Source organism: Bradyrhizobium sp. BRP22 (genome assembly GCF_020194175.1).
GTDB lineage: Bacteria > Pseudomonadota > Alphaproteobacteria > Rhizobiales > Xanthobacteraceae > Bradyrhizobium.
The window spans coordinates 1-112,302 of the sequence record NZ_JADYVX010000027.1 but is presented as its reverse complement, the minus strand read 5'-3'; the positions used below and the strand labels follow the sequence as shown (position 1 = coordinate 112,302).

The following is a 112,302-nucleotide window of genomic DNA, read 5'->3' as shown; positions in this document are numbered from 1 at the left end:
GCCACCGTAACATCGAGTGCTCCATCGACCAGCACGGGGATCACCCTGATATTGCGCTTTACGCCGGCTCCTCAAACGTAATCCGACGAATTGTCGAACCTCTCCGTCGTTGCGACTTGCCAATAGCTAGGTCATCACCGGCCAATGCATTTGGTAACCTGTTCATCGAGCGATTTCATGAAATCGGCTCCCGGCTCAATGATACTAATCATATCCGAGAAAGAGCCTTTCAAGTGTGAGGTGGATCACAGCTTATCCGACGGACTCAAAACGATGCGCCGAATTGAGCTTCCTGCGTTTGCATAACTTCCGTGCGTGGTCCAATGCGTGACATCGCTCGGCTCGTTTCTGGGAGAGTATTTCGGTTACTTGACGTTGTTGCATCTGACTTCCGCAAATCGCCAGGCCGGGTGCCGGGAATACGGGACATGCGTCGGCTCGTCCGGGCTTGATTGCCGTGGCGCTTCAGGACAAGCTCACGGACCAATCTCGGAGGAGAAAATGCCGCGCATTATTGTCCTCGGTGCGGGGTTTGCCGGCCTCTGGGCTGCCATTGGCGCTGCGCGCAAGCGGGATGAGATTGGGCCCGCGGCCGAGGTCGAGATTTTCGTTATCGACCGCAATCCCTATCACAACATCCGGGTTCGCAATTACGAGGTCGACCTGAGCGAGGCGGCGATCCCGCTTGCCGAACTATTGGACCCTATCGACGTCGCTCATCGGGTTGCCGAGGTGCAAGCGATCGATGCGGTCAAACAGCAAGTGAGCATCGCGACGAGCGACGGCCGGGAGGTTCTGACTTACGATCGGCTGGTGCTGGCGCTTGGCAGCGAATTGGCGCGTCCCGCGATTCCCGGCCTCGCCGCCAACAGCTTCGACGTGGATACCTATGCGGCTGCCGTCCGGCTCGATGCACACCTCGCAGCGCTTGGAGGAGAGGCGCCATCGCAAGCGCGCTCCACGGTGGTCGTGGTCGGCGCCGGTTTCACCGGCATTGAAGTCGCGACCGAGATGCCGGGCAAGCTCGACCGGGCCGGCGTGACCGGCGATCGACGCATCATTCTCGTCGACCCCAACCCCGAAGTTGGCGTCACGATCGGGGATAACGCGCGCCCCGATATCAATGCGGCGCTCTCATCGATCGGGGTCGAAACGCGGCTGGGCGTGAAAGTAACTGCGCTCGAGCCGAACGCGATCACGCTCAGTTCCGGGGAGATCATTCCGACGCAGACGGTAGTGTGGTGCGCAGGCATGCGCGCAAGTCCGCTGGCTGAAACGCTGGATGTCGAACGGGACCGATATGGTCGAGTCATCGTCGATCAATTCATGCGCCTGACCGGGGCAACGAACGTCTTTGCCGCCGGGGACGTGGCCTGCAGCTTCGTGGACGGCGTCCATGCCTCCGTGATGTCCTGCCAGTTCGCCCGACCGATGGGGCGCTTCGCAGGCCACAACGTCGTCGCCGACCTGTTCGGGCGACCGATGCTGCCGCTACATATCGATTGGTATGTGACCGTGCTCGATCTCGGCGCATGGGGCGCCCTGTACACGGAAGGATGGGATCGCCAGGTGCGCACGAGCGGGGCGGCCGCCAAACTGACCAAGCAGACCATCAATCACGTGCGGATCTATCCGCCGCGAACCGGCAATCGCGCAGATATACTCGCAGCGGCGGCACCAACGCTCCAGGCGCCCCCGGCTGTGCGGCCGTGAGCCTCGACTTCAGTCGGGTCATGGGATGATGCCGTCATTGCGAGCGAAGCGAAGCAATCCATGCCCCCACTTGCGGGAACATGGATTGCTTCGTCGCTTCGCTCCTCGCAATGACGGGTGGACGTAGTCGTGCAAATCTCACCTTACGTCGCGTAGTCCGGCTCCTTGCGGTCCAGCATGCGCTTCAGTGCATCGAAGTGTCGCTGCGCCGGGCTTGGACCCTTGTAGAGGCTGGTGCCGCCGATATCGCGCATGGTCTTTTCGACCACGGGCGCAGGCAGCTTCTTCAGCGGCTGTCCGGTCCACATCGCGTAGATCTGCACCTGCGCGGCGCGCTCGATGTAATAGAGCCGGTCATAGGCATCGGCGACGGTCTCGCCGACGGTCGAGATGCCGTGGTTGGCCATGAACAGGATCGTCTTGTCGCCGATCACCGTCGCGAGCCGTGCGCCTTCGGCGGGGTCGAGCGCGGGGCCGGTATATTCGTCATCACAGGCGATCTCGCCGGCCATGCCGACTTCGGTCTGGCCGATCTCCTTGATGCGGGGATCCTCGAGCCGGGTCAGCGCGCTGGCAAACGGCATATGAGTATGGAACACCGCCTTCGCCTGCGGCAGCGCCTTGTGGATCGGCGCGTGGATGCAATAGCAGGAGCGCTCGACCTCGCCCTCGCCGCGCTTGACCTCGGCATCGTCGATGCCGACTTCCATGAAGCAGGAAGCCGTCACCTCCGACCAATGCATGCCGAACGGTATCTGGTAGTAGCGGTCGCTGCGGCCGGGCACCACGAAAGTCAGATGATTGAAGATGCCCTCGCTGAAACCCTGGATGAACGCGAGCCGGTGCGCGGCGGCAAGATCGACGCGCGCCTGCCACTCCGCGGCGCCTTGATCGGTAAGCGTGTCCGGTGAAACCCTGAACTGCATGTTGATCCTCCCTTTGAGCGCCTGTGCTGGCGGCGTGTTATCGGCGCAGTCTAGCCCAAATTCGCGAGCAGGCCGGTTGAAATTACCGTAGGCCACTTATCCGGATTTCGCGGGGCGGTTCATTGGCGGCAGTTGGCAGCAGGTTTTCGACCGCGTAGCGCTGGGCCGCACAGTTTGAGTTGGCAATGCCGGCAATGTTGGCCCTAGAGTGAACATGGGGAGATTTGAATCGGATGACTGCTGGCACTGAAGGAAAACCGGGTCGCAAGACCATTGCTGTCGTCGGGCTCGGAAGCATCGGCGGCATCATCGCAGGCCTGTTGCGCGCGGCCGACCGGCACGATGTTGTCGCCTGCGTCCGGCGACCGCTCGATCGTCTCGTGGTCGAGCGCGCCGAAGGCACGATCGATGTTCCGCTTCGCGCCCTGACCGATCCGGACCAGGCCGCGCCCGTGGACTGGGTCTTGTTCTGCACCAAGGCGCAGGACACGGCTACAAGCGCGCCCTGGCTTGCAAGACTCTGCGGCGCCGGCACGCGGATCGCGGTGCTGCAGAACGGCATCGGACACAGGGAGCGGCTGGCGCCGCTGGCCGGGCAGGCGACCATCGTGCCTACACTCGTCTATTACAACGGCGAGCGATTGGCGCCGGACCGCGTTCGCTTCCGGCGTGCCGGCGACTATGAATTCACGGTCGCCGATGATGCCGACGGACGCGCATTCGAGGCCCTGCTTGAAGGGACCGGCATGCGGGTGCTGCGCAGCGACGATTTCGCCACGCGCGCCTGGCGCAAGCTGCTGATCAATGCAGTCGCCAATCCGATCACCGCGCTGACGTTGCAGCGGCAGGCGGTGTTCCGGCGCGAGGACGTCAAGGCGCTGTGCCTTGCCATCCTCGAAGAGACTGTAACCGTCGGGCGCGCCGATGGCGCTCGCCTGGCCCCGGACGAAGCCGAGCGAACGCTGGCGACGCTGCTGACCTATCCGCCCGACGCCGGCACTTCGATGTATTTCGACCGCCTCGCCGGCCGCCCGTTCGAAGCCGACGCGCTCACCGGCGCGATCGTCGCGTCCGGCGAACGACATGGCGTGGCAACGCCGCTCAACGGCCTCTTGCTGACGCTATTGCGCGCGACCAGCGATGGGTTGCGGGATGCTCGATGTAATGCTCGATGAAGGGGGCGAACCAGGATGAGTGAGCTAGCCAAATTGAAACTTCCGGCGTTCGATCCAAACGATGTGAGCGAGAGCAATTTCACCAGCTATCCTGAACGGTACCGCGCCGCCAACCAGACGCGCTACAACCGGCGGCTCGGGGACTTTGCCGACCTGAAGAATTTCGGCGTCAACCTGACCCGCATCATCCCGGGAGGACAGTCCTCATTTCGCCACGCCCATTCGCGCCAGGATGAATTCATCTTCGTGCTGGAAGGCGAAGTGGTGCTGGAGACCAATGACGGCGCGCAGGTGCTGCGAGCCGGCATGTGCGCCGGCTTTCCGGCCGGTACCGGCGATGCGCATCGCTTCGTCAACCGCACGGCAAGCGACGTGAAGCTGCTCGTGATCGGTGACCACACCGCAGCTGACGAGATCAGCTATCCCGACGTCGATATGCATGCGGTGCTTGGACCCGATGGCCGCTACCGCTTCACCACCAAGGGCGGTGAGCCGCTTTAGAGCGTTTTCGAGTCGTAGCCCGGATGAAGCGCAGCGCAATCCGGGGACAGCCGACGCCATCTGATGCGGGGGTCCCCGGGTTGCGCTCCGCTTCATCCGGGCTACTGCCGTCATTGCGAGGAGCGAAGCGACGAAGCAATCCATATCTCCGCAAGCGGCGCGATGGATTGCTTCGCTTCGCTCGCAATGACGATTTCTTCGCGCGTCCTGCGCGCGGCGGACTAAGCTTACGACGAGCGCGCCAATGCGCCGTCGATCATGTTGACGGCGTTCTGGACGCCGTAGACCGCGACAAAGGAGCCGAAGCGCGGGCCCTTCTCCTGGCCGAGCAGGACCTGGTAGAGCATGTTGAACCAGTCGAGCGAGACGCCGGGACGACCGTCCTTGCCCTTCTTCACGGGATCGAGGAACGGCTCGCGGCGGCCGATCTCGTAGACGACGTTCTGGATGTCCTCCGCAGTGGAGTCCGCAGGCATGTTCGACAGCGCATCGCGCAGATCCTGCAGCGCCGCGCGCTCGCTCTCGGTCGGCTCGCGGAACTGCTTGGTGGGCGCGACGAAGTCGCGGTAGTAGTTGATGGCATAACCGACCATCGCATCCAGCTTCGGATGCGTCTCGGGCGTCACGCCCGGGCGATAGCGGCCGATGAAGCCCCACAGCGTCTCGGCATTCTCCGCGTTCGACGACGACACCAGCGTGAGCAGAAGCTGGAAGGTGACGGGCATATCCACCTTCGGCGGGTGGCCGGAGTGGATGTGCCAGGCCGGATTCTGCAACTGCTGCCGGGCTTCCTGACGCGGGAAGGCATCGATGAACTGCTGGTATTCGTCGACATTGCGCGGGATCACGTCGAAGTAGAGCCGCTTCGCCGCCTTGGGCTCGCGGTACATGAACAGCGACAGCGATTCCGGCGAGGCATAGCGCAGCCATTCGTCGATGGTCAGCCCGTTGCCCTTCGACTTCGAGATCTTCTGGCCCTTCTCGTCGAGGAAGAGCTCGTAGTTGAATCCCTCCGGCGGCGTGCCGCCGAGCGCCGAGCAGATCTTGCCCGACAGCTTCACCGAATCGATCAGGTCCTTGCCGGCCATCTCATAGTCAACGCCGAGCGCATACCAGCGCATCGCCCAGTCCGGCTTCCATTGCAACTTGCAGCGGCCGCCGGTGACGGGAACGGTGACCGTCTCCTTGGTCTCGGGGTCTTCATAGGAGATCGTGCCGGCCTTGGCGTCATGCGTGGTCACGGGAACGTACAGCACGAGGCCAGTGCGCGGGCAGATGGGAAGAAACGGCGAATAGCTCGCGGCGCGCTCCTCGCGCAGCGAGGGCAGCATGATCGCCATCACCTTTTCGATCCGCTCCAGCATGCGCAGCAGCGCGGCATCGAACCGGCCCGAGGTGTAGTAGTCGGTCGAGCTGGCGAATTCATAGTCGAAGCCGAACTGGTCGAGGAAGGCGCGCAGCCGCGCATTGTTGTGCTCGCCGAAGCTCGGATGCGTGCCGAAGGGATCGGGCACCTTGGTCAGCGGCTTGCCGAGATGCTGCTCCAGCAGTTCCTTGTTCGGGACATTGTCCGGCACCTTGCGCAGGCCATCCATGTCGTCGGAGAAGGCGAGCAGGCGCGTCCTGATCTTGTCCTCGGTGAGCACGCGGAAGGCGTGACGCACCATGGTGGTGCGCGCAACCTCGCCGAAGGTGCCGATATGCGGCAGGCCGGACGGACCGTAGCCGGTCTCGAACAGCACCTCGTCCTTCGGATTCTTTTTCAGCCGCGCGACAATCGCCTTCGCCTGCTCGAATGGCCAGGCGTTGGATTGTTCGGCGAGCGCACGCAGGTCGCTCGGGCTTGCGGCTGGGTCAATCACGGACATCAGGGTCTCCAAAGGCCGCGGAAACTAGCGGCCTCCGCGGCAAAATGCAAAAGGACGGTGAGACACAGTCATTCCGGGGCGATGCGACAGCATCGAACCCGGAATCTCGAGATTCCGGGTCTGGTCCTTCGGACCATCCCGGAATGACGGAGTACGAAAACTCCTAGAACGGGCTGACGGAAAAATAGCGCAGCCACAGGTCGGTGTAGCGGCCTTTTTCCCAGAGCCGGAACAGCGCCCAGTTCAACGCCTGCCGGAGCAGGTCGTTGCCCTTGCGCACGGCAATACCGATACCCTCGCCGAAGAAGCGGCTCTCGACGAAGGGGCCGCCCGAGAAGGCGCAGCATTCGGCGGAGTCGGTGCCGTTGATCCAGAACGCCAGCGAGATCGCATCGCCGAAGATGAAATCGACCTCGCCGCGGCGAAGCGCCTGGCGCAGCGCGTCGTCGTTGGGATAGGCGTGGAGCTCGGCGTCGGTGAACATCGCCTTCAGATAGGCTTCATGCGAGGTGCCGCCGATGACGCCAACCTTCTTGCCTTCCAGATATTCCGGTCGCACCTCGGGCATCACCGCGTTGCGCCGCGACACGAAGCGGGCCGGCGCGCGATAATAAGGATCGGAGAAATCGACCCTTTGGCGCAATTGCGGCGTCACCGCCATCGAGGCGATGATGGCGTCGCCGCGATTGGTGGCGAGCGCGTCCACCAGCGTCTCGAAGCGGCGCATCTGGATGGTGCAGGTGACCTTGATCTCGTCGCAGATCGCCCGCGCCAGGTCGACGTTGAAGCCGGCCGGATTGCCGTCGGGGCCAGTGAAGTTGAACGGCGGGTAATCGGTCTCGGTCAGGAAACGGATCACCGTGATGCGCGACAGGTCCGGCCGCTCCGGCCGCCGCCGCGGGTCCCAGAAACCGGGCACGGCCTGCGGGGCCGCCTCGACAGGTGGTTTCGGCGACTGCGGGGTTTGGGGTTGCGGGGTTTGCGCATTCGCCTCGCCGCTGCCGACCACCAGCACTGCTGCCACCAGCCATCCGGCAATGATGCCGATAGCGCGGGAGATGTCGAGCGTGGCGGTCTGATCTGGCATTTGGCGGGCAATGTTGCGGACTTGGACGGCCTTATAGACCATCCGGGGCACGATGCGAGGGGCCTGCTGAATGTTCAGAGATAGCGCTTCAGGTCAGCCGCGGCCTCTTCCGGGCTGCGTTTCAGGTTGAACGGCGAGACGAACTTGCCGTCGCGGTCCATCAGATAGATCAGCGCGGTGTGGTCCATGGTGTAGTCGCCGTCCTTGAGCGGGACCTTCTTGGCATAGACGCGGTAGGCCGAGAGCACCTTGGCGATGGCATCAGGGTTGCCGGTGAGGCCCTTCAAATGCGGGTCGAAGCTGGAGAGATAGTCCTTCATGGCCGCCGTGGTGTCGCGCTCCGGATCGACCGAGACGAAATAGGCGTTCACGCGATCGGCGTCCTTGCCCATCGCCCGCAGCACTTCGGAGATCTCGAACAGCGAGGTCGGGCAGACGTCGGGGCAATGGGTGAAACCGAAGAAGATCAGGGTCGGCTTGCCCTGCAGACTCTTGTCGGTGACGGTCTGGCCTGCCTGGTCGGTGAGCTGGAACGGGCCGCCAATCGCCGACGGCGCGCTCATGCTGCGCAGGCCGCCCATGGTCCACAACAGCAGCAAGAGCCCCACCGCCAGGCTGCCGGCGAAGGCGGCCACGATCACGAGCGGGCGGGTGGTCCGATCCATGAAAAAATTCCTCTTATTGGATCAGAAGCAAGCCGAGACCCCGGCCGCGATGGTCTCGAAGAACACCGCCGTGCCGTAGTGGAACCAGAGCGCGCCCGCGCCGAGCACCACGAGCACGCCCGAGCCCGCGGCGCCCCAGATGATGGCAGACGCCACCCTGCCCTGTGCCGAAGCGGGCGCGGTCATTCCATGCGAGGCGGAAACCGGTTGAACCATGTCCTTGAAATAAGCCCGGTTCCGGCAGCCGGCAAGCGCAATGCTGCGGCGCTCCGTCACATCATGCGGAAGGGAAGACAAGTGGCGCGAGCAGGGCTTCATCCTTCGAGACGGCCGCTTCGCGGCCCCTCAGGATGAGGTCTGGCTCCGCCCTTCATGGTAAGGAGCGCAGCCAGGCCGCGCGTCTCGAACCATGTGCCGCATGCACCCTTGTCGGCGGGCCCCTTCAGCGCGGGCGGTTTGCGGAGGCCTGGGCGTCGAGATAGCAGGGCCTGAACATGGCCTGCAGGGCCTTGCCGCGCAGGAAGATCATCCGCGGCGTGAGACCACCGCGCGAGGCGATCCAGCGGCGGATCGGGGCCGGATACATCGAATACAGCATCTGGGTGGCTTCGGGATTGGTCACGGCGCGGCCGTTGGCGCCGAAATCCCACGCGGCGTGGAAACCGAGATTGGCATGCGAGGTAACGCAGATCCGATCATGCGGAACCGCGCCGAGGACGATGGTGCAGGCTGACGCGCAGAGCCCGTCGATGATGACGGTTTCGCCGGAACTGCGAAGGCCTTGATATCTGTCGACGTAAGTGCCGATCCTGCCGCCGCGGTCGTCGGCGATCCGCACCACCGCATGCGAAGCCCCCATGCCCGCCAGCAGGAGAACCGCCGCGAGCAACCCCGTCATCAACTTCATGGCCTGCCCCAGTCGAATATCGAATCTGTTGGTTTCAGTGATGCAAGACTTTGGCCAGCGTGTTGTGGCGACGAATTTTTGTCCAGCCGTCGCGGGTCAGTCAAAACAAATTCAAATCGAGTGTTGCGCGCACGCTGCACTTTACCGACGGAAGGTCCCGAACTGGAACAACCTTACGGTGTCCTTCGTGGGACACTTGCCACAAGCAAGCCCCATTTGCCGTTGACCGCGCGCGAACGCACAGGTCTCATCCGGCGGGAACCGGGGGAGGAGCGAAATGGCTGAGGACGCGGATGTCATCGTGGTCGGCGCGGGCCTGGCCGGGCTTGTTGCCGCAACGGAGATTGCCGATGCCGGCAAACGCGTCATCGTGGTCGAGCAGGAAGGCGAGCAATCGCTCGGCGGCCAGGCGTTCTGGTCGTTCGGCGGATTGTTCCTGGTCGATTCGCCGGAGCAGCGGCGGCTCGGGATCAAGGATAGTCACGATCTCGCGCTGCAGGACTGGATCGGAACGGCGGGCTTCGATCGCGATGAGGACCATTGGCCGCGGCGCTGGGCGGAAGCTTACGTCGCGTTCGCCGCGGGCGAGAAACGCGACTGGCTGCGCGCGATGGGCCATCGGCTGTTTCCGATCGTCGGCTGGGCCGAGCGCGGCGGCTATGATGCGATGGGCCATGGCAATTCGGTGCCGCGCTTTCACGTCACCTGGGGCACCGGACCCGGCATCGTCGAACCGTTCGCGCGCCGCGCGCGCGAAGCCGAGAAGAACGGCAGGCTGATCTTCAAATTCCGCCATCGCGTCGATGCGCTGCAGATGACGAACGGCGCCGCCAGCGGCGTCACCGGCGCGATCCTCGAGCCTACGAGCATGGAGCGCGGCAAAAGCTCGTCGCGCAACATCGTCGGCGAGTTTTCACTTCGCGCACCGGCCGTGATCGTGGCTTCCGGCGGCATCGGCGGCAATCACGACCTGGTGCGGCAGAACTGGCCGAAGCGGCTGGGCGAGCCGCCGAAGCAGATGATCTCCGGCGTGCCCGAACATGTCGACGGCCGCATGATCGGCATCACCGAGCAGGTCGGCGCGCGGCTGATCAACCGCGACCGGATGTGGCATTACGTCGAGGGCATCCGGAACTGGTCACCGATCTGGCCGAAGCACGGCATCCGTATCCTGCCCGGCCCGTCATCGATGTGGTTCGACGCGACCGGCACGCGATTGCCGGCGCCGCTCTTTCCCGGCTCCGATACCCTCGGGCAACTGCACTACATCATGAGCACCGGCTATGATTATTCCTGGTTCATCCTGACCCAGAGCATCATCAAGAAGGAGTTCGCGCTCTCGGGCTCCGAACAGAACCCCGACCTCACCGGCAAGAGCTGGCGCATGACGATCAAGCGCGCCACCAACAAGGGCGCGCCGGCGCCGGTGGAGGCGTTCAAGAAGAACGGCGTCGACTTCATCGTGCGCGACAGGCTCGAGGACCTGGTCGCCGCCATGAACCAGCTCGCCGGCGACAATCTGTTGAAGCACGATTACATCCGGATGCAGATCGAGGCGCGCGACCGCGAGATCGCCAATCCTTATGTGAAGGACGCGCAGGTGATGAACCTGCACAATGCGCGCAAATATATCGGCGACCGCCTGATCCGCACCGCCGCGCCGCATCGCATCCTCGATCCCGCGCATGGACCGCTGATCGCGGTGAAGCTCAACATCCTCACCCGCAAGACGCTCGGCGGATTCGAGACCGATCTCGATTCGCGCGTGTTCGGCCATGACGGCCAGATCATCAGGGGACTCTATGCCGTCGGCGAAGCCGCAGGGTTCGGCGGCGGCGGCATGCATGGCTATCGCTCGCTGGAGGGCACCTTCCTCGGCGGCTGCCTGTTCTCGGGCAGGAATGCGGGACGCGCGGCGGCGAAGGCGGCGGGATAAATCGCGACTCGCCACGGCTTGACCGCTGCGGTAGGTAGTCCCCGCCAATCAACGGGAGAACAATATGACCATTCAGCGTTTTGAAACCGGGCCGCGGATGAGCCAGGTCGTCGTGCATGGCGACACGGTTTACCTGGCCGGCATCGTCGCCAACAAGACGGCCGGTGAAAGCGTGACGAAACAGACCGAGGAGATCCTCTCGATCATCGATGGCCATCTGGCAAAGGCCGGCACCGACAAATCAAAGCTGCTGACGACGACGATCTACATCACCGACATGAAGACGTTCGCCGAGATGAACGCGGTGTGGGACCGCTGGGTCTCGCCGGGCAACACGCCGGCGCGCGCCACCGTCGAGGCCAAGCTAGCGGCGCCGCAATACAATGTCGAGATCATGGTGACTGCGGCGAAGTAGGCGCATTCTGCGAGATGGCGATGTCGGCCGTTGCACGCGGCCGCATCGCGCACTTCTTCGAGCCTGAGAGCAACTTCCGTCGTTGAGACAGCTCATGCGGCTTCGACGCTGGTCTCGAAGAACGCCTTGAGCCCGACGAAACTGACGTCGGGCCTGACGATGACATGGACCGGAATATCGCGCAGGTAGGTTTCGAACCGCCCCTTGCTGGTAAAGCAGGCGCCAAAACTCGATCCTGCCAGATGATCGACGAAACGAGGCACGATGCCACCGGCGATGTAGACGCCGCCGCGGGCGCCGAAAGTCAGCGCCAGATTGCCGCAGACCATGCCGAGCATCGCGCAGAACATGTCGAGCGCCGCGCGGCTGGTCTTGCAACTGCCATCAAGCGCGGACTGCGTGATCGAGGCCGCGTCGCGCTCGGGCGCGCCGGCCCCGTCGATGGCATTCAAGGCATCATAGAGATTCGTCAGGCCTGACCCGGATAGCGCCCGTTCAATCGAGACGTGACCGAAGCGTCGGCGCAGGTGATCGATCACCTGCTCTTCCCGTTCCGAGGTCGCTGGCAGGGTGGCATGGCCGGCTTCGGTGACGATCGCCACCGGCGGGTTGCTCGACGGAACCAGGCAGGATGCACCAAAACCGGTCCCCGGACCGACCACGAGCATGGGAGCGCCGGCGATCGGCGTTTGGCTACCGAGCGACACCAGATCGGACGCCCCGAGTGCCGGCAGCGACCAGGCCAGCGCCTCGAAATCATTGAGGAGATGCACGGCCGAAAAAGCGAACTGCTGGCGCAGATTGGCGGCATCGAACATCCACGGGCTGTTGGTCAGTACGACGCGGTTGTTCTCGATCGGGCCGGCGATGCCGAAGATCGCCGCCGTGGCGGCGCCACTGGTTGCATGACGGGCGAGGAAGGCCGTTATGGCGTCCGCCGACGTCGGGTAGTCGGCGACCTTGACGTGTTCGATGGGGCCGATCTCACCATCCCTGAGAAGCGCAAAACGCGCGTTGGTGCCGCCGATATCGGCGAGCAATGCTTGATTGATCCCGGTCATTGCCTCCGTTCCTGTCGAATTGCGGTCAGTGCGCGGGTGGGTCTCCGCCTAGCCTTTCGCCGCCACGACCTCGGTTAGCCGTTTGCCGGTTCCGATCCGCGTCCGCCTGATAGCGGCGATGAGGTCCGAGTACCACCGCGCGCGGACTTTGGGAATCCGCCGCTGCGTGGCGTAATCAACATAGAGTGGGCGGAAACGATGCCAATCGCCCTCTAAGGACTGCGCTTTCGTCAGTGCGGCCTGTTCAAACAGCGTTCGAGCGCGACGAGCAACTGCGTCCGGCCAACGATTCCGATCGGCTTGCCGCCGCGGACCACCAGCACCTGCGAGATCTGGTGCGCGTCCATCCGCGTGACGATATCGTCGACGGTTGCCGTTTCATCCACGCGCACGGGATCCCGCGTCATGACGGCGTCCACTCGCAGCGCGTGTGTTCGCTCGTGCATCAGATGACCTTCCGCTCTTCCAAGCATCAATTCGAGCAAGAACCCGGCGGGGCCGGTCACGCCCAATTCCTGGCGGTGAAGGAAGTCGCCTTCAGAGATAATGCCGACCAGGGATCCATTATCATCGATCACAGGCAAGCCACGCTGGCCCGTTTCCAGGAGCAGGTGGACGGCATCGAGCAGCGGCGCGTTCGGCTTTATGGTGGCGAACCAGGTTCGCATGACATCCGTTGCCAGCATTGTTTCTCTCCAACAGGGCGAAGTGGCGCCGGCTCGCTTCGGTCTGAAGCAACCAGAACCGAAACTCTACCCTGCACCGACGAGCCCGCCGGGTCTTGATGTGCGTCAAAATGACGACGGCACCTTCTGACCTGGATCAAGACGTCGATCGACCGTCGTGCTCTTATGGCCGCATCCAATTTACGCGGATGGCCACCAATTGTGGGGGAGAAGGACGATGTTCAAGAACGTGCTGGTGCTGATCCCTTCCGAACGTCCGGCGCGGCCGGTGATCGACGGTGCCGTGCTGTTGACCATGGCGTATGGCGCCCACCTCGACGCGCTGGCGGTCGCCTACGAAACCGCAAATGTTCCGATCGCCGCGGCGGGCGGCGCTGCGGTCGCCATGATCGTCGAAGAAACCCGGCATCGCGCGCTCGAGCGCGCAGAGGCCGCGATGCGCGTTTTCGAGGTCGAGGCGGAGCACGCGGGTATATCGTTCACTTGCCGTACGACGAGCGCGACGCCGGGCGAGGCGATCACGATTGCCACCGCCAGCGCCCGGCTTCACGACCTCACCGTCGTCCTGCAGCCGGAACCCGAACGCGATACGTTTGACAACGACGTGCCGCAGGAGATCCTGTTCCAATCAGGCGGCCCGGTATTGTTCATGCCCTATACGTTCCGCGGCGCGTTTGCGGCGCGCCGCATCGGCATTTGCTGGGACGGAAGCCGCCTCGCCAGCCGTGCGCTGCGGGATGCCATGCCGCTGCTGCGGCACGCCGGCGCGCTCACGATCATTTCCATCGGCAATCCCCGCTCGATCCCGGACGAGGCGAGCCCGCAAAGCCTGGTCCAGTATCTGGCGCGGCTTGGACTGCCGGCCAAAGTCGTGGCCTTCCCGGCCTCGCACTCCGAAGTCCAGCCGGCCATCCTGTCCATCGCGGCCGACGAAGGCCTCGATCTGCTGGTGATGGGCGGTTACGGGCATTCGCGCCTGCAGGAACGGCTGCTCGGCGGCGTCACCCGCGAGATGCTCCAGAGCATGACGGTGCCGACGCTGATGTCGCATTGATCTTGCGGGCTGGCATCACGCCATTTGCCGCCCGTCATTTGCAAGGGTCAGTGATACCCCAGTTTCACGCACTGATCCTGGGTCTTGGCTTTGCGACATCGTCATCACCGGCCTGGAGCCAGCGAACGATCCGGCGCCATGAACAGCTCAAGCTCTCACGTCCCATGAAAAGGCCGAGATGGCCGCATGGTTCGGAGGCCTGCTCCAGCCATTGCGGCGGCGTGCCGAGCAGGCGCGCCGTGGCGAACGCCTGCTCGAGCGGCACGACATTGTCCCTCTCTCCCGCGAGCAGGAAGACCGGCGCCGTCACCTCGGCGAGATCGATCCTGCGGCCGAGCGCGATGAAGCTTCCCTCGGCGATGCGGTTCTCGCGGAAGATCCAGTTGGTCGCCTCGAGATAGAAGGTACCCGGCAGATCCAGCAGCTTGCGATCCCAGCGCTCGAAGCGCTCCAGCAGCGCATCGTCTTGCTCGCATCCATCGCCGACATGAATTTGCAACGCCGCTTCGACGTCATGCAATGTGAGCGGCATGCTCCAGAAGCGAAGCGTGTGCTTGCCGCTCACGATACCCTCGCCCTGGCGCACCAGCTCGTCGAACGCTTCCTTCGGCACGCCGGCCACCATCCGCGACAGCTCCGAGGGCACGGAAACGTCGACCGGCGCACCGGCGAGCACGAGCCGCCGCACCTTGTGCGGGAAACGCGCGGCATAGATCAATGACAGCCACCCGCCCTGGCACAGGCCGATGAGATCGATCGGCGCGCCGATTTCGTCGACCGCCACATTGAGATCGGCGAGATAGCTGTCGATCGACAGATAGCGCATCTCAGGCGTGGCCGAGCACCAGTCGGTAACATAGATGCGGTCCATGCCGCCCTGCTGCAGCGCCTCCACCAGGCTATGACCAGGTGCGAAATCGGCGATCAAGGCCTCGTGCAGCGAAAACGGCGCGCAGATCAGTAGCGGCGGACCCTTGCGCCCTCGTGAGAAATCCCGCAGCCGCATCGAAGCAAGCTGCAGCGCGATCACGCTCGGTGTCGTCCAGGACAGCGCCTCCTCGCTTTGCGGCTCGGACGGCGCAGGCTCGCCCTTCGCGAACCAATGCATGTAGGCTTCCAGCGCCAATCGGGTGGCCGCCACGGGCCACAGCATGGCCTGCACCGCCCAATCAGTGCCTAGCCTCTCTTCCGGTGGTTCAGGCTTTTCGCTCAAGCGCATTCACCCCTTTGCTCGCTATGGTCGGGCAGGCAACGGCTAAAGATTTGACCTCGATCAAGCACAGAAGAATATAGAATCGCCATGCTGGTGCTGGCCAGAGCGGGCTGGCCCAGGGAGTTGTCGATGCCCTATCGCTCGAATGCAGATCTGCCATTTCCGGTTCGCAGCCATCTGCCGTCGCATGCGCAGGACATCTATCGCGAGGCCTTCAACCATTCCTTTGCCGCGCATGCGGGCGACATCCGGCAAGAGGAGATCGCGCACCGGACCGCCTGGGCGGCAGTGAAGCGATCCTATGAGAAGCTTGGCGATCATTGGATCCTGCGCTCCGACATCTAGAATTTGAAGATTTTCGTTCCTGTCGCTCAAGCGCGAAACCAACGACCGGCACCTGATCGGGTTTCGCACCGCCGACCGCCGATTTCCAAGCGGCAGGTGATGACCTCGGAGGTAATCGATCAGCTCACGCGAAGCTCCGATAGTGCGCATCAGCCGATCCACCCGACGCTATCGAAGGAGAGCAGGATGACCGACCACAAGACCATTGCAAGCCGCTATATCGAGCTATGGAACGAGCGCACGCCGAGCCGGCGCCGCGAGATGCTGGCCGAGAACTGGACCGCGGATGCACGCTATGCCGATCCGCTGATGAGCGGTGACGGCCACGAGGGCGTCGATGCACTGATAGCGGGCGTTCAGGAAAAATTTCCGGCCTTCAGGTTCAGGCTGATCGGCGAACCCGACGGTTTCGGCGACCATCTCCGCTTTTCCTGGGGGCTCGGTCCCGATGGCATCGACAGCCCGATCAAGGGCACGGATTTCGCGGTGCTGAAGGACAGCCGCATCCAGAGCATCACCGGCTTTCTCGACCAGGTGCCACAGGGCGCGTGATGCAAACGGTGCATGGCGGTGAGGCTGACGAACATCCGTCAGCCTCACTGCCATGCACGACCACGACGGAAGACTGGCGCGCGTCACTATGACCCGGGGCGCTCGCGCGCTTGTGACAGTGATCCCGGCGTCGTGAGACGTAACGCCTCACTCCCCGCCCCGAAACGGCCTTACCATCACCCCGGCGCTGCGACGAGGCGGCGTTGCATCATGCAACGTCCGCTTCCGCGGCGTCGGGGTTACGGTTTCGGTGCAAGACAATTTTCAATGGAGGCATATCATGGAAGTCGATAATGACCGCCTGAACTTGTTCATGGGAAAGATGATCGGCGACATTGGCGCCGCGATGAACGCGTCGCTGATGCTGCTTGGCGACAGGCTCGGCCTTTACAAGGCGCTGGCCGAGAAGGGGCCGATGAACTCTTCCGAACTGGCGAAGGCGACAGGCACCGCGGAGCGCTATGTGCGCGAGTGGCTGTCGGCGCAAGCCGCCTCTGGCTACGTCGAATATGACACCGAATCCGGAAAGTTCTCGATGCTGCCAGAACAGGCCATGGCGCTGGCCGACGACGACAGCCCGGTTTTCCTGGGCGCGGTCGGCAACGTCGTGGCGGCCACGTTCCTCGATGAGCAGAAGATCTCCGACGCGTTCAAGACCGGCAAGGGCGTCGGCTGGAACAAGCGCAGCGAGTGCCTGTTCTGCGGAACGGCGCGCTTCTTCCGCACCGGCTACAAGCATCATCTGGTGCAGGAATGGCTTCCCGCGCTGGAGGGCGTCATGGACAAGCTCGAGCGTGGCGCGAAGGTGGCCGATGTCGGTTGCGGCCATGGCATATCGACCCGCCTGATGGCAGAGGCGTTCCCGAAGTCCACATTCTTCGGGTTCGACTATCACGAGGGCTCGATCCAGGCCGCGCGCGAGCAGGCGCGGGATGCGGGACTGTCCGATCGCATGCGCTTCGAGACCCATACCGCGAAGAGTTTTCCGGCCAACGGCTACGATCTCGTGTGCTTCTTCGACTGCCTGCACGACATGGGCGACCCGGTCGGGGCACTCAAGCATACCCGCAGCACCATGGCCGATGACGGCACCTGCATGCTGGTCGAGCCCTTCGCCAACGACCGGCTGGAGGACAATCTCAATCCGATCGGGCGGGTCTATTATGCGGCCTCGACGATGGTCTGCACGCCGGCGTCCCTCGACCAAGAGGTCGGGCTCGCACTGGGCGCGCAGGCCGGCGAGGCCAGGCTTCGCGAGATTGCCCGCGAGGCCGGCTTCAGCCGGTTCCGGCGCGCCACCGAAACGCCGTTCAACCTGATCCTGGAAGCGCGGCCATAGCAGCGCAGAGCGCCGCCGCGCGAAATTTTTCTCGCGCGGCGGCGGGGTGGACTTGACGCGGACAACCGCTTGCGGACTTGCTCGCGGATCGGGCAGGCATTCGCATGCACGACCGCTGGTCCAGGGACATCCGCCATGAGCACCGCCACGCCAGGCTCCGCCGTTGCCGACGAAGCCATTGAGCTGTTGAAGAGGTTGCAGGCTGCGCCGGCCTTCGTCACTGAGGGCGGGCTGATCGCCCGCTCGCCGATTGACGGGCAGGTCATTGGACGCCTCAAATCTGCAAGCGAAGATGACACGCGTGCGGCGATTGCTCGCGCGCACAGTGCGTTCCTGGCATGGCGAACCGTTCCTGCCCCGCGTCGGGGCGAACTGGTTCGCCTGCTCGGCGAGGAGCTGCGCGGCTCGAAGGAACTGCTCGGGCGGCTGGTGACGATCGAGGCCGGCAAGATCCTCTCCGAGGGGCTCGGCGAGGTGCAGGAGATGATCGACATCTGCGACTTTGCCGTCGGGCTGTCGCGCCAGCTTTACGGATTGACGATCGCATCCGAACGGCCCGGTCATCGGATGATGGAGACCTGGCATCCGGCCGGCGTGTGCGGCATCATCACCGCGTTCAACTTTCCGGTCGCGGTGTGGTGCTGGAATGCAGCGCTCGCCCTGGTCTGCGGCGATGCGGTGGTGTGGAAGCCATCGGAGAAAACGCCGCTGACCGCCTGTGCGGTGCAGGCGATCGTCGAGCGTGCGCTGGCGCGGTTCGGCGGCGCGCCGCAGGGTCTCTCCCAACTGGTGCAGGGCGACCGTGCGGTGGGCGAGGTTCTGGTCGATCACCCTGACGTTGCGATCGTCTCCGCCACCGGATCGACACGGATGGGCAAGCAGGTGGGCCCGCGCGTCGCCGCGCGCTTCGGTCGGGCGATTCTCGAACTCGGCGGCAACAATGCCGCGATCGTCACGCCCTCCGCCGATCAGGATCTCGCCTTGCGCAGCATCGCGTTCTCCGCGATGGGCACCGCCGGACAGCGCTGCACGTCGCTGCGCCGTCTGTTCGTGCACGAAAGCATCGCCGATGATTTCGTGCGGAAGCTCAGCCGCGTCTATCGGTCCGTCACGATCGGCGACCCGCGCGAGCCGACGACGCTGGTCGGCCCGCTGATCGATGCGGCCGCCTTCGATGCCATGACCCGCGCGCTGGATGAGGCAACCTCGCTCGGCGGCAAGGTGCATGGCGGGACACGTGTGGAGCATCAATCAAAGGACGCCTATTACGTTGCGCCCGCCTTGGTCGAGATGCCGGCGCAGATCGGTCCGGTGCCGCGCGAGACGTTCGCGCCGATCCTCTATGTGATGCGCTATCGCGATCTTGCCGAGGCGATCGCGAGCCACAATGCGGTGCCGCAGGGGCTCGCATCGTCGATCTTCACGACCGACATCCGCGAGGCCGAGACGTTCTTGTCCGCGGTCGGATCGGATTGCGGCATCGCCAACGTCAATATCGGCCCGTCCGGCGCCGAAATCGGCGGCGCCTTCGGCGGCGAGAAGGAAACCGGCGGCGGTCGCGAATCCGGCTCCGACGCCTGGCGCGGCTACATGAGACGGGCGACCAACACCATCAACTATTCCCGCGAACTGCCGTTGGCACAGGGCGTCAAATTCGACGTCGGCTGAGGCCGCCGAAGCAACACGCAGCCGAAAACCAGGCGGATGAGATCACGCATCTTACGCCATGGCATTGGCCTCGATTCGCCGCCGGATGTCAGGATCCTGCAGGAGTTCAAACGGCTTGATGAGCTGCAGGACGTCCGAGAACGCCCTCTGGACCACCGGATCGGCCGCGACAGCTCGGAAGAGGGCGGCTTCGAACTGTCTGCTTTCCTCGTAGCGCTCCGGGCGTTCGCCCCGTGTGCCGGGATAGGCGAAGTCGGCGTTCACGCCCATGTTCCAGGGCGCTTGAAGCAGCGAACCTACTTCGGACAAGAACTCCGCCTGGAGTGCCTCGATCGGGTTCGCCTCCGCGGCAACACGATCCAGAACCTCACATAGCAGCTTTGCCTGCTGCGCCGCGACAGACATGCCCTGCCCGTAGATCGGATTGAACCGACAGAGCGAGTCTGCCACCGGCAGAATTCCGCGTGGAAGCCTCTGGAGCTGCTCGAAATGTCGCCAGCGACTCTCATCAAACACGAAGTGTCGTAAGCCATCGGGTGGCGCGAGTTTGCAAATTGCGTTGTAGATCATCGGCGTATTCAGTTGACGCGAGAGGGCCAGAAAGTCCTCCCAGGTCTCCGGGCGTTCCGGTGCGCCGTGCTGGGAAAGCGCGACAAGCCAGCGCCCACCTTCGATGGGCAAGATCAAACCGGCCAACACCGAAGAGCGCGGATCGGGCAATGTGACGAGGATTTGCCAATCCGACGATTTACCTTCAGGCTGAAGAAGGGCGGTCGTATAGCTGATGTCGACACCGACAGTGGTCTCGGGCGGCCGTTCCCAGCCGAGCGCGCTCAGCAAGCCGAGCGTCGGCGCGCCGCGGCCGGATGCGTCCACCACGAGATCCGCCTCGACAGCGGCGATCTCTCCTGCGCCGCTCACGAACCTTACCGACTGCCGGGTCGCATCCGGCACAATCTCCGTCACGCGGCATTGCGATCGCAATGCGACGTTGGCGATCGCGGCCACCCGACGACGCAGCACGTGCTCGATCAGCGGCCGCGAGGCAGAGAGGATCGCCTCGCCACAATCACGCTGCGGCAGAGCACCGACATCCGCGCGCTCGTACCGGATGTCTCGAAAGACGTTGATGGAAACGGCGCCAGCCCTGGCAAGATCCTTCTCGAAGCCCGGAAGGATGTCTCCGAGCGCTTGCAGTCCGCCGGCTAACAGAAGATGCGGATGCCGATCCTGGGGAGTGCCCGCGCGTGAAATCGCCGAGGCTGGAAGGGTGTCGCGCTCGAGAACGACGATTTCCTTGAAATAGGAGGCAAGCGCTCCGGCTGCCGACAAGCCGCCAATTCCGGCTCCGATCACGACGGCGCACTGTCCCAAATGGCGACCCATGTTCGCTCCTCACAATTTGCTTCCGAGCCATGTGGTCGCAATCGCGCTACGGGAGTGTTTCGGGTCACGAAGTTCTTGGTTTCAATTGCAACAGGGGCGGCGTGCTGATCCCGCGAGAGCGCATTTCGCTGGTGAGACGTCGGCCTGCTCCTCTGTGAGCCAACCGACACCGATGACCTGATACGGGCCTGTCTAAGGAGATCTATTGGGTGGGGCTGGAGCGGGCGAAGGGAATCGAACCCTCGTATGCAGCTTGGGAAGCTGCCGTTCTACCATTGAACTACGCCCGCGGATCGCGCCGTCCCTCCTGATTAGCCGAGACCGAGGCTGCCGCCAAGCCAAGTCTCGCATTCTTCTTAACGGAAAGGTCAAGATTCCAGGTGCCGGCGAGCGCGACGGTGTTATGGTTGTTGCGGGGCTGGCGGGCGTCATGGCGGGGCGCGGGTACACCATTTTTGACACGCACTCGGCCAGTGCGGCATCGCGTGGGGCGAGGCCGGCATCGTTGGCGTGCGGCTTCCAAGCGGCGGCGTTGTCGCTGGAAGGCACACATCCGATGGCAGGCCGGCCCCTGTTCGATATGCTGCTGCCGGTTGCACCGCCCCGGGCGCATCGCTAAGTCTGCTTCATGATCCGAACGCCACTGTTGCAGCGTGAGCGCATAGCCGTGAACGAGTTCCGCTGCACCGCGGTGCCCGGCGAGAAACCGTTTGCCGAACAATATCATGCACATTCGATCTCCTATGTCCGCCAGGGCAGCTTCGGCTGCCAATGCCGCGGCCGTTTCCATGAGCTGGTGACCGGCGCGATCCTGGTCGGCCATCCCGGCGACGAATACACCTGCACCCATGACCACGTCGGCGGCGACATATGCCTGTCGTTCTACCTGCATCCGGAACTGGTGCAGGCGATCGGCGACAGCCGCGCGGTCTGGCAGATCGGGTCGGTGCCGCCGTTACCGGAATTGATGGTGCTGGGAGAACTCGCGCAAACGGCAGCAGATGGCAACAGCGACATCGGCCTCGACGAGGCCGGACATCTCCTGGCCAGCCGCTTCATCGAGGTGGTGTCGGCACGCGCGGCGAGGCCGGTGACGGCCGGCCTGCGCGACCGCCGCCGCGCGGTCGAGGCCGCGCTGTGGATCGACGCGCATTCGCATCGGGATATCGCCCTGGACGATGCGGCGGAACAGGCCGGCATCAGCACGTTTCATTTCCTCAGGCTGTTCTCGGACGTGCTCGGCGTGACGCCGCATCAATATCTGGTGCGATCGCGGCTGCGCCACGCAGCGCGACGGCTCGCCGATGACGACAGCCAGATCACCGAGATCGCCTACGACGTCGGCTTCGGCGATCTCTCCAATTTCGTGCGCACCTTCCATCGCGCCGCCGGCGTCTCGCCGCAGGCGTTCCGCAAGGCCTCGCGGGGCGACCGCAAGATTTTCCAAGAACGGCTGGCGCTGCACTAGCTAGCCTCCCTCCAGTCGCGCGTCATCGGATGCGCCTAAGCACTGGAGAACAGCCATGTACGATCATATCGGCCTGCGCGTCGGCGACCTCGACGTCAGCGTGCGTTTCTACACCGCGGCGCTTGCCCCGCTCGGCTATGTCCTGTGCTCGCGCGACGACAGCGGCGCCGGTTTCGGCCCGAAGGGCAAGCCGGCGCTGTGGCTGCACCTGCACAAGGGCAAGAATGATGCTGGCGCCCATGTCGCGTTCCGCGCGCCAGACCATGACGCGATCAAGAAATTCCACAGCGAAGGCTTGAAAGCCGGCGGGCGCGACAACGGCGCGGCCGGCCACCGCAAGGACTACAGCCCGACCTATTACGCCGCGTTCCTGATCGATCCCGACGGCAACAATGTCGAGGCGGTGTGCACGTAACCAACCGTCATCTCCGCCGTCATTGCGAGCGGAGCGAAGCAATCCACGGTGCCACTTGCGGAGGCATGGATTGCTTCGTCGCTTCGCTCCTCGCAATGACGAACCCCACATGCATAGAGGACTCACGCCATGGCTTCCATCCACAAGGAATTCATCATCGACGCACATCCCGACCAGGTCTGGGATGCATTACGCGATTTCGGCGCGCTGCATACGCGGCTGGTGCCGGGCTTCGTGCTCGACACCAGGCTCGATGGCGACGCGCGGATCGTCACTTTCGCCAATGGCACGGTCGCGCGTGAACTGCTGGTCGATTGCGACGATGCACGCCGGCGGCTGGTCTATGCCGTCGCGAGCGAGCGGCTGAAGCAGCACAGCGCGTCCGTGCAGGTGTTTGCCGACGGCGACTTGCGCAGCCGCGTGACGTGGATCGCCGATGTGCTGCCGAACGATATCGCGCCCTACATCTCCTCGCAGATGGATCTCGGCGTCAGCGCGATGCAGAAAAAGCTCGGGCGGGACGCGGCATGATGGATCCGCTTCTCGAAGCGCTCGGCGCGGACGGACCTTCACCCGACCGCGCCGGCAAGATGGATCTCTACGGCCGCTTCGTCGGCTCCTGGGATCTCGACGTCACCCATATCGCCGAGGACGGCACGAAGCGTCAGCGCAAGGGTGAGTGGCACTTTGGTTGGGCGCTGGAGGGCCGCGCGATCCAGGATGTCTGGATCGTGCCGTCGCGCGGCGCGTTGCGCCGAGCCGATGCCGCCGCCAACGCCAATTCCTATGGCACCACGCTGAGGATCTACGATCCCGAGCTCGATGCCTGGCGCATTCAGTGGAGCGATCCGGTAACGCGCACGTTCCTGCAGATGATCGGCCGCGCCGAGGGCGCTGACATCGTGCAGCTCGGCACGCGGCCGGATGGACAATTGGTGCGCTGGAGCTTTTCACAGATCACGCCAAATTCGTTCGAATGGCGCGGAGAAGTCTCCGCCGACCAGGGCGCGACATGGCGTCCCAACGTGGAGTTCACGGCCCGCCGGGTGCCCTGACCGTGATCGCGGCGGCGAGACGATAAATGTCAAGACAGCGCCGGTCGCACTTTCGCAATCGGCGCGCGCTTCGGCCCCCAGCGCGTCAGCACGACGCTTACGCATGAGAGCACGCCGAGCACCACCATCGAGGCGGCGGCGAGCATGAAGAAGTTTTGCGCCGTCGCGGCATGCGTCGACAGCCACCAGCCGCCGGCGGCGATGAAGATAAGCCGCGCAGTCTGCGCCAGCACCGGGCCCAGCACTTTTGCCGCTCCCTGCGAGGAGAAATACATCGACATCGCAAGGCCGATGAAGGCGTACATCGGCGCCGCCGTCGACAGATATTGATGGCTGGCCAGACGGACGGCCGGGTCGTCGGTGAAGATGTTGACCCAGAGGTCGGGAAAGATAGCGAGGAAGCTGCCGATCGTGCCGACCGAGACGAACGACACCATGCCCGCGATCCATGCAATGCGCCGCGCCCGCTTGATGCGGTCGGCGCCGACGGCCATGCCGATCATCGGCACCGAGGCGATGCCGGTCGCAAACGCCAGCGATGTCAGCATGAATTCGAGCCGCGCGCCGATGCCGTAGCCGGCGAGGATCGCGGTGCCGAAATTCGCCAGCATGTGGGTGAAGATGCTGATGGTCAAAACCGACTGCAGCGGCGAGAAGCAGGAAATGGCGCCGACCTTCAGGATGTCGATGAACATCGCCCACTGGACGCGCAATCCCCAGAGCTTCGGCACGACGCGGGCGCGGCCCGAGAACAGGTACCAGCCCATCACGGCGATGCTGATCGAATAGGCGATCAGCGAACCGGCCGCGACGCCGCGCATGCCGAATTGCGGGATCGGACCGAGCCCGAGTCCGAGCGTGCCGCCCAGGATGATCTGCCAGATCGCGGACGAGAGGATCATGGTCGACGGCAGCTTCATATTGCCGGTGCCGCGCAGCACGCCGGCCATGGTGTTCATCAGCCACGGCAGCACGGCGCCGCCGAAAAAGATCTGGCTGTAGGCAACCGCCTGCGCCAGCACATTGCCGCGGCCGCCGAGCAACTCCAGAAGATGCGGGCCGAAGATCAGCATGCCCAGCATGAAGACCAGCCCGAAGGTGATGCCGATCAGAAGCGCATGCGCCGCCAGCGTCGAGGCACGCTCGGTCTCGCCGGCGCCAAGCGCACGCGCGATCGCAGAGGCCACGCCGCCGCCCATGGCGCCGCCCGACATGGTCATGGTCAGGATCACGCAGGGAAACACCAGCGCCATCGCGGCCAGCGATTCAACGCCGAGCCGGCCGATATAGGAGGTCTCCGCGATCACCACGCAGGTGCCGGCCGACAGCGCGATCACGTTGGGCCAGGCGAGCCACAGAAGCGTGCGCAGGATCGGCCCGTCGAGCAGGCGGTTGCGCGCCGGCGCTGTCACCGGTGGTGGCAGCGGGCGCTCTTCCTCGTCGACAGGTATTTCGGCAACCGCGATATCAGGCATTTTCACTCCCACGCGCGCGGCCGGGTTGCCGCGGCGCGGTGCTTCCCTACCACGCCCGCGATCAAATCCATGTGCGCCCCGCGCAGGGGCACCCTGCGGGATTAGCCGATCGTCCAGACCAACGGGGCCCTGCCGCCGGCCGCAGGCTTCAGATGCACCGGGATGTGGCGGCCGCAGCCGGCTGCAAGACCCTCGAACAGGCCGGTCAGCACACTCGCGCATCCCGGATGATAATCGCCAACGTCGGCCATCAGCTTCCAGCTCTGCTGGCGGATTTCGAAACTGCCTTCGGACTCGCTGATCTCTGCGATATCGTCCTGCGCTTCGAACAGGATACGCAGGAAGGCAACGAATTCGCTTGCACCTCCGCCGCTCACGCCAAAGGCGCGTGCGACCTCTTCGAAATATTGCATGCCGATCAGTTTGCCGGTGCGATGCAGGAGATAGCCCGCATCCTCCGGCCCGAAGGCCTGCACGATCACGGGCGCGGCGGTCTTCACATATTCCATCGCGTAATTGCGAGAGGCTTTTTCCAGCCGCGGCCGTGGCCAGCTCTCGACCGGCAACGCCGGCGCCTTGGCGGCATCGAACAGCGGCGCCTCCAGATGACGCGCGAATACCAGGCGCTGGTCGAGCTCCAGCGGATGATCGTATTCGCAGTAGTAGCCTTCGAGGCCGTCCTGCGCGTCGACGCCCTGCTTGGTGCAGACGAAGCCGAGCTGCGGCTTGCCGAGCACGATGCCGTTGTTGGCGTGCCAGCCGCGCAGCATCGCGCGCGAGACTTCGCCGGGGATGCCGCAGATCGCGGTGCCGCGCCAGATCCAGCGCGGCGGCGGGTAGCGGATCCAGGCCTTGCGGTCACTCTCGTAGATGTACTCGACATGGACGCCGCCGATCCAGTTGGAGAGATAGTGGTATTGCGCCGCCGCCACCGCCGGCGGCAGATGGCTGATGCCGAGCTTCTCCAGTCCTGGCAGGAAACGCTCCTGCTGCTGGCGGCGAAACACCCGGAACACGAATTCGGCGGCATCCGCCGTGCCGCGCCGCGTCACCACGGTGAGGATGAGGCCGGTGAAAAAAGCATGGTAGAGATCGGCGACGCTGCGCCATTTCAGCCATTGCGCTTCACGTGCATCCTGGCCTGCCGTCATGTTCGCTCCCGTTCCGTTGCCGCGAGGTTGGCCCCCGCCTCGTCACACGAAATTCACGCCGAAGCATAAGAACGTTCGGGCGCATCCCGCATTGTCTCTGCGCCATATCCCAGGGAGCCCAACATGCGCAAAAATCTGCTGTTGGCAATGTCGATCGGCGCATTGGCGCTGTCGCTTTCGGCCTGCAACGACCCGCAGGATACCAAGACCGTCGCGCAGAGCTATGGGGCCACGCCGGCACTGCCGCCGCCGGAGCATTCCTGGATACCGACCGTCAACATCGCGCCCGCCAAGAGCTGGCCCGCCGGCGCCAAGCCCGCAGCCGCGAATGGCATCGCGGTGAACGCATTTGCGACCGGGCTCGAGCACCCACGCACGGTCTACGTGCTGCCGAATGGCGACGTGCTGGTGGCCGAGAGCAATGCGCCGCCGAACCCCGACGACGCCAGAGGCATCAAGGGCTTTGTCTACAAGCAGGTGCAGAGCTGGGCCGGCGCCGGCGTGCCGAGCCCGAACCGCATCATCCTGCTGCGCGATGCCGACGGCGATGGCGTCGCCGAGACCCGCAGCATTTTCCTGAAAGACCTGAACTCGCCATTCGGCATGGTGCTGGTCGGCAATGATTTCTATGTCGCCAACTCCGACGCGATCATGCGCTTCCCCTATCGCGAGGGCGACACCAGGATCGACGCGGCCGGCGTGAAGCTAACCGACCTGCCCGCGGGCAGCATCAATCATCACTGGACCAAGGACCTGACCGCAAGCCCGGATGGCAGCAAGCTCTATGCGACCGTCGGCTCCAACAGCAATGTCGGCGAAAACGGCATCGAGGCCGAGACCAATCGCGCCGCGGTGCTGGAGGTCAACAGACAGAGCGGCGAGTGGCGCGTATTCGCCGCGGGCCTCCGCAACCCGAACGGACCATCATGGAATCCGCAGACCGGCGAACTCTGGGTCACCGTCAACGAGCGCGATGAGATCGGCAACGATCTGGTGCCTGACTACATGACCTCGGTGAAGGATGGCGGCTTCTACGGCTGGCCCTACAGCTATTTCGGCCAGCACGTCGACAGCCGCGTCGATCCGCAGCGGCCGGAGATGGTCGCGAAGGCGGCCGTGCCGGACTATGCGCTTGGCGCACATACCGCTTCGCTCGGGCTCACGTTCAACACCGGGAATCTTTTTCCGCAGGACATGGCCGGCGGCGCCTTTATCAGCCAGCACGGATCGTGGAATCGCAAGCCGCGCTCCGGCTACAAGGTGATCTTCGTGCCGTTCGCGAATGGCAAGCCGGCAGGTCCGCCCCGGGACATCCTGACCGGTTTCCTCAACGATCGGGGCGAAGCGCAGGGCCGTCCCGTCGGCGTGCGAATGGCCAGGGACGGCGCACTGCTCGTGGCCGACGACGTCGGCAACGCCGTCTGGCGCGTGACACCGGCGACGCATGCAGCGGCGAAATAACGCCAGATGTCGGACGCGCTGCATGGCGAGCCCCGGTTCCTACTGTGGCTTCGCTGCACGCGAACGCAAACATTACCCGCGGCGGTCGCATCCTCGCCCAAATGGCTTCTCGGTCTCGCCACGAATTCGGTTCACGAAGCATCGACCATACTTGGGGAGATGGTTATGCGGGCGACCAGACTATCTGCGCCGGTGGTGTCTAGTCACGCCACGGTGGAAATTGAGCGGCTTCAAGGTGAGCTGGCTTCCTACAACGAACGAATCACGGAACTCGAAAAGCAGCATCCCGAAGCATCGAGGCTGGAAGCCCTGCGGGCGAGCGCGTTGCTGCTGGCCCGACGAATCGATGAGCTGCGCTGTCCGAACTCAACCGACCTGGCCGAGCTGCTCGCGAAGTAGATCGCAAGGCGCCCCGCGGAAGAACGGTCAACTCGGCGCGCTGGTCAGGGGCTTCCACGCGGCGAGCGCTGCGCGCGCAACGCGTTCCAGTTCTCGCCGGCTCGCGCCGTCGCGCGCCTGTATCGACATGCCCTGTTGCACGGTGACGTAGTAGCGGGCGATCGCCGCGAGATCGGCCTTTGCCGATATCTCGCCGGACGCCACACCCTCCTGCAGGCGCCGCCGCAGATCCTCGACGTTCTTCATGCGCATCGCGATCAGCTCGCGCCGCACCGTTTCGGACTGCTCGGTCGCATGCAGTGCTGACAGCACTACCAAGCAACCCGGCGGCCGGTTCCGTCGCGTGAACGCCTTCGCCGTCTGCATGAGATAGCTTTCCACCGCCTCATAGGCAGTGTGCGCGCGAGCGATGCCAGCCCAGATCTCGGGCCCCTCGGTCGCGCTATAGAGTTGCAGCGCCTGCCGGAACAGCTCTTCCTTGCAGCCGAAGGCCGCATAAAGGCTCGGCGATGCGATTCCCATCGCCGTGGTGAGATCGGTCATCGAGGCCCCTTCATAGCCCTTGACCCAAAACACCTCCATGGCGCGCGCCAGCGCCGCGTCCTTGTCGAAGCCCCTGGGGCGACCTCGTTCGACCATCCGACCATCCGATTTCTGTGTCGTTCACTAAATTAATCCTCTTGACGCTCCGTTGCAACCGGCCTATTTCTGTATCGATCGACACAAAAGTGGAGATGGATCATGAGCGCATTGCAGGGAAAGCGGGCGTTGGTGACGGGCGCGAGCCGCGGGATTGGCGCCGCGATCGCGAGGCGGCTCGCCGCCGATGGCGCAGATGTTGCAATCACCTATGAACGTTCGGCCGACAAAGCGCAGGCCGTGGTGGCCGATATCGAGCGACTGGGCCGGCGGGGACTTGCGATCAAGGCCGATAGCGCTGATGCCGCCGCGGTCAAGGCGGCCGTGGATCAAGCCGCGAAGGCCTTCGGTGGCCTCGATATTCTGGTCAACAATGCCGGCATCTTCAGGAGCGGACCGATCGACCAGCTGAGCCTTGAAGACATCGACGCCACGCTTGCGGTCAACGTCCGGTCGGTGGTGGTCGGATCGCAGGCCGCGGCGGCGCACATGGGCGAAGGTGGCCGCATCATTTCGATCGGCAGCAATCTTGCGACCCGCGTACCCGATGCAGGCGTGAGTCTCTACTCGATGAGCAAATCCGCGCTGATCGCGTGGACCAAGGGGCTGGCGCGCGATCTGGGCAGCCGCGGCATCACGGTCAACATCGTCCATCCGGGCTCGACCGACACCGATATGAACCCCGCTGAAGGCGAGCAGGCAGCCGCCCAGCGGGCGCGGATGGCGATCCCCCGCTATGGCAATGCGGACGACGTCGCAGCGCTGGTCGCGTTCGTGGCCGGTCCGCAAGCGCGATCGATCAATGGCAGCGAACTTACCATCGACGGCGCCGCCAACGCGTGAACGGCCACCCCTCATCGCGGCGGTCACCCGGCGGGCCTGTCGGCGCCTTCGCGCTGCCAGGCCGCCACTCGGCCCGCCGCTGACCGTTGTTGCGTCAGTCGCTTTCGCCGTCGCGCGTCCCACCCGGCACGATGCCGTCGCTTTCGAGCGCCTGAGTGATCTGGTCGAGGATCGCCTTCGTCGCGTCCTCGCTCGAGGGCACTGCCCCATTTGCCAGATTGCGATGCGCTGGTGTGGGCGGCCGGTGTGAGGGCATGTCCGCCCTTGGCACCAGTTCGCCGAGTTCCTGCTCGACGCGGCTCCAATCCCGCTGGTCCATGGTGCCCTCCGCACTGATCGAGCGCAACATTACAGCGGCAGGCCGCCGGCGAAAAAACCAAAGAGATGTGATGGTTAAGACTGGCCTAAGCCGTCCAATAACAACGCCGGTGCAGTGAAAGTTCAGCTTTGTGAACCATTTCACACGTGGCGTGGCACGGTCTTGTTAACGTGTAGCACTGGGATTTCAGGGCACCAGTTGAGACAAACGCCGTCGGGACATCGTATTTCGAGCCCGGCGGCGCCGTTTTATGAACCGCCAGGCGCCGGGGCCGAGCTGATTGAAGACTTCATAAAGACGTCAATCAGCGACGGTATTTTCGTAGGCTCAAAATTGACTTCTTCTGTTTTCTGTTTTGCACATGGATGCTCGATGACCGACGAGAAAGTCGCCCGTCTGCGGGCTCATAATAGCAACATCAACCGCTATCGACGGCTGCTCGGAACCAATCTCACCGACCTCGAGCGCGGGTTTGTCGAAAGGCGGTTGAACGAGGAAAGGTCGGCCGTGCAAAGCCTGGCCAATCCTCAGATTTCAACTTGTCGTTTCGACTGGAGCGGCCCGCCAATGTGAACCGGCGGGTTTTGATGTGTTGGGACATCAAACGCTTTTCAGATGCCTGGCCTTGCTGCAAGAGCGTCGCTGCCGCCACAGTCCGGCGGGCGTGACCGTGCCGGAGAGAAGTCCATGAAGCTCATTTATGCTGGCCTGCTGTTCGCGGCAGTGTTCTGCCAAGCTGGCGCCGGCTGCTATGCCCAGCAGGGCTCGTTGGGTCCCACCGATATAGACGGGCTCTATCAGCCTCCGCCGGAAACGATCCCTTCTCTTCCGCAGCTACGGGCGGCCCAGAAGCGGGGCAAGGCTGAAACGGCGCAGGGTTCGGCGTCGGAATCCAAGCCGACGAACTGGGAGGAAGAAGCAGCGCACCAGCAAGCCGATGATGATCGGCTGAGGCGTAAATTGAATATCTGCCAGAACTGCATTTCGAAAGGCAAACCGGCGGGCTTTTGATCTGCGAAAGCCAGTCCGTATCGGCTTCGCTCGAAAACGCTTTGGTCAACCGATCGCGAAGATCGGTATGCGCTCGCCAACACCGCGCAGCGACATCACCTGAGGTTGGGCATCCACGCCGCGCAACGAAATGAGCCGAGCCGATTCCGGATCCTGCACGACCGCCTGGGTGGCGAAGATGCTGTCGCCGGTGGCCAGGGCCTGCACCCGCGACGCGATGTTGACCGTCTGGCCGAAGTAATCCTGCCGGTCGTTCAGGTTCACCGCAAGGCATGGCCCCTCGTGGATCCCGATCTTCAGGATCAGTTCCTCTGCCCCCCGCCGGACATTCAGTTGCCGCATCGAATCGCGCATTCTCAGGGCGGCTGAGACGGCGCTGTGCGGCACCGGGAAGGTCGCCATCACGGCGTCGCCGATGGTCTTGACCACGGCGCCGGATTCAGACGCCACGATTTCGTTCAGTATCTGGAAGTGGGAGCGCACCAGATCATAGGCGACGAGGTCGCCGACACGATCGTACAGGTCGGTCGACCCCTTCAGGTCCGTGAACAGGAAGGTCAGGCTCATGATCTTGAGCCGCTGCTCGACGTCAAGGGTTTCGGTCCGATAGAGGTCGCGGAATGTCTGGTTCGTCAACAGTCGCTTGGCGCTAAGGAACGGGCGGCGGTCGCCGATCAGCCGATCCAGCTCCGGGCCCGTCGCATAGACGCCGACCAGAACCCGGCGCTCCGTTCGATTGTCCAGCAGAAGACGCAATGGGCCTGGAGACAGGGTCACGCGGCTGACACCGGTCGGGGCGTTCATGAAAATCATCGAGAGCTCGCGGCGTTCCGCCGTCGGCTCGCCCGAGGTCTCGATCAAATGGGCACTATGGGTTACCGGGTCGAAGACGATCACCGGCTGCGCCGGAAGTTGCAGAGCCAAAATCATCCGTTCGCCGGCCTGCAGCTCGATCGTCTCCAACAGAGCCTTGCGGGAGAGCTCCGCGAACGTGTCCGGTTCAGGGAAGACGACGCCGGTCCCGAAAAAGACCTGCCGGTGATAGTCCCAGAAGCCGAGCTGGTCCGGTGCGTGGGCAGCGATGCGGCGAAGCCGCGGGCTGACCGTGAAGCTGACCTCCACCGTTTCGTCCAGCACCGGCTCGCTCGCCAGTCCGCAGAAAGCGCAATGGTAGTCCTCCTTGCGCACGCTCCGCAGCGTGGCGTTGGCGCCGAGGATGCCGCTGCAACTCGGACATAGAATGTTCCAGGACATCTCGAACAGGCCCAGCCGCGACGCATGCAGAAGGGTCGCGATGACCTTTGCCTCGTCCAGGCCGCTGCCGGCCGCGAAGGCCACGGCATTGACCCGGGCCAGTTCCTCGTCACGGCCGTTCTGGACGAGATCATCGACGGCATCGACCACCACTGGATCGGCCGTGCGGCGCAAGGTGTCGAAGAGGGTGGCGCTATCCTGCATGTGCCGAACATACCTCAATTGTCCCGGCGATGCCGCTTCTATGTTGTTTGCGGCGCAGGCGAAAATCGGGACGGCAGCCGGCCGCTAAAGCATGATCACTTCTCTTCCAATTGCCATCCCGCTACAGCTCATTGTTTGAGCATGATCTCCGCGCAAACACTTCGTGTTGTCGCGAGGGAAACCGGTCTCCACTTTTCCGCATCATGCTCAGGGTCGAAGGGCATCGATCGCGTGGGCTATGAGAATACCGACGCTTAATATAATCAGACATGAAATTACTGCATCAAACATGCTCTTAGTGGATGATCTCACGCCCGATCAGTCAAAAAGATTCGACCGCAGGGGAAAGTTTCGAGCACTGTTGATGCGTCCGGGCCACAACCCGCGTCATGCGGGACCAGCGAATGTTACGTCGGCTTGAACACGCTCAAAATTGTCGTTTCTCCTTCCGAATGGTGGCGGCTGCGAGTGCGGTCGACAGGTTCTGATCGCTGACGGCGCCAAAGGCGCTCACCCGGAGCGCAATAGGTCAGCGCAATGGCGACAAGCCCATTGGAGGCGAGCCAAGCCGCAATGACCCCGATACAGGTTGCAGCGTAGTCCATGGTCTACCCATCAAGCGTCGCACGCTGAGGTAGGCCACAACCACTTTGTGTCGTTATGGTGGTCGCAAAAGACGTAAAGTGTGAATTGAGGGTGAACCGTAGCGAAAGGATCACACCCGGAAATGCTTGGAGAGTTTCAGGCCCTGGGCCTGGTAGTTCGATCCGATGCGCTGGCCGTACATCGCATCGGGGCGGGCAAGCATCTTCTCATAAACGAGGCGGCCGACGATCTGGCCGTGCTCGAGGATGAACGGCACCTCGCGCGAGCGCACCTCCAGCACGGCGCGCGCCCCCTGCCCGCCAGCGCCGGCATAGCCGAAGCCGGGATCGAAGAAGCCGGCATAGTGGACGCGGAATTCGCCGACCAGAGGATCGAACGGCACCATCTCGGCGGCGTAGTCCGGCGGCACCTGCACGGCTTCCTTTGAGGCGAGGATATAGAACTCGCCGGGGTCGAGGATCAGGCTGCCGTCGGGGCGCGCGCGGATCGGCTCCCAGAAATCATCGACCAGATAACCGCCGCGGCGATCGACGTCGACCACGCCGGTGTGGCGCTTGGCGCGATAGCCGACGAAGCCGCCGGAATTTTCGCCCGAGAGATCAACTGACACAGCGACGCCATTGGTGAGATCGGCATCGTCGATGTCGACCAGGCGCTCAACGTCATGCAGCGCATCGAGCTCGTCGGCGTTGAGGATGGCATCGCCGGTGCGGAAACGAACCTGCGACAGCCGCGACCCCTCGCGCACCAGGATCGGAAACGTCTTGGGGCTGATCTCCGCATAAAGCGGGCCGTGATAGCCGGCACCGATCATGTCGAAGCGACGCGTGCCGTCGGCGATCACGCGGGTGAAGACGTCGAGCCGTCCGGTCGAGCTCTTGGGATTCGCGCTCGCGATGAGCTCGGGCGGCAGAGCGAGGCTTTCCAACAGCGGCACGATGTAGACGCAATTGGTCTCAAGCACCGCGCCGTCAGCCAGGCTGATCTCGTGCAGCTTCAATTCGTCGATGCGCTCGGCAACGGTGGCGCCAGGGCCGGGGAGGAAGCTTGCGCGCACGCGATAGGCGATGTCGCCGAGGCGAAGATCGAGGCTCGCAGGCTGGATCTGGCTCTCGACGAAGGGATAGGCCGGCAGGACCAAGCCTGCATCCGCCATCGCCGCGATCATGCGGTCGGGCAGGATACCATTGGCATCGTCTTGCAGCACGAACGACACAGGACGCGGTCCCTCAAGACGGTTCACCGCCATTTGTGGCCTCAAAGTATCGGATTTTATCGGTTAACCGAAGCGCGTCTTGACGAAAAGGGCGGGAACGAATATCAGCACCACTTATCCCGTGGTGATTTGAGCCGGCCGGCTTGCAGCCACGTTAAATAAATCGCTAAACAGGCCGGGGACCTTAGCGATCCCGGCCCTTCAGGCCGGTTTTTTTGTGATCATTTTCCCAAGGAAATGGTCACGTTGGAGGTCCCATGTCTGAGTCGAAATCGTCTGAGTCAAAATCGGCTGCGCGCTACCGCCCCGAAACCCGGCTGGTTCATTCCGGAACGCTGCGTTCACAATTCGGCGAGACGTCCGAAGCAATATTCCTGACCCAGGGGTTCGTCTACGCGACCGCCGAGGAATGCGAGGCGCGGTTCAAGGGCGAAGATCCCGGCTTCCTCTATTCGCGGTTTTCCAACCCAGATATCTCCATGTTCGAGCGCCGCATGATCGAGCTCGAGGGCGCCGGAGCTGCGCGCGCGACCGCGACCGGCATGGCGGCGGTGACGACCGCGATCCTCGCGCCGCTGAAGGCCGGCGATCACGTGGTGGCCTCCAAGGCGATGTTCGGCTCGTGCCGCTACGTGGTGGAGGATCTCCTGCCGCGCTACGGCATCCAGTCGACGCTGGTTGACGGGCTCGATCTCGACCAATGGAAAAAGGCGATCCGGCCGAACACCAAGACCTGCTTCCTGGAGAGCCCCACCAATCCGACGCTCGACGTGCTCGACATCGGAGCGATCGCCGAGATCGCGCATCAGGGCGGCGCACGGCTGATCGTCGACAATGTGTTCGCGACCCCGATCTGGCAGAGCCCGCTCTCGCTCGGCGCCGATGTCGTGGTCTATTCCGCGACCAAACATATCGACGGTCAGGGACGTTGCCTCGGCGGCATCATCCTGTCCTCCGAAGCCTTCATCACCGAGCACATCCATAATTTCCTCCGCCAGACCGGGCCGTCGATGTCGCCGTTCAACGCCTGGGTGCTGCTGAAGGGGCTGGAGACATTGGCGGTGCGCGTCCGCGCGCAGACCGAGACGGCGGCGAAGATCGCGGACGCGCTCGCAAGCCATCCGAAGATCACGCGGCTGATCTATCCCGGCCGCGCCGATCATCCGCAGGCGGCCACGGTGAAAAAGCAGATGCGGTCAGGATCGACCCTGATCGGCTTCGAGGTGAAGGGCGGCAAGGCCGGTGCATTCCGCTGCCTCAACGGGCTCAAGATATCGCGCATCTCCAACAATCTCGGCGACGCCAAGAGCCTCGTCACCCATCCCGCCACCACGACGCATCAGCGCCTGACGCCGGAAGCGCGTGCCGAGCTCGGCATCAGCGAAGGCTTTATCCGCTTCTCAGCCGGTCTCGAGCACGCGGATGATCTGATCGAGGATTTCGTTCAGGCGCTGGAGACGGTGTGAACTCCTGCAACGCACACCTGTCGTCCCCGCGAACGCGGGGACCCGTAACCACAGGGTGCGGTTGTTGAGACGAGCCTCTCAACCATCACGCCACAAGCCGGGGACGACAGCGGTGTCACATCGGCCTGTACGTGCGCACATCCGCGGGCACGTTGACGCCGAGCTTGATCTGTCCGACCGACTTGATGATGTCGTCGCCGAGCAGTTGGGCGAAGCAGGCGTAGCCCCAATCGTTCATGTGCAGGCCGTCGGCGATCACGAAGCTGTCGATCGGGATCGACTGCTTCTCGTGCCACTCGCGCATCACCTCAAAGCGCGGGAAGATGCTGACATGGCGCAGCTCGGCGACCCGGTTGAGCAGCCGGATGATCTTGCTGGCGCTGGCGGCGCGTTCGTTGACGCGCGGCGAGTATTGCGGATCGACCAGCACGACATCGGCGCCCGCGGCCTGGATGCGCGTCACACCGTCCTCGACCATCTTTCCGGTCTCGCTCGGATCGAGATCGCGCAACACCGCATTGGTGCCGACCTGCCAGATCACGAGGTCCGGATGCGCATCGATCACCTCGGTCTGCAGGCGCCGCATCATTTCGGGCGCGTCCTCGCCGCCTTTGCCGCGATTGACGACACGGATGTCGGCGCCGGGATATTGCCGGTGCAATTGCGCCGCGAGCCGGTTCGGATAGGTGAATTCCGGCGCCGACGAGCCGTAGCCCTGGGTCGAGGACGAGCCGAAGGCAATGATCGTCACCGGCTGGCCCGCGGCAAGCTTGCTCGCGACGTGGGGCAGCGAGCCCATCGTCTTCGCCACGCCCTTGGGCGGCAGGCAGGGCACGCGGTGGAAGATGTCGCTGGCGGACTTCGCGACCTCCTTCACCTTGTCGATCGCCTTGCCGGCGATGCCCTTCTGTCCGGGGTCACGCTGATCGGCGCCCGCAGCACTGGACGAATTGGCCGGCGTGGACGGCCCTGATTTGTCGGATGCAGGCTGGGATTTCGCGCCCTCAGGAAGCGCCGCATGCTGATCGCCGCGCGCAACTTGCGCGTGCAGCGGCGAGGTCACGAGCACGGATGCCGTGACGGCAGCGGCCGCAACCAGCCATGTGCTTCGGCAAAAAGGGCGGTAGTTACTCATTAACGCTGCTTCCCTTTAGTTCTGCTGTGCCGGTCCGAGGTGGGCCGCGTCGATCACGAATTTCGACAGCGCGCGGCCGAGACAGGCATGCACCCGCTTGGCCAGCTCCACCCCGTGGGCGGGGCTGAACAGATCGAAGTCACCCGCATCGTTCCAGTGATGCATGATGGCGAAACGATCGAACAGCGGGACATCGTGCTCTTGTGCCGACACCCTCATATTATCTAGGTATGGTGAGCCGGAAATCATGCTCTCCGTGCGCGGACTGTATTGAAGATTGACTAGGACCACGTCGGTTCCCGCCTGTTGCAACGCACCAATCCCTGCGTCGAGGGCGTTGCGGAAGTCATCGGGATCAGTCGATCGGATAGCATCAACGGTTCCCGTCTGCCAGATGACCAAAGTAGGCCTTTTTGCTTCCACGAGCTTAAGGAGGCCGCCCGCCATGTCCTCCGCGGTTCTGGCGCTTTGCACCTCCAGGGACAGGTTCACGGGGGTCGAGGGCAGGCTCTCCTTGAGCGCGGCCTGCAACTTCGCCGGGTAGGCGCTGGCCTCGTAGGAGGGAATGGTCGAGGAACGGCTGCCGACCACCAGCACGTTCAGGGGCTGGCCGCTCCTCACCGCCTCGCCCACCTTGGGCAGCCGGCTCTCGGTGGACAGCAGATTGGCCGGGACGTCGCAGATCTGTTCGGGATCGCCGGCGCGTGCCGGGACCGTGGCCAGGTGACCGGCCAGCAGCGTCAGGCTCAGCACAGTCCAGACGCCGGGCTTCATACCGCCCCTCCCGCCAGGTCGGCATTGCCGCCGGTGCTCCTGTATCGCGAGGCGCCTTTGTCGGCCGAGTGTTTGTACCACGAAATCACCCACGCCATGGCGCACATGATGACAATCCCGGTGACGCTGACCAGGAAGTGCATCCCGGCGCCGCCGGACACTTCGGCCAAGATAAAATGCCCGGCAAATGCCAGGAACACGCCAAGGCAGAATATCTCAAGGGAGTGCTGGCCGCAGAGGATCAAAGGTCGCAGCCACGGCGACCTCAGACCCGGCCAATCCTTCGGGAGAACGCGGACGGTAATCGCCGCCAGCGCCAGGAAATGGGCAAAGCGCAATACGTCCAGATCGGTCTTGTTGATCGGGTACATCCATTGTTCGATGCGGCGCGGCACGATATGGCCGAGCTGCGGCAGGTACCAGGACAGCGTGACCAGGAACGCCGCGAACAGATAGGCGATGCAGATCCAGAGCGTGATCGGGGAGGCCAGGATGCGCGACATCCGCCTCGCGCCGCCGAGCGCGCACCAGGCGCCGAATACGAACAACAATTGCCAGGCGAACGGATTGAAGGCCCAGACGCCGTTCGGATAGGCGCTGAGATAGAGATCGAAGTGCCAGGTCAGGACGTAGAGGGCGGCCGAGAGCGCCAGCGTCACGTCGGTCCGCCACTTCATCAGCCACAGGATCAGGGGAAGGAACAGCATCAAGACGATATAGAGCGGCAGCACGTCCATGTTGACGGGGCGGAAGCGGAGCAGCAGCGCCTGCACGATGGTGACATCGGGCTGCTCGAGGAAATCCATGATCCCCATCTCTTCGGTGTAAAGCGGGTTCTCGAAGCGGGTGGCGACGTAGGAGATTTCCGCAAGAAAGATCGTGAACAGGAACACGTGCGCGACGTAGATCTGCCAGACGCGGCGCAGGATGCGCGCAGTCGCGACCACAAAACCCGCCTGCAGCATCGCGCGGCCGTAAACGAAAGCCGCGGTGTAGCCGGAGATGAAGATGAAGATTTCGGTCGCGTCGGAGAAGCCGTAGTTGCGGATCGTGAACCAGGTCAGGATGTTCGTGGGCAGATGGTCGATGAAGATCAGCCACAGCGCGAGCCCGCGGAACAAATCGAGCCGCAATTCGCGCTCGGAGGTCGCGGGCATCGTGATCGCGGGCGCGGCGGCGACCGCTGCGCTCGCATCCTTGGCGTCGGCAAGCTCCGTCCCGGAGATTGGATCGGCAATCGACGTCATCAGGCACCATGACCGCGAAGTTTTGCGCCCGCCCTGCTCGAAAAGATAATATCTGCCCGCGACTTGCGGGCAAGATACGGGATCGGCGCGGATGCTTGTGCCTTTAGAGCGGAACTATGGTCAAACGGCGATAGAAAACTTGCCAAGCAAACTTTCCTCACCCGGACCGACGATTGGTTCCGACGGACTTATTGGCTATGATGTGATTTGAGGAGAGATGGAAAAGTGTACCGCGCCGTCACCCGCGACATCGAAGTCACCGTCGAGCCGAACTTCCTGCCGGAACGTTCGTCGATCGAGAACCGGCAATATTTCTGGTCCTACACCATCGTCATCACCAATTCCGGCACCGAAACGGTGCAACTGCGCACCCGGTATTGGCTCATCACCGACGCCACCGGCCGTCAGCAGGAAGTGCGCGGCGAAGGCGTGGTCGGCGAGCAGCCGGTGCTCGCGCCGGGCGAACGCTTCGAATACACTTCGGGCGTGCCGCTGCCGACCGCCTCCGGCTTCATGAGCGGGCGCTACCAGATGGTGAGCGAGAGCGGCGAACGGTTCGAGATCGACGTGCCGACGTTCTCGCTCGACAGCCCGGCGGACGGGAAAAGGGTGTTGAATTAGCTTCTCTGGTCATGCCCCGCTACCGGGTCTCGCCTTCGGCGAGCCCGACGACAGGCTCCGGCGGGGCATCCAATAAGCGGCGGCTTCTCCACTTAAACGCGGACGTCTCTGGATACTGGATCACCCGCATGCGCGGGTGATGACGGTTGTGATTGTGGTAAGCAAACGCCCTACTCCACGCCGGCTTCTTCCGGGGTGAACTCGTAGACCGACGAGCAGAACTCGCAGGTGACGACGACCTTGCCGTCCTTCACCATGTCGGCGCGGTCTTTCGGCGTGAAGCTTTTCAGCATCGAGGACACCGCCTCGCGCGAGCAGGAGCATTGCGCGCGCAGCGGCAGAGGCGCGAACACGCGCACGCCGCGCTCGTGGAACAGGCGGTACAACAGCCGCTCGCCTGAGAGATCAGGGTCGAGCAGTTCGACGTCTTCGACCGTGCCGATCAGCGATTGTCCCTCGACCCAGGCATCGTCTTCCGGGACCTCGTGGGCAACCGTACCTTCGGGCGCATCGCCGGGATGCAGGTCGGCCTGCCGCGCGCGCTCCGGCGCCTTCGGCAGGAATTGCAGCAGCATGCCGCCGGCGCGCCAGCGATGCTTGCCGCCGTCGCCGCCGCGCCATTCCTCGCCGACCGCGAGCCGCACCCGCGTCGGGATCTGCTCCGAGCGCAGGAAATATTCATGCGCTGCGTCTTCGAGGCTGCCGCCATGCAGCGCGACCAGGCCCTGATAGCGGCTCATATCCGGTCCCTGGTCGATGGTCATCGCAAGATGGCCCTTGCCGAGCAGCGCGCCGGAATCGAGCCCATCGTGCAGCCGCGCCGCGTCGTAGCGCGCATAGGCGCGCAGCCGATCCGGCGCCTTGAAATCGACGATCAGGAACGAGACCGGGCCGTCGGTCCGGGTCTGCAGGATGAAGCGGCCGTCGAACTTCAGCGACGACCCGAGCAGCGTCGTCAGCACGATCGCCTCGCCGAGCAGTTTGCCGACGGCAGGCGGATAATCGTGCTTGTGCAGGATGTCGTCGAGGGTGGGACCGAGCCGCGTCAGCCGCCCGCGCAGATCGAGTGCATCGATCTCGAACGGCAGCACCGCGTCGTCGACCGGCACGGCCGATGGCGCGCGGGTCGGCGTTTCCGTGATCTTGATGTCGGGGGATTGTGAAACCATGGCGCTCTATCTGGGGGCTCGAGAGGCGAAACGAAAGGGGTTCACGAAGCACGAAATCACCCGTCGTCCCTGCGAAAGCAGGGACCCATAATCACAGGTGCTGGTTGTTGCGCTTCGCTGTCGCTCCAGCGAACGCGATCACGTCGGCCTGTGGTTATAGGTCCCGGGTCAAGCCCGGGACGACAGCTGTAATCGATGGGGCGCCTACGCCACTGCGTCGAAACACCAGGCCAGAATGCCCTTTTGCGCATGCAGGCGGTTCTCGGCCTCGTCGAACACCACCGATTGCGGGCCGTCGATCACCTCGTCGGTGACCTCCTCGCCGCGATGCGCGGGCAGGCAATGCATGAACAGTGCATCGGGCTTTGCCAGCGACATCAGCTTGGCACTGACCTGATAGGGCCGCAGCACATTGTGCCGATGCTCGCCGTCCTTGTCGCCCATCGACACCCAGGTGTCGGTGACGACGCAGTCGGCGCCACGCACGGCCGCTTCGGGATCGTTGCCAAGCACGATCGGCGCCTGGGTTGCCTTGATCCAGTCGCGCATCGTCTTGTTCGGCGCGAGCTGCGGCGGCGTCGCGATGTTGAGCTGGAATTTGAAACGCTCGGCGGCATGCGCCCATGATGCCAGCACGTTGTTGTCATCGCCGGTCCACGCCACGGTCTTGCCCTCGATCGAACCGCGACGCTCCTCGAACGTCATCAGGTCTGCCATCACCTGGCAGGGATGCGAGCGGCGCGTCAGCCCGTTGATGACGGGAACGGTGGCATGCGCGGCAAGCTCCAGCAGCGCCTCGTGGTTGAGGATGCGGATCATGATCGCATCGACGTAGCGCGACAGCACGCGCGCCGTATCGGCGATGGTCTCGCCGCGGCCGAGCTGCATCTCGGCGCCGGTGAGCATGATCGATTCACCGCCAAGCTGGCGCATGCCGACATCGAACGACACCCGCGTGCGGGTCGAGGGGCGCTCGAAGATCATCGCCAGCGTCTTGCCTTCGAGCGGCGGCGTGCTCTTCTCGTGCGCCTTCAGCTTCGCCTTCATGGCGGCGCCAGCGGCAAGGATGGTGCGCAGCTCCTTCAGCGGCAGCGCATTGATATCGAGGAAGTGACGGGGCATCGTGCTCATTGCCCCGCCGCCTTCTTTGAGAGCTCGCCGGAAAGCGCAGTACAGGCGCGCTCGAGGCAATCGATGGCGTGCTCTATCTCGGCCTCGGTGACGATCAGCGGCGCGAGGAAACGCACCACGTTGTCGCCGGCGCCGACCGTGAGCAGCTTCTGCGCGCGCAGGGCGTTGACGAGGTCGCCCGAGGGCACCACGGCCTTGACGCCGATCAGAAGCCCCTCGCCGCGCACTTCGGCGAGAATGGACGGATAGCGGTCGACCACGGAAGCGAGCTTCTGCTTGAGCAGGAGCGACATCTTCTGCACGCGATCGAAGAAGCCGGGCTGCAGCATCACATCGAGCACGGCGCCGGCGGCTGCGACCGCAAGCGGGTTGCCGCCGAAGGTCGAGCCGTGCGAGCCCGGCGTCATGCCGGAGGCGGCCTCCGCGGTCGCCAAAAAGGCGCCGATCGGAAAGCCGCCGCCGAGCGCCTTGGCCAGCGACATCACATCAGGAGTAACCCCGATGCGCTTGTAGGCGAAGAGATCGCCGGTGCGGCCCATGCCGGTCTGCACCTCGTCGAAGGCGAGCAGGAGGCCATGCTCGTCGCAGAGCTGACGCAACGCCTTGAAGAAGGCCGGCGGCGCCGAGCGCACGCCGCCTTCGCCCTGCACCGGCTCGATCAGGATGCCTGCGGTCTCCGGACCAATTGCGCGTTTCACCGCTTCGATATCGCCATGCGGCACCTGGTCGAAGCCGTCCATCGGCGGGCCGAAGCCCTCGAGGTATTTCGGGGCGCCGGTCGCAGCGAGTGTCGCGAGCGTGCGGCCGTGGAAGGCGCCCTCGAAGGTGATGATGCGATAGCGTTCCGGATGCCCCTTCGAGAAGTGATAGTGGCGCACGACCTTGATCACGCCTTCCATCGCTTCCGCGCCGGAATTGCAGAAGAACACGAAGTCCGCAAAGCTCTGCTCGCAGAGCCGCGCGGCGAGCCTCTCGCCGTCCGGGCTCTTGAACAGGTTCGACATGTGCCAGAGCTTCGTCGCCTGCTCCTGCAGCGCCTTCACCAGATGCGGATGGGCATGGCCGAGCGCATTCACCGCGACGCCGGAGGTGAAGTCGAGATAGCGCTCGCCATTGGTCGCGACCAGCCAACAGCCTTCGCCGCGCTCGAAGCCGAGATCGGCCCTGGCAAAAACGGGAAGCAGGTGCGACGTGGCGCTGTCGGTCATGGCGATCACTGAGGGGTTTCAGACAAGCCTTTCAGATAGGCCCTGGCGGCGTGTAACGATGCGGACACGCGGCCAGAGCTCATCCAGCGAAAACAAAACGTGCCGCCTTTGCAGGGCGGCACGTAGAGGCATTCTATGCGCGCGGCGGGTGCTGTCAATCGCCACGAGGTCGCCAATTGGAGCGGTAAATCAGGGCGAATCCGTAGCTTTCCGGTGTGGTGGAAAAGCCGGATTGCAATCCCTAAATGATCGGAACATGTGGACGCATAGGCGCGGACTCTTGCGCCAGAGTCACGCCATATTGTAGCGTCCCCACTGTCGGGTACGACATCTCGTGCGGCAGTTTTGATCCCAAGAGTCCTCTGTGTGCGGCGTACACGTTCGGGCGCGCTTTTCGCGCCCGGCGAGCCTTAAGGGATTCTGCCCGCAGGGATTTTTGAGATTTGGCATCGCAGCGCTGCCCAGGATTGGCAGACGTAACGCGAAGGGAAAGATGCGATGACGGTATTGACCTGGTCCGACGAACGCGTCGAGCAATTGAAGAAGCTCTGGGAAGCCGGGCTCTCGGCCAGCCAGATCGCTGCGGAACTCGGCAACGTGACGCGCAATGCGGTGATCGGCAAGGTTCATCGATTGGGCCTGTCCGGCCGCGCCAAGACGCCCGCTGCAGCCGCGCCGCGGCAGCGCAAGGCGCGTCCGGCACAGCCGATGATGCGCGTGGCGCGTCCGGTCTCCCGCGGCAACACCGCGCTGGCCCATGCCTTCGAGGTGGAGGTGGAAGCGGACCCGGTCGCCTATGACAACGTGGTGCCGATGAGCCAGCGGCTGTCGCTGCTCGAATTGAACGAGGCCACCTGCCACTGGCCGGTCGGCGATCCCTCGAGCCCGGAATTCTTCTTCTGCGGCGGCAAGGCGCTTCCCGGCCTGCCCTATTGCGCGCACCACTCGCGCATCGCCTACCAGCCCGCGGCCGACCGGCGCCGCCCGTCGGTCAAGCCTTCACACGGCAAGTAGCAATATTCGCTGCTTCAACGATGTCCTCCCGGGCAAGCGAAGCGCGACCCGGGACCCATAACCACTGGCCCAAGTGGTTATGCACGGCTGCGGCCGCGGCACGTCCAAACAAATAGCAGCAGTGGTTATGGGTCCCGGCTCAAGGCCGGGACGACAGCTCGTGCGCGTGAAGAGCACTCACCGATCTACGACGGCTCAGCCTTCGCGAAGCGATCATCCAGCGCGTAGCCGGCGCCGCGGACGGTGCGGATCGGGTCCTGCTCGCGGCCGGGATTGAGCAATTTGCGCAGGCGGCCGATATGGACGTCGACGGTGCGCTCGTCGATATAGATGTCGCGACCCCAGACACTGTCGAGCAACTGCTCGCGGCTGAACACGCGGCCGGGGTGCTCCAGGAAGAATTCCAAGAGGCGATATTCGGTCGGGCCGAGATCGATCGGCCGGCCCGAGCGCGCGACGCGGCGCTTCTCGCGGTCGAGCTCGATGTCGCCATAGGTCAGCACGGTCGCGAGCCGCTCCGGGCTTGCCCGGCGCAACAGGCCCTTCACCCGCGCGAGCAGCTCAGGCACCGAGAACGGCTTGACGATGTAGTCGTCGGCGCCGGTCGCCAGTCCCCTCACGCGCTCGCTTTCCTCGCCGCGCGCGGTGAGCATGATGATCGGGAGCTGCTTGGTCTCGGGCCGCGCCCGCAGACGGCGGCACAGCTCGATGCCGGAGAGTCCCGGCAGCATCCAGTCGAGCACGACAAGGTCGGGAATACGTTCCTTGAGCCTTGTGTCCGCATCGTCTCCACGGGCGACCGTTTCGACATCATAGCCTTCTGCATCGAGATTGTAGCGCAACAGCGTCGTCAGCGCTTCTTCGTCTTCGACCACCAGAATGCGTGCGCTCATCGGCTTGGCTTCTCCTATAGCGGGATGACACTGTTCTTGAAGCGTCATCCCACTCTTCCCTTGATGTTTTGAGCAGGATCTTGGCGGAAAACCGGTATCGACTTTCCCGGATGGTGCTCTAGTTGCCCGGAACGGTCGTGGCGAACGTCGTCATATCCCCCTTCGGCCGCTTGTCGGTGATCTGCTGACCCTCGATCATGTAGAAGACCGTCTCAGCGATATTGGTGGCGTGGTCGCCGATCCGCTCGATATTCTTGGCGCAGAACATCAGGTGGATGCAGAACGAAATGTTGCGCGGATCTTCCATCATGTAGGTGAGGAGCTCGCGGAACAGCGAGGTGCAGATCGCGTCCACCTCTTCGTCGCTCTTCCAGACATTCATCGCCGCCGGCAAATCGTGCGCGGCATAGGCGTCGAGCACCGACTTGACCTGCGACAGCACGAGGTCGGTCATATGCTCCAGGCCGCGGATCAGCTTCAGCGGCTGGAAGTCGTTCTCGAGAGCAGCGACGCGCTTGCCCATGTTCTTGGCGAGGTCGCCGATCCGCTCCAGATCGGTCGCCACCCGCATCGCGCCGACGATCTCGCGCAGGTCGACGGCCATCGGCTGGCGGCGGGCGATCGTCAGCACGGCGCGCTCTTCGATCACGCGCTGCAGGCTGTCGATCTCGATGTCGGAAGCGACGACGCGCTTGCCGAGCGCGACATCGCGGCGGATCAGCGCATCGACGGATTCAGTGATCATACGTTCGACCAGCCCGCCCATCTCCGCGACCAGGCGGGTCAGTTCCTGGAGATCGCTGTCGAACGCCTTGGCGGTATGTTCAGAAGCCATGATGTCCCTCCTCAGCCAAATCGGCCGGTGATGTAGTCCTGGGTGCGTCGATCGCTCGGCGAGGTGAAGATCTTGCTGGTGTCGTCGAACTCGATCAGCTCGCCCAGATACATGAAGGCGGTCTTGTCGGAGACACGCGCCGCCTGCTGCATGTTATGCGTGACGATCGCGATCGTGTAGTCTTCCGACAGCTCCTGGATCAGCTCCTCGACCTTGGCGGTCGAGATCGGATCCAGCGCCGAGCAGGGCTCGTCGAACAGGATCACTTCCGGCCGCACCGCAACCGTACGCGCAATGCACAGACGCTGCTGCTGGCCGCCGGAGAGGCTCAACCCGGAGGCGTTGAGTTTGTCCTTGACCTCGTTCCAGAGCGCGCCGCCGCGCAGCGCCTTCTCGACACGGCCGTCCATCTCGGATTTCGAGATCTTCTCGTAGAGGCGGATGCCGAAGGCGATGTTCTCGTAGATCGTCATCGGGAACGGCGTCGGCTTCTGGAACACCATGCCGATCCGCGCCCGCAGCAGGTTGAGGTCGAGCTTGGGGTCAAGGATGTTGGTCTGGTCCAACATCAACTGGCCGGTGGCGCGCTGGCCTGGATAGAGGTCGTACATCCGGTTGAAGATCCGCAGCAGCGTCGACTTGCCGCAACCGGACGGACCGATGAAGGCGGTGACGCGATTGGTGCCCAGCGTCAGGTTGATGTTCTTCAGCGCGTGGTGCTCGCCGTAATAGAAGTTGAGGTTGCGTGCCGTCACTTTCGGCGCCGCTTCCGGCAGCGACTTCTGGGGAATGGCCGCGCTCGGGCTGGTCGTCGATACGGACAGATCGGTCATTTTGCGCTCCTTTCGGCGCCGAGAATGCGCGCGCCAATGTTGAGCGCGAGCACGGTCAAGGTGATGAGCAAAGCCCCGCTCCAGGCAAGTTCCTTCCAGTAAGCGTAGGGGCTCTGCACGAAGTTGTTGATGGTCACCGGCAGGTTCGCCATCGTCTTGGTCAGGTTCAGGCTGAAGAACTGGTTGGACAGCGCGGTGAACAACAGCGGCGCGGTCTCACCCGCAACGCGGGCGGTCGCCAGCAGCACGCCCGTGATCAGGCCGGAGCGCGCCGCGCGATAGGCGATCCGCTTGATCACCAGCGAGCGCGGAAGACCGAGCGCGGACGCCGCCTCCCGCAGCGGGTTCGGAACGAGCAGCAGCATGTCCTCGGTGGTGCGCAGCACCACCGGGATGACGATCACCGCCAGCGCCAGGCAGCCCGCGAACGCGGAGAAGCCGCCCATCGGCACGACGACCGCGCCATAGATGAACAGGCCGATGATGATCGACGGCGCGCTCAGGAGGATGTCGTTGATGAAGCGGATCACCGAGGTGAGCCGGTCGTGCTTGCCGTATTCCGCGAGATAGGTGCCGGCAAACAGGCCGAGCGGCGCGCCGATGCCGACGCCGATCACGGTCATGATCACCGAGCCGACGATCGCGTTCAGAAGGCCGCCATCGGTCGAGCCGGGCGGCGGCGTGTTCTTGGTGAAGACGTCGAGACTGAGACCGGCGAGACCGTTGTAGAAAAGCGTGAAAAGGATCAGCGCCAGCCAGGTCACCCCGAATGCGGCAGCGGCGATGCAAAGCCCGCGGATGATGATGTCGTTGCGACGGCGGGACCTGTAAATCGGATTCATAGCTCAGTTCCCCGCCTTCTTTTCCAGACGCATCAGCATCAGTCGCGCACAGGCGAGAACAATGAATGTCAGCACGAACAGCAACAGGCCGAGCAGGATCAGGCCAGACTGGTGCAATCCGTCACTCTCGGCGAATTCGCTCGCGATCGCCGCCGAGATCGTGGTGCCCGGGGCGAAGATCGAGGAGGAGATGCGGAACGAGTTGCCGATGATGAAGGTCACGGCCATGGTCTCGCCGAGCGCGCGGCCGAGCGCCAGCATGATGCCGCCGATCACTCCGACGCGGGTATAGGGGATCACGACGTTGCGGACGACCTCCCAGGTGGTGCAGCCGACCCCGTAGGCGGCTTCCTTCAGGACGGGCGGCACCGTCTTGAATACGTCGACCGAGATCGCGGTGATGAAGGGCAGCACCATGATCGCCAGGATCAGCGCGGCATTGAACAGGCTGAGATAGGACGGCGGGCCTGCGAACACCGCGCCCAGCACCGGCACGCCGTCGAACAGGCGGATCATGAACGGTTGGAAGGTATTGGCGAGGAACGGGCCCAGCACGAAGAAGCCCCACATGCCGTAGATGATCGAGGGGATGCCGGCGAGCAGCTCGATGGCAATACCGATCGGGCGGCGCAGCCATTGCGGGCAAAGCTCGGTCAGGAATATGGCGATGCCGATGCCGACGGGAATGGCAATCATCATCGCGATGACAGAGGTGATCAGCGTGCCATAGATCGGCCCGAGTGCACCGAGCACCGGCGGATCGGCCGACGGCGCCCAGCGCTGCGTGAACAGGAAGGCGAAGCCGTATTCCCTTATCGCCGGCCAGGCGCCGACAATCAGCGAAAGAATGATGCCGCCGAGGATCAGGAGCACCGAAATCGCGCAGGCCCGGGTGATCCAGTAGAAGGTGATGTCACCGAGCTTGAAAGCACTGAGGGCCTTGGCACGATCGTAAGGTCCAGCCGCTGCCATCACGTCGCTTTGAACGGCCATGTCTGCCACGCCAATCCCCTGTGTTGACTGATACTGTAGAAGGGTCGCTTCTTGTCGAGCGAGCCCGTTGACGACTCTCACCGGCGTCACTCCGGGGTCCGAGGACCAGACCCGGAACCCCTTGGGATTCCGGGATCACTTGCTGTGCTCGCGCCCCGGAAGATGGGACGCGAGGGTTGCGGTGCAAGCCTCAGCTCTTGATGTCCGACGACCAGGTCTTTTCGATCAGCTTGACGACCGATTCCGGCATCGGAATGTAGTCGAGCTCTTCGGCCGCCTTGCCGCCCTTCTCGAACGACCACTTGAAGAACTTGATGGCTTCAGCCGAAGCCGCCTTATCCGTCGGCTCCTTGTGCATCAGGATGAAGGTCGCCGCGGTGATCGGCCAGGACGCCTCGCCCGGCTGGTCGGTCAGGATCACGTAGTAGCCCGGCGCCTTGGACCAGTCCGCGTTGGAAGCAGCGGCCTGGAACGCGGCAATGGTCGGCTGCACGGTCTTGCCGGCCTTGTTGACCAACGCCGTATAGGTCAGCTTGTTCTGCTTGGCATAGGCGTATTCGACATAGCCGATGGCGTTCTTGGTCTGGCTGATGTTGCCGGCAACACCCTCGTTGCCCTTGGCGCCGACGCCAACCGGCCACTCGACCGCGGTGCCCTGGCCGACCTTGGACTTCCAGTCGGGGTTAGACTTGGAGAGATAGTCGGTGAAGTTGAACGTGGTGCCCGAACCGTCGGAGCGTCGCACCACAGTGATGGCGTCCGAGGGCAGCTTGAGCTTCGGATTGAGCTTGGCGATCGCCGGATCGTCCCACTTGGTGATCTTGCCGAGATAGATGTCACCCAAGAGCTGGCCCGAAAGCACGAGTTCGCCGGGCTTGATGCCTTCGAGGTTCACGACTGGCACGATCGCGCCCATCACCATCGGCCACTGGACGAGTCCGTCCTTTTCGAGCTGCTCGGCCTTCAGCGGCGCATCGGTGGCACCGAAGGTCACCGTCTTGGCCTGGATCTGCTTGATGCCGGCGCCCGAGCCGATCGACTGATAGTTCAGACCGTTGCCAGTCTCCTTCTTATAGGCGTCCGCCCACTTGGAGTAGATCGGAAAGGGAAATGTCGCGCCCGCGCCAGTGATATCGGCCGCAAAGGCCGAGGTCGAAACGGCGACCAGGCCGGCAGCGACGATTGTCCTAAAAAAATTCATGGGGTGGTCTCCATCCTGTGAGCGAAGCGCCGGATGCGCCCGATCGCGCTCACGCCGGTCCGTTTAGGAGCGGTCGATGCTCGTTTTACGAAGGTTAGATGACAGTTGGATGACACATTCAAGCAATTGAAATTGCTTGATTTTATGCCGCTGCGGCAGTCTTCATCTGGGGAAAACAGGCGGTAAAAGTAGCGCCGTTTTTCGGTACGCTTTCGATCAAAAGACGGCCGCGATGACGGTTAAGAATATGTTTCACCAAGGATAATCCGAGCCCGGTTCCACCCTGGGCGCGGCTGTCGCCGACGTCCACCCGATAGAAGCGCTCGGTCAGCCGCGGCAGGTGTTCTGGCGCGATGCCGGGGCCGAAATCCCGCACCATGACCCGGATCTCCGGGGCGCCCTCGCCGGAGGCGGCTTCCTTCAACGAGACGACCACCCTGCCGCCGGAGGCGCCATATTTCAGGGCGTTCTCGATCAGGTTCTCGAACAACCGTAACAACTCCTCGCGGTCACCCGCGATCATGACCGGCATCTCCGGAAGCTGGATCTCGATCACAACCTGCCGCTCGCGCGCCAGCGGCTCCAGGCCGTCGGCGACCTGGCGGATGATCGGGATCAGATCGACACAGGTGTCGGGCCGGACATGGGCCGAGAGCTCGACCCGCGACAGCGACAACAGATCGTCGATCAACCGCGCCATGCGGGTGGCCTGGGTATGCATGATGCCGAGGAAGCGCTCCCGCGCCCGCGGATCGTCCCTGGCCGGTCCCTGCAGGGTGTCGATGAAGCCTGACAGCGCCGCGAGCGGCGTCCGCAATTCGTGGCTGGCATTGGCGACGAAGTCGGCGCGCATTTCCTCCACCCGGCGCAGCGGCGTCAGGTCGTGGAAGGTCATCAGCATGCATTTGTCGGTGCCGCCGAACAAAGTCGGCACGGGCACCGGCGTGATCACCAGCTCCATCCAGCGATCGACCGGGACATGATCGAGATAGCTGGCGCGCCGCGGCTCGGTGGTGGCGATCGCCTCGCGCAGCGCGGTGATAATCTCCGGCGAGCGCAGCGCGAACTGGGCGAGTTCGTTCTTGCGCAGCGCCGGCGCGAGCTGGGCGGCGGCGGCATTGAGATGGATGACGCGGCCGGCGCGGTCGAGCAGCACCGCCGGGTCCGGCATGCCGGCGACGACGGCGGCAACCGCCCCGGTCTCGACCGGGTTGACGCTGCGGGTGTCCTCGCGCGAGGCTGCCACGTCGTGCAACCGCCAGGGCACCAGCGCTGCGGCGGCGATGCAGAGGAACACCGCAGAGGCCCGGATCAGCGAAAGTTCATCGAGCGCGACCAGCACGCTGAGCGCCAGCGCCGCCGCAAGCAGGACAATGGCCGAGTGCCGCAGCCGGTCGGGCCACGGCGAAAAAAAGGAGGAAGAGGATTCGTGAAGTGCCATTGAGCCGGCTTCTTCCTGTTCAGGCGACGGCGTCAGGCGCTGGTGTCTCCACGCTCGCGGACATAAACGGCTTCATGTCGCGGTTGGGCGTCGGGGCCAGCCGCCAGATGGCGCAGGCGCTTGATTCGCGCTCCGAGGATAACCTCCCGAAGCGTCAGCAAGATTACAGATATGACAAAGGGTGAAATATAATAGAGCATCCGGAAAAGAAGCATCCCGCCGAGCAGGTCCTCGCGGTCCATCTGCCAGAGGCCGACCAACATGGCGGCGTCGAATACGCCGAGGCCCCCCGGCGAGTGGCTGGCAAAGCCCAATAGCGTCGCCGAGACGAAGATGACGGCCACCACGATGAAGCCGAGATTGGGCTCGTCGGGCACCAGCACATACATCGCCAGCGCGCAGAAGCCGAGGTCGATGATGCCGATGCAGATCTGCAAAAGCGTCAGCGGCCCGCCCGGCAGGGTCACCGTCCAGGGCCCGCGCCCGACCACCCGCGGCTGGGTCCAGACCCAGACCACATAGGCCACCAGCGCGACGATGATCGCGAACGCCGCGGCGCGGTTGAGCCAGGGCGGGAGCTGGTCGATCGAAGCCGCGGCCTCCGGATGATAGGCGATCCCGATGCCGAGCACGGCGGCATTGCCGAGCCAGAAGGTCAGTCCGGCCAGGAAGCAGATCTTCGCGACGTCGATGGCGTTCAAGCCCCAGGCCGAATAGATGCGGTAGCGCACCGCCCCGCCGGTGAAGACGCTGGCGCCGACATTGTGCCCGATCGAATAGGAGGTGAAGGCGGCGAGCGCGTTGATGCGGTAGGGAACGTGCCTGTGGCCGATCGCGCGCACCGCGAACAGGTCGTAGAAGGTCAGCGTGAAATAACCGGCCGCCACGAACAGCGCCGCCAGCACAATCTGGCGCGGCTCGGTGCCCTTGATGGCCTCGAGCACCTCGTTGGTGTCGATGCCGCGCAGCATGTGATAGAGCACATAGCAGGCGACCGCGATGACGGTGATGCTGATCGCAACGCCCACCTTGTGCAGGACCTGCTTCTGGCGCAGAAACGCGATCGCCCTGCGGATTGCTTCCAGCATCTAGACCTCGAATTGCGATCCCGCGACGACGGCTACCGGGCGAACCCCGCCGACGCTCCGCTGCTCCCTATTGCCTGTCGTAGCGCGTTTCGGGGCGAAGTGGAATTCGTCTGGCGACGATAAAACGCGCATCTTCAACACATTAGGGGGAGTAGATGACAGCAGATGCACAGTTTTGCTGCATTCTCGCCGATCCGACAAGGCTTTGACACGTTGGCGCCAGCCGCGGCCAATCAGCGCCGATGCGACTGAACGTCCCGGCGGCGGCCATCGGGACCACGAAAATCTCGCCCGGCCGCCTCACTTGCCTGCCTTACCTGGCCGGCTGGCTGCGCGACACCACCCAGTCACGCAGCCACGATCCCCCCAGGCATCCGGCGAGATAGAGCGCGAACATGACCAGGAACAGGTCGAGCCAATAGCCAAAGCGGCCGGGAACGATGTGGCCGAGCGCAAGCCCGATCAGGATCACCGCGAGCAGCGCCAGCCATCGCGCCAGCTTTCGCGAGACGCCCTCGCCGCGCTGCACCACCGAAATCCAGCCCATCGCAAGGCCGATCAACAGCGCCGCGAGCAGCCAACCCCAGAAGAACGTCGCCAGATGGGCCATCACTTCACCACGAAATCGATGCGGCGGTTCTGCGCCTTGTTTTCCTCGCTGTCGTTGCCGGCGAGCGGCTGTGTCGAGCCATAGCCGACCGCCTGGAAGCGCGTCGCCGGCAGGCCCGCCTTGACCAGATAATCCATCACCGCCTCCGCGCGGCGTTCCGAGAGCGCCTGGTTGGCGCTCTCGTCGCCGTCGCTGTCGGTGTGGCCGGCGATCTCGATGGTGGCATTCGGGCAGCGCAGCGCGGTCTCGGTCAGGCGGTCGAGCAGGCCGGCGGAGTCCGCGGAAATATCGGCCTTGCCCGATTCAAACCGGATCCTCGCCTTCGACAGCAGTTCGGTGAACAGTTGCTGGCACACTGTCGCATCCACCGGGGCCGCCGCCGGCTTCACCGAAATATCGGCGTTATATTGCCAGCCTTGCGGAAAATCGCGGCCGAGACCGGCGCGGATCTGGTTGGCGGCGGCGTCATAGAACGCGTCGCCCGAAAGCTTCACTTCGCGATCGGTCACGACCAGCGTGCCGGTCGACAGCCGCGACAAGGCGCCGAGCGCCGGCACCACGGCGTTCGCGAAACCGGACGGGGCGCCTATGCTCGCCTTGAGATTGTCGACGACCTTCTCCGAGAAGAATTTTCGTCCGGCAGCCGCGACGAGCGCGGCGTGAACGTTGTTGTCGGGGACATTGCCGGTGAGCGTCAGCGTCACCGCGACCGGATCCTTGTAGGCCTGGAAGATGTAAGGCGGCGCCTTGATGTCGTTGGCTGCGACCGAATAGCCCTCGGGCAGATTCCGCAGCGCGGCCGCGATCGCCTCGCGCCCGCCGAGTTCGCGCGCCATGCCCGACAGGTTGACCTTGGTGTCGGTCAGCGTGATCTTGCCATCCTTCAATTTGCCGATCTGGTCGAGCAGAAGCAGCGCCGCACTGTCAAAGCGCGGCGGCGCGCCGCGCGCGAGCGACATCTGATCGGCAACCTCGACGCCACCCAGCGCATTGCGCGCCGCTTCGAGAAGCTTGCCCTTGCTCGATGGTAACGGCGCACTGCCCGTGAGCGTCACCCTGACGACGTCGCGCTCGGCCGACCAGACGAATGGCTTTGCTTCGGGAACGAGCCGCGTCTCGTCATTGACGAGGCGCACGCCAGGCACCGCCTCGACGGAGGCGACCGCGCTCTGGCGCCCCTCCTCCGAGAACGCCTCGGCCGCAAACGTCACGTCCCGGCCGGCGACCACGATCCTGCGCTTGTCAAGGATGGTGTCCTTGATCGCGGCATTTGATCGCGCGGCGAGATCAGCTTCCACGGTTGCGGTCGAGGTCCAGGCCGCGATACCCCAACAGATGACCAGCGGAATCACGCCCGGCCACCACTTGCTATTCCACTTGAAAAGTTCGTGCATTCGCGGTCCTGGCTCCGGAACCAGAGAGAAAACAAACCCTTGGCTGACTGTCAAACCCGAAATACCGCGTCTTTCGAAGCGCCGCGTATATCCGGGCCGGCTAACCGTTTGTTCAGCGGTGGTTCGCTAATTTCGACCCGTAATGCAACCGGCCGGCCGATTTCCCGGATGAAAAAACAGCTTAGAAAAACCGTTATCCGCGCCGGGCTCGAAGCGCTGTATTTCTCCGGAGCCCATTTCCTGCTGCGACCAATCTTCGCAGGAATTGGCGCGATCTTCATGCTGCACCATGTCCGGCCACGCCGCAACGATGAGTTCCAGCCGAACTATCATCTCGAGGTTGAGCCGGAGTTCCTGCGCGCGATGCTCGAGCATCTGCGCTCGCTCGACATCGACATCGTCACCATGGACGAGATGCACCGGCGGATGGTCGAGCGCGATTTCGCCCGGCGCTTCGCCTGCTTCACCTTCGACGACGGCTATCGCGACAACCGCGACCATGCACTGCCCGTCATGCGCGAGTTCGACGCGCCGTTCATTGTCTATGCCGCCAGCGACTTCGCCGAAGGCACGGGGCGGCTGTGGTGGATCGCGCTGGAAAAGGTGATCTCCAAGGTGGCTGCGATCGAGGTGCCGATCGGCGGAACGATGACGTCGATCGACACCTCCACGCCGGCTGCAAAGGAGCTGGCCTTCGAGCAGATGCACGACTGGTTGCGAAGCTTGCCGGACGAGCACGACGTGCAGCGCAAGATCTCCGCGCTATGCGCGCGCCATGATGTCGACGAGACAACGATCGCGCGCGAGTTCTGCATGAACTGGGACGAGCTGAAGGAGTTCGCCGACGATCCGCTGGTGACGATCGGCGCCCACACCGTTAGCCATTGCAACCTCGCCCGGCAGGCGGAGGAAGTGGCGGCGTTCGAGATGACGGCGAGCCGGGAGCGGATCGAAGCGGCGCTGGCGCGGCCTGTGCTGCATCTCGCCTATCCCTATGGCGACAAGATCGCCGCCGGCCAACGCGAATTCGCGCTCGCCAGGACCGCCGGCTTCAAGACCGCAGTGACGACCCGGCCCGGCATGATCTTCCCGGAAAGCGCCGATCACCTGATGGCGCTGCAGCGCGTCTCGCTGAACGGCAATTACCAGGAAGCGCGCATCATCCCCGTCCTGACCTCCGGCGCCGCCACCGCCGTCTGGAACGGCTTCCGCCGCATCGACGCGGCGTAGCTCCGCCGTCGTAGCCCGGGTGAAGCGCAGCGCAACCCGGCGAGCTCCGATGCGGCTCGCGCTCTCCGGATTGCGCTTCGCTCCATCTGGGCTACGGCACCGATTCCTTGACTTGCTTCCTTGCTCCTCTCACAACCTACGGCAACGCAATTGGAGGGACGCATGTTCAAGGATCTGTTTTCACTCAAGGGCCGCATCGCGCTGGTGACGGGCGGCTCGCGCGGCATCGGCAGGATGATCGCGGCGGGCTTCCTGGCGCAGGGAGCTGCCAAGGTCTACATCACCGCGCGGAAAGCCGGGCCGTGCGAAGAGACGGCGAGAGAGCTTTCGGCCGAATATGACGGCGAGTGCATCGCGCTGCCGATCGACATCTCCAGCCTCGCCGGCATCGAGATGCTGGCGGCCGAGATCAAGAAGCGCGAGCCGAGGCTCGACATCCTCGTCAACAATGCCGGCGCCGCATGGGGCGCCGAGTTCGACGAGTTTCCGGAAAGCGGCTGGGACAAGGTGATGAACCTCAACGTCAAGGCGCCGTTCTTCCTGACCAAGGCACTGGCTGCGCCGTTGCGCGCATCAGCAAGCGCCGAGCGGCCGGCGAAGGTGATCAACATCGCCTCCATCGACGGCATCTTCGTCAACCCGCTGGAGACGTATTCCTATGCCGCGAGCAAGGCCGGACTGATCCATCTGACGCGGCGGATGGCGGTCAAGCTGATCAAGGATCATGTGGTGGTCACCGCGATCGCGCCGGGACCGTTCAAGTCCGACATGAACCGTGCCGCGCGCGACAACGCCGACGAGGTGGCGACGAAAGTGCCGGCGGGCCGGATCGGCACCGACGAGGACATGGCGGGTGCTGCGATCTATCTCGCCTCCCGCGCCGGCGACTATGTGGTCGGCGCCACCATCACGGTGGATGGCGGCATCGTCTACGCGAATGCCGGAATCCAAGGCAGCGGCTGGGATAGCTGAGTGCGAGGGCACGCGCTCTCTCTGCCCCAAACTGTCCCGTCATGCCCCGCGAAGGCGGGGCATCCAGTATGCCGTGACGCCTGTGGCATTCGAGACGCCCGTGATTACTGGATCACCCGCCTTCGCGGGTGATGACAGCGTCAGTGCACGTGAGCGCCTCCGCTCCCGACGACAGCGAGATCAGCTCTCGATCTTCACGTATTCGAAATCGCCGGGCTTGTTGTCGATACCGACCTTCGGCGGCGAGATCCACGAAGCGAACTTGCCGATCTCGGTGACCGGCTTCATCAGCGATGCAATGAACTCGCCGTCCTCGGTCGACGGCAGCCATTCGTGCTTGCGCTTTGCCCAGGTGGCATCGTCGATCAGGATGCCCTCGGGCGTCGCCTCGACATCCTTGAATTCGCCGATCGCCCGGTGGAAGGCGACGTGCGGCACCGCGAGCTTGAAGTCGTAGCCGGCACTTGAGATCACCTTGTTCCAGCGCAGCATGCCCTTGACGCAGTCCTGGGTGTAGTCGTCGCGGAGGCGCATGTTGAGCGCGGTCAGCGCCGGTTCGTCGACCAGCTTGAGCTCTCCGTCGATCAGCTTCAGCACCGGATAGGTCGAGTTCTGGAGCTGGTGATCATCGTCGATCGTCGTCTCCTTGTAGCGGCCCTTGATGCCGGCGTTGAAGGCATTCGCGGCGTTGGTCGAGACTTCGGAGCCAAACAGGTCGAGCGACAGCGAATAATGCAGGTTCAGCTTCTTCTGGATGGTCGGCAGGTCGATCACCCCGAGCGCCCGCACTCTCGCAATATCGGTCGGATCCTCGATACCGGCCTCCCGCATCGCCTCGCAGGTGCGCTGCACGACGCGGCTGATGCCGGTCTCGCCGACGAACATGTGGTGCGCTTCCTCCGTCAGCATGAAGCGGCAGGTGCGCGACAGCGGGTCGAAGCCGGATTGCGCCAGCGAATGCAACTGCATCTTGCCGTCGCGGTCGGTGAAATAGGTGAACATGAAGAAGGAGAGCCAGTCCGGCGTCGCCTCGTTGAAGGCGCCCAGCATGCGCGGGCTATCGGTGTCGCCGGAGCGGCGGCGCAGCAAATCATCCGCTTCCTCGCGGCCGTCGCGCCCGAAATATTTCTGCAGCAGATAGACCATCGCCCAGAGATGGCGGCCTTCCTCGACATTGACCTGGAACAGGTTGCGCATGTCGTAGAGCGAGGGCGCGGTCTTGCCGAGGTGGCGCTGCTGTTCGACCGAAGCAGGCTCGGTGTCGCCCTGGATCACGATCAGCCGCCGCAGCATGGCACGGTGCTCGCCCGGCACTTCCTGCCAGGCCGGCTCGCCATAATGGGCGCCGAACGGCACCACACGGTTCTCTTCCTGCGGCGCGAGCAAGATGCCCCAGCGATATTCGGGCATCTTGACGTAGTCGAACTTGGCCCAGCCGCGCGGATCAACCGAATAGGCAGTACGCAGATAGACCAGCGACTGCTGGAAACCTTCCGGCCCCATGTCGCTCCACCAGTCCATGTAGCCGGGATGCCAGCCCTCCAGGGCTTTGAGGACCTGGCGGTCCGCCGACAGATTCACGTTGTTGGGAATCTTGGTCGAGTAATCGACGTTCATGATATTCATGTTCATGGCGAACCTCCCGTCTAGACCCTTGTCATGTCGAACTGCGCCTTCTGGCCGGTGCCGTAGCGGCGCAGCGCGCCCTCTTCGCCGACCGCGTTAGGACGCTGGAAGATCCAGTTCTGCCACGCCGTCAGGCGCGCAAAGATTTTCGATTCCATGGTCTCGGGGCCGACGAAGCGCAGGTTCGCTTCCATGCCGGTGAGGCCGTCAGGGGAGAAGCTGGTGCGCTCCTCCAGGAACACGCGCACCTCGTCGTCCCAGTCGATGTCGTCCAGCGCGAAGGTGACAAGGCCGAGCTCTTCGGCCTCCTCGGCATCGAGCGCCTTGCCGATTGCGCCGCGCGCACGCTCGAGATCGGACGGATCGGCCTGGAAGCGCGACGCCAGCCGCGTGAGCCCGTGGCTCATCGGATAGGACCCGAAATTCATCGCGGTGAGCTGGATCGCGGGCGGCGGGCGGTTGTCGCCCTCGCGCGAGCCGATCAGCATGTAGGAGCGATCGGCGGCAAACACGAGTTCGGCCAGCGTGCCGACGAAGCAGGAGCCGGGCTCCACCAGCGTCACCAGCGTGCGCGAGGTGACGTCGATGCGCTTCAGCACGCGCTTCCAATAATGCCTGATCTCGTTGACCAGCCAATGCGCCTTGTTGGCTTCGAGGAAATCATCATAGGCGGCGACATGAGCGGGATCGCCGTGGCTCTTGAACACCAGCATCGCGATTTCGAGTTCGTTGATGCGCAGATGCAGGATCGCATCATCGAGCTCACGGGCGACCTGCAGCGGCCAGAACGAAGCGCCTTGCGCGATCAGGCCGTCGATATCGGCTGATGGCGCGGCCTCCGGCGCCTGGATCGAGATTGTCGCGATGCGCGCGGCCCGATCGATATCGACGCTGACGAAGCCATAGCGGATGCTGTTCTCGTCGATCACGCGGTTGAGCGGCGAGAGCGCAATGCCCTTGCCGCTGCCGTTGCGGGTCGATTTGGCGGCGAATTCCTTGACGCGCTCGGCAAGCTTGCCTTCGAGCTTGCTATTCGCAGCGATCTCGTCGACGAGGCGCCACTGCACGGCGCGCTTGCCCTTGATGCCCTCCTCGATGGTGCAGAAGAAATCGGCATGGTCGCGGCGCACTTTTCGTTTATCTACGACGCGCGTCAGCCCGCCGGTGCCTGGCAGCACCGCGAGCAGCGGCACTTCCGGCAGCGCCACGGCGGCCGCGCCGTCGTCGGCGAGGATGATGTGGTCGGTCGCCAGCGCGAGCTCATAGCCGCCGCCGGCCGCGGTGCCGTTGACGACGGTGATGAAGCGCTGGCCGGAATTCTCCGAGGAGTCCTCGATTCCGTTGCGGGTCTCGTTGGTGAATTTGCAGAAATTGACCTTGTGCGCATGGGTCGAACCCGCGAGCATGCGGATATTGGCGCCGGCGCAGAACACGCGGTTCTTGCCCGAGCGCATCACGACGACCTTCACGCCGGGATGCTCAAAGCGCAGCCGCTGCACGGCGTCGGCGAGCTCGATGTCGACGCCGAGATCGTAGGAATTGAGCTTGAGCTGGTAGCCTTCGAACAGGCCGGCGTTCTCGTCGACGTCCATGGTCAGCGTCGCGACCTCGCCGTCGACATCGAGCTTCCAATGCCGGTAACGGGACGGGTCGGTCTGAAAATCGATGTATTTCGCGCCATTTGCGAGCACGCGATCTTCACCGGCCATGAGCCACCCTTGCACGTTATTGGTTATCTGATCATGCACAATAATGCATGTTTCTGGGCTGGTCTAGCTCAAAACGACGGAACATGCACTTTGTTTCATGTTCCCTCGGTCGGCCGCTGACCTAAGCCGCTAACGGCTGGTCTGTTTGCAACGCAGCCTGGGCGAAATCCGCAATTGCCTTAAGGGTTGCCTCCGGCGCCTCGCGGTGCGGTGAATGTCCCGCGCCCGGAATGACCGTCACGTCGACCGGGCAGTAACATTCGTCCCTGGCGATCTCGACCTGGCGCAGGGTTCCGTACTGGTCGTTCGCGCCTTGCAGGATCGCGATGGGAACGCGGATGTAGGCGAGGTATTCGGAAATATCCCAGTCGCGGAATTTCGGATCGAGCCAGGCGTCGTTCCAGCCGCGGAAGGCATTGTCGACATCCTTGTGCCAGCGCGCCAGCTTCTCGTTCAGGTTCGTGGTCTCGTACGTCGTCTTGATCTTCGCGATCGACTTCAGCGAAACCTCCTCGACGATGAAATGCGGCGCGATCAACACCATGCCGTGCAGGCGATGATCCTGGTGCGAGCCGGCATAGATTGCGGCGATCGAGGCGCCGTCGGAATGCCCGACCAAAAGGCCGCGACGGAAACCGATGGCATCCAGCAGCTTCGGCAATACCTGCTGCGCCTCGATGTGCATATAGTCGAGCGGCCGCGGCAGCTTCACCGGGCTCGAGGCGCCATAGCCGGCGCGCGAATAGGCGAACACGCCGGCGCCGGTCGCGGCCTGCAGCTTTTCCGGAAGATCGTCCCACAACCCGACCGAACCCAGGCCTTCATGCAACATCACGATGGTCGGCGCCTTGTCGGGCGCAGGACCGATCATGCGATATTCGAGATCGGCTCCATCGATGGTGAGAAAGCCTGATGGAGAAAAGGTCATATCGTCACTCTCGCCTTCTCGCCATGGCCGGGTCACCTTCGAAGACGCGTTTCGCGCCTTTGCCCGACCATGACGTCTAGTGTTCCCGCAGTTTGAAGCGCTGGATCTTGCCGGTCGCGGTCTTCGGCAGGCTCTCGACCACCTCGATCCAGCGCGGATATTTCCACGGGCCGATCTTCTGCTTGACGTGCTCCTTCAGCGCATCCTGCAAACCATCGACATTGGCCTCGGGGCGCAGCACCACAAAGGCCTTCGGCTTCAATAATCCTTCCGGATCGGCTTCCGGCACGACGGCGGCCTCGAGCACAGCGGGATGGGTGATCAGCGCGCTCTCGACCTCGAACGGCGAGACCCAGATGCCGGACACCTTGAACATATCGTCGCTGCGCCCGCAGAAGGTGTAGCGGCCCTCGGCATCGCGGATGTATTTGTCGCCGGTGCGGGTCCAGTGGCCTTCGAAGGTCTGCCGGCTCTTGCTGCGCTGGTTCCAGTAGCCCTCGCCGGCGGAGGGCGCGTCGACCAGGAGTTCGCCGACTTCGCCATCCGGCACATCGACGCCGGACTCATTGACGAGACGCACCTTGTAGCCGGGCACGGGACGGCCGGACGAGCCGTATTTGATGTCGCCGGGCGCATTCGACAGGAAGATGTGCAGCAGTTCGGTCGAGCCGACGCCATCGAGAATGTCGACGCCGAAGCGGGCCTTCCAGGCATTGCCGACGGATTCCGGCAGCGCCTCGCCGGCGGAGGTGCAGATGCGCAGCCGTTTCCCGGCGGGCGTCGTCTTCGATGCTTCATCGTTCAGCATCGAGGCGAACAGCGTCGGCACGCCGTAGAAGATGGTCGGATGATACTTGTTCATCAGCGCGAACATCACCGCGGGCGTCGGCCGCTCGGAATTGAGAATCGTGGTGGCGCCGACCGACATCGGGAAGGTGAGCGCGTTGCCGAGGCCGTAGGCGAAGAACAGCTTTGCCGCCGACAGGCAGACGTCGTTCTCCTGGATGCCGAGCACCTGCCTGGCGTAGGTGTCCGCTGTCGCGGCGAGACTGGAATGCAGGTGGCGCACGCCCTTGGGCATGCCGGTCGAGCCCGAGGAATAGAGCCAGAACGCGGGCTCATCGGGATGGGTCGCGGCGGTCGTGAAGACATCGCCCTCGCGCGCGAGTTCGTCGGAAAATTTCTTGTAGCCATGCGCGTTCGCGCCGGAGACGACGACGTGCTCGAGGTCGGGCATCCGCCCGACGATGTCCTTGACGACCGGCAGCAGCGCCTCGGAGATGAACAGCACGCGCGCGCGGCAGTCGGCGAGCACATAGGCATATTGATCCGCGGTCAGCAGCGTGTTCAGCGGCACCGGCACCACGCCAGCGCGGATCGCGCCCAGGAACACGATCGGGAAATCGACCGTGTCGAGCATGATCATCGCCACGCGTTCCTCGCGGCGGACGCCGAGATGGCGCAGCAGATTGGCGAGACGGCGCGTCTGCCGCTGCAGCTCAGCATAAGTGAGCTGCGAGACGGTATCGTCGAAGACGAGCTTGTCGCCACGGCCCTCATCGACATTGCGGTCCAACAGCCACGTCACCGCATTGTAGGAGGTGCCGCTCATGCCCTGTTCCTCACGCCCAAGCGCGTCACGACGCCTCTCCCAGATTTTAAGAATTATAATTCATATAAGGCCACCACGGCGGCTTGCTGTCAATCCTCATCGGCACTATCCTTCCTGCGACTCCTTTGCGGGGGGGACATGACAGACCAAGGCGATCCCGAAACCAACTTCCTCGAACAGCTCGGTCAGCGCGTGCGCACCATGCGCGCGCTGCGCGGCATGTCGCGGAAAGTGCTCGCCAAGGTTTCCGGAATTTCGGAGCGCTATATCGCGCAGCTCGAAAGCGGCAAGGGCAATGTCTCGATCGTGCTGCTGCGCCGGGTGTCACACGCGATGGGCGCGCATCTGGAAGATCTGATCCCCTCCACCGAGCCGGCGCCGGACTGGGCCGTGATCCGCGACCTCCTGCGCAAGGCCACACCTGAGCAGATCGCGCACGCCAAGGACATTCTCGGCGGCAGCGGTCCCGCCGCGCAACGGCGCTCGTCATTTGCAGGCATCGCGCTGATCGGGCTGCGTGGCGCCGGCAAGTCCACGCTCGGCAAGATGCTGGCGAAGCGGATCGGCTGGAGCTTTGTCGAGCTCAACAAGGAAGTCGAACGCGAGAACGGCCTCTCCGTCGCCGAGATCATCGCGCTTTACGGCCTGGAAGGTTTTCGGCGCATGGAGCAGGCGGCGCTGAAGCAATTGCTGGCGCGCAATGAGCTGATGGTGCTGGCGACCGGCGGCGGCATCGTCTCCGAGCCGCTGACCTTCGACCTGATCCTGTCGTCGTTCTACACGATCTGGCTGAAGGCCGAGCCGGAAGAGCACATGGCGCGGGTGCGCCGCCAGGGCGACCTGCGGCCGATGGCCGACGATCGCTCGGCAATGGCCGAGCTCCGCAACATCCTGCTCAGCCGCGAGCCGCTTTATTCGCGCGCGTCAGCCGTGGTCGATACGGCAGGCCTTTCTGTCGATGCCGCCGCCGCACGGCTGATCGAAGCGGTGAGGCCAGTGCTGCAAAACCAGGCGCGCAGCTTCGGATTGCGCAGCGTGGCGATGTAGCGAGATAGCGCGTAGCCCGGGTGGAGCGCAGCGTAACCCGGGAAAACTCTATCCCCCGTAAAATGACCCGATTGCGCTTCGCTCTATCCGGGCTACAGGCGTTGCTCAGAGCAACCTATCCTTCACATCCTCCGCCCCCTCTCGCAGCAGCGGCAGGAAGCGGTCGATCAATTCTTCCGTCGGCACGCGATCGACATGGGCGCCCATGTTGATGGCGGCGACGATGGTGTCGTCGTAGCGGCGGACCGGCACCGAGATCGAGCGAAAATGCGGCTCGGCCTCGCGGTCGACGAGCGAGTAGCCCTTTTCGCGATCGGCGATGATGGCGGCAAGCAGCCGCTTTGGATCGGTTACCGTCTGCGGTGTCAGCGCCTCGCGGCGCATCGCCTTCAATCTTGCCGCCAGTTCATCATCACGGAGCCGGCCGAGCATGGCGCGGCCGACCGACGTGCAGAAGGCTGGCAGGCGGTAGCCGATATCGAGACCGCTGGAGAACATCCGCGCCGGGCTGCCGCGCGCGACGAACACGACATCGTCGCCATCGAGCAACGCAAGTGAACTGATCTCCTGCGCCGCGCTCGCGATGCGATCAAGCACCGGCTGCAGCAGCGCGATCACCTGGTTCGAGCGCAGGTACGATCCGGCGAGCGTCAGCACATGCGCCGTGAGCGTGAACAGCTTGCCATCGGTCGCGACGAACCCGCCGCGCTCCAGCGTGAACAGGATACGCCGCGCCGTGGCACGCGGCAGGTCGGCAGCGCGCGCGAGATCGCTCAGCGTCGCAGGTCCCGTGATGGTGCCGAAGATCTGGAGCAGGCGCAGGCCGCGATCGAGGCTCTCGACAAAATCGGTGGCGCGCTCCTCGCGATCCTCACGCTTCAGCTTCGGCATCGGCCCGTCCCGGCGGCACGGATCAAAAATTGTGCTTGCCGCTCGATTGAGCCATGGCATAATTCGCCCATTCGTTCAATAGGCGAACAAATCCGAACGCCCGGAAAGGACCGCCGCCATGATGAGCCAGGAGCAGAACGACCTGATCACCCGCACCGGGCCGAAGGATCCGTGCGGCAAGCTGATGCGGATGTACTGGCAGCCGGCGGCGCTGGTGGACGAGCTTGACGGGCCGCGGCCGATCCGGCCGGTCAGGCTGCTCGGCGAAAACCTCGTGCTGTTTCGCGACGAGACGGGCCGCTACGGCCTGATCGACCGCCATTGCGCGCATCGCGGCGCCGATCTCGCCTTCGGCCGGCTGGAAAATGGCGGCCTGCGCTGCGCCTTCCACGGTTGGCTGTTCGACGTCACCGGCCAATGCCTGGAGACGCCGGCCGAGCCGAAGAGCTCGCAGCTCTGCAAGGGCATCAAGCAGCGCGCTTATCCCGTGGTAGAGAAGAACGGCATCCTCTGGTCATATCTCGGCGAAGGCACCCCGCCGGCGTTTCCGGAGATCGACTGCTTCGTCGCTCCCGACAGCCACACCTTCGCCTTCAAGGGCCACATGAACTGCAACTGGCTGCAGGCGCTCGAAGTCGGCATCGATCCCTCGCATGCCTCCTACCTGCACCGCTTCTTCGAGGATGAGGACACCTCGACCGCCTACGGAAAACAGTTCCGCGGTGCTTCCGCCGGCAGCGACATGCCGATGACCAAGATCCTGCGCGAATACGATCGTCCCATCATCAATGTCGAGCACACCGAATATGGCCTGCGCCTGATCGCGCTGCGCGAGCTCGACAAGGAATGCACGCATGTGCGGGTGACCAACCAGCTCTTCCCGCACGGCTTCGTCATCCCGATGAGCACGGAAATGACGATCACCCAATGGCATGTGCCGGTCGATGACGAGAACTGCTACTGGTATGCGATCTTCACCAGTTACACGACGCCGGTCGACAAGAAGAAGATGCGCGACCAGCGGCTCGAGCTTTATGAACTGCCCGACTACAAGTCGCGCAAGAACAGGTCGAACGACTACGGCTTCGATCCGCACGAGCAGATGACCGCGACCTATACCGGCATGGGCAACGACATCAACGTCCACGACCAGTGGGCGGTGGAGTCGATGGGCCCGATCCAGGACCGTACCAAGGAGCATCTCGGCCAGAGCGACAAGGCGATCGTGCAGTATCGCCGGCTGCTGCGGCAGGAGATCGAAAAGGTCTCCGGCGGCGAGAAGCCGATGCTGTTCCTCGACGAGGCGACGTCCCGCAGCATCCAGGGCCCCGCGACCATGGACGGCATCGGGCCGACGCAAGGTTGGGAGCTCTACTGGATGGAAGTCGACGTCAAGCGGCGCCGCGGCGCGCCGTGGGCCGCGCCGGTGCCTAGCGAGATCGCCGGCAAGGTGCGGCATCTCTCGGCGGCCGAGTGATGTTGCTGTCCCGTCATTACGAGCGGAGCGAAGCAATCCATTGCCTCCGCGCGCGTGGATGGATGGATTGCTTCGCTGCGCTCGCAATGACGGTCGCTGAAGGAGTGGCGCGTTGAGCTTTGTCCAGCGTTACGGCCTGTGGTCGGATGAGCAGAAGGAAGCGGCGGCGCGCGTCCGCCGCATCGTCGAAGACAAGAACCTCGAAGTCATCCGCCTATCGTTTCCGGACCAGCATGGCATCCTGCGCGGCAAGACGCTGATCGCAGGCGAAGCGGTGCGGGCGCTGGAAAGCGGCTGTTCCATCACCACGACCATGCTGGCGAAGGATACGTCGCACAAGACGGTGTTTCCGGTGTTCAGCGCCGGCGGCGGCTTCGGCATGAAGGAGATGGAAGGCGCCGCCGACGTATTGATGGTGGCCGACCCCACGACGTTCCGTGTGCTGCCATGGGCGCCCACGACAGGCTGGCTGCTCTGCGACATCTATTTCAATGACGGCCGGCCGGTGCCGTTCGCCACGCGCAATCTCTATCGCAGGGTGCTCGAACAGCTCGGCTCGCGCGGCTATGACTTCGTTGCCGGGCTCGAGGTCGAATTCCACCTGTTCAAGCTCGACGACGCGCATATGGCGCCGGAGGATTCTGGCCAGCCGGGCCGGCCCCCCTCGGTGAGCCTGCTCTCGCACGGCTATCAATATCTGACCGAGCAGCGCTACGACCAGATGGAGCCGGCGCTGGAGATCATCCGCCGCGATGTCCTCGCCCTTGGCCTGCCATTGCGCTCGGTCGAGGTCGAGTTCGGCCCGAGCCAGTGCGAATTCACGTTTCAGCCGACCGCAGGCATCGAGCCTGCAGACACCATGGTGCTGTTCCGCGCCGCCGTGAAACAGATCGCGCGGCGGCATGGCTACCACGCGACCTTCATGTGCCGCCCGAAGCTGCCGAACGTCTTCGCCTCGGGCTGGCACCTGCATCAATCGCTGGTGTCGCGCACAAGCGGCGAGAATGCATTCATGGCGAAGGAGAGCGATGAGGCCTTGAGCCCGCTCGGGTCGTGCTACCTCGCCGGGCTGTTGGAGCATGCCCGCGCCTCCACCGTGTTCACGACGCCGACCATCAACGGCTACAAGCGTTACCGCTCCTATTCGCTGGCGCCGGACCGCGCGATCTGGGGCCGCGACAATCGCGGCGTCATGATCCGCGTGCTCGGCGGCGCCGGCGATCCGGCGACACGGCTGGAGAACCGGATCGGCGAGCCGGCCGCCAACCCCTATCTCTACATGGCCTCGCAAATTCTCTCGGGCCTGGACGGCATCGACCGCAAGCTCGATCCGGGACCGTCGGCGGACACGCCCTATGAGACCAAGGCGGCGCTGTTGCCGAAGAGCCTGCGCGAGGCGGTGTTCGCGCTGAACGACGATCCATTCTTCCGAAAGGCGCTGGGCGCGGAGTTCGTCGATTACTACGTGCATATCAAGAACGCCGAGATCGAGCGTTTCCAGGCCGAAGTGTCCGACTGGGAGCATCGCGAGTATTTCGAGATGTTCTGAGAGTAAGGACAGTAGCCCTCACCAAATGAGGGCGATATCTCTGAGCCGCGCATAGTTCTGTTTCGCGCGCCGCCACTCGATGAAATCCTGGATAGCCGCGACGAAGTCATTTTCAACGGCCCGCGAAAAACGGCCGAAAGAATACAGGTCCAATATCCCCCTCGTGATCCAACAATGGAGTTCGATCATGTTGGCATATTTCATCGGCATCATTTACCGCCTCGCCTGCCGCGCCAGCCTTTCGCAAATGGGCCGGCACCATCTTGGCCGCTGACGGCAGCGGAAAGCATTTGTCCGACTGGAGTATCAGACCACGGCGTTTTGCTTGATGACCTCACGGTAGAACGACGCACTCAGTTTCGGCGTGCGACGCTGCGTCTTGAAGTCAACGCGATAGAGTCCGAATCGCTTTTCATAGCCATCCGCCCATTCAAAATTGTCGATCAGGCTCCAGAGGAAGTAGCCGGCCACGGGCACTCCCTGCGACGTCGCCCGCTGCAACTGTTGCAGATAATTGCGGAGATACATCACGCGATCGAGATCGTAGACATTACCGTCGGCGGCGACTTCGTCTGCCGACGACGTCCCGTTCTCGGTGACATAGATCGACTGCACACCCCACAGCTTCGCCGCGTGACGCGGCGCCCAATACATCGCCTCGGGGCCTACCCGCAGCCAATCCGCATCCATGTGCGGAAACGATGCGGGAAACGGCGCCAGGGCGAAGCCGCGCTCATTGTCGGCAGCCATCACGTAATGGTCGGGCTTGTAGATGTTCAGTCCCAGAAAATCGATCGGCGAGGAGATGATGCGGAGATCCTCGGCCGTGTACTTTGGGGCATCCTTTCCAGCCTCGGCCAGAAAGCCGTCGGTGTACCGACCCTCGAACATCACGGTCAGGTAGCCGCCGTTGAGCTCGCGCGTCGCGATTTCTGCCGCGCGGACGTTCGCTGGCGTGTCGATCGCAGGGATACAGACGACCAGGTTCTCCGCGGGCCCGACTTTGGTTCCTGGCCGGCCGCGTGCACGGATCGCCTGCACTGCCAGGCCGTGCCCCAGCGCGACGTTGTGCCGGACCTGGTTCAATTCGGCTTGCGGCAGTTTCAAACCGGGGGCGTCGATCCCGAGGCCGTGGCCGAGATGAACGAGCCTCGAACATTCGTTGATGGTGAAGATGTGGCTGACGCGATCGCTCAGGCGTTCGGCGACATAGGCGGCGTAATCCGCAAAGACCTTTGCTGTGTCGCGAGACATCCAGCCGCCGAAACGGTCCTGCAGCGTTTGCGGCAGATCCCAATGATACAGCGTGGCAAACGGCTCAATGCCGTTCGCCAGCAGTTCGTCGATCAGCCGATCGTAGAAGCCGAGGCCGTTCGGGTTTGGTGTGCCCGATCCGTCCGGGAAGACACGCGGCCACGCGATCGAGAAACGATATGCCATGGATCCCAGCGCCTTCATCAATTGGACGTCGTCGCGGTACAGGCGATAATGATCGCACGCGACGTCTGCATTGCTGTGGTCGATGATGGTCCCGGGCGTGTGGGCGAAGCGATCCCAGATCGCCGGCCCCCGTCCGTCTTCGTTGACGGCTCCTTCGATCTGATAGGCCGAGGTGGCGGTGCCCCAGCGAAAGCCGGCCGGGAAGCTGGCCGATGCGTTTTCCCGCGTCCCGCCGTCGGCCGGGTGGGCCGGCGCAGCCGACAATCCGAGAGCCGCCGCGCCGGCGAGCGTGGCGAAATGACGCCGTGAAATCCCATCCGACGACATCAGCATACTCCCGGATCAGACCTGCGTCCGAAGCTCAACGGCACGGGCATGCCCGATATCCCCACTCAAGACTGCGGAACGCGACCGCCACAACGCGGCGCCAAGCAGGAAAAGTGTGGTCGAGGTCCATAAGGACTGCCAATTTTGAACCCCTTCATGCAGCAGGATGTAGAACGCAGCGGCTGCGAACAGGCTCGCGAACACCGCCTCGGATGTCGCGCAGACCGGCAATTTTCGTCGGTTCAGCAGCGCCACAGTCCAGATCGGCACCACGGCCATGGTCAAGCCGGCAAATGGGAAGTCTCGCGATCGCGGGTCGAACATGAGGCCCAGCGCGACTTCCACTGCGACCAGCGCAGTGACGAGGAGTACAGCGCCGAGTAGCAGTGCCGGCAGGGAGCGTGTTCGCGTCTCGCGCGGCCCGATCAATTCCACAAAAGCCGGGAGCGCGCGGCCCGACATCAAGGCATTGGCGCACAGGAGCGGCAGAAACATTGCCGTCATCAACAGCGATCCTTGCCGGACCAATCCGGCAAAGCCGTAGCTCTCGTAGAGCGCATTCTCCACGCTCACACCGAGCAGGATTCCGCTGGCGGTGGCGGATGCCGCAACCGCAAGCCACCGCGGCAACGCCGATGGCGCAGCCGAGCGCCAACGCGCCAGCAGCGCCGTGACGAACACGGCAATGCCGAAGCCGAGTCCCGCGCCAAGCTGCAGCTTCCAGTGCGGATAGTTGCTGACGGTGGCCCCGGACGAATATTTCAACTGGCGGCTTTCGCCATCGAGCCATCCCCAATGGGCGCCGACCGTCCCTTCCCACTGACGCTTCCATGGCTCGTCATAGGCTTCGAACAAATTGATACGAACGTTCTCCCGATTGGCCTTGTCGAGCAGGTCGAAGGTGAAGCGCGCCTGGTTGATGCGCGACGGCAGCGCACCGTCACGCATGCGTCCCCGGCTCGGCCAGCCGGCCTCGCCGATGAAGATCTCCTTTCCGGGAAAGGCCAGCGCGATCTTGTTGCGCGCGTCGATCACATGCTGGGGCGCATCCTCGGCGCGGGGCGGAACGTCTTCCCAATACGGCAGGACGTGGATCGTCACGAAGTCGACGTCATGGGCGAGCTCCGGATAGCGCAGCCAGAAATCCCAGCTATCGGCGTAGCTGACGGGGACACTGACGCGGCCTTTGGCGGAGCGGATGGCTTCGCGAAGGCCCGCCTCGGGCAATTCGCCCCGGAGCAACACCTCGTTGCCGACGATGACGGCGGTGACCACGTCGGTAAACTGGTTGGCCAGCAACACCGCAGTCTCGATGAGGCTGGCATTCTTCAAGCGATCACGACCGATCCAGACGCCGAGGATCACCTTCAGTCCAACCTTTGACGCGAGCTCCGGCACCTTGTCCAGGCCGTTCTCCACCGAGTAGATGCGGATGCAGTTGGTGATCCTGGCAAGGTCGGCGAAATCTTGCGCGATCTGGTCCGCGCTGATGACAACGGAAGAATTCCACGGCGTCTGATGACCCCGGAACGGCGCATAGGAAACGCAATCCAGCTTTCTCACGGGATCGACGGGTGCGTGTCCCGACGCGACCGGCGTCGCCAACCAGCACCAGGCCGCGACGATGATGCTCATCGACAGCAGGAACAGCAACAGCGGCGCGGCAAATCCAAATGGCACCTTCATGGCGGCGCTACCGGGCGACCGGCTCGCACGAGTGGGGCCCAATCCGACGGGAGCATCAAGCTGCATCAGGCAACGCTCCTGGCCGCATCCGTACCGATGATCGCAGAGGAGTGCCAAAAACCTTCCATGTCGCTGAAAAAAGCGATTGAAGACATTCTTCCAGATGCTCTAGCCTAGCTCGGTCAAGCCAAGGCTGAATTCCCAAATTGACCGTACGCATCCAGGACAGACCACGTCCGTAGATTTACGGAAGAAGTATAGCAGTGTCTTTCACTTGCCTACAAACGCAGGAATGGCAATGGTCAAGCTACACGCGTTCTTGACGAAGGCTCCGGCGATGGCGCGGAGCGGCTCGTGATGCGGCGACGCGCGTTCATCACCGGCGCTGCGGCGCTGGCGGCCTACACGCAACTCGCGAAGCAAACCGGCCTGCTGACACCGGCCTATGGCAAGGGACTGTCAAGCGGCAATCCGCTGCCCACCGGCTTTTACAATTTTACCGGCTCCAACCTGGCCAATTGGTGCAGGGCGTCTGCGGCGCAGCAGCGCGGAGAAGCCAATGCGATCATTGGCTGCCTCGGCGACTCGACGGTCGTCGGCCAGGGCGCGGCCAGCAATGAACTCGCCTCCAACGCCAAAAGCATGTCGTGGCCGACCCAACTGGCAAGATTGATCCCGAACGGAAGCTGGTCGAGCGTATGGGGCGACAACAATGTCAGCGCCGCCGCCGGCGACCTTCATGCCTTCGACGCGCGGCTTGATCGTTCCGGCTGGGCGATCAACAACACAAGGGCTTCCGGAACGCTGTGCGGAGGATTCTTTCACGGCCAACCGAGTGCCGTCTCGCATTCCTTCACGCCGACCAACCCGATCGACTCGATCGAAGTCTGGTACGCTCGCTCGCCCGGAAGCGGGCGTTTCACGATCGATGTCGATGGCGGGCCACCACTGGCAACGGTCGATTGCGCAGGTGCCAACGCCTTCATGAAGGCGACGGCAACCTGTACGCCCGATCACCACACCATCAATCTGCGGAAGACAGATGCAAACGACGTCTATCTGACCGGGCTCCGATGCTTCAACTCGGCGATCAAGGAAGTGTCCGTCTACAATCTTGGCGGCTGCCGCTGGGGCAGCGCCGATTTCGTGGTCGATGGCTACCCGTGGAACACGTTGCCGGCCATCGCCGCGATAGCGCCGAACCTGGTGATCTTCCAGGCCGGCATCATCAACGATTGGGACGATCGCATTCCGCTTTCGACAGTCACATCGAACATGACGAGAGTGATCACTGCGCTGAAGTCGGTGAATTGCGACGTGATCCTGATGAGCGGCGCGCCATCCGAGGCAGGCATCTATGCGACCTACCCGACGCAGGCATCCTATGTTGCCAATATGAAGGCTCTCGCTTACGCCGCCGACGTGCCGTTTATCGACATCTGGGGATTGTTTGGCGGGACCTGGAATTCGTTCGCGATGAACGATGCATTGCATCCGAACCAGATCGGCTACGCGCTCATCGCCGGCTATACGAGCGTTGCCATTCTCGATCCAGCCGCGCGCAGCCTGAGCTAGCACGAAGCAATCCCTGCCTCGGCAAGCGGAGCAATGGATTGCTTCCGCCTTTGCTTGCAACGACGGGGTAAGTTCTGATTCAAATGTCAAACAGCTTCTCCGCTGTCATCGTCCGGCTTGACCGGACGATCCAGTATTGCGGAGGCGGTGGTGCTTATGCCGAGAGGCCGGTGGTTACTGGATGCCCCGCCGGAGCCTGTCATCGGGCGGCGCGTACGCGCCGACCCGTTGGCGGGGCATGACGGTGGAGAGGATGTGAGTTCGCGTTCTCGCGGCGCATGGCGTCCGAGGTTTGCGTCTCGTTTCGCCCTCTCCTCATACAGAGGGCGCAGGGAAAGCCGGGTGCCGGTTGCACCCGTGGGCCCCGTGCAACAAAAAGCACGGGGGTAGGACCACAGGTCAACCGAAGCAACTCCGGCTTTCCCTGCGCAGTGGTTTACGGCTTATTTCGCGCTCTTCCCGGTGACCGGGCTTTTTTGCCACCGTCGCCCGCAGATCATCTCCGCGAACTTAGCGCCAGCGTCGGGGCGCCAGAACCACACGACTTCGCCGTCCACGGATAGCCACGCTCGTCAGTCGCAACACCCGCGTCCACCGCATCTCACCGCAACGTTCGTGACGATCGCGAGCCGCCCCTCATTCGGGTGAGACGCGCGGATTAATAGTGCTGATTTGCCCGACGGCGAAAGCGGAATATTTTTTGCTGCGAGGCTGGACGGGGCAAATCACGTTGGAATTGCTGGCTAAATTCGTCTCGCCGCGCGCGCTCTCAGACCCTCATGGTGAGGAGGCGCAAAGCGCCGTCTCGAACCCATGAGGCCCCTATCTCGCCCGCGGCCCATCCCTCGAGACGCCGCTTGCGCGGCTCCTCGGGATGAGGGTCAGTTTGTGGCGCAAGCGAAGGGTGGGTTACGCTGCGCCGACCCACCCTACGATTTCTGATCTGTCCGTCGGGTTGTTATGTCGCACCCAAAGTAGTCACATCGTCATTGCGAGCCACCGGGTCGGCGCGAAGCGCCGCGCGATGACAGGCTCCACGAAGCAATCTGTAGCGCCGCGTGTGGAGAGGTGGATTGCTTCGCTTCGCGCGCAACGACGGGGCCGCGAAATGCGATTTCCCGATTGCTGCTTACTCACTCTCGTCCTTCACCAACGGTCCTAAGAGACCAATTGACATAAAGAAACAAATAACAACAGGCGACATTATCGACCTCAGAAGCGACTGGTGGGAAAAACTGCTGACTGGGTAATAGCGGACAAGGACGAAGCAAGCTACGCCCAAAAGAAACGAACCTACAAACGGCCATGGCGATCTCCGAAACAGGGTATTACTCACACGGAAATTGCGTAAGAATATCGCCATGAAGACCAAGGCAGCAGTTCCTGACAGGAGCAGATTGAACGACTTCAAGAAAACGAAAGCGCATTCGTACCGGGGCAGAGAGCTTCTGACGGCATTCATCTCGTCGTTCAGTGAAGGCCAGACATGAGACGAATAACCCGCCAGCCCGCAGCCTAGCTGAGAATCTGTGCCGAAACCGAAAACGACCGCGACCAAGAAGCACGACGCAAGCAGCAACCATACGGCTGCCATGCATAATTTTCGTCCTGCTTCCATGGATAGCATGCGAGATGGCCTTTTATTCTTCGCTGGATCGAATAAGCGGGCTACGCGGTGCAGCGACACGCCTTGTTCGAGCCGACATCGCGGCGCCAAGCGTATCTCAAATCCCCAAATAACGGTGCTGCAGATCAGGCTCGGCGACCAGCTGCTCAGACGTGCCGCTCCACACAGTGCGTCCGCGTTCGATGATGTAATGGCGGTCGGCGATGCGGGCGAGGTTTCCGACATTCTTGTCGATCACCAGCACGGACTGGCCACGCCCCTTCAGCATCGAGAGGCAGCTCCAGATCTCGTCGCGGATCAGGGGCGCGAGGCCTTCGGTGGCCTCGTCCAGGATCAGGAGTTTCGGATTGGTCATCAACGCGCGGCCGATCGCGAGCATCTGCTGCTCGCCACCGGAGAGCGTGACGCCCATGTTGCTGCCGCGCTCGGCGAGCCGCGGAAACAGCGCGTGGATTTTCTCCAGCGTCCAGGGATCGGAAGAGCCCAGGCGATTGCCGGAGGCGGCGACCAGGTTTTCCCGCACGGTCAGATTGGGGAAGATCTGCCGGCCCTCGGGGACCAGGCCGATGCCGAGTTTCGCAATCCTGTAGGATGGCAAGCCGCGTACCTCCTGCCCGGCGAAACGGATCGCACCTGATCGCGCCGGCGTCAGCCCCATGATGGAGCGGATGGTGGTGGTCTTGCCCATGCCGTTGCGCCCCATCAGCGCGATCATCTCGCCGCGCTTGATCGACAGCGAAAGGCCGAACAGCACCTGGCTGAGCCCATAACAGGTCTCGATCCCGTCCACTTCCAGCAGCGTTTCAGCCAATTTGGCCTCCGTGACGCGTCACCGCATGCTGTTCGCCGAGATAGGCGCGCTTGACCTCTTCGTGGCGGCGGATCGCATCCGGCGCGTCGCAGGCGATGACGCGGCCATAGACCAGCACCGTGATGCGGTCGGCGAGCGCGAAGACGGCTTCCATATCGTGCTCGACCAGCACGATGGTGAATTCCTTGCGCAACTCCTTCAACAGGGTGACCATTCGCGCGGATTCGGTGACGCCGAGGCCCGCCATCGGCTCGTCCAGCAGCAGGAGCTGCGGCTTGGTCGCGAGCGCCACCGCGAGCTCGAGCTCGCGCTGCTCGCCATGGCTGAGCTCGGAGACCAGGACATCGGCCCGAGCCGCGAGGCCGACGCGTTCCAGCGCCGCACGCGCGGCATCGCGCAGATGCCTCTCCTTCCGCGCATCACCCCAGAAGCGGAAGGAGTGGCCGTCATGCGCCTGGGCGGCGAGTGCGACATTGTCGATCGCGGTGAAATCCTTGAGCAGCGAGGTGATCTGGAACGAGCGCGCCAGCCCGAGCGCGCTGCGCCGATAGGACGGCAACCGGGTGATATCGCGACCGGCAAAATGAACCGTGCCGGAATTCGGCATCAATTGCCCGGTCAACTGGCTGATCAGGGTGGTCTTGCCGGCGCCATTCGGGCCGATGATCGCATGCAGCTCGCCGCGCGGCACCTCGAGCGACAGATTGTCGGTTGCGAGGATGCCGCCGAAGCGACGCACCAGATTGTCGACGCGAAGCAGGGGATCAGCCACGACGCACCCTCCCGAGCAGGCCCATGATACCACCACGCGCGAACAGCACGATCAAGAGCAACAGCGGGCCCATGATCAGTGCCCAGTATTCCGTGAACTGCGACAGCAATTCTTCCAGCACGAGATAGACGATGGCACCAATCAAGGGGCCGAACAGCGAGCCCATCCCGCCCAGGATCACCATCACCATGAGATCGCCGGAGCGGGTCCAGTACATCACGGCCGGGCTGACGAAATCGGTGTTGTTGGCGAGCAACGCGCCGGCAAGGCCGCAGATCGTCCCTGCGATGACGAAGCAGGTCAGCCGGTAGCGATAGGCCGGAAAGCCGATCGCCTGCATGCGCTGCTCATTGGAGCGCACGCCCTGCACCACCAGGCCGAAACGCGAATTGACGATGCGCCAGATCAGATAGATGCCGCCGAACAGGCAGCCGAGGCAGAGATAATAGAACTGGGTGCGATCCGAGAGGTTGATAAGCCCGTCGAAGGTGCTGCGCTTGTAGATGGTCAGGCCATCGTCACCGCCATAGCGCGACAGCGCGGAGGCGACATAGTAGGCCATCTGCGCAAAGGCCAGCGTGATCATGATGAAATAGACGCCGCGGGTGCGCAACGAGAGCGAGCCGATCACCAGCGCAAACAGCGCGGAGACGGCGAGCGCGACCGGCCACTGGATGAAGCCGGAGCCGATGTCCTCGGCCGCCAGGATGCCGACAGCGTAGCCGCCGATGCCGAGATAGGCGGCGTGGCCGAAGCTCATCATGCCGCCATAGCCCATGATCAGGTTCAGGCTCGAGGCCGCCAGTGCGAAGATGATGATGCGCGTGAGCAGCGTCAGGATGAAGATGTTGCCGGTCGCCGCCGAATAGATCGGCAGCAGGACAAGGGCGGCGCAAACGACCGCTACCACCGCGTTGCTGGCGTTGAGCTTGGACTTCATCGCTTGGTGGCCGGAAACAGCCCCTCCGGCCGCAAGACCAGCACGATCGCCATCAACAGGTAGATCAGCATCGAGGACAAAGCGGGCGCGGCCGTCGAGGCGGCGGCGCCGCTCAGCACCTTGCGCAGGAGATCCGGCAGGAAGGCGCGGCCGAGCGTGTCGATTATGCCGACGAAGATCGCGGCGAGGAAGGCGCCCCGGATCGAGCCGATGCCGCCGATCACGATGATGACGAAGGCGAGGATCAGGATGTTCTCGCCCATGCCGATCTGCACGGTCAGGATCGGCGCCTGCATCAGGCCGGCGAGGCCCGCGAGCGCGGCGCCAAGGCCGAACACCAGCGTGAACAGCAGCTTGATGTTGATGCCGAGCGCGCCGATCATCTCGCGGTTGGAGGCGCCGGCGCGGATCAGCATGCCGATGCGGGTGCGCATCACCACGAGATAGAGCATTGCCGCGACCAGCAGCGCGACGATGATGATCGAGAGCCGGTAGGCCGGGTAGTAGACGCCGGGCAAGAGCTGCACCGGCGTGGTCAGCCACGCCGGCAGCGGCAGCGCCAGACCGGCCGGTCCCCAGATCAGCCGCACCATGTCGTTGAAGAACAGGATCAGGCCGAAGGTCGCCAGCACCTGGTCGAGATGGTCGCGGCCGTAGAGATGCCGGAGCGCCACGAATTCAAGGGCGATGCCGAGCAGAAGCGTGGCGGCGAGCGCAAGGATCGCGCCAAGCACGAAGCTGTCGGTCCAGCCGACGAAGGTGGCGGCGAAATAGGCGCCCATCATGTAGAGCGAACCATGCGCGAGGTTCACGAAATCCATGATGCCGAAGACCAGCGTAAGCCCGGCTGCCAGCAGGAACAAGAGCAGGCCGAACTGCAGTCCGTTCAGAAGTTGTTCGATCAGAAGGAACATCGGCGACTTATATCAGGCTGAAACAAGAAGGCGGCAGCGCGTCCGCGCCGCCGCCAATTGTTGTTGGGTGCATGATGGCTGACCAAACCGCTCAGACTTTTGGCAGATCATGCGCCGGGAATATCCAGAAGACCTACTTCATGGGACACTTGTCGTGGAAGCGATCCTGATCGTTCTCGACGATGGTCGCAACTGTCTTCAACGCAAGCTGGCCTTCGCCGTCCTTGACCACGTCCTGCAGGTAGAAGTTCTGGATCGGGATGTGATTGTTGCCGTATTTGTACGGGCCGCGCACCGACTTGAAGTTGACCTTCTCCATCTCGGCCTTCATCGCGTCCTTTTTCGTCAGGTCCCCCTTCACCGCCACCACCGCGGAGTTGATGAGGTTGGCGGCGTCATAGGATTGGGCGCCGTAGAAGGTCGGGCGCAGGTTCGCATATTTCTTGCGGTAGTCGGTAACGAACTTCTTGTTCTGCTCGTTCGGCAGGTCGTTGACCCATTGCTGCGCGCCGGGCACGCCGAGCGCGTTTTCCTTCTGCAGCGGCAGCGACAATTCGTCGATGGTGAAGGCGGTATAGAGCGGAATCTGCTGCTTGATGCCGGCCTGCGCATACTGGTTCAGGAACTGCACGCCCGCAGCACCCGGATAGAACACGAAGATCGCCTCCGCCTTCGAGTTGCGTGCCTTGGAGAGTTCGGCGGAGAAGTCGAGCTGGCTCGGCCACACCGTATATTCCTCACCGACCACCTGGCCCTTGAAGGTGCTCTTCACGCCCGCCAGCATGTCCTTGCCGGCAGCGTAGTTCGGGCCGATCAGGAACACCGACTTGACCCCCTTCTGGTTCATGTAGGTGCCCATCGCCTGGGGCGTCTGGTCGTTCTGCCAGGAGGTCGAGAACACGTAAGGAGAGCAAAGCTCGCCGGCGAGCTGGGACGGACCGGCATTGGCCGAGATCAGGAAGGTCTTGCTGTCGACGGCGGTCTTCAGCGACGCCAGCAGCACGTTCGACCAGATGTAGCCGACGATGAAGTCGACCTTGTCGGACTGCACCAGCTTCTCGGTCTTCTGCTTGCCGACATCCGGCTTCTGCTGGTCGTCCTCGTAGATTACCTCGACCGGCTTGCCGTCCATCTTGCGGCCGAGATGGTCGAGCGCCAGCTCGAACGAGTTCCGCATGTCGTTGCCGATGACCGCGGTCGGACCGCTGAACGTCGAAACAAAGCCGATCTTGATGGGGTCGGCCGCAACGGCGGGCTGCGCCAGCGCCAGCGCGGTTGCGCCCGCCAGCCAAAATGACGTTTTCATGTTCACTCCCCTCCTCCTCAACCATTCCAACTGGCCCGCCAGGCTGGTGAACCATCCGGCAGCGCCGTCCGTGCCCCCGTCACTCCCATTTCGGGGTGACATGTTTAGTGCGCGGAATCCTGACTGGGCAGCAAGCGCGAACCGAAGGCGGCGTTTAGAACCTTCGGCGCATGCTCCGGCCTGAGCTGCACCATAATTCGTAAAGCGCGAGGCTGGCAAGAATTATAGTGCCGGTTGCCAGGGCAACCATTGTCGCAGCTTTGGAGCTGCTGCCGGCCGCATTGCGGCGCCGGCTATACTAGATATTCCGCGCCCTCGATGACGTAGGACGCGTGGCGGAAATCCCGGATGCTCGCCACCCTATCGGCCCGCCAACCCAGCAGCACGAAATATTTCGGCCGTGTCGCAGTGGGCGTGGTGGGGTCGAACACCAGGATCGCAGGACGACCTTCCACAAGCCCCGGCATCAGATGCCAGTCGCTGGCCTTGGCGTAATTGCCGAAATAGCGCGAGACCTCGGTCTTGCCATTGAGGCGGGTCCTGTTGACGAGATCAAGCTTGATGTCGTCGGCGATCATGGCGCGGATGGCGTCGAAGTCGCGGGCGTTGAAATGAGTGACATAGGTGGAAAGACGGGCCCGATCGGCGTCCGTCAGCTTCAGCCGCGGTGCGTCATCGCCTTCTAGCGCGAGCTGGCGCAGCCGGGAGCGGCCACGGTGCAGGTGGCCTTTGCCGCTGCCAGGCTCAAGTCCATGATCTCGCAGACTTCCGCCAGCGAATAGCCGAGCACGTCCCTCAGGATCACGCTGCTGCGCTGCGCCAGCGGCAGGCGCATGAAAGTGCGCAGGCTGGCGGCGGCGATCTCGCGGCGTGCGATGTCGTCGAGCTCGTCCGCCATCATATCGACCTCCTCCGCCGACCGGAGCGCGTCCTGCCGATGGCGGCGGCGCAGGAAATCGAGCGCGGCGTTGCGCGCTATCCTGAACAGCCAGCCCTCCGGATTTTGGAGCTCCCTGACCAAAGGAAACGCTTCCACCGCCTTGATAAGCGCATCCTGCAGCACGTCCTCGCCGTCGATGACCGAACCGACCATGCGGGAGCAGTAGCGGTGCAACCGCGGCCGCAGCACGACGAGGAGACTGTCGAGACCGGCGGCCGCTGATGCGTCGGACACTGACGTCATTCTCCCCTGCTCAGGACTCGTTGCTTGTCCGGACCCGGATCATGCTCCAGCATACGGTAGTTGCCGACCACCCTGGCGCTGCGAACCAGCGGCGGCTCGGCGCAACGATCGCGAATGCCTGTCTGGAACGCCTTGAACGCGGCGAGCTGCGGCAACGGGCTGGACCCGTCGTCGGATGCGGTCTCCACGACATGGATGAACGTGTCGTCCTCCAGCCGCAGCGTGAGATAGCGCACGCCATCGGCCTTTATCACCCTCAGTTCCGCAAACACCGCGGCCACCAGTTCGGCGTTCGAGTCGGCCATTTCGGGCTTCGCCTTGTACCTGATCAGCCTCATATTCATAGTCCTCTCCCTGGCTCGCGCCGCGATGCGGAAGCCATCGCGCATCCCAAGGACGTTTGACGACGGTCAAAGGATACGGTCGTGGGAAGAATTTTTGCCGACTACCCAGAACGCCATCCTTGGCTCGGTCGGCGATCACGGCGACGGCACCGCGGAAGGCCTGAGGCATACGTTTTCGCTATCGTGCGATTAGAAAGAAGCGGCTTGGAACGACTGCGCGAATGAATACATAATCAGCACGGAGATACCGAGAACCCGGGGCCATATTCCATGACGACGCCGCCGAAAGATCCGCATCACGTGGTGATCGTCGGCGCGGGATTTGGCGGCCTGGAGGCGACCTTTGGGCTCGCCGGCGCGCCGGTGAAGATCACCTTGATCGACCGTCGCAACCATCATCTGTTCCAGCCCCTGCTCTACCAGGTCGCGACCGCTTCGCTCGCGACGTCCGAGATCGCCTGGCCGATCCGCTACCTCCTGCGCGACCGCCGCGAGGTGACGACGCTGTTCGCCAACGTCAACAGCATCGACGCCGAAGGCAAGCGTGTCGTGCTCGATGACGGCGACAGCGTCCCCTATGACACGCTGGTGCTGGCGACCGGCGCGCGCCACGACTATTTCGGCCATGACGAATGGGAACCGTTCGCGCCGGGCCTGAAAACGCTTGAGGACGCCACCACGCTGCGGCGTCGCATCCTGGTTGCCTTCGAGCGCGCCGAGCGCGAGACCGATCCGGCACGGCGCGCGGCGCTCTTGACCTTCGTCATCGTTGGCGCGGGTCCGACCGGGGTCGAGATGGCCGGCACCATCGCCGATCTTGCACGCGACACGCTGGCGCCTGACTTCCGCAACATCGACACCCATAAGACCCGCGTCGTGCTGATCGAGGCGGGCTCGCGCGTGCTCGCGGGCTTTCCCGACGATCTCTCCACCTATGCGCAGCGCTCGCTGGAAAAGCTCGGCGTCGAGGTGATGCTGGGCGCACCCGTTACCGAATGCGATGCCGATGGCGTGGTCTATGGCGGCAAGAGACTGGAGGCGCGGACCATCATCTGGGCCGCCGGCGTGCGGGCGTCGCGCGCCGCCGAATGGCTGAATGCGCCCGCCGACCGCGCCTATCGGCTGCAGGTCAATCCCGACCTCACTGTCCCCGGCCATCCCGACATCTTCGCGATCGGCGACACCATCACGATCGCCGGCCCCGACGGCAAGCCGGTGCCCGGCATCGCGCCGGCGGCGAAACAGGAGGGCCGTTACGTCGCATCGCTGATCAGGGCGCGGCTCGAGGGCCGCACGCTCCCGCCGTTCCGCTACAAGCACCAGGGCAGCCTCGCCCAGATCGGCAAGCGGCTGGCGGTGATCGATTTCGGCTGGCTCAAGCTGCGTGGCGCCATCGCCTGGTGGATCTGGGGCATCGCCCACATCTACTTCCTGATCGGCATCCGCAACCGCCTCAGTGTCGCGCTGAGCTGGCTCTGGATTCACGCCCGCGACCAGCGCGCGGCCCGGCTGATCACCCAAGGCAGCAGCAAGGTGGCGCGATAACGGGATCCATGGCCCGGGTGGAGCGCAGCGCAACCCGGGACATCCGTTTCAGCGGTGACTTGCGGTCCCGGGTTACGCTTGCGCTCGACCCGGGCGACGCCGCCGGATGAAATCGAAACTGCGATGATCGGAAATATGAGCACTCAAACCTCCCCCAGGAAGCCGCGCCGGCCGAGAACCGTGCAAGCCGCGGCTGTCAATTCCGGCCCGACACTCGACCTCGACCGTTACGTGCCGGCCTTCGTCACCTTCATCGGCAACAAGCTTTCCAACAGCGCCACGGCGTTCTACCAGCGCCATTTCGGCGTCAATGTCACGGAGTGGCGGATCATGTCGCAGCTCGCGATCGAGCCTGGCATCCCCGCCTCGCGCATCTGCCACGTCATCGGCTTCGACAAGGGGCCGGTGAGCCGGACGCTGGCGCTGTTGCAGAAGCGCGGGCTGGTCGCGATCCGCGCCAACCCGCATGACGGCCGCAGCCATTCGATCACGTTGACGGCGAGAGGCCGCGCGATCCATGACAAGGTCATCGTCGCCGCGCTCGATCGCGAACGCCAGCTGTTGTCCTGCCTGCGCAAGGACGAGCGGGAAATGCTGATCGATCTGCTGCGGCGGCTGCACAACAATCTCGGCGCTGTCACCGGCCGGACCGGTTCCTGACTGCGTGCTGCAGCCGGGATGCGGTGGCCTCCGATCGATCTGCTCAAGACTTGGGCAGCATCGTCCCTGCGATCGGCCGCAAGCCTGCTCGTGCCCGTCCCAAAGATTGGCCTAACCGATTGAGATTGTTTTCTGATCCCGGCCATCGCGCGGGCATCGGAAATGTACACAATGGCACATCGCTTGCTTCGATCCGGATCGGGTTTTGCCGATGCAGCGCCGCCATCGGAACGGTTCCGTCGGCCAATGAATGGGGATTCTCGTGACTGAGACTGTTGCCGCGATCGTCGCTGCGCACCGCGCCGGCACCATGACGCCTGCGCAAACGGTCGCGCGCAGTTTTCAGCGCATCCGCGACCATGGCGATCCCGCCATCTTCATCAGCCTGCGCGACGAGAAGGAGGCGCTGGCGGAAGCCGAGGCGCTGGCCGGCAGCGACGCCGCGCGCCTGCCGCTCTATGGCGTGCCGGTCGCGGTGAAGGACAATATCGACGCGCTGGGGATGCCGACCACGGCGGCCTGCCCCGCCTTCTCCTACATGCCGACGCATGACGCGACCGCCGTCGCGCGGTTGCGCGAGGCCGGCGCGATCATCATCGGCAAGACCAATCTCGACCAGTTCGCGACCGGCCTCGTCGGCGTGCGCTCGCCCTACGGCATCCCCAGAAATCCGGTCCGTGACGACCTCATTCCGGGCGGATCGAGTTCGGGATCGGCGGTCGCCGTGTCCGCAGGACTGGTGCCGCTGGCCTTGGGCACGGACACCGCCGGAAGCGGCCGCGTGCCGGCGATGCTCAACAACATCGTGGGATTGAAGCCGAGCCTCGGGCTGATCTCGACCGCGGGGCTGGTGCCGGCCTGCCGCACGCTCGATTGCATCTCGGTGTTCTCGCTCACCGTCGACGATGCCATGGCCGCGCTGAAGGTGATGGCCGGCCCCGATGGCGCCGATCCCTTTTCGCGCGAGCGGCCGCTTGGCGAGATGACGGACGTCCCGGCAAAGCTCCGGCTCGGCATTCCCCGCAAGGGGCAGCTGATCTTCTTCGGCGATCGCCAGTCGGAGCAGCTTTATGCGGAGGCGATCGAGCGCTGGGCCGCGCTTGGCGCCACGCTGGTCGAATTCGACCTCGAGCCGTTCTACGAGACCGCGCGGCTGCTCTACGAAGGCCCGTGGGTGGCCGAGCGTTATCTCGTGATCCGCGATCTGCTCGCATCATTGCCGGATGCGATCCACCCGGTCACGCGCGAGATCACCGCGGCGGGCGCGCGGCTGACCGCGGCCGAGACCTTTGCCGCGCTCTATCGCCTGCAGGGGCTGCGCCGGATCGCCGAGCGCGCCTACGCGGCGATGGATGCGATCGTGCTGCCGACGGCACCGACGGTCTATTCCACCGCGCAGGTGCTCGCCAATCCGATCGAACTCAACAGCCGGCTCGGCACCTACACCAATTTCGTCAACCTGCTCGACCTCTGCGGCCTCGCGCTGCCGTCGGCGATGCGGCCGGACGGCGCGCCGTTCGGTATCACGCTGCTGGCGCCGGCCGGATGCGACGCGCTGCTCGCCAGCATCGGCCGCGTCTTCCATGCCGATACTAGGCTTGCGATGGGCGCGAAATCGCTGCCGCAGCCGCCGCTCGCTGCGCTGCCGCCCTCGAGCGGCGAGGACATTGCCGTCGCCGTTGTCGGCGCGCATCTGTCCGGCATGGCGCTGAACGGCGAACTGCACGCGCTCGGCGGGCGCCTGCTCGAGGAGACCACCACCGCGCCGGACTACAGGCTCTATGCGCTCGGCACCACGCCGCCGAAACCCGGCATGCTGCGCGTCGAGGCCGGCGCAGGATCGGCGATCAAGCTCGAGCTCTGGGCGCTCTCGCCGGCGTCCTTCGGCAAGTTCGTCGCCGCGATCCCGCCGCCGCTTTCGATCGGCACGATCGGTTTGGCAGACGGCCGCGAGGTGAAAGGCTTCGTCGTGGAGCCTGCGGGGATCGACGGCGCACGCGACATCTCCGCCTTCGGCGGCTGGCGCGCGTTCGTGGCTGAGCGGGCTACGGTCTGAGCCGTCATTGCGGGATGCGCCGAAGGCGCAGGCCCGGAATGACAGAATCAACGGATGGCCCGCGTGGCTACACCGAGACCGCGTAGATCTCGTATTCGCCGCGCACCAATGTGATGTGGGCGCGCATGGCGGTGGCGGCGCCGGTCTTGTCGCCGCGCAGGATCGCGACCACGACGCGGTCGTGCTCGGCATGCGATTTAGCCAAGCGGCCGAGATTGCGGAACTGGGCGCGGCGGAACGGCTGCACGCGGACCCGCGTCGCCAGCGTCATTTCGGCGATATAGTCATTGTGCGACCCGGCATAGATGGTGTTGTGGAAGCGCTCGTTGACCTCGTGAAAGCGCTCGGGATTGCCGGTGTAGCTGAGCACACGCAACTCCTCATGCACGGCTTCGAGCGCGTGCCGATCGGCTGCCGTCATCCGTTCGGCGGCGAGCCCGGCGCACAACGCTTCCAGCTCCGCCATCGCCTCGAACATGCCGGTGAGCCGTTCGATCGAGGGCCGCGCCACCACCGCGCCGCGATGGGCGCGCGCTTCGACCAGGCCGCTCGCCACAAGCTGGCGCAGCGCCTCGCGCACCGGCGTTCGCGAGACATTGAAGCGACGCGCGATCTCCGTTTCATCAAGGGGCGAGCCCGGTCTCAGCGCGCCGCGCACGATCTCGTCGGCGAGCTGCAGCCGCAGTTCCTCGGCGCGCGTGATCTTGGACTGTTGCGGAGACGGACGGTCGACGCGCCGGACCAGCATTTCCGGTTCAGCGGCAGCAGGGCTGCGCGGAAGATCGTCCAGACTCATGTCTTCGGATCCTTCGGTTCGTCGATGATGCTGACATGGGCGGCGACGATTCTCCAGCCCTCGGAGAAGCGTATCCACGTCTGCATCTGCCGCCCCACCTTGCCAGGCGCGGTGTCGCGATAGAACAACGTCGAGGCAACGGCGGTGTCGCGGCCATAGGTGGTGATGACGGTCTTGTCGGTCCGGCGGTTGAGCCCGGCCGATGGGCGCGCCGCGCGGAACGCCATGATCGCCTCATAGCCGTAGAGATTCTCGCCCATGCCATAGCGCAACGTCCGCTTGTCGTTGCGGAACAACTCGTCGAGCACAGCGACATCGTTCGACACCAGCGCCTTCTCGTAGCGTTGAAACTGCGCGGTCACTTCGGCAAGCACGTCGGGCAGATCGATTTCCATTGGCTAGATTCCTCGTGGGGGCGGCGCGGCCGCCGCGCCCATGCGCTCCAGAGCGTGGGCAACCCGCAACGCGATGTCCTCACGCCACGGCGCTGCGATGATCTGCACGCCGATCGGCATCGGCTCGAGCGGAACCGGAACCGCCACCACCGGCAGGCCGATGAACGAAATCGGCTGGGTATGGATGCCGATATTGGCGCGCACCGGCAGTTCGACGCCATCGAGCGTAAAGTTTACCTGGCCGAGCTTCGGCGCCACGCACGGCGTCGCCGGCGCCAGGATCACATCGACCGTCTCGAACAGCTCCAGCACCTTCTCGCGATACCAGCGGCGGAATTTCTGCGCCTTGTCGACGAAGGGCGCCGGGATCATCGCGCCGGCGATCAGGCGATCGCGCACCGCGGGATCGAAATCATTCGGCCGCTTGCGCAGGCGATCGAGATGCAGCGAAGCACCTTCCGTGGTCGTGATGACATAAGCCGCCGCGCGGGCGCGCGCGGCCTCCGGAAGTTCCACCGTTCGCGTCGCATTGAGCGCCTTGGCGATGCGGCCGACAGCCTCAACCGCCTCCGGGAAGACGTTCTTCTGGAAATAGCCGCCGGCGATGGCGATGCGGAGACCGTCGATGCCTTGTTCAAGCTGTGGCGTCACCGGCTCGATCGGCCGTGTGGTGCAGGCGGCATCATCGGCGTCAGGCCCCTGCATCGCATCATAGGACAATGCGAGATCGCGCACGCTTCGCGCCAGCGGACCAAGGTGATCGAAGCTCGCGACGAACGGAAACGAACGCGCGCGCGACAGCCGGCCATAGGTCGGCTTCAACCCAAAGACGCCGCAGAAGGATGACGGCACGCGGATCGAGCCGTTGGTATCGGAACCGAGCGCGATCGGCACGAGAGCGCCGCCGACCGCGCTGCCGGAACCGCCCGAGGAGCCGCCGGTCATCCGCGTCGGATCGTGCGGATTGCGTGACGGGCCGTCATGCACGTTCTCGCCGGTGAAGTCGTAGGCGTATTCGCCCATGTTGAGCGCGCCGACCAGCACGGCGCCGGCCGCCTCCATCCGCTCGATCAGCGTCGCATCGCGTGGCGCAGGCGGCAGGTCGCGGTTGATCTTCGATCCGGCGCGCGTGGAGAGGCCCTGCACGTCGAACAGATTCTTCACCGCAAAGGGAACACCGGCGAGCGGACCGACATCCTGGCCGGCCGCGATCGCGGCATCGACGGCCTTCGCCTTGGCGCGGGCACGATCGGCGGTGACATCGGTGAAGGCGTTGAGCACGGAATCATGCTTTGCGATGCGCCCGAGCGCCGCCTCGGTTGCTTCCAGCGCGGAAAGCTTCCGCTTGGCGACGGCCTGCGCGATGTCGGCGGCAGACAGGGATTTGTCGGTCATCGCAGCATCAGGCGGAGTAGACACTGGCCGGCTCGGTTTCGTCAGGCAGCGGGAATTCGTCCACCATCCGCGCCAGCCTCAGCGAAACCTCGAGATTGGCACGAACCGCCGGCCGCCAGGCGTCCTCGACCGGCAATCCCATCGCGGTCGCGACGGCGTCGATATAGTCATCCAGTCTGTCGGCAGCCATGACGCTCCCACCCGGCGATCTCAACCCAACCATGATCCGATTACTTGAATCGGATCACCAACTCATCTGTTTTATCGAGCGTTTGGAAAGCCTGCCTGCCTGTTTTCTTTCCGGAGACTGCTCAATGAACAGGCAACGGCGGATGCGGGATCGCCGTCAGCAGCTCCTTTGTATAGGCATCCTGCGGATCGCCCAAGACCTTTTCCGACGTGCCCTGTTCGACGATCTTTCCGCTGCGCATCACGATGACGCGGTCGCACAACAGACGCACGACGTTGAGATCATGCGACACGAACAGATAACTCATCCCCATCGACTGCTTGAGGTCCTGCAACAGGTTCAGCACCACCGCCTGCACGGAGACGTCGAGCGCCGCGGTCGGCTCGTCGAGGATAACGAGCTTCGGATGCAGCGCGATCGCCCGCGCGATACCGACGCGCGCCTTCTGCCCGCCGGACAATTGATGCGGAAAACGGTCGAGCAGATTGACCGGCAGGCCGACCAGCGTGGCGAGTTCCTCGCATCGTGCACGCAGCGCATCGCGTCCCCTGATGTCGCCGAGCTGCAGCAGCGGGTCGGCAATCGCGCGCACGGCGGTGAAGCGCGGATTGAGGCTGTCGGTCGGATCCTGGAACACCATCTGGATCCGGCTGCGCAGCGGCAGTCGCGCAAACGACTGCGGCTTGATCTCGCCGATCTCTTCGCCGTCGAAGGCGATGCGGCCGGAGGTCTGCTCCAGCAGCCGCATCACCATCATCGACGTCGTCGATTTGCCGCAGCCGGATTCGCCGACCAGGCCGACGCTCTCGCCATGGCCGACATGGAAGCTGATGCCGTCAACGGCGCGGAACACCTCCTGCTCCACCGGCGGCTTGCGGCCGAACAGTTTTGACAGCACTGCGCTGGCGCCCTGGCGCGGGTATTCCTTGACGAGCTTTTCGACGAGGAGGAGCGGCTTTTCCCTCTCGTCACCCCCGGGCTTGACCCGGGGGTCCATCCATACAGAAGCGTCTTTCGAAGATTGATGGATGGCCGGGTCAGGCCCGGCGATGACGGGGTTCGCATCATCCTCCGGCAGCAGATCGCGCAACGACACGCCGATCCGCGGCGTCGCGCGCATCAGCTTCTTGGTATAGGGATGTTCGGGCCTCGCGAAAATATCGGCCGACTTCGCGGTCTCGACTACGCGGCCCTTTTCCATGACCACGACACGGTCGCAATAGGCGGCGGCGAGGCCAAGATCATGCGTGATCAGGATGGTCGACATCGACCGCCGTCTTGTCAATTCGACGATCAGGTCCATCACCGCCTTCTGCGTGGTGACGTCGAGGCCCGTCGTCGGCTCGTCCGCGATCAGAAGCTGCGGATTGCAGGCGAGCGCGAGCGCGATCACCACGCGCTGGCACATGCCGCCGGAGAGTTCGAAGGGATAGGCGTGATAGCGTTCGCGCGGGCGAGCGATCTTGACCTGCTCCAGCGCCTCGATCGCCTTCTCACCGCGATCGGCCACCGTCGATTGCTGGACGTGCTGACGCAGAACATCCTCGATCTGGTCGCCGACTTTGCGGATCGGATTGAGCGCCGCGCGCGGGTTCTGGAAGATCATCGAGACTTCGCGGCCGCGCAGGTCGCGCATCTGGTCCTCGCTCGCGGCCTTCACGTCGATGCCGGAAAACATCACCGAGCCCTCGGCGATCTTGCCGGCACGATCGAGGATGCGCATCACCGCATACGATGTCACCGACTTGCCCGATCCGGATTCGCCGACGATACCGACAGTCTCGCCCTTTGCCACCGACATACTGACATGCTGCACCGCCTTGACGACGCCACGCCGCGTCGTGAATTCGACGGTGAGGTCCGTGACGTCAAGCAATGGCTGCGCGGTCATGGCTCTCTCCACTCGCCCGGTGCGCCCCCTCTCCCCGTTCTTACGGGGAGAGGGTTGGGGTGAGGGGCCTCTATCCGGACATTCGATTGGCAGTTGGACTCGGGGAGGCCCCCCCTCACCCGGATCCGCGCTGACGCGCGAATCCGACCTCTCGCCGCAAGCGGGGCGAGGTGAGCGAATGAGCATCGTGCGTTAGAGGCAAACACCGGTTACGTCCTCCGCTGCGGATCGACGATGTCGCGCAGGCCGTCGCCGAGCAGGTTGAAGCAGAACACCGCGATCATCAAAGCGAGGCCGGGGAACAGCGCGATCCACCATTCGCCTGAGACCATGAAGCCCGCGCCTTCGGCGACCATGATGCCCCATTCGGCCGTCGGCGGACGAACACCGAGGCCGATGAAGGAAAGGCCGGCGGCGTTCAGGATCGCATAGCCCATGGTCAGCGACATCTGCACGATCATGATCGGCATGATGTTGGGCAGGATGTGCACCAGCAGGATGCGGTATTCGCCATTGCCGGAGAGCCGCGCCGCCTGGACGAAGCCGGCGTTGCGACGGACATTGGCCTCCGCACGGGCGACACGGGCATAGAGCGGGAAGTTCACGATCGCGGTGGCGATGATGATATTCTGCACGGTGTTGCCGAGGGCTGCGACGATGCCCATCGCCAGCACGAACAGCGGGAATGCCATGATGGTGTCGGCGATGCGGCCGACGATGCGGTCGGTCCAGCCGCCGAAATAGCCGGCGGCGATGCCGGCGAGCCCGCCCATCAGGAACACCAGCGCCACCGAGGCGACCGCGATGAAGGTATCAAGCCGCGTCGCCACAATGACGCGGCTGAAGATATCGCGGCCGAGTTGGTCCGTCCCGAACCAATGCGACGCCGAGGGCGGCTTCAATGCCGCAGCCGTATCGCTCGCAAGCGGGTCGTATGGAACGACGTAAGGACCGAACAGCGCCGCGAACAGGATCAGGATCAGCAGCGCAAAGGCGAAGCCGGTGACCTTGTTCTCGCCGAGCACGTAGCGCGTGTGCTCGAAGACGGCTGACAATCCCGAGGTCCGCCCCGGACCGACGGGTTCAACGACAGGCGCAACGGTGCTCATGCTTCACCCTCACCCTTCAAGTCGTACGCGTGGATCGATGACGCCGTAGAGAATGTCGATGACGAGATTGAGCAGCACATACATGACGGCCATGGTCAGCACGAAGCCCTGCACCGGCGCGAAATCCGAGGAAATCAGCGCTTCCACCGCGTAGGAGCCGATGCCGGGCCAGGCGAACACCTTCTCCACCAGCACGTTGGCGCCCAACAGGAACGAGAACACCATGCTGAGCGTGGTGACGACCGGCAGCATCGCATTCCGGAAAGCGTAGGTGACGATCACGGTGCCGGGCGACAGGCCGCTGGCGCGCGCGGTGCGCATGAAGTCGGACGCAAGCACCGCAAGCATCGAGGCGCGGGTCATGCGCGCGATCGGCGCCAGCGAGAAGATCGCAAGCGTCGTCGCGGGAAAGATGAGCTGGCTCAGCGCGGAACGGAACGCCTCGAAATCACGCGCGATGAGGGTGTCGATCAGATAGAAGCCGGTCACCGTCGGCGGCGCACTGTAGAATACATCGAGACGCCCGAGCGGCGCCGGCGACCAGCCAAGCCGGAAATAGAACACGTAGACCAGCACGAGCCCGGTGAAGAACACCGGCAGCGAGACGCCTGCGGTTGTCGTGACGCGACAGAGATGGTCGATCCACGAGCCGGGCCGTGTCGCCGCGAGCACGCCGAGCGGGATTGCAATCATGACCGACACGAACAGGCCGAGCAGCGTCAATTCGGCGGAAGCCGGCAGGCGATTGCGCAATTCGGTCGCGACCGGCTGGCCGGTCGTGAGCGAGGTGCCGAAATCGCCATGGGCAAGATCATTGGCGTAGCGGAAGAACTGCTCGATCAGCGGCCGGTCGAAGCCGAGCTTCTTGCGGATCTGCTCGATCGCCTCTTTGGTCGCGGCGGGCCCGGCGAAATAGGCCGCCGGATCGCCCGGCAGCGCGCGCGTCAACAGGAAGGTGACGATGACGACCCCGATCAGGCTCGGGATCGCGAACATCAGCCGCTTGCCAATCATGGTCAGCATCGCGCCCTCCGCTGCTCCTTCACTACCCCTTCGTCATCGCGCGATAGTCGAGGCGGCGATGGAACCAGTACTGATAACCGGAGACGTTCTTCTGCATCGCCACGTTGACGAAGGGCTGATACAGCGGAATGCGCGGAATGTCGGTGAAGGCGAGATCGACGAAGCTCTTGACGTCGGCGTCATAGGCGGCCTTGTCGCCGAAGGCGGCGGCCTTGCGCGCGCCGTCGATGAACTTGTCCATCTCCGGCGACTTGTAGCTCATCGTGTTGAAGATGGAATTGTTGCCGTGATAGCACCAGTAGAAGAAGTATTCCGGGTAATCGAGCCAGCCCGAGAACACGTTGGTGAATAGCGGCATTTCCTTCTTGGTCAATTCGGTGCGCCAGTTGGCGCCGGGCACCTTGTTGATCGTGGCCTTGATGCCGATCTGCGCCAGGCTCTCCTGCACCAGCACGCAGAGCGGCTCGTTGACTCCGGCGAAATTGAGATCGAAAGAGATCGTGGTCTCAAGGCCGTTCGGATAGCCGGCCTCCGCCATCAGCGCCTTGGCCTTCTCGATGTCGGTGTAATATTTGTGCGGTTGCGGCCAGGCGACTTCGGTCGGCTTGTCCTTCGCCGCGCCGAACATCGGGTTGGCGAGACCGAACAGCACCGCGTCGATGATCTTCTGATACGGGATTGCATAAGCCACCGCCTGCCGCACCTTAAGATTATCGAACGGCGGCCTGGTCACGTTCATTCCGATATACTGAATGCCATTGGAGAATGGCAGCGACACCACGTCGAGCTTGCCGTTCGCCTTCATCTCCTGGAAATCCTTGAACGGCAGCTCGTAGGAGATGTCGGCGTCGCCACGCTCGAGCAGCGCGCGGCGATTGCCGGCCTGCGGCACCATGCGCCAGATCACGCGCTTGATCTTCGGCATGGGTCCGCCGACCCAGGCGTCGTTGCGCTCCATGATCACTTCGGTGCCGGCGGTCCACTTCGTCACCTTGTAGGCGCCGGAGCCCGCGGTCTGCTGCTTGGTGTATTCGAGGCCCCAGGGATCTTTCTCGGACGCGTTCTTCTTCACCAGTTCCGAATTGACGACGCAGGGCACGATCACGGCGAGATCGGGAATCGTCAGCCGGTCCCTGGTGGCGAAGTCGACCCGCACCGTGGAGTCGTCGACGATGACGAACTGCTCGGGCTTGGTCAGCGAGCCGGCGCTCATCTGGAAGGTCGGGAAGCCGCCGACACTGACCGCGCGATCGAGCGACCATTTGACGTCCTTCGCCGTCACCTGCGTGCCGTCGTGGAATTTGGCGCTCTTCTTCAGCTTGAAGGTGACGGACATGTCGCCGACATTCATGTCGTCGGCGAGTTCGCCCTTGAACTTGTCGCGGTTGTAATAGGGCACGCCGCCCGGGCCGCTCTTCATCTCGTGGGTGATCAGGCGATCGTAGCAATTCCAGGACACTTCATAGCCGGGCACATTGGTGCCGACGCCATGGATGTCGAGATTGTTCGGGCCGCCCTCCGAGACGATCAAAAGCGTCTCTGAACGCGCATCGGCCTTGGCCGGCGACCAGATCGCCGGTGCAGGCACCATCGCGCCCGCAGCTAATCCGGATACGGATTTCAGGAAATCGCGACGTTTCATGGGTGATGCTCCAACGCCCTTGGGAAATGGCGTGGAACAGGTTCGCAAGGTTCGTGCCAAGGCTTAACGAAGCCTTAGCACCTTTCCAACACTCTGATAATGCTGAGAAATATCGAGAACGCCGCGCTCGAAGACGGCGATTGACAGCGCGGCTATTGCATACAAATCGGCATATTTGCCTATTGATTAATCGTCAATTTTTGGACGCTCGTTTGTTGGGCGGTCGTTTACGTGGTCCAGATCAGCTCCTGCAATTGCAGGAGATCGTCGGTCTTGGCTTGCCAGCCCTCGATGCAGATGTGGCGGTTCAGGTCGCTCGAGCGGTGCAACAGCATCAAGGCCATCAGCCGCCGCTTCAGCGCGAAATCGATGTCGCTCGGGGAATAGCCAAACCCTTCGAGCAGGCTCAGCACGCGGCGCGGCCTGCCTGCGGCCATGAACGCGCCGGGGCCGAGCAGGTCGTAGTCGCGCCACCCCGTCAGCACGTCGCCGAAATCGATCAGCCCGCCAACGTGCCAGCGGCCGTCCTGCTGCGTCAGCAAGAAATTTTCCGGGATGTATTCGCCGGTCAGGATCACCGGCGATGCGTGCATCGGGATCAATTCGGCGGCATCGCGCAAGAGATCGTCCAGTCCGTCACGAAATTTTGGCGCGAGGCCCAGCCGTTCATGTCTGGCGCGGCAGCCTTCGATCTGGCCACGCATGAACACGTCCCAGCGCGGCTCGATCTCAAGCAGCGGGCCTGGCGGCACGCGCTGAACGTCGGCAATGGTCTCGCCGATCTCGGCAAGCACGCGTTCCTTGTCGGCTTCGGGTAGCGAGGCCCACACCTCCGCGCCCAGAACGCCCGGCAGGCGCGTGATGATGAGATAAGGCCACCCATCGCGCTCGCCTTCGGCGACGATCCCGGGAATCGGGATTTTGATCCGTCCGCGAAGCTGCGCGAGCGAGCCTCGTTCGGAGATGAACTGCGCGCGCAGCGGCGGTGGAAAGACCTTCAGGATGAGCTCGTCACCAAGCCCGACGACGAGGTTGGTGCCGGTGGTGAAGACTTGCGGCGCCGCGCATGCCAGACCATGACCACCGGCGATATCGATCACCACCGGCAGCCAGCGCGACGGGTCGGCCCGCCAGGGACGGAAGGCTTCGTAGTCGGTGAAGATGGGTAGTGATGCGATCATGACTTGCACCCCGCGTCATCGGCACCAAAGCAGGCGAGCGTTTGGACCGCGTCATTCCGGGATGGTGCGTTAGCACCAGACCTCAGATGCGCAATTGCGCATCGGGGAATCTCGAGATTCCGGGTTCGAAGCTTCGCATCGCCCCGGAATGACAGAGTCAAGAGGCCCTACTGGTCCGGATTGGCGCGCTCGAACTGGCGCAACAGCCGGTTGCCGCGTTCGACGGCCAGATCGAGTGCCGCCTGCGCTGATCGTTTGCCGGAGAACGCCTGTTCGAGCTCGTCGTCGATCACGTCCCGGATCAGCACGAACGACCCGAGCCGGACACCTTTGGAGTTCTCGGTCGGCGGTTTCAGGGTCAGTTGCTCGATCCCGATCGCCGCGCCGGGATTGCGGTCGTAGAAACCCTGCGCGCGGGTCAGCTCATAAGCGGCGCGGGTGATCGGCAGATAGCCGGTCGCCTGGTGCCAGGCAGCCTGGACATCCGGCTTCGACAAATAGGAGAAGAACTTCGCAACGCCGGCATATTCCGCCCGCGAGCGATCGCGCAGCACCCATAGCGTGGCGCCGCCGATGATGCTGTTCTGCGCCGCGCCGGCAACATCCGGCCAATAAGGCAGCATGCCGTAGCCGACCTCGAATTTCGAGTTGGCCTTGATATCGGCGCTGGTGGCGGAGGAGCCGATGAAAATGGCGCATTCGCCCTTCTGGAAACGCGGCTCGGCCGCCTGCCCACGGCCGCTATAGTCGAACACCTTGGTGGCTTGCCATTCGACGAGCTGGCCGACGTGCCTCACCATCAGCGGATTGTTGAAGATCAGCTCCGCGTCGAGCCCGCCAAAGCCGTTGGTCCTGGTCGCGATCGGCAGATTGTGAAAGGCGGAGAAATTCTCGACGTTGATCCAGGACGGCCAGGACGTGGTGAATCCGCAAGCAGCGCCCGCCGCGCGCAGCCGCTTCGCCGCCGCGCCGAGTTCGGGCCAGGTCTTGGGCGCGACCTCCGGGTCGAGGCCGGCGGCGCGAAACAGATCCTTGTTGTAGTACAGGATCGGCGTCGAGGAGTTGAAGGGAAACGACAGCAGATTACCGGTGGCATCGGCATAGTAACTGGTCACGGTCGGCAGGTAGGCCGACGGCAGGAACGGCTCGGACTGATCGCGCATCAGCTCGAACACGGGATAGATCGCGCCGCGTGCCGCCATCATGGTGGCGGTGGCGATCTCATTGACCTGGACGATGGCGGGCTGACTGCGTGAGCGGAACGCGAAGATCGCGGCCGTGACCGTCTCGGTGTAGTTGCCCTTGTAGCTCGGCACAATCCGGTATTCGGACTGCGACGCATTGAAATCGGCGGCGAGCTTCTCGACCTGCTTGCCAAGCTCTCCCGACATCGCATGCCACCACATGATCTCGGTCGCGGCATGCGCGGGAGATACGAGGAGCGCGGCTGCCAGCGCCGCTGGGTATAGGAATCTCATAAATGACGTCACGGTGCGCCGATCCTGGCTTTCGCGCTTTGAGCGAGATGACTTTGCTCCTGATAAGGCCGCGTCGTAACGGTTGCAATCCGGCAAAACGTCGGGGATCGCAGGTTAACCGTAGATCGTCGGATAGCTATCTTTCCGGCTTCTGCTAAAAAGCATTGAACCTTTTCTTCCCGCCACAGACCATATCACAAGGGGATTAGTGCCTGTGTACCGCCGCGCCGGCCTTTCGCGGACCACGACGCTCGTTGTCGCGCTGCTGCTGACGGCGGTCGCAACGGGTATCTCTGCGCGCGAGTTTCGGGCTTCCGATACCCAGAGCGAAGACTATCCGACCGTCCAGGCGTTGCGTTACATGGGCAGCCTGGTGGAAGAGCAAAGCGGCGGGCGTCACCATGTGCGGGTGTTCCACTCGCGGCAGCTTGGTGAGGAAAAAGAAACGCTGGAGCAGACGCGGGCAGGTGCAATCGACATCAACCGCACAAATGTGGCGCTGATCGGGACCATGGTGCCCGCTGCCAACGTGCTGGCGATGCCCTTCCTGTTCCGCTCGGTCGAACACTTGCAGAAGGTACTGGATGGCCCCATCGGCAACGAGATCCTCAACTCATTCGAACCTTACGGATTCGTCGGCCTGGCGTTCTATGATTCGGGCGCGCGTTCGATCTTTAACAGCGTCCGTCCGATCCATTCGCTCGACGACCTCAAGGGCCTGCGGATTCGGGTCCAGCAGTCGCAGCAGATGTCGGACGTGATCCGCGCGCTCGGCGCCGAACCGGTCCAGTTGCCCTATGGCCAGGTGAAGACCGGCCTTGCCACCGGACTGATCGACGGCGCCGAAAACAACTGGCCGTCTTTCATCACCACCGATCACTACAAGTTTGCAGGTTTCTATACGCTGACCGAACATACGATGAGCCCGGAAGTTTTGGTAATGTCGCAAAAGGCGTGGGCGAGCCTGTCGGTCGAGGACCAGGCGCTTTTCCGCAACGCCGCGAAGCGTTCCAGCCGCTTCATGCGCGAGAAGTGGAAGGATCTGGAAGAGCGCTCGCGTCAGCGTGCCGAAGCCGCGGGCGTTAAAATCATCGGCGATTTCGACCGCGGGCCGTTCGAGGCGGCGACGGCGGGGCTCTATGCCAAAGCAGAGCGCGATCCCGCGATCGCATCGTTGATCGAGCGCATCCGCAAGGTGGAGTGAAGCGAGCTTGGCAACGCCCGCACAGAATGGAGCAGTGGGACGGCAGGCGAGCCTGGCGGCGCGCGGCCGTGTTCACATCGTCCAGATGCTGCGGGCAGTGCCGATCCGCTGGCGCATCCTGTCGATCGCACTGTTGAACTCGGCGGTCGTGGTGGTGCTGGCGGCACTGATCTGGAACGGCGCCACCGTGCTTCGCTCGGCCTGGGAGGACGTCCGGCAGGTCCGCGAATCCGACAAGATCCTGGCCAAGCTCGAGACCGAGACCAGCCGGCTGCAGAACCTGATCCATCGCTACATCAACCAGCCGAGCCCCGAACTGTTCGCCGAGATCCTGCTGCTCCGCGAGGCGGTGCTCGGCACGCTGACCACGCGCGCCGCCACCGACCCGGTGCTGTCGGGGTCGGTGGAGCAGCTCGAGCGCGTCACCAGCCGCTTCCTCGACGGTTTTGGCGAACTGCGCGCCGTGCAGGCCAAGATCACCAAGACCTATGAGGAACAGGTGCTCGGGCCGGCCAAGGACATGGCCGGGCTTTACTCCATCATCGAAGGCGCCACCGGTCACCGCGACGCGCTGATCTGGCCCTCGCTCGGCAAATCCCGCGAGGCCTTCACCGCGATGCTGGTGGCGGCCAATGCCTATTACCTGTCGCTCTCGACCGCATCCGCCGAAGAGGCCCGCCGCAACACCGAGACGATCGAGAAGACGATCCCGGTCATGATCGATCTCGCCGACAACGACCTGCAGCGGCTGGCGCTGGCGCGGCTGAACAAGCGGACCGAGGCGTTGCGCGAGGGACTGGGAAAATTGACCGAGCAGCTTGCCAGCCGCACCGAGCTGCTCCGCAACACCATCGATGCGAGTCAGGCCGATGCCATCGGCGTCATCGACGATCTCTCGATCAAGATGCGCCAGCGCGAACAGAAGGCGCAGGAGACCTTCGACCGGACGCTGTCGGACATTTCGCGCCGCGTGCTCTCGATCGCGGTGATCTTCCTCGGCATCATCGTTTCCGCGGGCGTGCTGATCGCGCTCTCGATCCGCCTGCCGCTGCAGCAGATCATGGCCTCGATGCACGCCATCACGTCGGGCAATTACGATCGCCGCGTGCTCGGCACCGATGCCAAGGACGAGGTCGGCGCCATGGCGCGCGCAGTGGAAGTGTTCCGCGAGAATGCGATCGCCAAGCGCCAGGCCGAGGACGAATTGCGCGCCGCCAAGGAACGGGCCGAGAGCGCGCTGCTCGAACTCAACACCGCGCAGCAGAACCTGATCGACGCCGAGCGGCTGGCAGCGCTCGGCGGCCTGGTTGCCGGCGTCGCCCATGAGGTGAACAACCCGATCGGCATCAGCCTGACCGTCGCGTCAAGTTTCGCGCGCCGCGCCGAGATGTTCGAGCACGAGCTGAAGTCGCAGCAATTGCGCCGCTCCAAGCTCGATGAATTCGTCAAGAGCTCACGCGATGCCGCCCAGCAGCTCGTCGCCAACCTGCAGCGCGCTGGCGAACTGATCCAGTCGTTCAAGCAGGTGGCGGTCGACCGCTCGCATGCCGAGCGCCGCCAGTTCGCCTTGAGCGAAGCGACCGACCAGATCGTCGCCAGCCTGCGGCCGGTCTTGAAGAAGGCCGCGATCGCCCTGACCGTCGACGTGCCGGAAGGCCTGATGATCGACGGTTATCCCGGCTCCTATGGTCAAATTTTAACGAATCTTTTCCTTAACGCCGTCAATCATGCGTTCGCCGACGGGCGATCGGGGACGATCACGATTTCAGCGCGGGCCCGCGGCAGCGACGACATCGAGATCATCTTCGCCGACAACGGCGCCGGCATGACGCCGGACGTGCAGCGCCAGGCGTTCGACCCATTCTTCACCACCCGGCGCAACGAAGGCGGCACCGGGCTGGGCCTGCATATCGTCTATAATCTTGTCACCCAGCAGCTCGGCGGCCGCATGGTGCTGGAGTCAAGGCTGGGACAAGGCACCACGTTTCGCATTATCATGCCGCGGATCGCCAAGGGGCAGCCGATGGGCGAGCCCACGATCGCGGACCAAGCCACCGACGGAACTGCTCAATGGCCGAACAGGACGATGTCCTCCACCTGATCGACGACACCGGCGCCACGCCGGAGGATTCGTCCGCGCGCAAATGGAAAGTGGCAGTCATCGACGACGATGCTGCAGTGCATGAAGGCACCCGCTTCGCGCTGTCCGACTACAGCCTGAACGGCGCCACGCTCGAGATCCTCTCGGCCTATTCTGCGGCCGAAGGTCGCAAGCTGATGCAGGAGCATCCGGACATCGCCGCCGTGCTGCTCGACGTCATCATGGAGACCGATGTCGCCGGGCTCGAGCTCGTCGAATATATCCGCAACGAGATCAAGAACGAGACCGTCCGCATCATCCTGCGCACGGGACAGCCGGGCCAGGCGCCGGAGCGGCGGGTCATCGTCCAGTACGACATCAACGACTACAAGGCTAAGACCGAGCTCACCGCCGACAAGCTGTTCACCTCGCTCACGGCGGCGCTTCGCAGCTACCAGCAGCTCGAGCGCATGGTGCAGACCAGGCGCGGGCTCGAGATCATCATCGACGCCGCTTCGACGCTGTACGACTTCAAGTCGATGCAGCGGCTCGCCGAAGGCGTGCTGACCCAGCTTGCCTCGCTGCTCAATGTCGATTGCGCCGGCATCCTGGTGCTGCGCGACGACGGCGCCGGCAGCGAATTGTCCGTTCTGGCGGGCTCCGGCTGCTACAGCCGTTTCATCGGCATCACCAGTTCGAAGTCGCTCGATCCTGATCTGCGCGCGATGGTGGAAGCCGCCTTCCAGCGTCGCAAGAACGAATTCGCCGACCACCGCAGCGTGCTCTATCTGCGCACCGGCAGCGGTCGCGAGGTCGTGGTGCTGCTGCAGGCGGAACGCCAGCTCTCCGACACCGACCGCGCGCTGGTCGAGATCTTCTCCAGCCGCCTCTCGATCGCGTTCGACAACGTGATCCTTTATCAGCAGCTTCATGAGGCCAACACGCAGCTCGAGGATCGCGTCGCCCAGCGCACCCGCGCGCTGATGCAGGCCAACCGCCGCCTTTCGGCGCAGTGGCTCAGGCTGCAGCGCGCCAACGGCTTCAAGAACGAGATCCTCGGCACGGTTGCCCACGACCTCAAGAATCCGCTCGGCGTGATCCTCGGCCGCACCGAGATGCTGACCGAATTGATCGGCGCCGGCTCGCCAAGGGAAGCGATCGGAACCCAGGTCGAGCACATCAGGGACGCCACCAAGCGCCTGACGTCGATGGTCGATCATCTGATCTCGGATGCGATGGCCGACGCCTTCGACATCACCATCCGCCGCGAACCGGTCGATATCGCGGCCCTCATCAACGAGGTCGCCGAAGCGAACCTGCCGCTGGCGGTCAACAAGCAGCAGAGCATCTCGGTTTCCGCACCGCCGAATTTCGTCACGATGTGCGACGCCGATCGCATTCGCGAGGCGATCGACAATCTGGTCAGCAATGCCATCAAATACTCGCCGATCGGCGGCAAGATCACAGTGGTCGTCACCCATGAGGGTGACAACACGGTGATCCGGATCGCCGACGAGGGCGCCGGCCTTTCGCCGGAAGATTTGGGACGTCTGTTCGGCAGGTTCCAGCGACTGTCGGCCAAGCCCACCGCGGGCGAGAGCTCGACCGGACTTGGACTTTCGATCGTCAAACGGATTATTGACATGCATGGCGGCCATGTAACGGCGCAGAGCCCCGGCCCCGGACAGGGGTCGACCTTTACGGTTACATTGCCGGCCACGGCAGAGACATCATGACCCAGAGCCCGCACATCATCATTGTCGATGACGAGGCACCGGCCCGCGAGATGGTCGGCGATTACCTCAAGATGCATGGCTTCGGCGTGACGCTGTGCGACGGCGGGAAAAGCCTGCGCAGCGTGATCGAGACCAGTCAGCCCGACCTCGTGGTGCTCGACCTCAACATGCCCGAGGAAGACGGGCTGTCGATCATCCGCGATCTGAAGAGCCGCATGAATGTCCCGGTGATCATGCTGACGGCGACCGCGAGCCCTATCGACCGCGTGGTCGGACTCGAGCTGGGCGCCGACGATTACGTGGCAAAACCCTGCGAACTCCGCGAGCTGATGGCCCGGATCCGCTCGGTCCTGCGCCGCAGCACGCCGGTCAGGGCGGCTACGCCCGAACCGGCTGGCGCCAAGACGGAAAAGGAACAATTGGTCCGTTTCGGCACCAAATGGCTCGACCTGCAGGCGCAGGCGCTACGCGACGACGAGGGCAATGAGCATCCCCTGACTGCCTCCGAATTCGGGCTGTTGAAGGTGTTTGCCGCCAATCCGAAACGGGTGCTGTCGCGCGAGCGGCTGCTCGAACTCGCCAATGCGCGTGATGCCGAGGCCTTCGACCGCGCGGTCGACCTCCGGATCATGCGCATCCGCCGCAAGATCGAGATCGACCCGGCGAAGCCGGCCGTCATCCGCACCATCCGCGGCGGTGGCTATCTGTTCTCGCCGAGCGGCGAAAAGGCCTGATCTCCGGCTCTGGCCGATGACGGGCGTGCAAGAATCCACATGATCCGGAAAAGTGGGACCGGTTTTCCGAAAAGATCATGCTCAAACAAAGAGCTAGAGCGGGATGACGATTCGAAGAAAAGTCATCACGCTCTAGGCGCCGTCTGATTCCGCCCCGCCACGACTTCTGATCAATTTTCCACGTATTGAAATTACTGGCATTTTTGCCGCTAATATTTCGTCGGCCCCGCACCGACGAAACAATTCTCCTACCGATGAAACCATTTTCTGCTTTTCGCGCAGACATCCCGAAACCGTGGCTAACTAACAATTCTCCCAACGAAAGCCGCCAAGGCGAACTGGGAGCCTGTCATGTCGAACGTCGTCGCCATCAACGCCGCAGCCAACGAGCACATCGCCGCTGCACGCCAGACATCCGACGAAATGCTGCTCGGCAAGATCGCCAAGGGCGACCGTACGGCGATGCATGTGCTGTACTCGCGCCACAGCGTGCGGGTCTATCGTTTCGTGCTGCGCATGGTGCGCGACACCACCGTGGCGGAAGATCTTGTGAGCCAGGTCTTCCTGGACGTGTGGCGCACGGCCGAGCAGTTCGAAGGACGCTCGCAGGTTTCCACCTGGCTCTTGTCGATCGCCCGCTTCAAGGCGCTGACCGCGCTGCGCCAGCGCAAGCACGAGGACATAGACCAGGACGAAGTGCTCGACATCGTCGATGAAGCCGATACGCCGGAAGCCGCGCTTGATCGCGCCACCACCAGCGAAATCCTGCGCGCCTGCGTCGCCAAGCTGTCGCCGGCGCATCGCGAGATCATCAACCTCGTCTATTACCACGAGAAGTCGGTGGAAGAGGCCGGTGAGATCATCGGCATTCCCCAGAGCACGGTGAAGACCCGCATGTTCTATGCCCGCAAGCAGCTCGCCGAGTTGCTGAGGTGCGCCGGTGTGGAAAGCCTGGCGGCGTAAGGCAGCGATCCGGAACATCGCGCCGGGATTGATAGGGATTGTCTTCGACCGCGACGAAACAATTGAAACAATCGAAGACATCACCCGGAAAAACTCGATCTCTATACAGTTGATCATCGAACGCAACATCAATGCCGACAGGAGACTGACATGCTGAAGCCGTCGTTCCGCTTCTTCATCATCCCGCTCGGCGCAGTCGCTACGCTTGCGACACTGTCGAGCCAGAATGTTGCCCCGCGCGCGCAGCGCGACGCCGGCGTGATGCCGGTGCGCGAACAGGTGATCGATTGCAGCATCAAGAGTGCCGCAGAGGTATGCGAGATCAGGTAGCGATTTCCTAAGCTTTAACTTTCTAACCTCCCAAACTACCTCCAACGACCCGGCCGGGATGCCCCCCGGCCGGGTCGATCTGCTTTGCGCGGCCATCGGCGCGGAAGTCTCACACAGACGTGACCTCGGCCGGTTATGGCGGACGTAACGGCTGGTCTCGCTATCGCGAAGAACATCACACTGCCGGCGCTGATCGGCTTGGCGATGGACGATTGTGATGCTGAGTGTTGTTCTCGCGCTGCTCGCAGGTGTTGTCACCATCGTGGCGCCTTGCACCCTGCCGATGCTGCCGATCCTGCTTGGGGCATCGATAGGCCAGTCCAGCAAGGTGCGGCCGGCGATGATCGCGCTCGGCTTTGTGACGTCATTTTCGATGGTGGCGTTGCTGCTGAGCGCGATCACGCGCGCCTTCGATTTCGATCCCAACGTGTTGCGAACCGGCGCTGCGATCCTCCTGCTCGGCTTCGGGCTGTTGATGATCTGGCCAGCACCGTTCGAGTGGCTGACGATCCGAATCGGCGGTCTCACCGCAGGCGGTTCGCCGGGAAGCCCAGCACCATCGCAGGGCCTGATCGGCGGCTTCGTGCTCGGCACAACACTCGGGCTGGTCTGGACACCCTGCGCCGGACCCGTGTTGGGCTCGATCCTGACCATTGTGGCGACATCGAAAGATACCGGCTGGGCCGGTCTGCAGCTTGTCGTCTACGCCATCGGGGCGGCGATCCCGATGCTCGCCATCGCCTACGGCGGTCAGGCCATCACGACCCGCATCCGCAGCGTCGCACGGATCGCGCCGCGACTGCAGCAGGGCTTTGGTGTTGTCATCATCGCCTTCGCGACCCTCTCCTACTTCCAATATGACACGCTGATCGTGGCGTGGCTGACCACCTTCTACCCCAACGGCCAGATCGGCCTTTGATTTAAGAGGAAACGGAAATGATCATGCGCTCGCTTGTATCCGTCTTGATCGGCGCTGTTTGCCTGACCGGCACCACGGTCCCCCATATCGCCCGCGCGCAGGAATCCGCATTGAAGGTAGCGGCCGCGGAACAGAGCGCGCCGAATTTTGTCGGTATCAACAAATGGTTCAATTCGCAGCCGCTCGACATTGCCGACCTGCGCGGCAAGGTCGTACTGGTCGACTTCTGGACCTACGGCTGCGTGAACTGCGTCAACACGCTTCCCCATGTCGTCGCGCTCGATGCCAAGTACAGGAATCGAGGTCTCGTCGTAATTGGTGTCCACACGCCGGAATTTCCGTTCGAGCGCTCGGGCTCCAACGTCCAGGCTGCGCTGAAACGCCACGGCATTACCTATCCGGTGGCACAGGACAATGAGTCGCAGACCTGGAATGCCTACCGCAACCAGTATTGGCCCGCACAATACATCATCGACCAAAACGGAAAGATCGTATTCCATCACGACGGCGAAGGACAATACGAGCAGATTGACCGCACCATCGCCCGGCTGCTCAACGTCAACAGTTGAGCGTTTTTGCAGGGACTAAAGGGACGATCGTTCAACCCGGCGTGCCAAATCAGCGCCGGGTCGCTCTGCTTGGTCATATTGACATGTTTTCACCGCGATCGGACGCGTGATAACCTCAAGTCGGAATTCACGATGGATCGCATGTCATGGTCGAAGGCTGGGATGCCGTAACGCTCGCCCGGGCGCAGTTTGCCTTCACGATGTCGTTTCACATCATATTCCCGGCTTTCTCGATCGGGCTCGCCAGCTATCTGGCGGTGCTGGAAGCGCTCTGGCTGTGGACCGGGCGCGAGGTCTTCATCAACCTGTTTCACTACTGGCTGAAAATCTTCGCGGTCGCCTTCGGCATGGGCGTGGTGTCGGGCATCGTGATGTCCTACCAGTTCGGCACCAACTGGTCGGCCTTCTCCGACAAGACCGGGCCCGTTATCGGACCGCTGATGGCCTACGAGGTCCTGACCGCGTTCTTCCTGGAAGCGGGCTTCCTCGGCGTGATGCTGTTCGGTCTGAACCGCGTCGGCCCCAGGCTGCACTTCCTCGCAACCCTCATGGTGGCGATCGGCACGCTGATTTCGGCTTTCTGGATCCTGTCGTCCAATTCCTGGATGCAGACGCCGACCGGCTACGCCATCAATGCGAGCGGCCAGTTCGTGGCCGCCGACTGGCTCAAGGTGATCTTCAACCCGTCCTTTCCCTATCGCCTCGTGCACATGGTGCTGGCGGCATATCTGACGACCGCGCTCGTGGTCGGCGCGGTCGGCGCCTACCATCTGCTGCGCGACCAGCATCTCGCCGGACCGCGGGTGATGTTCTCGATGGCGATGTGGATGGCGACCTTCGTGGCCCCGATCCAGATCCTGGCCGGCGACCAGCACGGGCTGAACACGCTGGAGCATCAGCCGGTGAAGATCATGGCGATGGAAGGCCACTTCCAGAGCCACAAGGACGGCGCGCCGCTCATCCTGTTCGGATGGCCCAACCAGACCGCCGGCCGCGTCGACTACGCCGTCGAGATCCCGAAGCTAGGATCGGTGATCCTGAAGCATTCTCCGACCGCGCCGATGGATGGGCTCGACACCGTGCCGCGCGAAAACTGGCCGCCGGTCCCGATCACCTTCTGGTCCTTCCGCATCATGGTCGGGCTCGGCTTCCTGATGATGGGACTCGGCCTGCTCAGCGCCTGGATGCGCTGGCGCGGTCAGCTCTATTCCTCGCGCTTCCTGCACGCCTTCGCGATGCTGATGGGGCCGGCGGGCTTCATCGCGGTGCTGGCGGGCTGGATCACCACCGAGACCGGGCGGCAGCCATTTACGGTCTATGGCCTGCTGCGGACGGCCGATTCGGCCTCTCCGCTCGCCGCGCCTGCGGTCGGCTCCTCGCTACTCGCCTTTGTCATCGTCTATTTCGCGGTGTTCACGGCGGGCGTGATCTATCTGCTGCGGCTGATGGCGGCGCCGCCGCATCCGGGCGAACCGGGACCGCCGCGTGATGTTCCCGCCCGCGCTGCCGGCATTACGCCGGCTGCCGCCGCTGCGGCAGCGGAGGGCGCGCGATGAGCGTCACGGTCGATCTTGCCACGGTATGGGCCTTCATCATCGCCTTCGCGGTATTCGTCTACGTCGTCATGGATGGTTTCGATCTCGGCCTTGGCATCCTGTTTCCGCTCTTTCCAAAGAAGGCGGATCGCGACGTCATCATGAACAGCGTGGCGCCGGTCTGGGACGGCAACGAGACCTGGCTGGTGCTTGGCGGCGGCGGGCTGATGGCGGCCTTTCCGCTTGCCTATGCCGTGCTGATGCCGGCGCTCTATACGCCTGTGATCGCGATGCTGGTCGGCCTGATCTTTCGCGGGGTCGCCTTCGAATTCCGCTGGCGCACGCAACGCGAACGCAACCGCTGGGACATCGCCTTTTTCGGCGGCTCGCTGCTGGCAGCACTGGCGCAGGGCGTTGCGCTCGGCGCCATCCTGCAGGGCGTGCAGGTCGAGGCGCGGCAATATGCCGGCGGCTGGTGGGACTGGCTGACGCCGTTCAGCGTCCTGACCGGAATATCGCTGGTCGTGGGCTACACGCTCCTGGGGGCGACCTGGCTGGTGATGAAGACCGAGGGCGCGCTACGCGACAAGGCCTATCAACTGAGCTGGGTATTGCTGTTCGCGATGCTCGGCGCGATCGGCGCCGTCAGCATCGCAACCCCCTTCCTCAGCCTGCAATATACCGAGCGCTGGTTCACCTGGCCCAACATCATCCTGACCGCGCCGGTGCCGATCGCGGTAGCGGGCGTGACCGTGCTGCTATTGCGCAGTCTTGCGAACAAGTATGACTATCAGCCGTTCTTCCTGACGCTGGTGCTGTTCTTTCTGTCCTATGCCGGCCTCGGCATCAGCATGTATCCCTATATCGTGCCGCAGAGCATCACCATCTGGGAGGCAGCCTCGCCCGCCAACAGCCAGATCTTCATGCTGGTCGGCGTCGCGATCCTGATTCCGCTGATCCTCGCCTACACGGGATGGTCGTATTGGGTGTTTCGCGGCAAGGTGCGGCCCGGGAGCGGATATCACTGATGCCGCGCGAACAAAATCCGCGTCCGCTCGCGAAGCGCCTGATGTGGTTCGCTGCGCTTTGGCTCGGCGGCGTCGGCACCGTGACGTTGATTTCGTTCGGCTTGCGGCTCTGGATCGCACCGAAATAAGACCGCTCGGTGACGGCGCATCACAGAAATCGCAGGTATTCCAGCAAGCTACTTCCTTCGCCGCAAACTTGCCATCAAGCTGCCACTGAGATTTGATGCTTCGTGATTTGGGTGGAGCATCGAGAGATTTGGCCGCGCGCCAGCAAGGAGAGCTTTGTATGACGAAATTTCGTCACCTGATCTGGATGATCATTGCAGCGGGCGGTCTGATGCTTTCTGCGTCGCAGAGCCAGGCCCAGGCGCCCGACGTCGGCGATCAGCCAGGCCTGGTCCCCGACGATCATGTCGAGCTCGATCCGGAATGGCGCAAGCAGGTGGTTTACTACCGCACCAACGAAGCGCCGGGCACCATCATCATTTCGACCGCGGAGCGCCATCTCTACCTGGTTCAGGGCAATGGCCGCGCCATTCGTTACGGCATCGGCGTCGGTCGCGAAGGTTTCCAGTGGCAGGGCCTCCTCAACATTACCCGCAAGGCCGAATGGCCGGACTGGACGCCGCCGCCGGAAATGATCGCACGCCAGCCGTACCTGCCGCGCTTTATGGCCGGCGGCCCCGGCAACCCGCTCGGCGCCCGCGCAATGTATCTCGGCACCACCGTCTACCGCATTCACGGCACCAACCAGCCCAACACCATCGGCACCGCGATCTCGTCCGGCTGCTTCCGGCTGGTCAATGCCGACGTCGCCGACCTCTACGACCGCGTCCCGGTCGGCACCAAGGTGATCGTCCGGCAGAAGCCCGAACTGTAACCTCCCGCCTTCTCCCTCCCCGACACCATTGCCCCCATCACCTGGCGAGAAATAAATGATGCGCACATTTCGAGGCGGCCTGCTGATCGGGCTCGCAGTCGCGATCCTGGTTGCAGCCGCCGCCATCACCTATGAACGATACGACACCAAGACCTTGAAGCGCACCGTCCGCCGCGGCGAGGTGCTGTGTGGTGTCAACAAGGGCCTGCCGGGCTTCTCGATCCCCGACGAGAAGGGCAACTGGACCGGCTTCGACGTCGACTTCTGCCGGGCGGTAGCTGCCGCGATCTTCGACGATCCGTCCAAGGCGAAATTCATCCCGCTCGATGCCAGCGAGCGCTTCAAGGAGCTGCAGAGCCGGAAGGTGGACATCCTCTCCCGCAACTCGACCTGGAGCATGTCGCGCGAGACCAATTACGATCTCTATTTCCCGGCGGTCGCCTATTATGACGGCGAAGGTTTCATGCTGCCGCGCGCGCGCAACATCGATTCCGCGCTGGACTTGAACGGCAGCAAGGTCTGCGTGCAGGCGGAAACCACGACGGCACTCAACCTTGCCGACTATTTCCGTGTCAACAACATGAAATATACGGAGATGAAGTTCGGCAAGCTCGAGGATGTCGTCAAAGCCTATGACAGCGGGCAGTGCGACACCCTCACCGCCGATGCCTCGCAGCTCTATGCGCTTCGGCTCAATCTCTCCAAGCCCAATGACCACATCATCCTGCCCGATATCATCTCGAAGGAGCCGCTCGCACCCGTGGTGCGGCAGCGCGATGACGACTGGATGATGATCGTGAAATGGACGCTCTATGCGATGATCAACGCCGAGGAGCTCGGCATCACCTCGAAGAACATCGACGAGGCGCTGAAATCGAAGAAGCCCGAGGTGATGCGGCTGGTCGGCACCGAAGGCAGTTACGGCGAGGTGCTGGGCCTGAGCAAGGACTGGGCCGCCCGCATCATCCGCCATGTCGGCAATTACGGCGAGGTCTACGATCGCAATATCGGCAGCGAGTCGAAGCTGAAGATCCCGCGCGGCCTCAACCAGCTCTGGAGCGCCGGCGGCATCCAGTATGCCCCGCCGATTCGGTAGAGGTTTCCTCCGGTCTCACACCTCATCCTGAGGAGCGCGAAACGCGCGTCTCGAAGGATGAGGCCGCCGGCCGGGCCTCATGGTTCGAGACGCCGCCGCGCGGCTCCTCACCATGAGGGGATAGGCCCTCAATACCCCTTCGCCCTCGCCAACTGGTCGGCGTGGAAATTGCTGTCGCCGAACAGCTCCTGGCAGACGCGGGCGCGCTTCATGAAGAAGCCGATGTCGAACTGGTCGGTCATGCCCATGCCGCCATGCATCTGCACGCCTTCCTGCACGGCGAGCGTCGCCGTCGTGCCGGCCCGCGCTTTTGCAACAGAGACAGCGCTGGCCGCATTGGCGGCGTCGGCATCAAGCGCCTGCAGCGCCTTCAACACCGCGGCGCGGGTGATCTCGATATCGATGTAGAGCTGGGCCGCGCGGTGCTGCAGCGCCTGGAATTCGCCGATCGCCTTGCCGAACTGTTTCCGCTCCTTCAGGTAGGCGACGGTGCGGCCGAACACCTCTTCGCTGAGGCCCACCATTTCGGATGCCACCGCGCCGCGGCCGACATTGAGCACGGTTTCGAGCAGCGGATAGCCCTGGTCGACTTCCCCCAGCACGCTGTCAGCATCGACCTCGACATTGTCGAAGACGATCCGCGCGGCGTTGTGAGAATCGACCATGATGGTGCGCTCGGTCGCAATCCCTTTTGCCTTCGGATCGACCAGGAACAGGGTCACCCCGTTCTTCTCCCCGGCGCTGCCGGCGGTACGCGCGGCGACGATGAGGAGACCCGCGGTGTGGCCATCGACGACAAGCGCCTTATCGCCGTTCAGCCTGAACCCGTTGCCTGATCGCACCGCCTGCATATTGGTCTGCAGCGGCCGATGCTTGGCGCCTTCATCGACTGCGAGCGCCGCGAGCAGCGAGCCGTCGGCGATGCCAGGCAGATGTTGCGCCTTCTGCGCCTCACTGCCGCCACGCAGCAGCGCCGAAGCCGCCAGCACCGACGTGGCGAGGAACGGCGAGGGCATCAGCGTGCGGCCGATCTCCTCCATCACGATCCCGGCCTCGACCGCGCCGAGCCCGCTGCCGCCATATTGCTCCGGCACCAGGAGGCCGGAGAAGCCCATCTCGGCAAAGATCTTCCAGAGTTCGCGCGAGAAGCCGGTTTCGTCCTTGCTGTCGCGCAACTGGCGCAGATGCGAGACCGGCGCCTTGTCGCTGATGAGGCCGCGCGCGCTGTCGCGCAGCATGGATTGTTCTTCGGTGAGGACGAGGGCCATGGTGTGTCAAGCTCCCGGCAGATCGAGGATGCGCTTGGCGACAATGCCGAGCATCACCTCGCTCGTGCCGCCCTCGATCGAATTGGCCTTGGTGCGCAGCCAGGCACGCGGCCGCGCGCCGCCCCTGGAACGCTCGCTTTCCCATTCCAGCGCGTCGATGCCGCCCGCCGACATCAGGATCTCGTAGCGTCGCTTGTTCAGCTCGGTACCGTAATATTTCATCGCCGAGGAGAATGCCGGATGCGCCTGCCCGGCTTTCGCAAGATCAACCGCACGCTCGGCGGCTGCCGCGAGCGCGGCTTCATCGACCTCGAACGTCGCGATCTGGCTGCGCAGCACCGCGTCATCCAGCCGTCCCTGCTCGTCGGCGCCGATGGAATCGGCCGCGATCTGGCCGAGCGGCCGGCCCACGCCGCGCTCGCCCATGCCCGAGATCATCGCGCGCTCGTGCTGCAGCAGATATTTCGCAACGTCCCAGCCGCGGTTGATGGTGCCGACAACATGTGACTTCGGCACGCGTACGTTATCGAAGAACGTTTCGCAGAACGGCGAATAGCCTGAAATCAAAAGGATCGGCTTGGTCGACACGCCCTTCGAGGCCATGTCGAACAGGATGAAGCTGATGCCGTCATGCTTCTTCGCGGCCGGATCGGTGCGCACCAGACAGAAGATCCAATCCGCATAGTTGGCATAAGAGGTCCAGATCTTCTGGCCGTTGATGATGAAATCATCGCCGTCACTCTCGGCGCGCGTCTGCAGCGAGGCGAGATCGGAGCCGGCGTTCGGCTCGGAATAGCCCTGGCACCAGCGGATCAGGCCGGCCGTGATCTTCGGCAGGTGTTCCCTCTTCTGCGCCTCCGTGCCGTATTTGAGCAGCGCCGGCCCGAGCATGGAGATGCCGAACGAGGTCAGCGGCTGCCGCGCGCCGATCGCCGCCATCTCCTGGCGCACGATCTTGGCTTCCTCGCCATCGAGCCCGCCGCCGCCATATTCCTTCGGCCAATGCGGCACGGTCCAGCCCTTGTCGCGCATCCGCTCGAACCAGACCCGCTGCGCCTCGGAGGAGAATTTGGCGTTGCGGCCGCCCCAGAACGTGTCGCTCTCCGAGGTCATGGGCTTGCGCATTTCCGGCGGGCAGTTCTGCTCCAGCCAGGCGCGGGTTTCGCTGCGGAATTTCTCAAGATCGGCCATCGGGCGCTTCCATCTGACGAATTGTTGAAACGACCTTAGCCGCCGGGCCGTGGAATTCAACATTTCCATGCGTGCGCCGCCGGTGGCCGGATGGCTGAAACGGGTGTATTCGCTTTGCGGCGTAACGATTGAAAAACAAGAGGAAACGGACATGAGGCTGAAGCTGCTTTCGCCTGGCGAAATGAACGAGGCGCAAAAACAGACCTATGACGAGGCGATCGCCGGCAAGCGCGGCTCGGCACCGGCGCCGATGATGGCCTGGCTCAACAGCCCGGAAATGGCCAGGCATGCCACGCGGCTCGGCGAGATGCTTCGCTTCAACACGATCTTCCCGCCAAAGCTTTCGGAGATCGCGATCCTCGTCACCGCGCGTCATTTCACCGCGCATTACGAATGGTGGGCGCACAAGCGCCTTGCGCTGAAAGGCGGGCTCGATCCCAAGGTCATCGACGACATCCGCGACCGCCGCACGCCTGAATTCGACGACCCCAAGGCCAGGATGATCTACGACGTGGCGAAATCGCTGCACGAAGGCCATGGGCTGTCGCAGACGTTGTATGATGACGCGGTCGAGGTGCTCAGCGTCCGCGGCGTGGTCGAGATCATCGGGCTCTGCGGCTACTACACGATGGTGTCGATGACGCTGAACACGTTCGAATTCGGCCTGCCTGATGGCGAGGTGTCGGAGCTGGCGTGAGCCAGGGACGTTGGCGGAAACCAAGGACGCCGGCGGAAACACAGGGTTTCAGGATAGGCCGGTTCCGCTGCGCTCCGGTCATCGCTACATCAACTCTTTCAACTGGAGCAGCAGCATGGCGCAAAATCCTCCCATCATCGCCGGCACGCGGATCGGTCATGTGCACCTGAAGGTCGCCGATCTCGATCGCGCGCTCGGCTTCTATTGCGGCGTGCTCGGCTTCGAGCTGCAGCAGCGCATGGGCTCCGGTGCGGCGTTCATCTCGGCGGGCGGCTATCATCACCACATCGGGCTGAACACCTGGGAGAGCAAAGGCGGCCATCCGCCGCCGCCAGGCACCACCGGCCTGTTCCACACCGCGATCCTCTACCCCACCCGCCCTGCGCTGGCAGATGCGCTGCACCGCGTGCTCGCTGCCGGCATCCCGCTCGACGGCGCCAGCGACCATGGCGTCAGCGAGGCGCTGTATCTGCGCGACCCCGACGAGAACGGCGTCGAGCTCTATTGGGACCGGCCGGAACAGCAATGGCCGCGCACGCCGGACGGCAAGCTTGCGATGTTCACCAGGCGGCTCGATCTCGAGGACTTGTTGCGGCAGCGGGACGTCTAACTCCTCATGGTGAGGAGCCGCGCGAGCGGCGTCTCGAACCATGAGGCCCCAATCTCGCCCGGAGCTCATCCTTCGAGACGCGGCCTGAAGGCCGCTCCTCAGAGCCTGACCGAAAAAGGGTGAGCGGTTTTGGCGGGCCTGTGATTCCTTCGGATTTGCAAAGATTCGAGGGAGGACACCATGCCGTGGACCAAAGCCGCTCGTCTCCAGTATCAGCGCAGTGGACT

104 protein-coding genes, 1 tRNA gene, 2 pseudogenes and 1 riboswitch are annotated in these 112,302 nt (G+C 63.6%); of the genes and pseudogenes, 46 read left to right on the top strand and 61 right to left on the bottom strand.

Annotated elements, in window-relative coordinates:
* The first annotated feature begins 501 nt into the window (after positions 1–501).
* The gene (locus I6F35_RS27965) at positions 502–1,713 is read left to right on the top strand and encodes an NAD(P)/FAD-dependent oxidoreductase (RefSeq protein WP_225120900.1); all 1,212 of its coding nucleotides are present in this window, start codon (positions 502–504) and stop codon (positions 1,711–1,713) included.
* Between the two features lie 143 nt (positions 1,714–1,856).
* Here the strand turns inward: I6F35_RS27965 and I6F35_RS27960 are convergent, their stop codons facing one another.
* Positions 1,857–2,639: a class II aldolase/adducin family protein gene (locus I6F35_RS27960; RefSeq protein WP_225120882.1), complete on the bottom strand. Its 783-nt coding sequence runs from the start codon at positions 2,637–2,639 to the stop codon at positions 1,857–1,859.
* 233 nt (positions 2,640–2,872) lie between these two features.
* Here I6F35_RS27960 and I6F35_RS27955 point away from each other — a divergent pair, with 233 nt between their 5' ends.
* Positions 2,873–3,814 (top strand): 2-dehydropantoate 2-reductase, encoded by a 942-nt coding sequence (locus I6F35_RS27955; protein ID WP_225120881.1) that lies wholly within the window; start codon positions 2,873–2,875, stop codon positions 3,812–3,814.
* A 15-nt stretch (positions 3,815–3,829) separates the two neighbouring features.
* Entirely contained in the window at positions 3,830–4,315 is a 486-nt protein-coding gene (locus I6F35_RS27950; protein WP_225120880.1) for a cupin domain-containing protein, read from the top strand.
* Positions 4,316–4,542: 227 nt separating this feature from the next.
* Here the strand turns inward: I6F35_RS27950 and I6F35_RS27945 are convergent, their stop codons facing one another.
* From I6F35_RS27945 to I6F35_RS27925, 5 genes are all read right to left on the bottom strand, one after another.
* The gene (locus I6F35_RS27945; RefSeq protein WP_225120879.1) at positions 4,543–6,183 is read right to left on the bottom strand and encodes a lysine--tRNA ligase; all 1,641 of its coding nucleotides are present in this window, start codon (positions 6,181–6,183) and stop codon (positions 4,543–4,545) included.
* Positions 6,184–6,346: 163 nt separating this feature from the next.
* Positions 6,347–7,270, bottom strand: coding sequence for a transporter substrate-binding domain-containing protein (locus I6F35_RS27940; protein WP_225120878.1), 924 nt, complete (start codon positions 7,268–7,270; stop codon positions 6,347–6,349).
* Between the two features lie 74 nt (positions 7,271–7,344).
* Positions 7,345–7,935, bottom strand: coding sequence for an SCO family protein (locus I6F35_RS27935; protein ID WP_225120877.1), 591 nt, complete (start codon positions 7,933–7,935; stop codon positions 7,345–7,347).
* A 21-nt stretch (positions 7,936–7,956) separates the two neighbouring features.
* On the bottom strand, positions 7,957–8,091 hold the full coding sequence (locus I6F35_RS27930) for a hypothetical protein (RefSeq protein ID WP_346283202.1): 135 nt from the start codon (positions 8,089–8,091) through the stop codon (positions 7,957–7,959).
* A 286-nt stretch (positions 8,092–8,377) separates the two neighbouring features.
* Positions 8,378–8,842 (bottom strand): hypothetical protein, encoded by a 465-nt coding sequence (locus tag I6F35_RS27925; protein WP_225120875.1) that lies wholly within the window; start codon positions 8,840–8,842, stop codon positions 8,378–8,380.
* Between the two features lie 277 nt (positions 8,843–9,119).
* On the opposite strand from I6F35_RS27925, the gene I6F35_RS27920 reads away from it, so the two are divergent.
* Positions 9,120–10,778 carry an FAD-binding dehydrogenase gene (locus I6F35_RS27920; protein WP_225120874.1) on the top strand — a complete coding sequence of 553 codons (1,659 nt, stop codon included), beginning with the start codon at positions 9,120–9,122 and terminating at the stop codon, positions 10,776–10,778.
* 64 nt (positions 10,779–10,842) lie between these two features.
* On the top strand, positions 10,843–11,193 hold the full coding sequence (locus I6F35_RS27915; RefSeq protein WP_225120873.1) for a RidA family protein: 351 nt from the start codon (positions 10,843–10,845) through the stop codon (positions 11,191–11,193).
* A 92-nt stretch (positions 11,194–11,285) separates the two neighbouring features.
* Here I6F35_RS27915 and glk read toward each other — a convergent pair whose 3' ends face one another.
* The 3 genes and pseudogenes from glk to I6F35_RS27900 all read right to left on the bottom strand — a co-directional run bounded on the left by glk (position 11,286) and on the right by I6F35_RS27900 (position 12,940).
* Positions 11,286–12,254 carry a glucokinase gene (gene glk / locus I6F35_RS27910; RefSeq protein ID WP_225120872.1) on the bottom strand — a complete coding sequence of 323 codons (969 nt, stop codon included), beginning with the start codon at positions 12,252–12,254 and terminating at the stop codon, positions 11,286–11,288.
* Positions 12,255–12,302: 48 nt separating this feature from the next.
* Positions 12,303–12,452 (bottom strand): annotated as a pseudogene (locus I6F35_RS27905) (beta-glucosidase); the annotation flags it as partial.
* A gap of 32 nt (positions 12,453–12,484) precedes the next feature.
* Positions 12,485–12,940 (bottom strand): CBS domain-containing protein, encoded by a 456-nt coding sequence (locus I6F35_RS27900; RefSeq protein WP_225120871.1) that lies wholly within the window; start codon positions 12,938–12,940, stop codon positions 12,485–12,487.
* Positions 12,941–13,157: 217 nt separating this feature from the next.
* Between I6F35_RS27900 and I6F35_RS27895 the strand changes: the two genes are divergently transcribed.
* Positions 13,158–13,994: a universal stress protein gene (locus I6F35_RS27895; protein ID WP_225120870.1), complete on the top strand. Its 837-nt coding sequence runs from the start codon at positions 13,158–13,160 to the stop codon at positions 13,992–13,994.
* A 64-nt stretch (positions 13,995–14,058) separates the two neighbouring features.
* Here I6F35_RS27895 and I6F35_RS27890 read toward each other — a convergent pair whose 3' ends face one another.
* Positions 14,059–15,102 (bottom strand): alpha/beta fold hydrolase, encoded by a 1,044-nt coding sequence (locus tag I6F35_RS27890; protein WP_225120899.1) that lies wholly within the window; start codon positions 15,100–15,102, stop codon positions 14,059–14,061.
* 234 nt (positions 15,103–15,336) lie between these two features.
* Here I6F35_RS27890 and I6F35_RS27885 point away from each other — a divergent pair, with 234 nt between their 5' ends.
* The 4 genes from I6F35_RS27885 (at position 15,337) to I6F35_RS27870 (ending at position 19,111) form a co-directional block, all read left to right on the top strand.
* Complete coding sequence (locus I6F35_RS27885) at positions 15,337–15,552, top strand: ChaB family protein (protein WP_225120869.1); 216 nt, start codon at positions 15,337–15,339, stop codon at positions 15,550–15,552.
* Between the two features lie 186 nt (positions 15,553–15,738).
* The gene (locus I6F35_RS27880) at positions 15,739–16,104 is read left to right on the top strand and encodes a nuclear transport factor 2 family protein (RefSeq protein WP_225120868.1); all 366 of its coding nucleotides are present in this window, start codon (positions 15,739–15,741) and stop codon (positions 16,102–16,104) included.
* Positions 16,105–16,384: 280 nt separating this feature from the next.
* Positions 16,385–17,443 carry a class I SAM-dependent methyltransferase gene (locus I6F35_RS27875; protein WP_225120867.1) on the top strand — a complete coding sequence of 353 codons (1,059 nt, stop codon included), beginning with the start codon at positions 16,385–16,387 and terminating at the stop codon, positions 17,441–17,443.
* 135 nt (positions 17,444–17,578) lie between these two features.
* The gene (locus I6F35_RS27870) at positions 17,579–19,111 is read left to right on the top strand and encodes an aldehyde dehydrogenase family protein (RefSeq protein ID WP_346283201.1); all 1,533 of its coding nucleotides are present in this window, start codon (positions 17,579–17,581) and stop codon (positions 19,109–19,111) included.
* Between the two features lie 51 nt (positions 19,112–19,162).
* Here I6F35_RS27870 and I6F35_RS27865 read toward each other — a convergent pair whose 3' ends face one another.
* Positions 19,163–20,497: an FAD-dependent monooxygenase gene (locus I6F35_RS27865; RefSeq protein ID WP_225120866.1), complete on the bottom strand. Its 1,335-nt coding sequence runs from the start codon at positions 20,495–20,497 to the stop codon at positions 19,163–19,165.
* A 216-nt stretch (positions 20,498–20,713) separates the two neighbouring features.
* Positions 20,714–20,787 (bottom strand) — tRNA-Gly (locus I6F35_RS27860).
* 338 nt (positions 20,788–21,125) lie between these two features.
* On the opposite strand from I6F35_RS27860, the gene I6F35_RS27855 reads away from it, so the two are divergent.
* The 4 genes from I6F35_RS27855 to I6F35_RS27840 all read left to right on the top strand — a co-directional run bounded on the left by I6F35_RS27855 (position 21,126) and on the right by I6F35_RS27840 (position 23,435).
* Complete coding sequence (locus I6F35_RS27855) at positions 21,126–21,965, top strand: AraC family transcriptional regulator (RefSeq protein ID WP_225120865.1); 840 nt, start codon at positions 21,126–21,128, stop codon at positions 21,963–21,965.
* A 55-nt stretch (positions 21,966–22,020) separates the two neighbouring features.
* Complete coding sequence (locus tag I6F35_RS27850; RefSeq protein ID WP_225120864.1) at positions 22,021–22,380, top strand: VOC family protein; 360 nt, start codon at positions 22,021–22,023, stop codon at positions 22,378–22,380.
* A 129-nt stretch (positions 22,381–22,509) separates the two neighbouring features.
* On the top strand, positions 22,510–22,911 hold the full coding sequence (locus I6F35_RS27845; protein ID WP_225120863.1) for an SRPBCC family protein: 402 nt from the start codon (positions 22,510–22,512) through the stop codon (positions 22,909–22,911).
* A complete protein-coding gene (locus tag I6F35_RS27840) occupies positions 22,908–23,435 on the top strand; it encodes a hypothetical protein (RefSeq protein WP_225120862.1) in 528 nt (175 codons plus the stop codon). Before I6F35_RS27845 ends, I6F35_RS27840 begins: the two co-directional genes overlap by 4 nt.
* A gap of 29 nt (positions 23,436–23,464) precedes the next feature.
* Here the strand turns inward: I6F35_RS27840 and I6F35_RS27835 are convergent, their stop codons facing one another.
* Together I6F35_RS27835 and I6F35_RS27830 are read right to left on the bottom strand one after the other, a co-directional pair.
* Entirely contained in the window at positions 23,465–24,910 is a 1,446-nt protein-coding gene (locus tag I6F35_RS27835) for an MATE family efflux transporter (protein WP_225120861.1), read from the bottom strand.
* Positions 24,911–25,011: 101 nt separating this feature from the next.
* The gene (locus I6F35_RS27830) at positions 25,012–26,061 is read right to left on the bottom strand and encodes a hypothetical protein (RefSeq protein WP_225120860.1); all 1,050 of its coding nucleotides are present in this window, start codon (positions 26,059–26,061) and stop codon (positions 25,012–25,014) included.
* A 123-nt stretch (positions 26,062–26,184) separates the two neighbouring features.
* Here I6F35_RS27830 and I6F35_RS27825 point away from each other — a divergent pair, with 123 nt between their 5' ends.
* Both I6F35_RS27825 and I6F35_RS27820 read left to right on the top strand, forming a co-directional pair.
* Complete coding sequence (locus I6F35_RS27825) at positions 26,185–27,522, top strand: sorbosone dehydrogenase family protein (protein WP_225120859.1); 1,338 nt, start codon at positions 26,185–26,187, stop codon at positions 27,520–27,522.
* 165 nt (positions 27,523–27,687) lie between these two features.
* Positions 27,688–27,921, top strand: coding sequence for a hypothetical protein (locus I6F35_RS27820; RefSeq protein WP_225120858.1), 234 nt, complete (start codon positions 27,688–27,690; stop codon positions 27,919–27,921).
* Positions 27,922–27,948: 27 nt separating this feature from the next.
* Here I6F35_RS27820 and I6F35_RS27815 read toward each other — a convergent pair whose 3' ends face one another.
* Entirely contained in the window at positions 27,949–28,560 is a 612-nt protein-coding gene (locus I6F35_RS27815) for a TetR/AcrR family transcriptional regulator (RefSeq protein ID WP_225120857.1), read from the bottom strand.
* Positions 28,561–28,662: 102 nt separating this feature from the next.
* Between I6F35_RS27815 and I6F35_RS27810 the strand changes: the two genes are divergently transcribed.
* On the top strand, positions 28,663–29,403 hold the full coding sequence (locus I6F35_RS27810) for an SDR family NAD(P)-dependent oxidoreductase (RefSeq protein ID WP_225120856.1): 741 nt from the start codon (positions 28,663–28,665) through the stop codon (positions 29,401–29,403).
* A 94-nt stretch (positions 29,404–29,497) separates the two neighbouring features.
* Here I6F35_RS27810 and I6F35_RS27805 read toward each other — a convergent pair whose 3' ends face one another.
* A complete protein-coding gene (locus I6F35_RS27805) occupies positions 29,498–29,722 on the bottom strand; it encodes a hypothetical protein (protein ID WP_225120855.1) in 225 nt (74 codons plus the stop codon).
* Between the two features lie 372 nt (positions 29,723–30,094).
* Between I6F35_RS27805 and I6F35_RS27800 the strand changes: the two genes are divergently transcribed.
* Both I6F35_RS27800 and I6F35_RS27795 read left to right on the top strand, forming a co-directional pair.
* The gene (locus tag I6F35_RS27800; RefSeq protein ID WP_225120854.1) at positions 30,095–30,295 is read left to right on the top strand and encodes a hypothetical protein; all 201 of its coding nucleotides are present in this window, start codon (positions 30,095–30,097) and stop codon (positions 30,293–30,295) included.
* Between the two features lie 114 nt (positions 30,296–30,409).
* Positions 30,410–30,733: a hypothetical protein gene (locus I6F35_RS27795; RefSeq protein ID WP_225120853.1), complete on the top strand. Its 324-nt coding sequence runs from the start codon at positions 30,410–30,412 to the stop codon at positions 30,731–30,733.
* Positions 30,734–30,778: 45 nt separating this feature from the next.
* Here I6F35_RS27795 and I6F35_RS27790 read toward each other — a convergent pair whose 3' ends face one another.
* Together I6F35_RS27790 and I6F35_RS27785 are read right to left on the bottom strand one after the other, a co-directional pair.
* On the bottom strand, positions 30,779–32,191 hold the full coding sequence (locus tag I6F35_RS27790; protein ID WP_225120852.1) for an adenylate/guanylate cyclase domain-containing protein: 1,413 nt from the start codon (positions 32,189–32,191) through the stop codon (positions 30,779–30,781).
* A gap of 715 nt (positions 32,192–32,906) precedes the next feature.
* Positions 32,907–34,013 (bottom strand): 2'-deoxycytidine 5'-triphosphate deaminase, encoded by a 1,107-nt coding sequence (locus I6F35_RS27785; protein ID WP_225120898.1) that lies wholly within the window; start codon positions 34,011–34,013, stop codon positions 32,907–32,909.
* Between the two features lie 111 nt (positions 34,014–34,124).
* Positions 34,125–34,204, top strand: a riboswitch (SAM riboswitch).
* Positions 34,205–34,270: 66 nt separating this feature from the next.
* On the opposite strand from I6F35_RS27785, the gene I6F35_RS27780 reads away from it, so the two are divergent.
* The gene (locus tag I6F35_RS27780) at positions 34,271–35,479 is read left to right on the top strand and encodes an O-succinylhomoserine sulfhydrylase (protein WP_225120851.1); all 1,209 of its coding nucleotides are present in this window, start codon (positions 34,271–34,273) and stop codon (positions 35,477–35,479) included.
* 115 nt (positions 35,480–35,594) lie between these two features.
* On the opposite strand, the gene I6F35_RS27775 is transcribed toward I6F35_RS27780, so the two are convergent.
* Genes I6F35_RS27775 through I6F35_RS27765 form a run of 3 tightly spaced genes read right to left on the bottom strand, consistent with a single transcriptional unit; the run spans position 35,595 to position 38,635 of the window.
* A complete protein-coding gene (locus I6F35_RS27775; protein ID WP_225120850.1) occupies positions 35,595–36,614 on the bottom strand; it encodes an SGNH/GDSL hydrolase family protein in 1,020 nt (339 codons plus the stop codon).
* Positions 36,615–36,629: 15 nt separating this feature from the next.
* Positions 36,630–37,388 carry a GDSL-type esterase/lipase family protein gene (locus tag I6F35_RS27770; RefSeq protein ID WP_225120849.1) on the bottom strand — a complete coding sequence of 253 codons (759 nt, stop codon included), beginning with the start codon at positions 37,386–37,388 and terminating at the stop codon, positions 36,630–36,632.
* Positions 37,385–38,635: an OpgC domain-containing protein gene (locus tag I6F35_RS27765; protein ID WP_225120848.1), complete on the bottom strand. Its 1,251-nt coding sequence runs from the start codon at positions 38,633–38,635 to the stop codon at positions 37,385–37,387. Before I6F35_RS27765 ends, I6F35_RS27770 begins: the two co-directional genes overlap by 4 nt.
* A 225-nt stretch (positions 38,636–38,860) precedes the next feature.
* On the opposite strand from I6F35_RS27765, the gene apaG reads away from it, so the two are divergent.
* A complete protein-coding gene (gene apaG, locus I6F35_RS27760) occupies positions 38,861–39,256 on the top strand; it encodes a Co2+/Mg2+ efflux protein ApaG (protein WP_225120847.1) in 396 nt (131 codons plus the stop codon).
* A gap of 170 nt (positions 39,257–39,426) precedes the next feature.
* Here apaG and I6F35_RS27755 read toward each other — a convergent pair whose 3' ends face one another.
* From I6F35_RS27755 to I6F35_RS27745, 3 genes are all read right to left on the bottom strand, one after another.
* On the bottom strand, positions 39,427–40,425 hold the full coding sequence (locus I6F35_RS27755; RefSeq protein ID WP_225120846.1) for an Hsp33 family molecular chaperone: 999 nt from the start codon (positions 40,423–40,425) through the stop codon (positions 39,427–39,429).
* 204 nt (positions 40,426–40,629) lie between these two features.
* Entirely contained in the window at positions 40,630–41,556 is a 927-nt protein-coding gene (gene argF / locus I6F35_RS27750; RefSeq protein WP_225120845.1) for an ornithine carbamoyltransferase, read from the bottom strand.
* Positions 41,553–42,764, bottom strand: coding sequence for an aspartate aminotransferase family protein (locus I6F35_RS27745; RefSeq protein WP_225120844.1), 1,212 nt, complete (start codon positions 42,762–42,764; stop codon positions 41,553–41,555). Before I6F35_RS27745 ends, argF begins: the two co-directional genes overlap by 4 nt.
* A gap of 498 nt (positions 42,765–43,262) precedes the next feature.
* Here I6F35_RS27745 and I6F35_RS27740 point away from each other — a divergent pair, with 498 nt between their 5' ends.
* The gene (locus tag I6F35_RS27740; RefSeq protein ID WP_225120843.1) at positions 43,263–43,778 is read left to right on the top strand and encodes a GcrA family cell cycle regulator; all 516 of its coding nucleotides are present in this window, start codon (positions 43,263–43,265) and stop codon (positions 43,776–43,778) included.
* Between the two features lie 185 nt (positions 43,779–43,963).
* On the opposite strand, the gene phoB is transcribed toward I6F35_RS27740, so the two are convergent.
* The 10 genes from phoB to I6F35_RS27690 all read right to left on the bottom strand — a co-directional run bounded on the left by phoB (position 43,964) and on the right by I6F35_RS27690 (position 53,908).
* The gene (gene phoB / locus I6F35_RS27735; protein ID WP_225120842.1) at positions 43,964–44,671 is read right to left on the bottom strand and encodes a phosphate regulon transcriptional regulator PhoB; all 708 of its coding nucleotides are present in this window, start codon (positions 44,669–44,671) and stop codon (positions 43,964–43,966) included.
* 118 nt (positions 44,672–44,789) lie between these two features.
* Positions 44,790–45,506, bottom strand: coding sequence for a phosphate signaling complex protein PhoU (gene phoU / locus I6F35_RS27730; RefSeq protein WP_028163453.1), 717 nt, complete (start codon positions 45,504–45,506; stop codon positions 44,790–44,792).
* A gap of 11 nt (positions 45,507–45,517) precedes the next feature.
* The gene (gene pstB, locus I6F35_RS27725; protein WP_225120841.1) at positions 45,518–46,339 is read right to left on the bottom strand and encodes a phosphate ABC transporter ATP-binding protein PstB; all 822 of its coding nucleotides are present in this window, start codon (positions 46,337–46,339) and stop codon (positions 45,518–45,520) included.
* Positions 46,336–47,181 carry a phosphate ABC transporter permease PstA gene (gene pstA, locus I6F35_RS27720; protein ID WP_225120840.1) on the bottom strand — a complete coding sequence of 282 codons (846 nt, stop codon included), beginning with the start codon at positions 47,179–47,181 and terminating at the stop codon, positions 46,336–46,338. Before pstA ends, pstB begins: the two co-directional genes overlap by 4 nt.
* A gap of 3 nt (positions 47,182–47,184) precedes the next feature.
* Positions 47,185–48,174 carry a phosphate ABC transporter permease subunit PstC gene (gene pstC / locus I6F35_RS27715; RefSeq protein ID WP_225120839.1) on the bottom strand — a complete coding sequence of 330 codons (990 nt, stop codon included), beginning with the start codon at positions 48,172–48,174 and terminating at the stop codon, positions 47,185–47,187.
* 190 nt (positions 48,175–48,364) lie between these two features.
* A complete protein-coding gene (gene pstS / locus I6F35_RS27710) occupies positions 48,365–49,375 on the bottom strand; it encodes a phosphate ABC transporter substrate-binding protein PstS (protein ID WP_225120838.1) in 1,011 nt (336 codons plus the stop codon).
* Between the two features lie 142 nt (positions 49,376–49,517).
* A complete protein-coding gene (locus tag I6F35_RS27705) occupies positions 49,518–50,816 on the bottom strand; it encodes an ATP-binding protein (protein ID WP_225120837.1) in 1,299 nt (432 codons plus the stop codon).
* Positions 50,817–50,848: 32 nt separating this feature from the next.
* A complete protein-coding gene (locus I6F35_RS27700) occupies positions 50,849–51,904 on the bottom strand; it encodes a lysylphosphatidylglycerol synthase domain-containing protein (protein WP_225120836.1) in 1,056 nt (351 codons plus the stop codon).
* A gap of 313 nt (positions 51,905–52,217) precedes the next feature.
* The gene (locus I6F35_RS27695) at positions 52,218–52,514 is read right to left on the bottom strand and encodes a hypothetical protein (protein ID WP_225120835.1); all 297 of its coding nucleotides are present in this window, start codon (positions 52,512–52,514) and stop codon (positions 52,218–52,220) included.
* A complete protein-coding gene (locus I6F35_RS27690) occupies positions 52,514–53,908 on the bottom strand; it encodes an OmpA family protein (protein WP_225120834.1) in 1,395 nt (464 codons plus the stop codon). Before I6F35_RS27690 ends, I6F35_RS27695 begins: the two co-directional genes overlap by 1 nt.
* A gap of 168 nt (positions 53,909–54,076) precedes the next feature.
* Here I6F35_RS27690 and I6F35_RS27685 point away from each other — a divergent pair, with 168 nt between their 5' ends.
* Positions 54,077–55,138 carry a polysaccharide deacetylase family protein gene (locus tag I6F35_RS27685; RefSeq protein WP_225120833.1) on the top strand — a complete coding sequence of 354 codons (1,062 nt, stop codon included), beginning with the start codon at positions 54,077–54,079 and terminating at the stop codon, positions 55,136–55,138.
* A 162-nt stretch (positions 55,139–55,300) separates the two neighbouring features.
* Complete coding sequence (locus tag I6F35_RS27680) at positions 55,301–56,110, top strand: SDR family oxidoreductase (RefSeq protein ID WP_225120832.1); 810 nt, start codon at positions 55,301–55,303, stop codon at positions 56,108–56,110.
* Positions 56,111–56,290: 180 nt separating this feature from the next.
* Here the strand turns inward: I6F35_RS27680 and boxB are convergent, their stop codons facing one another.
* The 4 genes from boxB to I6F35_RS27660 form a co-directional block, all read right to left on the bottom strand.
* Positions 56,291–57,742, bottom strand: coding sequence for a benzoyl-CoA 2,3-epoxidase subunit BoxB (gene boxB / locus I6F35_RS27675; RefSeq protein WP_225120831.1), 1,452 nt, complete (start codon positions 57,740–57,742; stop codon positions 56,291–56,293).
* A 14-nt stretch (positions 57,743–57,756) separates the two neighbouring features.
* Positions 57,757–59,445: a 2,3-epoxybenzoyl-CoA dihydrolase gene (boxC, locus tag I6F35_RS27670; protein ID WP_225120830.1), complete on the bottom strand. Its 1,689-nt coding sequence runs from the start codon at positions 59,443–59,445 to the stop codon at positions 57,757–57,759.
* A gap of 121 nt (positions 59,446–59,566) precedes the next feature.
* Complete coding sequence (locus I6F35_RS27665; RefSeq protein ID WP_225120829.1) at positions 59,567–60,373, bottom strand: alpha/beta hydrolase; 807 nt, start codon at positions 60,371–60,373, stop codon at positions 59,567–59,569.
* 76 nt (positions 60,374–60,449) lie between these two features.
* Positions 60,450–61,985, bottom strand: a complete 1,536-nt coding sequence (locus I6F35_RS27660) for a benzoate-CoA ligase family protein (RefSeq protein WP_225120828.1) — start codon at positions 61,983–61,985, stop codon at positions 60,450–60,452.
* A gap of 138 nt (positions 61,986–62,123) precedes the next feature.
* On the opposite strand from I6F35_RS27660, the gene I6F35_RS27655 reads away from it, so the two are divergent.
* Positions 62,124–63,032, top strand: a complete 909-nt coding sequence (locus I6F35_RS27655) for a helix-turn-helix transcriptional regulator (protein WP_225120827.1) — start codon at positions 62,124–62,126, stop codon at positions 63,030–63,032.
* A 105-nt stretch (positions 63,033–63,137) separates the two neighbouring features.
* On the opposite strand, the gene I6F35_RS27650 is transcribed toward I6F35_RS27655, so the two are convergent.
* A complete protein-coding gene (locus I6F35_RS27650; protein WP_225120826.1) occupies positions 63,138–63,923 on the bottom strand; it encodes an IclR family transcriptional regulator C-terminal domain-containing protein in 786 nt (261 codons plus the stop codon).
* 118 nt (positions 63,924–64,041) lie between these two features.
* Here I6F35_RS27650 and I6F35_RS27645 point away from each other — a divergent pair, with 118 nt between their 5' ends.
* Together I6F35_RS27645 and I6F35_RS27640 are read left to right on the top strand one after the other, a co-directional pair.
* Positions 64,042–65,400, top strand: coding sequence for an aromatic ring-hydroxylating dioxygenase subunit alpha (locus I6F35_RS27645; protein WP_225120825.1), 1,359 nt, complete (start codon positions 64,042–64,044; stop codon positions 65,398–65,400).
* 112 nt (positions 65,401–65,512) lie between these two features.
* Entirely contained in the window at positions 65,513–66,949 is a 1,437-nt protein-coding gene (locus tag I6F35_RS27640; protein ID WP_225120824.1) for a glutamine synthetase family protein, read from the top strand.
* A gap of 18 nt (positions 66,950–66,967) precedes the next feature.
* Here I6F35_RS27640 and I6F35_RS27635 read toward each other — a convergent pair whose 3' ends face one another.
* From I6F35_RS27635 to I6F35_RS27625, 3 genes are all read right to left on the bottom strand, one after another.
* Positions 66,968–67,162, bottom strand: a complete 195-nt coding sequence (locus I6F35_RS27635) for a hypothetical protein (protein WP_225120823.1) — start codon at positions 67,160–67,162, stop codon at positions 66,968–66,970.
* Positions 67,163–67,255: 93 nt separating this feature from the next.
* The gene (locus tag I6F35_RS27630) at positions 67,256–68,716 is read right to left on the bottom strand and encodes a GH1 family beta-glucosidase (protein WP_225120822.1); all 1,461 of its coding nucleotides are present in this window, start codon (positions 68,714–68,716) and stop codon (positions 67,256–67,258) included.
* A gap of 15 nt (positions 68,717–68,731) precedes the next feature.
* Positions 68,732–70,402, bottom strand: a complete 1,671-nt coding sequence (locus I6F35_RS27625) for a beta-(1-6) glucans synthase (protein ID WP_225120821.1) — start codon at positions 70,400–70,402, stop codon at positions 68,732–68,734.
* Positions 70,403–70,759: 357 nt separating this feature from the next.
* On the opposite strand from I6F35_RS27625, the gene I6F35_RS27620 reads away from it, so the two are divergent.
* Entirely contained in the window at positions 70,760–71,977 is a 1,218-nt protein-coding gene (locus I6F35_RS27620) for an SGNH/GDSL hydrolase family protein (RefSeq protein ID WP_225120820.1), read from the top strand.
* A gap of 1,724 nt (positions 71,978–73,701) precedes the next feature.
* Here I6F35_RS27620 and I6F35_RS27615 read toward each other — a convergent pair.
* The 7 genes and pseudogenes from I6F35_RS27615 to I6F35_RS27585 all read right to left on the bottom strand — a co-directional run bounded on the left by I6F35_RS27615 (position 73,702) and on the right by I6F35_RS27585 (position 79,874).
* Positions 73,702–74,415: an ABC transporter ATP-binding protein gene (locus I6F35_RS27615; protein WP_225120819.1), complete on the bottom strand. Its 714-nt coding sequence runs from the start codon at positions 74,413–74,415 to the stop codon at positions 73,702–73,704.
* Positions 74,408–75,187 carry an ABC transporter ATP-binding protein gene (locus I6F35_RS27610; protein WP_225120818.1) on the bottom strand — a complete coding sequence of 260 codons (780 nt, stop codon included), beginning with the start codon at positions 75,185–75,187 and terminating at the stop codon, positions 74,408–74,410. Before I6F35_RS27610 ends, I6F35_RS27615 begins: the two co-directional genes overlap by 8 nt.
* Positions 75,180–76,127 carry a branched-chain amino acid ABC transporter permease gene (locus I6F35_RS27605; protein ID WP_225120817.1) on the bottom strand — a complete coding sequence of 316 codons (948 nt, stop codon included), beginning with the start codon at positions 76,125–76,127 and terminating at the stop codon, positions 75,180–75,182. Before I6F35_RS27605 ends, I6F35_RS27610 begins: the two co-directional genes overlap by 8 nt.
* Positions 76,124–77,041, bottom strand: coding sequence for a branched-chain amino acid ABC transporter permease (locus I6F35_RS27600; RefSeq protein WP_225120816.1), 918 nt, complete (start codon positions 77,039–77,041; stop codon positions 76,124–76,126). Before I6F35_RS27600 ends, I6F35_RS27605 begins: the two co-directional genes overlap by 4 nt.
* A gap of 133 nt (positions 77,042–77,174) precedes the next feature.
* Complete coding sequence (locus tag I6F35_RS27595) at positions 77,175–78,347, bottom strand: ABC transporter substrate-binding protein (protein WP_225120815.1); 1,173 nt, start codon at positions 78,345–78,347, stop codon at positions 77,175–77,177.
* A gap of 293 nt (positions 78,348–78,640) precedes the next feature.
* A pseudogene (locus I6F35_RS27590) lies at positions 78,641–79,530 on the bottom strand (RNA polymerase sigma factor).
* Positions 79,527–79,874, bottom strand: a complete 348-nt coding sequence (locus I6F35_RS27585; RefSeq protein ID WP_225120814.1) for a hypothetical protein — start codon at positions 79,872–79,874, stop codon at positions 79,527–79,529. Before I6F35_RS27585 ends, I6F35_RS27590 begins: the two are co-directional and overlap by 4 nt.
* A gap of 270 nt (positions 79,875–80,144) precedes the next feature.
* On the opposite strand from I6F35_RS27585, the gene I6F35_RS27580 reads away from it, so the two are divergent.
* From I6F35_RS27580 to atzF, 3 genes are all read left to right on the top strand, one after another.
* Positions 80,145–81,419, top strand: a complete 1,275-nt coding sequence (locus tag I6F35_RS27580; protein ID WP_225120813.1) for an NAD(P)/FAD-dependent oxidoreductase — start codon at positions 80,145–80,147, stop codon at positions 81,417–81,419.
* A 135-nt stretch (positions 81,420–81,554) separates the two neighbouring features.
* Positions 81,555–82,079 (top strand): MarR family winged helix-turn-helix transcriptional regulator, encoded by a 525-nt coding sequence (locus I6F35_RS27575; RefSeq protein ID WP_225120812.1) that lies wholly within the window; start codon positions 81,555–81,557, stop codon positions 82,077–82,079.
* Between the two features lie 310 nt (positions 82,080–82,389).
* Positions 82,390–84,135 carry an allophanate hydrolase gene (atzF, locus tag I6F35_RS27570; RefSeq protein ID WP_249792745.1) on the top strand — a complete coding sequence of 582 codons (1,746 nt, stop codon included), beginning with the start codon at positions 82,390–82,392 and terminating at the stop codon, positions 84,133–84,135.
* A gap of 67 nt (positions 84,136–84,202) precedes the next feature.
* Here atzF and I6F35_RS27565 read toward each other — a convergent pair whose 3' ends face one another.
* The 10 genes from I6F35_RS27565 to ugpB all read right to left on the bottom strand — a co-directional run bounded on the left by I6F35_RS27565 (position 84,203) and on the right by ugpB (position 95,235).
* Positions 84,203–84,931: a GntR family transcriptional regulator gene (locus tag I6F35_RS27565; protein WP_225120810.1), complete on the bottom strand. Its 729-nt coding sequence runs from the start codon at positions 84,929–84,931 to the stop codon at positions 84,203–84,205.
* A complete protein-coding gene (hpxZ, locus tag I6F35_RS27560; protein ID WP_225120809.1) occupies positions 84,928–85,326 on the bottom strand; it encodes an oxalurate catabolism protein HpxZ in 399 nt (132 codons plus the stop codon). The genes I6F35_RS27565 and hpxZ overlap by 4 nt, the downstream gene beginning before the upstream one ends.
* 3 nt (positions 85,327–85,329) lie before the next feature.
* Positions 85,330–86,721: an AtzE family amidohydrolase gene (locus I6F35_RS27555; RefSeq protein ID WP_225120808.1), complete on the bottom strand. Its 1,392-nt coding sequence runs from the start codon at positions 86,719–86,721 to the stop codon at positions 85,330–85,332.
* A gap of 7 nt (positions 86,722–86,728) precedes the next feature.
* Entirely contained in the window at positions 86,729–86,911 is a 183-nt protein-coding gene (locus I6F35_RS27550; RefSeq protein ID WP_225120807.1) for a DUF4089 domain-containing protein, read from the bottom strand.
* A 121-nt stretch (positions 86,912–87,032) separates the two neighbouring features.
* Positions 87,033–88,802: an ABC transporter ATP-binding protein gene (locus I6F35_RS27545; protein WP_225120806.1), complete on the bottom strand. Its 1,770-nt coding sequence runs from the start codon at positions 88,800–88,802 to the stop codon at positions 87,033–87,035.
* Positions 88,803–89,011: 209 nt separating this feature from the next.
* Positions 89,012–89,911 (bottom strand): ABC transporter permease, encoded by a 900-nt coding sequence (locus I6F35_RS27540; protein WP_225120805.1) that lies wholly within the window; start codon positions 89,909–89,911, stop codon positions 89,012–89,014.
* 9 nt (positions 89,912–89,920) lie between these two features.
* Entirely contained in the window at positions 89,921–90,934 is a 1,014-nt protein-coding gene (locus I6F35_RS27535) for an ABC transporter permease (RefSeq protein WP_225120804.1), read from the bottom strand.
* A gap of 22 nt (positions 90,935–90,956) precedes the next feature.
* Positions 90,957–92,576 carry an ABC transporter substrate-binding protein gene (locus I6F35_RS27530; RefSeq protein WP_225120803.1) on the bottom strand — a complete coding sequence of 540 codons (1,620 nt, stop codon included), beginning with the start codon at positions 92,574–92,576 and terminating at the stop codon, positions 90,957–90,959.
* 227 nt (positions 92,577–92,803) lie between these two features.
* Positions 92,804–93,757 carry an aminoglycoside 3'-phosphotransferase/choline kinase family protein gene (locus I6F35_RS27525; RefSeq protein WP_225120802.1) on the bottom strand — a complete coding sequence of 318 codons (954 nt, stop codon included), beginning with the start codon at positions 93,755–93,757 and terminating at the stop codon, positions 92,804–92,806.
* A 167-nt stretch (positions 93,758–93,924) separates the two neighbouring features.
* The gene (gene ugpB / locus I6F35_RS27520; protein ID WP_225120801.1) at positions 93,925–95,235 is read right to left on the bottom strand and encodes a sn-glycerol-3-phosphate ABC transporter substrate-binding protein UgpB; all 1,311 of its coding nucleotides are present in this window, start codon (positions 95,233–95,235) and stop codon (positions 93,925–93,927) included.
* A gap of 208 nt (positions 95,236–95,443) precedes the next feature.
* Here ugpB and I6F35_RS27515 point away from each other — a divergent pair, with 208 nt between their 5' ends.
* The 13 genes from I6F35_RS27515 (at position 95,444) to I6F35_RS27455 (ending at position 108,309) form a co-directional block, all read left to right on the top strand.
* Entirely contained in the window at positions 95,444–96,439 is a 996-nt protein-coding gene (locus tag I6F35_RS27515; RefSeq protein ID WP_225120800.1) for a TRAP transporter substrate-binding protein, read from the top strand.
* A gap of 85 nt (positions 96,440–96,524) precedes the next feature.
* A complete protein-coding gene (locus tag I6F35_RS27510; protein ID WP_225120897.1) occupies positions 96,525–98,540 on the top strand; it encodes a HAMP domain-containing sensor histidine kinase in 2,016 nt (671 codons plus the stop codon).
* Complete coding sequence (locus tag I6F35_RS27505; RefSeq protein ID WP_225120799.1) at positions 98,510–100,255, top strand: DUF3369 domain-containing protein; 1,746 nt, start codon at positions 98,510–98,512, stop codon at positions 100,253–100,255. The genes I6F35_RS27510 and I6F35_RS27505 overlap by 31 nt, the downstream gene beginning before the upstream one ends.
* Positions 100,252–100,989 (top strand): response regulator, encoded by a 738-nt coding sequence (locus I6F35_RS27500; protein WP_225120798.1) that lies wholly within the window; start codon positions 100,252–100,254, stop codon positions 100,987–100,989. Before I6F35_RS27505 ends, I6F35_RS27500 begins: the two co-directional genes overlap by 4 nt.
* Before the next feature lie 351 nt (positions 100,990–101,340).
* Complete coding sequence (locus I6F35_RS27495) at positions 101,341–101,952, top strand: sigma-70 family RNA polymerase sigma factor (protein WP_225120797.1); 612 nt, start codon at positions 101,341–101,343, stop codon at positions 101,950–101,952.
* Between the two features lie 150 nt (positions 101,953–102,102).
* Complete coding sequence (locus I6F35_RS27490; protein WP_225120796.1) at positions 102,103–102,282, top strand: hypothetical protein; 180 nt, start codon at positions 102,103–102,105, stop codon at positions 102,280–102,282.
* 217 nt (positions 102,283–102,499) lie between these two features.
* Complete coding sequence (locus tag I6F35_RS27485) at positions 102,500–103,201, top strand: cytochrome c biogenesis CcdA family protein (protein WP_225120795.1); 702 nt, start codon at positions 102,500–102,502, stop codon at positions 103,199–103,201.
* A gap of 17 nt (positions 103,202–103,218) precedes the next feature.
* The gene (locus I6F35_RS27480; protein WP_225120794.1) at positions 103,219–103,770 is read left to right on the top strand and encodes a thioredoxin family protein; all 552 of its coding nucleotides are present in this window, start codon (positions 103,219–103,221) and stop codon (positions 103,768–103,770) included.
* Between the two features lie 146 nt (positions 103,771–103,916).
* Entirely contained in the window at positions 103,917–105,326 is a 1,410-nt protein-coding gene (locus I6F35_RS27475) for a cytochrome ubiquinol oxidase subunit I (protein WP_225120793.1), read from the top strand.
* Entirely contained in the window at positions 105,323–106,333 is a 1,011-nt protein-coding gene (gene cydB / locus I6F35_RS27470; protein WP_225120792.1) for a cytochrome d ubiquinol oxidase subunit II, read from the top strand. Before I6F35_RS27475 ends, cydB begins: the two co-directional genes overlap by 4 nt.
* The gene (locus tag I6F35_RS27465) at positions 106,333–106,461 is read left to right on the top strand and encodes a DUF2474 domain-containing protein (protein ID WP_225120791.1); all 129 of its coding nucleotides are present in this window, start codon (positions 106,333–106,335) and stop codon (positions 106,459–106,461) included. Before cydB ends, I6F35_RS27465 begins: the two co-directional genes overlap by 1 nt.
* A gap of 158 nt (positions 106,462–106,619) precedes the next feature.
* Positions 106,620–107,213 carry a L,D-transpeptidase gene (locus I6F35_RS27460; RefSeq protein ID WP_225120790.1) on the top strand — a complete coding sequence of 198 codons (594 nt, stop codon included), beginning with the start codon at positions 106,620–106,622 and terminating at the stop codon, positions 107,211–107,213.
* Between the two features lie 58 nt (positions 107,214–107,271).
* Entirely contained in the window at positions 107,272–108,309 is a 1,038-nt protein-coding gene (locus I6F35_RS27455) for an amino acid ABC transporter substrate-binding protein (RefSeq protein WP_225120789.1), read from the top strand.
* A gap of 128 nt (positions 108,310–108,437) precedes the next feature.
* Here I6F35_RS27455 and I6F35_RS27450 read toward each other — a convergent pair whose 3' ends face one another.
* Both I6F35_RS27450 and I6F35_RS27445 read right to left on the bottom strand, forming a co-directional pair.
* Entirely contained in the window at positions 108,438–109,577 is a 1,140-nt protein-coding gene (locus tag I6F35_RS27450; RefSeq protein WP_225120788.1) for an acyl-CoA dehydrogenase family protein, read from the bottom strand.
* Between the two features lie 6 nt (positions 109,578–109,583).
* Positions 109,584–110,768: an acyl-CoA dehydrogenase family protein gene (locus I6F35_RS27445; RefSeq protein WP_225120787.1), complete on the bottom strand. Its 1,185-nt coding sequence runs from the start codon at positions 110,766–110,768 to the stop codon at positions 109,584–109,586.
* A gap of 151 nt (positions 110,769–110,919) precedes the next feature.
* Here I6F35_RS27445 and I6F35_RS27440 point away from each other — a divergent pair, with 151 nt between their 5' ends.
* On the top strand, positions 110,920–111,465 hold the full coding sequence (locus I6F35_RS27440) for a carboxymuconolactone decarboxylase family protein (RefSeq protein WP_225120786.1): 546 nt from the start codon (positions 110,920–110,922) through the stop codon (positions 111,463–111,465).
* A gap of 115 nt (positions 111,466–111,580) precedes the next feature.
* Entirely contained in the window at positions 111,581–112,075 is a 495-nt protein-coding gene (locus tag I6F35_RS27435) for a VOC family protein (protein WP_225120785.1), read from the top strand.
* Positions 112,076–112,302 lie beyond the last annotated feature (227 nt).

Excerpts from the sequence above, each read along its gene's own strand:
- I6F35_RS27965 (WP_225120900.1), top strand. The coding sequence starts at position 502 with ATGCCGCGCATTATTGTCCTCGGTGCGGGGTTTGCCGGCCTCTGGGCT.
- I6F35_RS27960 (WP_225120882.1), bottom strand. The coding sequence starts at position 2,639 with ATGCAGTTCAGGGTTTCACCGGACACGCTTACCGATCAAGGCGCCGCG.
- I6F35_RS27955 (WP_225120881.1), top strand. The coding sequence starts at position 2,873 with ATGACTGCTGGCACTGAAGGAAAACCGGGTCGCAAGACCATTGCTGTC.
- I6F35_RS27950 (WP_225120880.1), top strand. The coding sequence starts at position 3,830 with ATGAGTGAGCTAGCCAAATTGAAACTTCCGGCGTTCGATCCAAACGAT.
- I6F35_RS27945 (WP_225120879.1), bottom strand. The coding sequence starts at position 6,183 with ATGTCCGTGATTGACCCAGCCGCAAGCCCGAGCGACCTGCGTGCGCTC.
- I6F35_RS27940 (WP_225120878.1), bottom strand. The coding sequence starts at position 7,270 with ATGCCAGATCAGACCGCCACGCTCGACATCTCCCGCGCTATCGGCATC.
- I6F35_RS27935 (WP_225120877.1), bottom strand. The coding sequence starts at position 7,935 with ATGGATCGGACCACCCGCCCGCTCGTGATCGTGGCCGCCTTCGCCGGC.
- I6F35_RS27925 (WP_225120875.1), bottom strand. The coding sequence starts at position 8,842 with ATGAAGTTGATGACGGGGTTGCTCGCGGCGGTTCTCCTGCTGGCGGGC.
- I6F35_RS27920 (WP_225120874.1), top strand. The coding sequence starts at position 9,120 with ATGGCTGAGGACGCGGATGTCATCGTGGTCGGCGCGGGCCTGGCCGGG.
- I6F35_RS27915 (WP_225120873.1), top strand. The coding sequence starts at position 10,843 with ATGACCATTCAGCGTTTTGAAACCGGGCCGCGGATGAGCCAGGTCGTC.
- glk (WP_225120872.1), bottom strand. The coding sequence starts at position 12,254 with ATGACCGGGATCAATCAAGCATTGCTCGCCGATATCGGCGGCACCAAC.
- I6F35_RS27900 (WP_225120871.1), bottom strand. The coding sequence starts at position 12,940 with ATGCTGGCAACGGATGTCATGCGAACCTGGTTCGCCACCATAAAGCCG.
- I6F35_RS27895 (WP_225120870.1), top strand. The coding sequence starts at position 13,158 with ATGTTCAAGAACGTGCTGGTGCTGATCCCTTCCGAACGTCCGGCGCGG.
- I6F35_RS27890 (WP_225120899.1), bottom strand. The coding sequence starts at position 15,102 with ATGCATTGGTTCGCGAAGGGCGAGCCTGCGCCGTCCGAGCCGCAAAGC.
- I6F35_RS27885 (WP_225120869.1), top strand. The coding sequence starts at position 15,337 with ATGCCCTATCGCTCGAATGCAGATCTGCCATTTCCGGTTCGCAGCCAT.
- I6F35_RS27880 (WP_225120868.1), top strand. The coding sequence starts at position 15,739 with ATGACCGACCACAAGACCATTGCAAGCCGCTATATCGAGCTATGGAAC.
- I6F35_RS27875 (WP_225120867.1), top strand. The coding sequence starts at position 16,385 with ATGGAAGTCGATAATGACCGCCTGAACTTGTTCATGGGAAAGATGATC.
- I6F35_RS27870 (WP_346283201.1), top strand. The coding sequence starts at position 17,579 with ATGAGCACCGCCACGCCAGGCTCCGCCGTTGCCGACGAAGCCATTGAG.
- I6F35_RS27865 (WP_225120866.1), bottom strand. The coding sequence starts at position 20,497 with ATGGGTCGCCATTTGGGACAGTGCGCCGTCGTGATCGGAGCCGGAATT.
- I6F35_RS27855 (WP_225120865.1), top strand. The coding sequence starts at position 21,126 with ATGATCCGAACGCCACTGTTGCAGCGTGAGCGCATAGCCGTGAACGAG.
- I6F35_RS27850 (WP_225120864.1), top strand. The coding sequence starts at position 22,021 with ATGTACGATCATATCGGCCTGCGCGTCGGCGACCTCGACGTCAGCGTG.
- I6F35_RS27845 (WP_225120863.1), top strand. The coding sequence starts at position 22,510 with ATGGCTTCCATCCACAAGGAATTCATCATCGACGCACATCCCGACCAG.
- I6F35_RS27840 (WP_225120862.1), top strand. The coding sequence starts at position 22,908 with ATGATGGATCCGCTTCTCGAAGCGCTCGGCGCGGACGGACCTTCACCC.
- I6F35_RS27835 (WP_225120861.1), bottom strand. The coding sequence starts at position 24,910 with ATGCCTGATATCGCGGTTGCCGAAATACCTGTCGACGAGGAAGAGCGC.
- I6F35_RS27830 (WP_225120860.1), bottom strand. The coding sequence starts at position 26,061 with ATGACGGCAGGCCAGGATGCACGTGAAGCGCAATGGCTGAAATGGCGC.
- I6F35_RS27825 (WP_225120859.1), top strand. The coding sequence starts at position 26,185 with ATGCGCAAAAATCTGCTGTTGGCAATGTCGATCGGCGCATTGGCGCTG.
- I6F35_RS27820 (WP_225120858.1), top strand. The coding sequence starts at position 27,688 with ATGCGGGCGACCAGACTATCTGCGCCGGTGGTGTCTAGTCACGCCACG.
- I6F35_RS27815 (WP_225120857.1), bottom strand. The coding sequence starts at position 28,560 with ATGGTCGAACGAGGTCGCCCCAGGGGCTTCGACAAGGACGCGGCGCTG.
- I6F35_RS27810 (WP_225120856.1), top strand. The coding sequence starts at position 28,663 with ATGAGCGCATTGCAGGGAAAGCGGGCGTTGGTGACGGGCGCGAGCCGC.
- I6F35_RS27805 (WP_225120855.1), bottom strand. The coding sequence starts at position 29,722 with ATGGACCAGCGGGATTGGAGCCGCGTCGAGCAGGAACTCGGCGAACTG.
- I6F35_RS27800 (WP_225120854.1), top strand. The coding sequence starts at position 30,095 with ATGACCGACGAGAAAGTCGCCCGTCTGCGGGCTCATAATAGCAACATC.
- I6F35_RS27795 (WP_225120853.1), top strand. The coding sequence starts at position 30,410 with ATGAAGCTCATTTATGCTGGCCTGCTGTTCGCGGCAGTGTTCTGCCAA.
- I6F35_RS27790 (WP_225120852.1), bottom strand. The coding sequence starts at position 32,191 with ATGCAGGATAGCGCCACCCTCTTCGACACCTTGCGCCGCACGGCCGAT.
- I6F35_RS27780 (WP_225120851.1), top strand. The coding sequence starts at position 34,271 with ATGTCTGAGTCGAAATCGTCTGAGTCAAAATCGGCTGCGCGCTACCGC.
- I6F35_RS27775 (WP_225120850.1), bottom strand. The coding sequence starts at position 36,614 with ATGAGTAACTACCGCCCTTTTTGCCGAAGCACATGGCTGGTTGCGGCC.
- I6F35_RS27770 (WP_225120849.1), bottom strand. The coding sequence starts at position 37,388 with ATGAAGCCCGGCGTCTGGACTGTGCTGAGCCTGACGCTGCTGGCCGGT.
- I6F35_RS27765 (WP_225120848.1), bottom strand. The coding sequence starts at position 38,635 with ATGACGTCGATTGCCGATCCAATCTCCGGGACGGAGCTTGCCGACGCC.
- I6F35_RS27755 (WP_225120846.1), bottom strand. The coding sequence starts at position 40,425 with ATGGTTTCACAATCCCCCGACATCAAGATCACGGAAACGCCGACCCGC.
- argF (WP_225120845.1), bottom strand. The coding sequence starts at position 41,556 with ATGAGCACGATGCCCCGTCACTTCCTCGATATCAATGCGCTGCCGCTG.
- I6F35_RS27745 (WP_225120844.1), bottom strand. The coding sequence starts at position 42,764 with ATGACCGACAGCGCCACGTCGCACCTGCTTCCCGTTTTTGCCAGGGCC.
- I6F35_RS27740 (WP_225120843.1), top strand. The coding sequence starts at position 43,263 with ATGACGGTATTGACCTGGTCCGACGAACGCGTCGAGCAATTGAAGAAG.
- phoB (WP_225120842.1), bottom strand. The coding sequence starts at position 44,671 with ATGAGCGCACGCATTCTGGTGGTCGAAGACGAAGAAGCGCTGACGACG.
- phoU (WP_028163453.1), bottom strand. The coding sequence starts at position 45,506 with ATGGCTTCTGAACATACCGCCAAGGCGTTCGACAGCGATCTCCAGGAA.
- pstB (WP_225120841.1), bottom strand. The coding sequence starts at position 46,339 with ATGACCGATCTGTCCGTATCGACGACCAGCCCGAGCGCGGCCATTCCC.
- pstA (WP_225120840.1), bottom strand. The coding sequence starts at position 47,181 with ATGAATCCGATTTACAGGTCCCGCCGTCGCAACGACATCATCATCCGC.
- pstC (WP_225120839.1), bottom strand. The coding sequence starts at position 48,174 with ATGGCCGTTCAAAGCGACGTGATGGCAGCGGCTGGACCTTACGATCGT.
- pstS (WP_225120838.1), bottom strand. The coding sequence starts at position 49,375 with ATGAATTTTTTTAGGACAATCGTCGCTGCCGGCCTGGTCGCCGTTTCG.
- I6F35_RS27705 (WP_225120837.1), bottom strand. The coding sequence starts at position 50,816 with ATGGCACTTCACGAATCCTCTTCCTCCTTTTTTTCGCCGTGGCCCGAC.
- I6F35_RS27700 (WP_225120836.1), bottom strand. The coding sequence starts at position 51,904 with ATGCTGGAAGCAATCCGCAGGGCGATCGCGTTTCTGCGCCAGAAGCAG.
- I6F35_RS27695 (WP_225120835.1), bottom strand. The coding sequence starts at position 52,514 with ATGGCCCATCTGGCGACGTTCTTCTGGGGTTGGCTGCTCGCGGCGCTG.
- I6F35_RS27690 (WP_225120834.1), bottom strand. The coding sequence starts at position 53,908 with ATGCACGAACTTTTCAAGTGGAATAGCAAGTGGTGGCCGGGCGTGATT.
- I6F35_RS27685 (WP_225120833.1), top strand. The coding sequence starts at position 54,077 with ATGAAAAAACAGCTTAGAAAAACCGTTATCCGCGCCGGGCTCGAAGCG.
- I6F35_RS27680 (WP_225120832.1), top strand. The coding sequence starts at position 55,301 with ATGTTCAAGGATCTGTTTTCACTCAAGGGCCGCATCGCGCTGGTGACG.
- boxB (WP_225120831.1), bottom strand. The coding sequence starts at position 57,742 with ATGAACATGAATATCATGAACGTCGATTACTCGACCAAGATTCCCAAC.
- boxC (WP_225120830.1), bottom strand. The coding sequence starts at position 59,445 with ATGGCCGGTGAAGATCGCGTGCTCGCAAATGGCGCGAAATACATCGAT.
- I6F35_RS27665 (WP_225120829.1), bottom strand. The coding sequence starts at position 60,373 with ATGACCTTTTCTCCATCAGGCTTTCTCACCATCGATGGAGCCGATCTC.
- I6F35_RS27660 (WP_225120828.1), bottom strand. The coding sequence starts at position 61,985 with ATGAGCGGCACCTCCTACAATGCGGTGACGTGGCTGTTGGACCGCAAT.
- I6F35_RS27655 (WP_225120827.1), top strand. The coding sequence starts at position 62,124 with ATGACAGACCAAGGCGATCCCGAAACCAACTTCCTCGAACAGCTCGGT.
- I6F35_RS27650 (WP_225120826.1), bottom strand. The coding sequence starts at position 63,923 with ATGCCGAAGCTGAAGCGTGAGGATCGCGAGGAGCGCGCCACCGATTTT.
- I6F35_RS27645 (WP_225120825.1), top strand. The coding sequence starts at position 64,042 with ATGATGAGCCAGGAGCAGAACGACCTGATCACCCGCACCGGGCCGAAG.
- I6F35_RS27635 (WP_225120823.1), bottom strand. The coding sequence starts at position 67,162 with ATGATGCCGATGAAATATGCCAACATGATCGAACTCCATTGTTGGATC.
- I6F35_RS27630 (WP_225120822.1), bottom strand. The coding sequence starts at position 68,716 with ATGTCGTCGGATGGGATTTCACGGCGTCATTTCGCCACGCTCGCCGGC.
- I6F35_RS27625 (WP_225120821.1), bottom strand. The coding sequence starts at position 70,402 with ATGAAGGTGCCATTTGGATTTGCCGCGCCGCTGTTGCTGTTCCTGCTG.
- I6F35_RS27620 (WP_225120820.1), top strand. The coding sequence starts at position 70,760 with ATGCGGCGACGCGCGTTCATCACCGGCGCTGCGGCGCTGGCGGCCTAC.
- I6F35_RS27605 (WP_225120817.1), bottom strand. The coding sequence starts at position 76,127 with ATGAAGTCCAAGCTCAACGCCAGCAACGCGGTGGTAGCGGTCGTTTGC.
- I6F35_RS27600 (WP_225120816.1), bottom strand. The coding sequence starts at position 77,041 with ATGTTCCTTCTGATCGAACAACTTCTGAACGGACTGCAGTTCGGCCTG.
- I6F35_RS27595 (WP_225120815.1), bottom strand. The coding sequence starts at position 78,347 with ATGAAAACGTCATTTTGGCTGGCGGGCGCAACCGCGCTGGCGCTGGCG.
- I6F35_RS27585 (WP_225120814.1), bottom strand. The coding sequence starts at position 79,874 with ATGAATATGAGGCTGATCAGGTACAAGGCGAAGCCCGAAATGGCCGAC.
- I6F35_RS27580 (WP_225120813.1), top strand. The coding sequence starts at position 80,145 with ATGACGACGCCGCCGAAAGATCCGCATCACGTGGTGATCGTCGGCGCG.
- I6F35_RS27575 (WP_225120812.1), top strand. The coding sequence starts at position 81,555 with ATGAGCACTCAAACCTCCCCCAGGAAGCCGCGCCGGCCGAGAACCGTG.
- atzF (WP_249792745.1), top strand. The coding sequence starts at position 82,390 with ATGACGCCTGCGCAAACGGTCGCGCGCAGTTTTCAGCGCATCCGCGAC.
- I6F35_RS27565 (WP_225120810.1), bottom strand. The coding sequence starts at position 84,931 with ATGAGTCTGGACGATCTTCCGCGCAGCCCTGCTGCCGCTGAACCGGAA.
- hpxZ (WP_225120809.1), bottom strand. The coding sequence starts at position 85,326 with ATGGAAATCGATCTGCCCGACGTGCTTGCCGAAGTGACCGCGCAGTTT.
- I6F35_RS27555 (WP_225120808.1), bottom strand. The coding sequence starts at position 86,721 with ATGACCGACAAATCCCTGTCTGCCGCCGACATCGCGCAGGCCGTCGCC.
- I6F35_RS27550 (WP_225120807.1), bottom strand. The coding sequence starts at position 86,911 with ATGGCTGCCGACAGACTGGATGACTATATCGACGCCGTCGCGACCGCG.
- I6F35_RS27545 (WP_225120806.1), bottom strand. The coding sequence starts at position 88,802 with ATGACCGCGCAGCCATTGCTTGACGTCACGGACCTCACCGTCGAATTC.
- I6F35_RS27540 (WP_225120805.1), bottom strand. The coding sequence starts at position 89,911 with ATGAGCACCGTTGCGCCTGTCGTTGAACCCGTCGGTCCGGGGCGGACC.
- I6F35_RS27535 (WP_225120804.1), bottom strand. The coding sequence starts at position 90,934 with ATGCTGACCATGATTGGCAAGCGGCTGATGTTCGCGATCCCGAGCCTG.
- I6F35_RS27530 (WP_225120803.1), bottom strand. The coding sequence starts at position 92,576 with ATGAAACGTCGCGATTTCCTGAAATCCGTATCCGGATTAGCTGCGGGC.
- I6F35_RS27525 (WP_225120802.1), bottom strand. The coding sequence starts at position 93,757 with ATGATCGCATCACTACCCATCTTCACCGACTACGAAGCCTTCCGTCCC.
- ugpB (WP_225120801.1), bottom strand. The coding sequence starts at position 95,235 with ATGAGATTCCTATACCCAGCGGCGCTGGCAGCCGCGCTCCTCGTATCT.
- I6F35_RS27510 (WP_225120897.1), top strand. The coding sequence starts at position 96,525 with ATGCTGCGGGCAGTGCCGATCCGCTGGCGCATCCTGTCGATCGCACTG.
- I6F35_RS27505 (WP_225120799.1), top strand. The coding sequence starts at position 98,510 with ATGGCCGAACAGGACGATGTCCTCCACCTGATCGACGACACCGGCGCC.
- I6F35_RS27500 (WP_225120798.1), top strand. The coding sequence starts at position 100,252 with ATGACCCAGAGCCCGCACATCATCATTGTCGATGACGAGGCACCGGCC.
- I6F35_RS27495 (WP_225120797.1), top strand. The coding sequence starts at position 101,341 with ATGTCGAACGTCGTCGCCATCAACGCCGCAGCCAACGAGCACATCGCC.
- I6F35_RS27490 (WP_225120796.1), top strand. The coding sequence starts at position 102,103 with ATGCTGAAGCCGTCGTTCCGCTTCTTCATCATCCCGCTCGGCGCAGTC.
- I6F35_RS27485 (WP_225120795.1), top strand. The coding sequence starts at position 102,500 with ATGCTGAGTGTTGTTCTCGCGCTGCTCGCAGGTGTTGTCACCATCGTG.
- I6F35_RS27480 (WP_225120794.1), top strand. The coding sequence starts at position 103,219 with ATGATCATGCGCTCGCTTGTATCCGTCTTGATCGGCGCTGTTTGCCTG.
- I6F35_RS27475 (WP_225120793.1), top strand. The coding sequence starts at position 103,917 with ATGGTCGAAGGCTGGGATGCCGTAACGCTCGCCCGGGCGCAGTTTGCC.
- cydB (WP_225120792.1), top strand. The coding sequence starts at position 105,323 with ATGAGCGTCACGGTCGATCTTGCCACGGTATGGGCCTTCATCATCGCC.
- I6F35_RS27465 (WP_225120791.1), top strand. The coding sequence starts at position 106,333 with ATGCCGCGCGAACAAAATCCGCGTCCGCTCGCGAAGCGCCTGATGTGG.
- I6F35_RS27460 (WP_225120790.1), top strand. The coding sequence starts at position 106,620 with ATGACGAAATTTCGTCACCTGATCTGGATGATCATTGCAGCGGGCGGT.
- I6F35_RS27455 (WP_225120789.1), top strand. The coding sequence starts at position 107,272 with ATGCGCACATTTCGAGGCGGCCTGCTGATCGGGCTCGCAGTCGCGATC.
- I6F35_RS27450 (WP_225120788.1), bottom strand. The coding sequence starts at position 109,577 with ATGGCCCTCGTCCTCACCGAAGAACAATCCATGCTGCGCGACAGCGCG.
- I6F35_RS27445 (WP_225120787.1), bottom strand. The coding sequence starts at position 110,768 with ATGGCCGATCTTGAGAAATTCCGCAGCGAAACCCGCGCCTGGCTGGAG.
- I6F35_RS27440 (WP_225120786.1), top strand. The coding sequence starts at position 110,920 with ATGAGGCTGAAGCTGCTTTCGCCTGGCGAAATGAACGAGGCGCAAAAA.
- I6F35_RS27435 (WP_225120785.1), top strand. The coding sequence starts at position 111,581 with ATGGCGCAAAATCCTCCCATCATCGCCGGCACGCGGATCGGTCATGTG.